The sequence below is a fragment of the Nocardia sp. NPDC003726 genome, assembly GCF_053586955.1.
In genome coordinates this window covers 406,288-491,833 of the sequence record NZ_JBSFNF010000002.1, presented here as the reverse complement: position 1 = coordinate 491,833, position 85,546 = coordinate 406,288, and the positions used below count along the sequence as shown (strand labels likewise).

General features: G+C 68.8%; 78 protein-coding genes, 1 tRNA gene and 3 pseudogenes (1 of these 82 cut by a window edge). 32 read left to right on the top strand and 50 right to left on the bottom strand.

Going from position 1 to position 85,546, the window contains the following annotated elements; translation table 11 throughout:
* From ACWDMM_RS04720 to ACWDMM_RS04685, 8 genes and pseudogenes are all read right to left on the bottom strand, one after another.
* A pseudogene (locus ACWDMM_RS04720) lies at window positions 1-410 on the bottom strand (transposase); the annotation flags it as partial.
* Between the two features lie 213 nt (window positions 411-623).
* Window positions 624-1,940 (bottom strand): 5-methylcytosine restriction system specificity protein McrC, encoded by a 1,317-nt coding sequence (locus tag ACWDMM_RS04715; protein ID WP_449935978.1) that lies wholly within the window; start codon window positions 1,938-1,940, stop codon window positions 624-626.
* Between the two features lie 130 nt (window positions 1,941-2,070).
* Window positions 2,071-3,741 carry an McrB family protein gene (locus tag ACWDMM_RS04710; RefSeq protein ID WP_449935976.1) on the bottom strand — a complete coding sequence of 557 codons (1,671 nt, stop codon included), beginning with the start codon at window positions 3,739-3,741 and terminating at the stop codon, window positions 2,071-2,073.
* Window positions 3,742-3,800: 59 nt separating this feature from the next.
* Window positions 3,801-5,696, bottom strand: coding sequence for an N-6 DNA methylase (locus ACWDMM_RS04705; RefSeq protein WP_449935973.1), 1,896 nt, complete (start codon window positions 5,694-5,696; stop codon window positions 3,801-3,803).
* Entirely contained in the window at window positions 5,693-7,477 is a 1,785-nt protein-coding gene (locus tag ACWDMM_RS04700; RefSeq protein WP_449935970.1) for a DNA methyltransferase, read from the bottom strand. Before ACWDMM_RS04700 ends, ACWDMM_RS04705 begins: the two co-directional genes overlap by 4 nt.
* Complete coding sequence (locus ACWDMM_RS04695; RefSeq protein ID WP_449936000.1) at window positions 7,477-7,629, bottom strand: AbrB/MazE/SpoVT family DNA-binding domain-containing protein; 153 nt, start codon at window positions 7,627-7,629, stop codon at window positions 7,477-7,479. Before ACWDMM_RS04695 ends, ACWDMM_RS04700 begins: the two co-directional genes overlap by 1 nt.
* A gap of 742 nt (window positions 7,630-8,371) precedes the next feature.
* On the bottom strand, window positions 8,372-8,494 hold the full coding sequence (locus tag ACWDMM_RS04690) for a hypothetical protein (protein WP_449935968.1): 123 nt from the start codon (window positions 8,492-8,494) through the stop codon (window positions 8,372-8,374).
* A 542-nt stretch (window positions 8,495-9,036) separates the two neighbouring features.
* Window positions 9,037-9,109 (bottom strand) — tRNA-Asn (locus ACWDMM_RS04685).
* A gap of 203 nt (window positions 9,110-9,312) precedes the next feature.
* Between ACWDMM_RS04685 and ACWDMM_RS04680 the strand changes: the two genes are divergently transcribed.
* Complete coding sequence (locus tag ACWDMM_RS04680; protein ID WP_039796811.1) at window positions 9,313-9,558, top strand: hypothetical protein; 246 nt, start codon at window positions 9,313-9,315, stop codon at window positions 9,556-9,558.
* 10 nt (window positions 9,559-9,568) lie between these two features.
* Here the strand turns inward: ACWDMM_RS04680 and dnaG are convergent, their stop codons facing one another.
* The 3 genes from dnaG to ACWDMM_RS04665 all read right to left on the bottom strand — a co-directional run bounded on the left by dnaG (window position 9,569) and on the right by ACWDMM_RS04665 (window position 13,464).
* A complete protein-coding gene (dnaG, locus tag ACWDMM_RS04675; protein ID WP_195077655.1) occupies window positions 9,569-11,488 on the bottom strand; it encodes a DNA primase in 1,920 nt (639 codons plus the stop codon).
* Between the two features lie 75 nt (window positions 11,489-11,563).
* A complete protein-coding gene (locus ACWDMM_RS04670) occupies window positions 11,564-12,313 on the bottom strand; it encodes a Mut7-C RNAse domain-containing protein (RefSeq protein WP_449935966.1) in 750 nt (249 codons plus the stop codon).
* On the bottom strand, window positions 12,310-13,464 hold the full coding sequence (locus tag ACWDMM_RS04665) for an FIST signal transduction protein (protein ID WP_195077653.1): 1,155 nt from the start codon (window positions 13,462-13,464) through the stop codon (window positions 12,310-12,312). The genes ACWDMM_RS04670 and ACWDMM_RS04665 overlap by 4 nt, the downstream gene beginning before the upstream one ends.
* A 328-nt stretch (window positions 13,465-13,792) precedes the next feature.
* Here ACWDMM_RS04665 and ACWDMM_RS04660 point away from each other — a divergent pair, with 328 nt between their 5' ends.
* Window positions 13,793-17,278: a hypothetical protein gene (locus tag ACWDMM_RS04660; protein WP_449935963.1), complete on the top strand. Its 3,486-nt coding sequence runs from the start codon at window positions 13,793-13,795 to the stop codon at window positions 17,276-17,278.
* A gap of 156 nt (window positions 17,279-17,434) precedes the next feature.
* Here ACWDMM_RS04660 and ACWDMM_RS04655 read toward each other — a convergent pair whose 3' ends face one another.
* The 3 genes from ACWDMM_RS04655 to ACWDMM_RS04645 form a co-directional block, all read right to left on the bottom strand.
* The gene (locus ACWDMM_RS04655; RefSeq protein WP_195077651.1) at window positions 17,435-18,694 is read right to left on the bottom strand and encodes a deoxyguanosinetriphosphate triphosphohydrolase; all 1,260 of its coding nucleotides are present in this window, start codon (window positions 18,692-18,694) and stop codon (window positions 17,435-17,437) included.
* 7 nt (window positions 18,695-18,701) lie between these two features.
* Complete coding sequence (locus ACWDMM_RS04650; protein ID WP_195077933.1) at window positions 18,702-19,382, bottom strand: YdcF family protein; 681 nt, start codon at window positions 19,380-19,382, stop codon at window positions 18,702-18,704.
* A gap of 70 nt (window positions 19,383-19,452) precedes the next feature.
* Complete coding sequence (locus ACWDMM_RS04645; RefSeq protein ID WP_323123901.1) at window positions 19,453-20,130, bottom strand: MBL fold metallo-hydrolase; 678 nt, start codon at window positions 20,128-20,130, stop codon at window positions 19,453-19,455.
* Window positions 20,131-20,160: 30 nt separating this feature from the next.
* On the opposite strand from ACWDMM_RS04645, the gene ACWDMM_RS04640 reads away from it, so the two are divergent.
* Window positions 20,161-22,134 carry a TPM domain-containing protein gene (locus ACWDMM_RS04640; RefSeq protein ID WP_449935960.1) on the top strand — a complete coding sequence of 658 codons (1,974 nt, stop codon included), beginning with the start codon at window positions 20,161-20,163 and terminating at the stop codon, window positions 22,132-22,134.
* Between the two features lie 27 nt (window positions 22,135-22,161).
* On the opposite strand, the gene ACWDMM_RS04635 is transcribed toward ACWDMM_RS04640, so the two are convergent.
* Window positions 22,162-23,424, bottom strand: coding sequence for a phthiocerol/phthiodiolone dimycocerosyl transferase family protein (locus tag ACWDMM_RS04635; RefSeq protein ID WP_449935957.1), 1,263 nt, complete (start codon window positions 23,422-23,424; stop codon window positions 22,162-22,164).
* Window positions 23,425-23,490: 66 nt separating this feature from the next.
* On the opposite strand from ACWDMM_RS04635, the gene ACWDMM_RS04630 reads away from it, so the two are divergent.
* Both ACWDMM_RS04630 and ACWDMM_RS04625 read left to right on the top strand, forming a co-directional pair.
* On the top strand, window positions 23,491-24,102 hold the full coding sequence (locus ACWDMM_RS04630; RefSeq protein ID WP_357104684.1) for a TenA family protein: 612 nt from the start codon (window positions 23,491-23,493) through the stop codon (window positions 24,100-24,102).
* 59 nt (window positions 24,103-24,161) lie between these two features.
* Complete coding sequence (locus ACWDMM_RS04625; RefSeq protein ID WP_195077647.1) at window positions 24,162-24,548, top strand: DUF1707 domain-containing protein; 387 nt, start codon at window positions 24,162-24,164, stop codon at window positions 24,546-24,548.
* A gap of 36 nt (window positions 24,549-24,584) precedes the next feature.
* Here the strand turns inward: ACWDMM_RS04625 and ACWDMM_RS04620 are convergent, their stop codons facing one another.
* Window positions 24,585-25,976, bottom strand: a complete 1,392-nt coding sequence (locus ACWDMM_RS04620) for a glycine--tRNA ligase (RefSeq protein ID WP_323123903.1) — start codon at window positions 25,974-25,976, stop codon at window positions 24,585-24,587.
* A gap of 195 nt (window positions 25,977-26,171) precedes the next feature.
* Here ACWDMM_RS04620 and ACWDMM_RS04615 point away from each other — a divergent pair, with 195 nt between their 5' ends.
* From ACWDMM_RS04615 to ACWDMM_RS04605, 3 genes are all read left to right on the top strand, one after another.
* A complete protein-coding gene (locus ACWDMM_RS04615) occupies window positions 26,172-26,522 on the top strand; it encodes an ArsR/SmtB family transcription factor (RefSeq protein WP_039796803.1) in 351 nt (116 codons plus the stop codon).
* 3 nt (window positions 26,523-26,525) lie between these two features.
* Window positions 26,526-26,960 (top strand): Fur family transcriptional regulator, encoded by a 435-nt coding sequence (locus tag ACWDMM_RS04610; protein ID WP_195077646.1) that lies wholly within the window; start codon window positions 26,526-26,528, stop codon window positions 26,958-26,960.
* Window positions 26,961-27,087: 127 nt separating this feature from the next.
* The gene (locus tag ACWDMM_RS04605) at window positions 27,088-28,044 is read left to right on the top strand and encodes a hypothetical protein (protein WP_449935951.1); all 957 of its coding nucleotides are present in this window, start codon (window positions 27,088-27,090) and stop codon (window positions 28,042-28,044) included.
* Between the two features lie 107 nt (window positions 28,045-28,151).
* On the opposite strand, the gene ACWDMM_RS04600 is transcribed toward ACWDMM_RS04605, so the two are convergent.
* Window positions 28,152-29,123, bottom strand: a complete 972-nt coding sequence (locus ACWDMM_RS04600) for a hypothetical protein (protein WP_357205214.1) — start codon at window positions 29,121-29,123, stop codon at window positions 28,152-28,154.
* Window positions 29,124-29,224: 101 nt separating this feature from the next.
* Between ACWDMM_RS04600 and ACWDMM_RS04595 the strand changes: the two genes are divergently transcribed.
* Window positions 29,225-29,830 carry a TetR/AcrR family transcriptional regulator gene (locus ACWDMM_RS04595; protein WP_357104671.1) on the top strand — a complete coding sequence of 202 codons (606 nt, stop codon included), beginning with the start codon at window positions 29,225-29,227 and terminating at the stop codon, window positions 29,828-29,830.
* Between the two features lie 70 nt (window positions 29,831-29,900).
* Here ACWDMM_RS04595 and ACWDMM_RS04590 read toward each other — a convergent pair whose 3' ends face one another.
* Both ACWDMM_RS04590 and ACWDMM_RS04585 read right to left on the bottom strand, forming a co-directional pair.
* The gene (locus ACWDMM_RS04590) at window positions 29,901-30,311 is read right to left on the bottom strand and encodes a YbjN domain-containing protein (RefSeq protein WP_195077930.1); all 411 of its coding nucleotides are present in this window, start codon (window positions 30,309-30,311) and stop codon (window positions 29,901-29,903) included.
* A gap of 14 nt (window positions 30,312-30,325) precedes the next feature.
* Window positions 30,326-31,135 (bottom strand): isoprenyl transferase, encoded by an 810-nt coding sequence (locus ACWDMM_RS04585; protein WP_195077642.1) that lies wholly within the window; start codon window positions 31,133-31,135, stop codon window positions 30,326-30,328.
* 131 nt (window positions 31,136-31,266) lie between these two features.
* Here ACWDMM_RS04585 and ACWDMM_RS04580 point away from each other — a divergent pair, with 131 nt between their 5' ends.
* The gene (locus ACWDMM_RS04580) at window positions 31,267-31,647 is read left to right on the top strand and encodes an Aca2/YdiL-like domain-containing protein (protein WP_195077641.1); all 381 of its coding nucleotides are present in this window, start codon (window positions 31,267-31,269) and stop codon (window positions 31,645-31,647) included.
* Between the two features lie 29 nt (window positions 31,648-31,676).
* Here the strand turns inward: ACWDMM_RS04580 and recO are convergent, their stop codons facing one another.
* The 8 genes from recO to ACWDMM_RS04540 all read right to left on the bottom strand — a co-directional run bounded on the left by recO (window position 31,677) and on the right by ACWDMM_RS04540 (window position 37,793).
* Window positions 31,677-32,444: a DNA repair protein RecO gene (gene recO / locus ACWDMM_RS04575; RefSeq protein WP_195077640.1), complete on the bottom strand. Its 768-nt coding sequence runs from the start codon at window positions 32,442-32,444 to the stop codon at window positions 31,677-31,679.
* Window positions 32,445-32,466: 22 nt separating this feature from the next.
* Complete coding sequence (locus ACWDMM_RS04570) at window positions 32,467-32,667, bottom strand: DUF6186 family protein (RefSeq protein WP_195077639.1); 201 nt, start codon at window positions 32,665-32,667, stop codon at window positions 32,467-32,469.
* Window positions 32,664-33,077, bottom strand: a complete 414-nt coding sequence (locus tag ACWDMM_RS04565) for a hypothetical protein (protein WP_195077638.1) — start codon at window positions 33,075-33,077, stop codon at window positions 32,664-32,666. The genes ACWDMM_RS04570 and ACWDMM_RS04565 overlap by 4 nt, the downstream gene beginning before the upstream one ends.
* Window positions 33,078-33,192: 115 nt before the next feature.
* Window positions 33,193-33,798, bottom strand: a complete 606-nt coding sequence (locus ACWDMM_RS04560; protein WP_195077637.1) for a TetR/AcrR family transcriptional regulator — start codon at window positions 33,796-33,798, stop codon at window positions 33,193-33,195.
* Window positions 33,785-34,651, bottom strand: a complete 867-nt coding sequence (locus tag ACWDMM_RS04555; RefSeq protein ID WP_195077636.1) for an alpha/beta fold hydrolase — start codon at window positions 34,649-34,651, stop codon at window positions 33,785-33,787. Before ACWDMM_RS04555 ends, ACWDMM_RS04560 begins: the two co-directional genes overlap by 14 nt.
* A gap of 57 nt (window positions 34,652-34,708) precedes the next feature.
* Window positions 34,709-34,987 carry a hypothetical protein gene (locus ACWDMM_RS04550; protein WP_449935942.1) on the bottom strand — a complete coding sequence of 93 codons (279 nt, stop codon included), beginning with the start codon at window positions 34,985-34,987 and terminating at the stop codon, window positions 34,709-34,711.
* 239 nt (window positions 34,988-35,226) lie between these two features.
* On the bottom strand, window positions 35,227-36,357 hold the full coding sequence (locus tag ACWDMM_RS04545) for a ThiF family adenylyltransferase (RefSeq protein WP_357104654.1): 1,131 nt from the start codon (window positions 36,355-36,357) through the stop codon (window positions 35,227-35,229).
* Complete coding sequence (locus ACWDMM_RS04540; RefSeq protein ID WP_195077633.1) at window positions 36,354-37,793, bottom strand: phenylacetate--CoA ligase family protein; 1,440 nt, start codon at window positions 37,791-37,793, stop codon at window positions 36,354-36,356. The genes ACWDMM_RS04545 and ACWDMM_RS04540 overlap by 4 nt, the downstream gene beginning before the upstream one ends.
* 162 nt (window positions 37,794-37,955) lie before the next feature.
* On the opposite strand from ACWDMM_RS04540, the gene ACWDMM_RS04535 reads away from it, so the two are divergent.
* Together ACWDMM_RS04535 and ACWDMM_RS04530 are read left to right on the top strand one after the other, a co-directional pair.
* Window positions 37,956-41,720, top strand: a complete 3,765-nt coding sequence (locus ACWDMM_RS04535; protein WP_357104650.1) for an nSTAND1 domain-containing NTPase — start codon at window positions 37,956-37,958, stop codon at window positions 41,718-41,720.
* A gap of 228 nt (window positions 41,721-41,948) precedes the next feature.
* A complete protein-coding gene (locus ACWDMM_RS04530; protein ID WP_357104647.1) occupies window positions 41,949-42,668 on the top strand; it encodes an MSMEG_1198 family transcriptional regulator in 720 nt (239 codons plus the stop codon).
* Between the two features lie 23 nt (window positions 42,669-42,691).
* Here the strand turns inward: ACWDMM_RS04530 and ACWDMM_RS04525 are convergent, their stop codons facing one another.
* Window positions 42,692-43,432 carry an MSMEG_1198 family transcriptional regulator gene (locus tag ACWDMM_RS04525; RefSeq protein WP_195077929.1) on the bottom strand — a complete coding sequence of 247 codons (741 nt, stop codon included), beginning with the start codon at window positions 43,430-43,432 and terminating at the stop codon, window positions 42,692-42,694.
* 306 nt (window positions 43,433-43,738) lie between these two features.
* Between ACWDMM_RS04525 and ACWDMM_RS04520 the strand changes: the two genes are divergently transcribed.
* The 6 genes and pseudogenes from ACWDMM_RS04520 to ACWDMM_RS04495 all read left to right on the top strand — a co-directional run bounded on the left by ACWDMM_RS04520 (window position 43,739) and on the right by ACWDMM_RS04495 (window position 50,496).
* Window positions 43,739-44,281 carry a hypothetical protein gene (locus tag ACWDMM_RS04520; protein ID WP_357104643.1) on the top strand — a complete coding sequence of 181 codons (543 nt, stop codon included), beginning with the start codon at window positions 43,739-43,741 and terminating at the stop codon, window positions 44,279-44,281.
* A gap of 29 nt (window positions 44,282-44,310) precedes the next feature.
* A complete protein-coding gene (locus ACWDMM_RS04515; protein ID WP_195077629.1) occupies window positions 44,311-45,513 on the top strand; it encodes a GTPase domain-containing protein in 1,203 nt (400 codons plus the stop codon).
* Window positions 45,510-47,801 carry a GAP1-N2 domain-containing protein gene (locus ACWDMM_RS04510; RefSeq protein WP_357205199.1) on the top strand — a complete coding sequence of 764 codons (2,292 nt, stop codon included), beginning with the start codon at window positions 45,510-45,512 and terminating at the stop codon, window positions 47,799-47,801. The genes ACWDMM_RS04515 and ACWDMM_RS04510 overlap by 4 nt, the downstream gene beginning before the upstream one ends.
* A gap of 57 nt (window positions 47,802-47,858) precedes the next feature.
* Entirely contained in the window at window positions 47,859-48,320 is a 462-nt protein-coding gene (locus ACWDMM_RS04505) for a hypothetical protein (protein ID WP_195077627.1), read from the top strand.
* Between the two features lie 117 nt (window positions 48,321-48,437).
* Window positions 48,438-49,866, top strand: a pseudogene (locus tag ACWDMM_RS04500) (amidase).
* Window positions 49,867-50,031: 165 nt separating this feature from the next.
* Window positions 50,032-50,496, top strand: a complete 465-nt coding sequence (locus ACWDMM_RS04495; RefSeq protein ID WP_357104631.1) for an NUDIX hydrolase — start codon at window positions 50,032-50,034, stop codon at window positions 50,494-50,496.
* On the opposite strand, the gene ACWDMM_RS04490 is transcribed toward ACWDMM_RS04495, so the two are convergent.
* From ACWDMM_RS04490 to ACWDMM_RS04450, 9 genes and pseudogenes are all read right to left on the bottom strand, one after another.
* On the bottom strand, window positions 50,493-51,818 hold the full coding sequence (locus tag ACWDMM_RS04490) for a B12-binding domain-containing radical SAM protein (RefSeq protein WP_449935996.1): 1,326 nt from the start codon (window positions 51,816-51,818) through the stop codon (window positions 50,493-50,495). The genes ACWDMM_RS04495 and ACWDMM_RS04490 overlap by 4 nt on opposite strands.
* A gap of 62 nt (window positions 51,819-51,880) precedes the next feature.
* Window positions 51,881-52,291, bottom strand: a pseudogene (locus ACWDMM_RS04485) (N-acetyltransferase family protein); the annotation flags it as partial.
* A 156-nt stretch (window positions 52,292-52,447) separates the two neighbouring features.
* The gene (locus ACWDMM_RS04480; protein ID WP_449935934.1) at window positions 52,448-54,004 is read right to left on the bottom strand and encodes a serine hydrolase domain-containing protein; all 1,557 of its coding nucleotides are present in this window, start codon (window positions 54,002-54,004) and stop codon (window positions 52,448-52,450) included.
* Window positions 54,005-54,102: 98 nt separating this feature from the next.
* Entirely contained in the window at window positions 54,103-55,020 is a 918-nt protein-coding gene (era, locus tag ACWDMM_RS04475) for a GTPase Era (RefSeq protein ID WP_449935931.1), read from the bottom strand.
* The gene (locus ACWDMM_RS04470; RefSeq protein WP_195043399.1) at window positions 55,013-55,399 is read right to left on the bottom strand and encodes a cytidine deaminase; all 387 of its coding nucleotides are present in this window, start codon (window positions 55,397-55,399) and stop codon (window positions 55,013-55,015) included. Before ACWDMM_RS04470 ends, era begins: the two co-directional genes overlap by 8 nt.
* On the bottom strand, window positions 55,396-56,760 hold the full coding sequence (locus tag ACWDMM_RS04465) for a hemolysin family protein (protein ID WP_195077617.1): 1,365 nt from the start codon (window positions 56,758-56,760) through the stop codon (window positions 55,396-55,398). Before ACWDMM_RS04465 ends, ACWDMM_RS04470 begins: the two co-directional genes overlap by 4 nt.
* Window positions 56,757-57,311, bottom strand: a complete 555-nt coding sequence (gene ybeY, locus ACWDMM_RS04460) for an rRNA maturation RNase YbeY (RefSeq protein ID WP_195077616.1) — start codon at window positions 57,309-57,311, stop codon at window positions 56,757-56,759. Before ybeY ends, ACWDMM_RS04465 begins: the two co-directional genes overlap by 4 nt.
* Window positions 57,312-57,373: 62 nt before the next feature.
* The gene (locus ACWDMM_RS04455; RefSeq protein ID WP_195077925.1) at window positions 57,374-58,435 is read right to left on the bottom strand and encodes a PhoH family protein; all 1,062 of its coding nucleotides are present in this window, start codon (window positions 58,433-58,435) and stop codon (window positions 57,374-57,376) included.
* 151 nt (window positions 58,436-58,586) lie between these two features.
* Window positions 58,587-59,489: a LysR family transcriptional regulator gene (locus tag ACWDMM_RS04450; protein WP_449935928.1), complete on the bottom strand. Its 903-nt coding sequence runs from the start codon at window positions 59,487-59,489 to the stop codon at window positions 58,587-58,589.
* 99 nt (window positions 59,490-59,588) lie between these two features.
* Here ACWDMM_RS04450 and ACWDMM_RS04445 point away from each other — a divergent pair, with 99 nt between their 5' ends.
* Window positions 59,589-60,842 carry an MFS transporter gene (locus ACWDMM_RS04445; protein WP_449935925.1) on the top strand — a complete coding sequence of 418 codons (1,254 nt, stop codon included), beginning with the start codon at window positions 59,589-59,591 and terminating at the stop codon, window positions 60,840-60,842.
* 36 nt (window positions 60,843-60,878) lie between these two features.
* Here the strand turns inward: ACWDMM_RS04445 and ACWDMM_RS04440 are convergent, their stop codons facing one another.
* The 5 genes from ACWDMM_RS04440 to ACWDMM_RS04420 all read right to left on the bottom strand — a co-directional run bounded on the left by ACWDMM_RS04440 (window position 60,879) and on the right by ACWDMM_RS04420 (window position 65,751).
* Window positions 60,879-61,619 (bottom strand): 16S rRNA (uracil(1498)-N(3))-methyltransferase, encoded by a 741-nt coding sequence (locus ACWDMM_RS04440; RefSeq protein ID WP_357205174.1) that lies wholly within the window; start codon window positions 61,617-61,619, stop codon window positions 60,879-60,881.
* Window positions 61,620-62,771 carry a molecular chaperone DnaJ gene (dnaJ, locus tag ACWDMM_RS04435; RefSeq protein ID WP_195077612.1) on the bottom strand — a complete coding sequence of 384 codons (1,152 nt, stop codon included), beginning with the start codon at window positions 62,769-62,771 and terminating at the stop codon, window positions 61,620-61,622. It abuts the gene before it with no gap.
* Between the two features lie 139 nt (window positions 62,772-62,910).
* Window positions 62,911-63,942 carry a heat-inducible transcriptional repressor HrcA gene (gene hrcA, locus ACWDMM_RS04430; protein ID WP_195077611.1) on the bottom strand — a complete coding sequence of 344 codons (1,032 nt, stop codon included), beginning with the start codon at window positions 63,940-63,942 and terminating at the stop codon, window positions 62,911-62,913.
* A gap of 169 nt (window positions 63,943-64,111) precedes the next feature.
* The gene (locus ACWDMM_RS04425; RefSeq protein WP_195077610.1) at window positions 64,112-64,915 is read right to left on the bottom strand and encodes an alpha/beta fold hydrolase; all 804 of its coding nucleotides are present in this window, start codon (window positions 64,913-64,915) and stop codon (window positions 64,112-64,114) included.
* 14 nt (window positions 64,916-64,929) lie between these two features.
* Window positions 64,930-65,751, bottom strand: a complete 822-nt coding sequence (locus ACWDMM_RS04420; RefSeq protein ID WP_195077609.1) for an alpha/beta fold hydrolase — start codon at window positions 65,749-65,751, stop codon at window positions 64,930-64,932.
* A 197-nt stretch (window positions 65,752-65,948) separates the two neighbouring features.
* Between ACWDMM_RS04420 and ACWDMM_RS04415 the strand changes: the two genes are divergently transcribed.
* On the top strand, window positions 65,949-66,914 hold the full coding sequence (locus ACWDMM_RS04415; RefSeq protein WP_449935920.1) for an AraC-like ligand-binding domain-containing protein: 966 nt from the start codon (window positions 65,949-65,951) through the stop codon (window positions 66,912-66,914).
* A gap of 3 nt (window positions 66,915-66,917) precedes the next feature.
* On the opposite strand, the gene ACWDMM_RS04410 is transcribed toward ACWDMM_RS04415, so the two are convergent.
* The 3 genes from ACWDMM_RS04410 to ACWDMM_RS04400 form a co-directional block, all read right to left on the bottom strand.
* The gene (locus ACWDMM_RS04410; protein ID WP_195077607.1) at window positions 66,918-67,127 is read right to left on the bottom strand and encodes a hypothetical protein; all 210 of its coding nucleotides are present in this window, start codon (window positions 67,125-67,127) and stop codon (window positions 66,918-66,920) included.
* Between the two features lie 152 nt (window positions 67,128-67,279).
* Window positions 67,280-68,443 carry a radical SAM family heme chaperone HemW gene (gene hemW, locus ACWDMM_RS04405; RefSeq protein ID WP_323123956.1) on the bottom strand — a complete coding sequence of 388 codons (1,164 nt, stop codon included), beginning with the start codon at window positions 68,441-68,443 and terminating at the stop codon, window positions 67,280-67,282.
* 185 nt (window positions 68,444-68,628) lie between these two features.
* A complete protein-coding gene (locus ACWDMM_RS04400) occupies window positions 68,629-69,036 on the bottom strand; it encodes an SgcJ/EcaC family oxidoreductase (protein WP_357205168.1) in 408 nt (135 codons plus the stop codon).
* 213 nt (window positions 69,037-69,249) lie between these two features.
* Here ACWDMM_RS04400 and ACWDMM_RS04395 point away from each other — a divergent pair, with 213 nt between their 5' ends.
* The 7 genes from ACWDMM_RS04395 to ACWDMM_RS04365 all read left to right on the top strand — a co-directional run bounded on the left by ACWDMM_RS04395 (window position 69,250) and on the right by ACWDMM_RS04365 (window position 75,867).
* A complete protein-coding gene (locus ACWDMM_RS04395; protein WP_350356343.1) occupies window positions 69,250-69,342 on the top strand; it encodes an Ms4527A family Cys-rich leader peptide in 93 nt (30 codons plus the stop codon).
* 123 nt (window positions 69,343-69,465) lie between these two features.
* Window positions 69,466-71,271, top strand: coding sequence for a nitrite/sulfite reductase (locus ACWDMM_RS04390; protein ID WP_357104612.1), 1,806 nt, complete (start codon window positions 69,466-69,468; stop codon window positions 71,269-71,271).
* Window positions 71,268-72,008, top strand: a complete 741-nt coding sequence (locus tag ACWDMM_RS04385) for a phosphoadenylyl-sulfate reductase (RefSeq protein ID WP_195077604.1) — start codon at window positions 71,268-71,270, stop codon at window positions 72,006-72,008. The genes ACWDMM_RS04390 and ACWDMM_RS04385 overlap by 4 nt, the downstream gene beginning before the upstream one ends.
* Window positions 72,005-72,937 carry a sulfate adenylyltransferase subunit CysD gene (gene cysD, locus ACWDMM_RS04380; protein ID WP_357205165.1) on the top strand — a complete coding sequence of 311 codons (933 nt, stop codon included), beginning with the start codon at window positions 72,005-72,007 and terminating at the stop codon, window positions 72,935-72,937. The genes ACWDMM_RS04385 and cysD overlap by 4 nt, the downstream gene beginning before the upstream one ends.
* Window position 72,938: 1 nt before the next feature.
* Entirely contained in the window at window positions 72,939-74,234 is a 1,296-nt protein-coding gene (locus ACWDMM_RS04375) for a sulfate adenylyltransferase subunit 1 (RefSeq protein ID WP_195077602.1), read from the top strand.
* Window position 74,235: 1 nt separating this feature from the next.
* Window positions 74,236-75,090, top strand: coding sequence for a sirohydrochlorin chelatase (locus ACWDMM_RS04370; protein WP_449935914.1), 855 nt, complete (start codon window positions 74,236-74,238; stop codon window positions 75,088-75,090).
* Between the two features lie 90 nt (window positions 75,091-75,180).
* A complete protein-coding gene (locus ACWDMM_RS04365) occupies window positions 75,181-75,867 on the top strand; it encodes a hypothetical protein (protein WP_195077600.1) in 687 nt (228 codons plus the stop codon).
* A 350-nt stretch (window positions 75,868-76,217) separates the two neighbouring features.
* On the opposite strand, the gene ACWDMM_RS04360 is transcribed toward ACWDMM_RS04365, so the two are convergent.
* On the bottom strand, window positions 76,218-76,841 hold the full coding sequence (locus ACWDMM_RS04360) for a TetR/AcrR family transcriptional regulator (protein ID WP_195077599.1): 624 nt from the start codon (window positions 76,839-76,841) through the stop codon (window positions 76,218-76,220).
* A 103-nt stretch (window positions 76,842-76,944) separates the two neighbouring features.
* On the opposite strand from ACWDMM_RS04360, the gene ACWDMM_RS04355 reads away from it, so the two are divergent.
* From ACWDMM_RS04355 to ACWDMM_RS04345, 3 genes are read left to right on the top strand one after another with little or no spacing between them, the layout of a single operon-like run.
* Window positions 76,945-77,463: an MFS transporter gene (locus tag ACWDMM_RS04355; RefSeq protein ID WP_449935910.1), complete on the top strand. Its 519-nt coding sequence runs from the start codon at window positions 76,945-76,947 to the stop codon at window positions 77,461-77,463.
* A 6-nt stretch (window positions 77,464-77,469) separates the two neighbouring features.
* Window positions 77,470-78,357, top strand: a complete 888-nt coding sequence (locus ACWDMM_RS04350; RefSeq protein ID WP_449935908.1) for a hypothetical protein — start codon at window positions 77,470-77,472, stop codon at window positions 78,355-78,357.
* 8 nt (window positions 78,358-78,365) lie between these two features.
* Window positions 78,366-79,049: an SGNH/GDSL hydrolase family protein gene (locus tag ACWDMM_RS04345; protein WP_195077597.1), complete on the top strand. Its 684-nt coding sequence runs from the start codon at window positions 78,366-78,368 to the stop codon at window positions 79,047-79,049.
* Window positions 79,050-79,162: 113 nt separating this feature from the next.
* On the opposite strand, the gene ACWDMM_RS04340 is transcribed toward ACWDMM_RS04345, so the two are convergent.
* Window positions 79,163-80,125, bottom strand: coding sequence for a helix-turn-helix transcriptional regulator (locus ACWDMM_RS04340; protein WP_449935905.1), 963 nt, complete (start codon window positions 80,123-80,125; stop codon window positions 79,163-79,165).
* 92 nt (window positions 80,126-80,217) lie between these two features.
* On the opposite strand from ACWDMM_RS04340, the gene ACWDMM_RS04335 reads away from it, so the two are divergent.
* Window positions 80,218-80,622, top strand: a complete 405-nt coding sequence (locus ACWDMM_RS04335) for a VOC family protein (RefSeq protein ID WP_357104597.1) — start codon at window positions 80,218-80,220, stop codon at window positions 80,620-80,622.
* A 226-nt stretch (window positions 80,623-80,848) separates the two neighbouring features.
* On the opposite strand, the gene ACWDMM_RS04330 is transcribed toward ACWDMM_RS04335, so the two are convergent.
* On the bottom strand, window positions 80,849-81,643 hold the full coding sequence (locus ACWDMM_RS04330) for an HAD family hydrolase (protein WP_357104594.1): 795 nt from the start codon (window positions 81,641-81,643) through the stop codon (window positions 80,849-80,851).
* A 97-nt stretch (window positions 81,644-81,740) separates the two neighbouring features.
* The gene (locus ACWDMM_RS04325; RefSeq protein ID WP_357205155.1) at window positions 81,741-83,915 is read right to left on the bottom strand and encodes an Hsp70 family protein; all 2,175 of its coding nucleotides are present in this window, start codon (window positions 83,913-83,915) and stop codon (window positions 81,741-81,743) included.
* 505 nt (window positions 83,916-84,420) lie between these two features.
* On the opposite strand from ACWDMM_RS04325, the gene ACWDMM_RS04320 reads away from it, so the two are divergent.
* Window positions 84,421-85,182 (top strand): SDR family NAD(P)-dependent oxidoreductase, encoded by a 762-nt coding sequence (locus tag ACWDMM_RS04320; RefSeq protein ID WP_357104588.1) that lies wholly within the window; start codon window positions 84,421-84,423, stop codon window positions 85,180-85,182.
* A 54-nt stretch (window positions 85,183-85,236) separates the two neighbouring features.
* Here the strand turns inward: ACWDMM_RS04320 and ACWDMM_RS04315 are convergent, their stop codons facing one another.
* Window positions 85,237-85,546: the 3' portion of an FAD-dependent oxidoreductase gene (locus ACWDMM_RS04315; protein ID WP_449935901.1), read on the bottom strand. 1,277 nt of this gene lie beyond the right edge of the window; 310 of the gene's 1,587 nt are visible here — the last part of the coding sequence; its start codon lies off the right edge, out of view; the stop codon is at window positions 85,237-85,239.

The following is an 85,546-nucleotide window of genomic DNA, read 5'->3' as shown; positions in this document are numbered from 1 at the left end:
GGGCTGCTGCGCGCCCGCAGGACGGCGCTGGGTACTGCGATGCTGCCCGGTCACCCGGCAGGCGAACCGTTCGCTGACGCCCATGAGGCGCCTCAGATGCGCCACGGCCGCGCGCCGGCGTTCCGGGTCTAGAAGTTTCCCTTGGCGATCTCCTTCAACGCCGCCTTCTCCAACTCCGCTTCGGCCAAAAGCCGCTTGAGTGTGGTGTTCTCGCGTTCGAGGTCTTTCAACCGTTTGGCGTCGTCGGCTTTCAGTCCGCCGAACTGGTTACGCCACCGGTAGTAGGTGGCTTCGGTGATCTGCAACGCCCGGCACACATCCGCGACGTCCTTGCCCTCGCCGAGCAGCCGATCGGCCTCGGTCAACTTGCGCACGACCTGCTCAGGGGTGTGCCTCTTCCTCGTGGTCATCGCCATCGAGCCTTCCCGCCCACAACGTGGGCCGCAAGACCCACACAGTCGATGGACCGACCTCACGGGGTCAGGTCACCTACTCTCGCACAGGCTCTCAAGCAATCTCGGTTCAGCACATCTGATGACCTGTTGGGCGAGGTCGACAAGCGGCCGATGCTACGCCTCGTCGGTGATGGCGGTTGACGAGCTGACCGAAGCCGGTCTCATCTCTTACTGGACCACCCAGTCGAGCGAGAAGTCTTTGACCGTCGCGGCGAGACGGGCGACGTAGGTGCCCCAGTTCCCCTGGCTCTGGAGATCGACCCGGGTGGGGAACGGCAGATGCGTAAGCCAGGCCGGATAGCTCCGATCTGGAAGCCGTTCGAGCTCCGACTGACGCGGTTGGCCGCCAGCGTGCGTCGGGTAGAGAAGGACGGCCAGATCAGAGGGTCGACCCCCGAGGGTTGCCAGGTGGCTGTACGTGAACAGCTGGTACCCATCCGAAGAGGCCGGAGCCTTCCCCGTTCCGAGTTTGTACTTTGCGTCGGCCACCACGACTTGCCGGCCAGCCCAGAACATGAAGTCCGGGAACGACGCCGTCGGAGGCTTCGTGGGGTCGCTGCTGACTGGTGTTCGCGGCACCCAGGGTGGAGGGACGGTGACACTCTCACCCGGCCGAGCATTCCGACTGACAGCAACGGCGCTGAAGGCGCTGGCCAGCACCAGCTCCATACACTGCTCCCAAAACTTCTCGGTGGAGACGTGCACCAGAATGGCGTCGGTCGTGTCAACCCCGCTCTCGGGAACGACCGCCCAGTCACGAAGAACCGGTACTGAAGCATCGACCGCTGGCTCCCACATCCGGTCAAGCGGACTGAGCCAGAGACGCTCGATCGTGAGCAAGGCCTGCTCACGATCGATCAGCGTGACGCCGGACAGGTAGCGCAGCAAGTGAATTGCTCGCGTCTGCAGACCAGGCCGTAGAGCGGTGATCTTGCGCGGCAGGCGGTCGCTCGCGATCACGCGGAGCGCCGAAGCAACCACCTGCAGCAGCGGGGTGTCCATCGTGAGTTCGTCGAAGGTGGACTCAACTCGCGGCGTCCCCGTCGCGAGTGATAACAGGAGGCTCTTCTCGCGCAGCCGCCCGCGAGGCACCTCCAAAGCCTCGCTCCGCTCCGCATAGCGCGGGCGCGCGCGAAAGATGAGACTCTCGACTACTCCCAGCAGCCGCTCGTGGGTAAGCAGCCGCAGCAGTGAAGGAGCGAACGCGCCCTCAAAGTTCAGTGGGCTGCTCGTGAGGCTGCCTCTCTCAGCAAGCAGCATCAGGTCGATGAGCTCGCGGAACGGATCGCCGACGATGGCGGGAGCAGGGACCGCCTCGTCTGGTGGCACTCCGAGGTCGAGCATGTCAGCCTGAGATCGCCCGATTTTCGCGAGACCCGTGGCGAGCGCCCCGACGGACGTGGCGGTGGTGTTCACCATTGCCAGCTCCGTCTCGTGCATCACGATGTGCGTGAGGGCACCGGGCACGTGAGCGTAGTTGCGCACAGCCCGAGTCCTCGTCGACCAGGGCTTTGGCAGCACCGTCACTGTCACGCGACCGCTGGCACCGTCAGGCAGGACAGCGAAACCCGACCGCGTTCCGCGTGGGCTGGCCTTGATCCAGATGCTCGGGACGCTACTGCTCATCGTCACCTTCGCCATCGTCGAGCTGCTCGTCTGATGCCTCCGACAAGACGTATTCGGCGGCGGCTCCGGCAGGGATGTCGACGACGGTGAGTCCGCGCGTGAGGCCGTGGCCTTCCTCTGTGATCGCCAGCGAAAGGCTGACAAGGAACTCGTCGAACTTCGTCCAGCGGTCGGCAACGTCACTCGCGTTGGCGGCTTCGAGCCACGCGTTCCTGGTCTCCTTGGCAAGCAGGTCGGTCGCTCCCACCTGGGTAGCGGTGTCGATCAGTTGCGGAAGGATCGCGTAACGCCAGATCATCCACTCGGCGTCTTCGTCAGCGTCAAACTGAGCGTTCTCAAAGCCTGCGAGAGCCGCCATGTCGATCACGCCGTAAGGTCTTCCGGGCCCATGCTGCGAGCCACCCGTCTTCTCATGCCACCCAGTTGGCTCGACGCTGACGGCCTGCAGCGCCGCAATCACGGGCTCCGCATTGTCGAGGAGCATGAGTTCGAGGGTGTCATCGGCGCGACGCAGCCAAACATGCACCTTCTGATCGAGTCTAAGCGTGGCACCGACGGTGCTGAACTTTTGGCCGTCTGCGGTCTCGCCCTGGTAATAGAGCTTGTGATTGTTGCCGCTCTTGTTCCACCTAACGACATTGTCGACGTAACGCTTACCTTCGAACCAGATCTCGATCTTGTCGTGGATCCCCCGCGGCGAGCGTTCGTTCGTGACGACTCCGTTCGACGACATGGGGAAGAACGAGTCGATGAGCCCCCGCCGTCCTCTCGGCTTATCCGCATCGGGCAAAACCAACTGAGTGTGACTGCCTCCATCGAGCACACGAGCCTCAAGCCAGAATACGCCGGTGACGTTGTCACCAGCCGCTGCCACGCGCACCCCAGCGAGCGGGTCGGTGGCGTCCGCGACTGAGCCTTCGGTGGCTGTGACGCCGAACAGGTAGCTGTGACCAAGCATGGCGTTCGGCCCCAGACAGCGACGCAGTGCCTCGTTGAGGTTGGTCAGGTGATCGATCGAACGCTCTACTCGCGCGGCGGCGTCTCTGCCGTCAGTTGCGATGATCTGCTCACGGAGGGCGTCACCAACCAGCGGCTCGACGTGGATGAATCCGAACCGCCGGCGGAGTGCCGAGTCCAGCGGTGCGATCGAGCGGTCCGAGGTGTTCATCGTGCCGAGCAAATAGACGTTGCTGGGCACCGAGAAGAGCGAGCCCGAGTACGGCAGGGTGACCTCCATCCCGCCATTCCACTCTGTCCCGTTCCACGTGGAGCGCTTGCTCTTTTCCATCGTGAGCAACAGGTCGCCAAACACCTTGGGCACGTTGGCGCGGTTGAGCTCATCGATCAGTACCAGGTAGTCCGAGTGGGGGTCTTTGATCGCATCATGGATCACCTCCCGGAGAAAGCCGTCTTTGCGCACGAAGGCCTTAACCTCGTCGTCGTAGCGGAGACCTTCGACGAACTCCTCATAGGTCGTGTTGGGGTGGAGGGTGATCGCGTACCGCCCGCGCCCCTGGCCGACCAGCTTCCGGCCGGTCTCTCTCTCCCAGACTTCGACTATGGAGTTGATGACGTGGGATTTGCCGACGCCGGGCGGCCCCTCGAGAACAGCATTCTTGAAGCGTCGAAGCACACGTGTAGTCTCTAGCGCCAGTTCCATTCAGCTCCACCTCTCCATCGCAACGACTTTATTCGCGTGGAGACTCGACGACCAATCCACTACTTGCGCAAGCGGTACGCGAGTGCCTGCTCGGCGAAGGCGCGCAATCTAGTCCCCCTAAGTGAATCGTCTTGCCCCTGGCACACGGCACCGACCACAGCGGCGTCGATAACCAGCAAGAGATCGTCGGTCCGGTGTTCGATGAGAGCACGTCCAAGCTCCGCGAGCCTGATGACATGATCGGCTGAGAGGTCTGGAAGGACGAGCCGTCGGAGATCAGTCGCCTCGACCTTGAGTGCGCCTCCGCCTAGTACCGTGCATGTCGCTTCAAGATTGGCCCAAACCCAGCTGGAATTCAGCAGCGCCAGCAACGCCTCGGGCGGGATGGCGTCGGGCTCGGTCGGCCACAGCGTCGAGAAGTTCGCGTCAATGACGCTGGCGGACTGGTTCAGGTACGTCCTCGGCTGGCCGCCGCACACCCGGCCGACGAACAGGGATGGGCGGTGACGCGGTGCGAGTTCTGGCAGCTGGTACCAGAAGCTCACCGGTCGACCCGAGCGGTCGGTCCTGCTGTTCGGGGCCACAGCCGCGAGGTCGGGGAATAGCTTCGCCGGGTTCTTCTCGGAAAGCGGAGTCGCTGCGACCTTCGCGATCCATCGCCCCACCGCCGCTGGCAACACTCGAACATCCCCGGCTTCACCCATCCGCTCTCTGTCGGATGCGGTCACCCAGCCACGGAGGTTGACGACCCGAGATGCAAGTGACGCGGCGTCGACCCCCAGCTTATCTCGGAGCTCGCTCTGACGTCGCACTGCGGGAAGCAGGCACTCGCAGGGGATCTCAAGCGAGAGTATTCCCCACCGAGCCGCCGGGCGAACAACGCCGTCTGCAATGCTGACGTAGAAGAAGTCGTTGGCTCCGCTCCTGAGTCCCTGCCCTGCGCGCCACCCGTACGACTCGAGGGTCCGGGTGGCGATATCTTCGGGCTTCACACCGAGCACACCAGAAACACGCGTAGGGATGTGTGCTGCCTGTCCTAACGCCGCGACCGACAGGTCGTGCTCGACATGCGCGCTGAGGCCGGTAGTCACCGACACCGAGTTGCTCGAGGTCACCTCGCGGAGGGCGGTCACTACCGCCTGTTCCGAGTTCAAAGACCCACGCAAGGTCCCCTCGGTGTCGAGCTCTCTGGTCGCTCTGGCTCTCACGACGAACTGTCTGTCGATACGTGCCTCGATCGGTCGCCGCCTGGCGACCACCAGCTGTGTGCGCACCTGAGCGTCGTCGAACCAGGAGGCATCGCCATCTTCGACGATGAACTCGACATCGAATGCTCCGTCCAGGAGCTCGCGCACCGCATGGGCGTAGTTGCGACTCAGCCATGCCTGCGGGGCGACCACGGCGAGCCTCCCGCCCTCGCGCACCAGCGCGGCGCTGAGGATCCAAGCTGGGACGGCGATATCGGACGTGCCGGGGTAGCTCTTGGCTACGCGCAGCCACAACCCCTGAGCATCACCGGCGAGCCGGCTCTTGATCGCCCGCAGCAGGCCAGCCCGCGCGTCCTCGCTGGTCGGGATGCTGATGTCGTCAACGTCGCGCTTGGACTGGTAGCGGATGTACGGCGGATTAGTGATTACGAGGTCGAACTGCTCGGACGGGAGGGAAGCCGAGAAGGCGTCGCCCACCGCGAGCTTTGCGCCGGCTACACCGGCCAACGCGACTTCCGCCTGGGCAATTGCGAGCGGGTCGATGTCGAGACCGACCATCTTGTCAGGTCGCGCACCGATGGCGAGGCAGGCTTGAAGCAGGTCCGCAGAGCCAACCATCGGATCAATGATGGTCCTGGCGGTCTTGGCATCGGCCAGCGCGGCGAGCAGCCGACCCACTCGCTGGTGCGTGAAGTACTGGCCAAGCTGCTTCTTCCGGGCCGCCTCCCGCAGTGAGATGACCGTCACTCGCGTGCCTGCATCTCGTACACCGCGCGAGCATCCATCGTGATCGGCACACCATCGACTAGTGCCATGCCGACCAGCTCCGAGAAGCGGCGCTGCTGCTGACGGGCCGTCGTCTGCTGCCCGTTCACCTGACGATAACTGACCGTGACCAGGTCATTCATGGTTGAGCTCGTGGAGCGAGCCAATTCGGCCGGGGAACACTTGCTGACGCGGAGCAACGGATCGCCGCTGACCGCTACGTGGCCGTTCACCTGCTTGAAGCTGGCTTGTGTCTTGTCGAGAATGCTGGCCGCGGTGACTGTCAAGCCAGCGTCGGCAAGGCTCGTCGTGAGCGCCTGCCAGACCGACGCCTTGGACGAGTGGAAGACGAGCGTTGCATCGGCGGCTGGCTTCATGACACGCGCGACTTCGGAGAATACCGAGGTCAGCAGGGCCTGGTATTCGCCGACCCCCTTGCCTTGAGCGGGCGAGATGATCGCCTCATCCTTGGACTTCGTGGTCCGTCCCAGCCAGAGCTCGTTCAGCTGGTTGATCTCCGAGTACGGGATGTAGGCCCCGAACGGCGGATCGGTGAACACGTAGTCGATGGACTCGTTCGCCAGGTGCAGATCCGTGCTGCTCCCGGTGACGATCATGGCGTCACCTGATAGACCATGGAGCAGCTCGAACGCTGCAGCGAACGTCTTGATCTTCCGCTGAACCCCTGTGAAGACATTCTTCTCCACCGGCAGTCCGCTGACGTACATGACGCCCGACTGGGCACCGGTGACGACGAAGTCCTTGGAGTTCTTCTTCAGTACGACTCGGGTCATGAGCGTCGAGTGCACGGCGTTATAGGACAGCACGAGAAGCCTCAGTGCTTCGCGGAGTTCTTCCGGCTCGTCCTCGATGAGCTGCCACATCGTCGCCAGCCCTCGGAAGTTTCGGGCGGTGTATAGATGGTGCAAATGGGTCATGCCTTGGTGGTAGCCGCTGCGATGAAGGTCTCCCCAGTTCAGCGGAACGATCGGCGCGCAGTCCGGCAGCTCGCGGGCCAGCGCGTCGGCCTCGGCGGCTCGGTCGTTCTCGGTAGCACTCCTGCTCCAGTTGCCGGTCGACGAAGTACCGTAGACCTTCCACGGGACTCGACGACGACGTCGAACCAGCTCGCCGGTCCACGGGTCCAGGACGTCCTCCAGCACCCGCGGCCAGTCGTCGGGCGACCCGACGTAACCGCAGACGCATGTGAAGCCGTCATCGAACCGCAGGGGTTCGTAACGAACTCTTGTGTCGGCGTAAGTCGTCTCGGCATCACAGCCTGGGCACTGCACGACGTCACTCCAGATGACCTGACGCACCGTTCCGGCCTGCCCATTCGGCCCTGCTACGGCATAGAGCGTCGGCTCGAGCTTCGTGGCGGCGACCACCACCCGCAGCGCCGCCTCTGTAAAAGTCTTGGGGTCGGGCGCGGCGGTCATGACACGCGCCAGCAGCGTGCCAATCTCCGAGAGTTCGTAGATGGTGGCTTTCCGGGCACCCCAACGCGGCTTCAGCCCGCGTTCGGCAGCCAGCGCCAGCATCCGGTCCGTCGGCCGCTCACAGAGCAGTGCGGCGATGCCGGTGGTCCCGGAGCCGCCGAAGACGTCCAGAACGTGGTCGCCCGGCTCGGTGTGGCACGCGATGAATAGCGCAACGCTTTCCGCAGAGATCTTTGTCGGATACGAGAACGCGTTATAGAGAGGACCTGTGCGGTCCGCGGGCAGCGGTGCCGAATAGAGAGACGCCAACTCGTCGGTGCTCATCATGCTCTCTTCTCGTCTCGGGTCGACCGGGTGCGACCAGTCGGTCGGATTCGGATCTCCTTGCGGTCCTCAGTGAGAGCGAACATGAGCTCACTCCCCGCGTCGAGGTTGAGGGCGCGCAGAAGCTCGACAGGGATGCAGACCTGGCGCACTTGCGTCAATACGCGCGGGCCGTACCATACCTCCTGGTCAGCAGTCACGTGTCCACCCTAACACATCTAATAGTTCTGTTATTACTATTAGGCAGGTATTAGAGCGATTCACAGATCGATCGTTGCCTCGCTGCTCAACCAAGAATTTGTCAGTACGGCGGGCCCGCGACAGTCCGACTCAGGCCAGGCGCTCAGCGCTTCCCTCGAACCAGTCGACCCCGGCGTGGATACCACAGCCCATTTACCAGCTCCTGCCGGGACGTCGTCTACGGATTTCCTACGATCCGCCGCCGAGATGGACCCTTCCGGCAATTCGTGACAACTCGGTACGAACCTCACTGGAAGCATTCCCCGGGTCGATTGAGGTATCGACCATTGGCATCTGTGCATGCACGGTGCCTGGATATCAATACAGGACGGTTGCACGGATTACTCTGAATTAAAGGCACTCACAGGCAGCGCTCCTGATTTCCCATCGCGCTTTGACGATCAGATACCGACAGACCATAGCCCGGCCTGGGCGTTGGCAAGCAATCGTATGGGTGCGTGATCGAAGGGGAAAGGGACGGCGGGTAAGCCGCGTGTCTCACCCTCATTACGACAGCCGCAGACGACGCATCCCGGACGAGGGTGGGTCGCGCGCCGAAAATGCCGCCGTGTGGCCGCTCGGGCCGTGGTACCCGACACCGACAGTGGCGTCACCCGAGCAACGACCGTGTCCGAACTGTGGACGCAGTACCGGTCATTCTTGGTCAAGAAAGGCCGCGCCGAAGGCACCCTGGCTCTGCACGACCGATGGGCAGTGTTGTAGAGCAAGGAAATTGGCTACCGCCGCATAGGCCCGGATGAGTTCAAAACCCAGCACGGCGGAAGTGTTACTCGACGAAGTAGCGGCCGATCACGGACGCGAGTCGATGCCCAACGCGCGGTCGATGATGTCCGGGATGTTCCGCCATGCTGTGCGCAAGAACACCCTCGAAGTGAATCCTGTTCGAGAAGTAGAGGTTCCAGAGAAGGTCGAGCCGAAGGGCCGCACCGGCGGAGCTGCCCATATCGAGGTGGAGGACCTCTGCGTCATCTTGGCGTCGGTGTACTGGTCGACGGTGCCGTGCCCAAGAAAGATGACCAAGGCCGAGCAGAAGCGTGGGCATGCGCCACTACATTCCGCCGACCGTGCCCGCGTATTGCTATGCCGCCGACCTGGCCGATCTGATCGCGATCATGGGTGTCATCGGACAGCACACGAGCCAGGTTCTCGAGCTTGCCTTGCCCTTCTACTACCGCGAGAAGAAGGAGAACCAAATCGTCGGCAAGACATCCGAGTCAAAGTCAAGGGGCCCGGCGGCATTGGTACGAACTCGGCCCCCAACCATTCGCATGAAGCCGATGGTCAGGGACCTGTCTCTGCTCCCCCATCTGGACTCGAACCAGAAACCTGCCGATTAACAGTCGGCTGCTCTGCCAATTGAGCTATAGGGGATTGCCCTCGGCTCGTCCGGTTGGTATCGGGCGGGCCGAGGAGAAACTCTAGCGTATCGCTGGGCGGGAGCCCAAATCGCGTCGCTACCTGCTGTCTTGTCCGCCGGAGGCGGGGTGTCGGCACCGGGTGTCCGGATCGACAGGCGTGTGGGGCGTCGGGCAGGATGGGGGCGGCGAACTGGCAACTGGGAGGAGCACATCGAGATGCTGCGGTTGATCATCGGCGTGGCGGCCGGCTACGTACTCGGCAGTAAGGCCGGGCGGGCTCGCTACGAACAGATCAGCGCCGCGACCCGCGCGCTGACCGAGAGCCCGGTGACCCGCAAGCTCGTGCTCGTGGGCAGGCAGAAACTGGCGGACAAGCTCAGCACCCGCCCCCGCCTGGAGCCGATGGAACCGATCGATGAGCGCACCACCGTCCTGGTGCCGCACGACCAGCTGCGCCGCTGATCACACCCACTCAGGCCCCGGTCGCGAAGTCCCCGTGGTTGCCCATCGCCTGGGTGAGCAGGCTCTTGCGGTACTGCTCGAGGGCGACGAGGTCGCCGAAGAGGGCTAGGTAGGCCTCCGGCTGTTCGGTCGAGGAGATCCGCTGCAGCCTGGACTTGAGCTCGGCGATCTGCCTGCCCACCCAGGCTTCCTGGGTGCGGGCGAGAACGCCGGAGACGAAGCGCGGGATATCGGACTCCGACTTCACCGGCAGCGGCTCGGCGGCGAGTTCCGAGAGCAGCGCGCGCATGGTCAGGTCCTCGGTGCGGTCGGCGACGGCGTTGACCCATTCGGCGCCGCCGAGTCCGGCCGCCGTGCCGCCCGCCTCGGCGATCAGGCCGCGCAGCACCGCGTAGGCGGGGTGGGTGAAGGCTTCGGCCTCGAGCGCGTCGAAACCCGCTCCGGCCATCGCCGGGTATTGGAGGGCGGCCGCGAGCACCTGACGTTGCGGCAGCAGGGTGGGATCGTTCGGATTGGGCCGCGCGGCGGGATGTTCGGCGACCACCTCGCGGGGCGCGGGCGTGCGCACCGTGCCGGTCCGCCCGCCGCCGTTGCGATGCCGCTTGGCTTCCTCGCCGACGCGGCGCACGACGGTCTGGATGTCGTCCCAGCCGACCCAGCCGGCCAGTTTGGTGGCGTAGGCCTTGCGCAGGGCGTTGTCCTTGATCTGCGCGACCACCGGCACCGCCCGGCGCAGCGCCTCCACCTGCCCCTCCGCGGTGTCGAGGTCGTGGTCGGCCAGCAGGCCGCGAATCACGAACTCGTACAGCGGAGTCCGGCGGGCGACCAGATCGCGCACGGCGGCGTCACCGGAGTGCTGCCGCAGTTCGCACGGGTCCTGCCCGTCCGGCGCGATCGCGATGTAGGTCTGACCGGCCAGCTTCTGATCGCCCGAGAAGGCCTTCAGAGCCGCCGCTTGGCCCGCGGCGTCGCCGTCGAAGGTGTAGATGATCTCGCCGCGCCAGAAATTGTCGTCCATCATCAGGCGGCGCAACAGGGCGAGATGCTCGTCGCCGAACGCCGTGCCGCAGGAGGCGACGGCGGTCTTGACCCCGGCCAGGTGCATCGCCATGACGTCGGTGTAGCCCTCGACCACCACCGCCTGGTGCCCCTTGGCGATCTCGCGCTTGGCGTGATCCAGGCCGAAGAGGACCTGAGATTTCTTGTACAGCAAGGTTTCCGGCGTGTTGATGTACTTGCCGGGCATGGTGTCGTCGTCGAAGAGCTTGCGGGCGCCGAAACCGATGACGTCACCGGACAGGTTGCGGATCGGCCACAGCAGCCGCCGGTGGAAGCGGTCGATCGGGCCGCGCTGACCTTGCCGCGACAGCCCGGCCGCCTCCAGCTCCTTGAAGTCGAACCCCTTGCGGAGCAGATGCTTGGTGAGTGTGTCCCACCCGGCCGGTGCGTAGCCGCAGCCGAACTGGTGCGCGGCGGCGGCGTCGAAGTTGCGATCGGTGAGATATTTGCGCGCGGCTTCGGCTTCCGGCTCGCGCAGCTGGGCGATATAGAACTCGTGCGCGGCGGCGTTCGCCGCGACCAGCCGGGACCGGGTGCCGCGGTCGCGCTGCACCGAGGTGCCGCCGCCCTCGTAGTTGATCCGGTAACCGATCCGGTCGGCCAACTGCTCGACCGACTCGACGAATCCGACGTGCTCGATCTTCTGCAGGAAAGCGAACACGTCGCCGCCCTCGCCGCAGCCGAAGCAGTGGAACAGGCCGTGATTGGGTCGCACGTGGAATGACGGCGACTTCTCGTCGTGGAACGGGCACAGGCCCTTCATGGAGTCGGCTCCGGCGCGCTTGAGCGCCACGTACTCCCCCACCACGTCTTCGATCCGGACGCGCTCGCGTATTGCCGCGATATCGCGATCAGGAAGTCGTCCGGCCACGGCAGAGAGTCTAGGCGAAGGCGGGGCCGACGCGCCCGGTCGGCTCCACACCGCGATTTCCGGCGGCCCCGCCCGTCACGAGCGGTCCAGTTCCGCGCGGATCGCCGCGACCGTCTCGGCCAGACGTGCCTGGTGAGAGCCCTGCCAGTAGATCCGGCCGCAAGCGCGGCACTGCCGGAAGGTGTCGTAGTAGCGACGCGTGAGCGGTTCCAGACGGTCCTCGACCTCGGCTTTACCGACCTCGGCGACGACGCCGCCGCAACGCAGGCAGCGGGTGAACGGATCCAGGCGCGCGGCGAGGTCGAGCCGCCGGATCAGCTCCACGACCTGGTCGGCCGGCCGGTCGGATCGGATGTAGACGCCGTGGGTGACATTGCGGCGCTTCAACAGCCCCCGGTCACGGGTGAGCAGAATCCGATGCTCGGCCGCGGACGCCTCGGCGAGTTCGGCGTCCCCGGCCGTCCAGCGGCAGTGCACGTCGAGACCGAGCAACCGCATCAGCTTGGCTAGACCACCGAGATTCACGTCCGCGAGGAAGCGGGGCTCGCGCAGCGGATGCGGGCGCACCAGCGTCACCCGGCCGATGTCGAGTGTTTCGAAGACGGGGTACGCGGTGATCCGCGCGCCGGGGCGCGGGCGATGGTCGAAGTCGACCGGTTCTCCGTCGACCAGGATCAGATCGATCTCGGTGTGCGGAATGCCGGCGGCCTCGATGACGTCCTTGACGGTCTGGTGCGGACGGCATGGCCGTCGCAGCACGGTGTATCGCTCGCCGGGCCGCAGGAAGTCGTTCAGTTCGGCGTATACCCGCAGATCGACGCTCATTCGACGAACAGCGCCATCGACGCCGTGAACCCGTGCAGCGCGTTGCGGCCCGCGATGGGCCCGATCTCACCGGCGGCGAAGAAGCCGGCGAGCGGGATGCCGTCGAGCAAGTCCTCGATGGTGGTGGCGTCGTGGTCGGCCACGCCGAACATCCGGCGGCCGCGTCCGTTGCAGGTGAACAGCAGGGCGCCGGCCGGAGGTCCGGGCAGGTCGGTGCGTGCCCGCGCCAGCGCCGCCCGCAGGTCGTGGTCGGCTCCGATCGCGTCGCGGACCTGGAACTGGACGGTGGTGCCGACTTCCACCACCTCGCCCACCTCGATCGCGCCGCTGGACGGATCGGCGCCGAGCAGGCCGCGGATCAAGAAATCGCCCTGCCCCGGCTCGGCCAGATGCTCGTCGACGACGAAGCCGATCTGCAGGCCGCGCGCCAGCTGTTCCTGCTGGTCGGGCGGCAGCACGGCGACGATCTGACGCAACCGCTCGATCGGGGGCAGGCCGCCGAGCCCGGTGATCACCATGCCGTCCGCGCCGGTGACGGTGTAGGGGTGGCCGATCGGACGGCAGCCCTGGGACACGATCGGCACGTTGTGCAGGCCGGGAAGCCGCACGCCGACCGCGCCCGAGGTCACCACGGCGTGATCGCGGAACAGGCGGCTGCCTTCCGGGCCGTGGCCACCGCTGACCAACCCGCCCATCACGACGGTGCCGGGCAGATCCGTGTTCACGTACTCCAGCAGCAGATCGGCCGGGAACGAGTAGGGGTCGGGCAGCAGCAGGTGGAAGTCGCGTGCGGCCTTGTCGAAGCGATAGCCGGCGAGCAGCCCTCCGCTGGCCGTGCGCAGGAAGTCCAATTGGAAGGTTTCGGCGGCGGGCAGTCCGGAGGCCAGCCACACCGCCACCGCGGGCTCGTCCTCGATCTCGCGGCGACCCGCCACCACCGCTTGGGCCACGCATCCGATCAGGGCGGGCACCCGGACCGTCCGGTGGACGCCGGAGAGCACTTCCACGGCGTCGTCGGTGTGCGCGCGGGACGCGAGCAGCACAGCGAGGGACGGCGCCGCGCCCGCGATCTCGTCGCGGGCGCGCGCTGCGGCTTCCATGCCCGCTCGCCGCGCATCCGGCGCGGTGGAGAGTCCTACTCCGATCCGCACCCCTCTATGGTAGCCAACCTGGGAAGATGGCGAATTCAACTGTGGCACAATGGATTTCACGAGCAAGGCGAAGCCGGTCCGCCAGGTGACGGCTCGGACCACCGGTTTCCCCGCGCCACGATCGCAGCGGCAAGGTGGCGGGAAGGTTGCGAATCGATAGCTGCTCGGCCGCGCAGGCGCATCATCCATGCTTCCCAGCCCGGAGAGGTCAGGGAGATCTGAGCGACAATGGCCGCAACCACAGTCTGTTCTCGATGAACCGGGATCAGAATGTCGGCGCAGGCCGGCGCACCGCGGCAAGACCTGATGAGGACAGGCGGGAGACATCGTGAGTCAGCCGTCGCGGATCGACACCGGCGAGCTGCGCGCGATGGTCTCGACCTTGGAACGGCTCATTGCCGACGCTTCCCGGACGGTCGGCCAACTGAAAGCGGCCATCGCCTCCGCCGAAGGGCTCGTCGGCGGCGACCCGGTCGATCATGCCGAAGCATCGCCTGTCCTGGAGCCCGCGGTGTTCGCGGCGGAATCGTCGCCCGAGCCGAAGGCGATGCCGACGCCGTGGTCCCGTAAGAACCAGGAAACGCCCTGGTCAAGGCGTGTGGTGCGGCCGTGCCCGACGGTGCAGAGCACACCTGTTCACGTATCCGCGCCCCGCGAGATCGGCGTCCCGCCAGCGGAGGTCTCCGCGCCCGCACGTCGATCGGCCGCGGCCCGCCACTCGGAGTTCCAGCCCGCAGGTCGTCGAACCGATGCCGTCGACGAGCGGGCATCGGTCCGGCGCGCCGTTGCCGCCGACGGCCCTCCCCCCGCCGCCGCCGCGGCGTCGAGCCGTGGGACGGACCGGGGCGAACACTCCGTGCCTCGCCGGCGCACCGATGCCGCATCCGCCCACCGGACGGACACTCCTGACGGCTCCCCTCCGGATGGATCGGCCGGCGCCGCACCCAGCGTCGGAAGAGCGCACCGCGCCGAGGACCTCGCACCGATCGGGAGTCCGCGGCACCAGGTGTCAGCTCCCAGTGCGGCCGGTGGCAGTCGTCCCCCTCGCCCGCACATCGACCTGGACGACTCGGTGCGGCTCGTGCGACCAGAGGCCCCCGCGCCAGCTGCGCGCAGCGGGTCGGCACCGGGCCAGCCGACCGACTTCATCGACGCCTCCGCAGCGACCGATTCGGCCGGCGCCGCCGCGGAGGGACACCGGTCCCCGTCGCGATGGACCGATGCGCGAGACGACCATGAACCCATCCAGCAAGCGGGTGCCGCGCATAACCGGGCACCGGCTCGCCAGAAGGACATCCAAGAAGCCTTCGCGTCACCGCGACATATCGCTGCCGCTGACGGCTCCCCGCCTGCCCCGGAGACCGGCCCTGCACCCCACCCGGAGCAAGTCCCGCAAACGACGGAACCAGCGCCCCCGGAACGAACCGGCATCGCCGACGACCCCGCACCCGTCGTGCCGAACGCCCGGCGCGGCGCACCGATCGAAGCCGCAGACGACGACGTACTCATCGAAGAAGCCGACGATCGTCCGGCGGTCACGCTGCGGGACGACACCACGATCGGCACCGCAACTACCCCGCCGCCCGGCATCGCAGACGACTCCCCACCCGGTTCAGAACCCCCGTACCTTCCGGTCCCCATCACGTCCACCGACCAGTCCGGGAGATCGAGCGAGTTCGCACGTATCCGAAGAACGGAGCCCGAGGCCACCCACGGATACGATGCGGCGTCCCTGGTCCCGTCCGACCGTGCGGCCGATTCCGCAGCCGGTCACCTCACCGACACCACACCTACGCCTTCGACCGATAACGCGGATCTCCCCCAGCGGATGATCAGCGAGAACGACGCGGACCCCGACATACCGACGAACCTCGCCGAGCAGCAGGCGCCGAACCCGCGGACAGCCACCACACTGCGCCCCGACCCCATTCCTGAACTCGACGCCCCAGGTCATTCCGCAGCCGAGCAGCAGACAACCGCAGCGCCAAACCAGTCGAGCGGCAACGCAAACCTTCCCAGCCGCCAACCGATGATCAATGCCGACGACTCGCTACCTCACCGCCACAAGGAGGCTGCCGAGCAGATGGCACCCGCCCAGGCAGCCACCACGCCCCTCCCCGAACCCTCCGGCCAGATCGACGCCACAGACCACCCCGCAGCCGAGCAACAGACAACCGCAGCGTCAAACCAGTCGAGCGGCAAGGCGATCCTTCCCGACCACCAACCGATGATCAATGCTGACTCGGTACCTCACCTCCGGAAGACCGCTGCTGAGCAGACGGGACCTACGACACCCGTCCCCGAACCCGCCCATCAGATCGACGCCACAGACCACCCCGCAGCCGAGCAGCAGACAACCGCAGCGCCCGATCACTCGAGCGGGAACACGGCCCGCTCCCAGCCCACGACCAGCACCGGCGACTCGGTACCCGATCCGCGGAGGGATACCGCCGAGCAGGCGGCATCCGTTCCGGCGGCTACCGCACCAGGTCCCCAGATCGATGCCACGGATGATTGCGCGGCCGAGCGGCGGGCAGGCTCCGCGCCGGGCCGGCAGGCGGACGCCACTGATGAACCCGTATCGCGGCGAACGATCGGGAACGCGCCCGGCTCGGCTGCTTGGCTCGACGCGCTGCGCTTCTCCTGGCTCGATTCCCCGAACGGCCCACCGCCCGCCGGCGCTGGAACGACGGACGCCTCGGGCCACCAGGCGGGATCGCCCCCAGGGGCCGGCGAGGCAGGCAGCGTCGCTCAGCAGTTGGGCAGCACAGACAACTCCGGAGCCCGCCGGAGCATCGGCCACCCCTCGAGCGGCGGACGGAGCGATACCGCGCCCGAACACCCCGGGACCGCACCCAACCGGAAACCCGACGCCGCCGACCAGCCGACGCAAACCGAAGTCAGCGCTACCGGACACCCTCGGCACGCCGCTGACGACGCCGATTCCATCGGCATCGCTAAAAACCCGACGCGGTCACCCCGAACAGACGTCACACACCCTCACCGGGCCGCCTCGGCCGCAACAAGCGCGGAGAACTCCACCGCGGTGCACCGCAGCGAGTCGGCGACTCCGCGGCGGACCGGCAGCACAGGCGGCGTACCGGTCCAACGCCCCGGCCCCGCATCCCCCCGGAAACACGAGCGCGCACTCATCGAGCGCGGCGATTCCGCACGCCGCCCCGCAGTCTCCGAGCAGACCGACGCTCCCGACCCGTTCGAGGCGCTTCGCATCGCGCGGGAGATGTCGGCGCGGCACGGGGTGGAAGTCGTCGGGTTCGATACCGCGAATGTCGGTCTCCAGGTGATCCGTGAGATCGCGTCCGCCATCGATGAGCTGCTCACGAAATACCCGATGCCGCTGCGGGGCGTCGAACTGACCGCTGACGCGGAGCCTCGCCCGCGACCGGAGCGCGACCCCACAGCGGCGCAGTCGGCCGACGCCCCGATCTGGTTGCTGCTTGACCGCGCGGCCTTGTCTCCGCCGCGGTCGGCACCGGTGGAGACGCGCAGGATCTTCCGGCGCCGCGGGCCTGCCGAGCGGCCCGTGTACACGGCGGTGGTGCGCGAATTCGCGGGGGCGCTCGATGTCGCCGGTGCGTTCCGGGCTCGGCAAGAAGCTCTGCGAACTCTGATCAACGAGTCACTGCGCGGCGGCGGCGGTGGACTCGGACTGCTCGACCCCGGCCGCGCCTTGATCGACGGCTTCACCGAGGTGGTGCTGCGAGGCGAGCGAGCCAGCGCGACGGCCAAGGAATTGCACGGCGCGCTGGTCAAAATGGCCCGAGTGGAGTCTTCCGACGACCTGTCGGCGTGAGACTGGATGGGCAGTACGCATAAAGGGCGCAGCCGGACGCAGTGCGCCCTTTGCTCGCGCATGCCGGAGCGAAGGCGGAGGTACGCATAAAAGGCGCAGCCGGACGCAGTCCGTCCTTATTTCCGCGCATGGCCGGAGCGAAGGCGGAGGTACGCCTTAGACGTTCAACTCCCCCGCCACCCGCTCCAACCGGCTCTCGGTATAGGACGCGATCTGATCGACCACGACGCGCACACGGGCGGTGTCGTCGGACGCGGCGTTCCAGAACGGCAGCAACAGCGGGTCGAGACTGCCGGGTGCGGTGGCGAGCAGGCGCTCGGCCACGGCGAGGACGCGTTCGCGTTGCGCGGCCTGCCGCAGCCGATGCGCGGGGTCGGACATCACGTAGCGCAACGCGACGGTCTTCAGCAGCGCCACCTCGGCGGCGACGATGCGCGGCACCTCGAGATCCGCGTGGTATCTGGACAGCGGCTGCGGCCCGGCCGCCGCGCGCGTCGCCATGATCGCCGCGGTGGCGAAGCGGCCGACGAGTTCGCTGGTGAGACGCTTGAGCGCGACCGAGGCGGTGAACGTGCCGTCGTATCCGGACGCCGCCGCGACCACCGGGAGTTCCGACAGCCGTTGCGCGGCGGCGATCAGCTCGTCGGCGGCCAGCGAGTGCTGGAACTGGCCGAGCGCGGCCAGCGCGTCCTGTTCGGCCGGGTCGGCCAGCGCGCGCAGATCGATCCGGCCCGCGATGACGCCGTCCTCGACGTCGTGCACCGAGTAGGCGACGTCGTCGGACCAGTCCATGATCTGGCATTCGAGGCTGCGGCGCCCGTCCGGCGCGCCCTTGCGGATCCACTCCAGGCGCTCGGTGTCGACCTCGTAGGCGCCGAACTTGGTGCCGGGACCGGTTCGCCCCCAGGGGTATTTGAGCGCGGCGTCGAGCGCCGCGCGGGTGAGGTTGAGACCCGCGCTGGCGCCGTCGGGCTCGAGCACTTTCGGTTCCAGGCGGGTGAGGATGCGCAGGTTCTGCGCGTTGCCTTCGAATCCGCCGAAGGCGTCGGCGAAGGCGTCGAGGGCCTTCTCGCCGTTGTGGCCGTAGGGCGGATGGCCGATGTCGTGGGCGAGGCCGGCCAGGTCGACCAGGTCCGGGTCACAGCCGAGACCGTCGGCGATGCTGCGGCCGATCTGGGCGACCTCCAGGGAATGGGTGAGCCGGGTGCGCGGGGTGTCCGCCTCGCGCGGACCCATGACCTGCGTTTTGTCGGCCAGTCTGCGCAGCGCGGCGGAGTGCAGCACGCGGGCGCGGTCGCGGGCGAATTCGGTGCGGTGGCCGGTCTCGAACTCGCTGCGCGGAGGGCCGAGTCCCGCGGTCTTGGCGCCCTCGACGACGAGGCGTTCGGTGTCGTGATCGGTGTACCGGGCGCTCATCGAGGGCTCACTGTCCCGCCGTGTAGGTGAAGTCCGCCGAGAAGTGGGTGAGCTGGTACCACAGCAGGGCGCCGGTCTCCCTGGCGATGCCGTGCGCCTGCGATTCCCTGGTGTAGACGGCGGGGCCGGTTCTGGTGGGGGCGGTCCAGGCCGCAAGCCCCTCGTCGCGTGCCATGGTTCGGGTGCGCAGCGAGTGCCACGGATCGCTGACCAGCACCGCCGACGACATGTCCCGCGCGCGCATCGCGGTGACCACCGCTTCGATGCTGCGCAGCGTGTCCGATCCGGTTTCCACGGCGAGGATCTTGTCGGCGGGCACGCCGCGCGCCTGCAGATAGTTCTTGCCGGAGGCGGCCTCGGTGAAAATATCGCCCTCCTGTTTGCCGCCCACGGTGATGACACGGGGCGCGACACCGGCCCGGAACAGCTTGTAAGCCTGGTCGAGTCGCGCCTCGAACACCGAGGACGGCGTTCCGGAATACTGCGCCGCGCCGAGCACGACGATCGCGTCGGCCTTCGTGTAGTCATCGATGCGCGCGACCTGCCACACCCGGAAGGCGGTCCCGCCGACCAGCACCGCGCCCATCACGACGGAACCGACGACCAGCCGCCGCGTCCAGCGCAGCAACCCGGCGCCGAAGCCCTGTGGCCGGGCGGATTCGGGCGCGGGAAGGGCTCGGGTGCGCATCGTTGGCAAATCCACTCCCCAAGTCTGCCAAAAGCGGCGCGGGCCACCGACCGCTTACCGCCAGGGGCGGCTACCAGCCGCGGTCTCGCCAGGCCGGAAGGCTCGGACGCTCGGCGCCGAGCGTGGTGTCGTCGCCGTGGCCGGGGTAGACGACGGCGTCGTCGGGGTAGCGGTCGAAGAGCTTGGCCGACACGTCGGTGAGCAGCGAGGTGAAGTCCGCCGGGGAGGTGGTGCGTCCGACGCCGCCGGGGAACAGCGAGTCCCCGGTGAACAGATGCGTGCGTCCCGCCCCGTCGGTGAGCGCGAGGGTGATCGAGCCCGGCGTGTGACCGCGCAGATGGATGACCTCGAAGACCAGATCGCCGATGGTGACGGTGTCGCCGTCGGCGAGCAGCCGATCGGGGCGGACCGGCAGCGGGTCGGCGTCGAGCGGGTGCGCGGCGGTGGGAGCGCCGGTGGCCTCGGCGGTTTCGCGCAGCGCCAGCCAGTGGTCGCGGTGCTGATGGGTGGTGACGATCAGCCGGATCTGGCCGCGCGCCTCCTGCTCGACCAGGGCCGCGATGCGGTCGGGCTCGTTGGCGGCGTCGATGAGCAGGGCCGCGCCGGTGCCCGCGCACTGCACCAGATAACAGTTGTTGTCCATGCCGCCGACCGACATCTTGACGATGCGCGCGCCGGGGACATCCCGCTGCTGCGGGTTCGAATCCGGTGACACGTGGCCGCTGTAGGGGCGATCGATGGTGATCACGAAACGATGCTATCGAGCTAGATTCGTGCCATGTCACTGCCGTCGCCGATCCGCTTCGTTCGCTTGCTCGCGATCAGCGTCCTCCTGGCCGCGATCGCCCTGCTGGGCGCTCCGAAGATCGCGGCGGAACCGCCGCTGCGCATGAACACCTATGTGGAGAATCCGGCTGGCGTGCTCGATCAGAGTCAGCGGGATCGGGTGAGCGGCGCGGTGGACCGGCTCTACGCCGACCAGCAGTTGCGACTGTGGGTGGTGTACGTGCGCGGCTTCGACGGGCTCGATCCGCGCGACTGGGCCAGGCGCACCGCCTCGATATCCGGGTTCGGCCCACGGGACCTGCTGCTCGCGGTCGCCACCGAGGACCGCGCGTACTGGCTGGAAGGCGAAGTGCCCGGCGAGGTCAGCGATGCCGAACTCGACGACATCCTGATCGGCGAGGTGGAGCCCGCCCTGCGGGACGGACGCTGGGCCGACGCGGGAATCGCGACGGCCGACGGGCTCGACGCGGCCATGCGCGGCGGCGGCGTGAACGTCCGCGCCTTGCTCGTCCTCGGCCTGCTGGTGGTGCTGGTGGCGGGCGGCCTGGTCTGGTACGCGCGCAAGCGGCGGCGGGAACGGTCCGCGGCCGAGCTGGCGGTGGCGCGGCAGCTGGATCCGGAGGACACGACGGCGCTGTCGGCGCTGTCGACGGAGGCGCTGCAGGCCCGGTCACGGGAGACGCTGGTGGAGATCGACAACGCGATCCGCACCAGCGGCGAGGAGCTCGAGCTCGCCACCGGGGAGTTCGGCGCGACCGCGACCACCCCGTTCCGCAACGCTCTGGAGAATGCGAAAGCCGCTGCGGCTCAGGCGTTCACGATCCGGCAGCGCCTCGACGACGCGATTCCGGAGACACCCGACGAACAGCGCGCCCTGCTGGTCGAGCTGATCGGCAAGGTGGGGCGCGCCGACCGGGAACTCGACGCGCAGGTCGCGGAATTCGACGCCATGCGCGATCTGCTGCTCGACGCCCCGGCTCGGCTGGACGCCCTCACCAGGGACGTGGTCGAGGTGACCGCCCGGATTCCCGCCTCGGAAGCCGAGCTGAGCCGGCTCGCCGCCGCCCATCCGGCCAGCGTGCTCGCGCCGATCGAGGACAACGTGCGGATGGCACGCGAGCGCCTCGCCTTCGCGGAGCAGAACGTGGACGCGGGACGTTCCGCACTCGCCGAGCCGGTCGGCGAGCAAGGCGGCGCGGTCGCCGCCATTCGTTCCGCGGAGGCCGCGATCGGCCAGGCCCGCTCCCTGCTCGACGCCGTCGACAACGCCTCCAGCGCCATCCAGCAGGCCCGCGACGGCCTGCCCGGCGCGCTGGAGGAGCTGCGCCGCGACCTCGCCTCCGCCGCCGGACTCGGCGACTACGGCGGGCGGGAGCTGGCCGACGCCCGCGCCGCCGCGCAGTCGGCACTGGAGCAGGCGACGGCCACGGGTGACACCGATCCGCTGAGCGCCTTCCACGACGCGGTCACCGCCGACGCCGATCTCGACCGTGCCGTCGCGAGCGCCACCGATCGCAAGCTCGCCGCCGAGGACCTGCGACGCAGGCTCGATCGAGCGCTCGCCGACGCGGGCGTCCGGATCGGTTCGGCCGCAGACTATATCGGCACCCGGCGCGGCGGCATCGACGCCGACGCGCGCACCCGCCTGTCGGAAGCGCAGCGCAACCTCGACGAAGCGCGGCGTTCGAGCACGAGCGATCCCGCCGCCGCCCTGCGGCACGCGCAGGCGGCGGCGGATCTGGCCGGGCGCGCGCTGCAAGCGGCACAGGCCAGCGTGCGGGCGTGGGAGGCCGAACGGATGCCCGCCGCAAGCGCCAACACCGGGGCGGTGCTCGGCGGTATCCTGCTCGAAGGACTGCTGCGCGGAGCGGCCGGCGGCGCCGTACGCCCCGGCGGCGGCTGGAGCCCCGGTTCGTACGGTGGTTCGTCCGGCTCCCGGCGCATCGGCCGCGGCGGGAGATTCTGACCTCGGCTCAGCGGCCGTCCGCACCGGTCAGTGGGCCCCGGCCGCCGACAGGGCGGTCAGTTCGGCTCGCACCGCCTCCGGGAGGCCGTCGGCGTGCGCGCCGCCGCCGAGCACGCCGACGGTCAGCTCCTGCGCGAAGGTGTAGGCGAGATAGGTGACCGCGGCCGACGCCCCCGCGGATGGGCGGGGATGGGCCGAGACGTAGACGATCTCGTAATCGGTGAGTTCCAGCCCGGCGGGTGTGCGGAACGCGGGGACGACGCCGGTATTGGTGACCGCGATGTGCCCCGCCAGCGAATGAATCCTCCTGGCTCCGTAGTAATCCGGGAAATGCAGCACGGACTGCTGCACGACCCCTTCGGACAGGTCACGGGTCAGCCGAGCCGAAATACGCTGTGCCAGTTCGACCGGGCTGGCGGCCGGGTCCACTTCGTCGGCGAAGGAAGCCTGTCCGGCCATGTTGGTGCCCGCGGAGGCGGCGACCGGCGGATCCAGCCGGTTGCGCAGGTCGACCGGATACAGGCAGCCCAAAGTGGTCGCGCCGCCTGCTGTCTCACGGGCATACGCGCGCAGCAGCGCGGCGGTGAGCAGCCCGTTGACCGTCGTACCCGACTTGCGCCCCAGTTCTGCGATCCGGGCGGTGGCCGCCCTGTTCAGCCGCACGCGCACCGGACGGGCGAGCGTGCTCGGCGCGGGTTTCGCGTCATCGGACGGCGCTTCCCGCGCCTCTGGCGGAAGCGGCACGGTCACGTCCTCGAATCCCGACCTCGCGGTCGCGGTGATGCCCCGCGCCGCCACATACCACTCCAGAGATTGTGGAATCCCCTGTGGCGCAACATGACTTGACTGGCCCTCGACATGGCCGGTGTAGAAATCCCACAGCCGGGACAGCAGTTCCACGCAGTGGCCGGCGTCGGCGACGCTGTGATGAACGAACAGCGTGACACGCCACTCGCCCCCGCCCGAGCCGATGACGTCCAGATACGCCAGTTGAACCGCCGGATCCATGGCGGGGACACCGATCACCGCCGGATCACCCTCGCGTACGGCGACCGGGACCAACGCCGTCTCGTCCGCGGCGAACAGATACCCCTGCCCCGCAACGTCTTCCACGATTCTGCAACCGATCACCGGATATCCGCGCCGCAACGTCGCGAACGCTTCCCGCAGCGTCGCAACGTCGAGCGCTCCCCGCACCGACACCGAGCGGCCCGTATAGGTGCCGTGCCGCACGAACCGCTGCTCCGACGGCGCCAGCACCCGAATCGGAGCGTCCTCATCCCACACCACACGGCAAGGGTGCTGCACTACCGGCACAGGCGCAAACCGACCGGGCGGATACGGAAGACTGCGGGTATGAGTCTCGCGGCGCATCTGGAACAGATCGGCCTTCCCGCGGTGGAGGAACAACTCGCCCATCCCACCGTGCTCGGTATCGCCAAGGGCACCCTGCCCGAAGCGGTGTTCCGGTCCTGGCTGGAGCAGGACTACCTGTTCCTGCTCGATTACGTCCGGGTGTTCGCCCGGCTCGCATGGCAGGCTCCGGCAGCCCATCTCGGCGATCTGGTCGATCTCGCGCACGCCACCTACCACGAGGAGCTGTCACTGCACCGGTCGCTGGCGGCCGAGTTCGGCGCCGACCTCCACGGCGCGGTCAAAGGCCCGGCGTGCGCGGCGTACACGGCGTTCCTGCTCGACTCCGCCGCGTCCTACGGCGAAGGCCTCGCCGCGCTCTACCCCTGCATGTGGGGATACTCCACGCTCGGCGCGCGGCTGGCCCAGCACCCGCCCGCCGAACCGCGCTACCGCCGCTGGGTGGACACCTACGCCGATCCCGGATTCGCCGCCCTCACCCGCCGCTGCGCGCAGATGATCGACGAGTCCGGGGCCGACCCGGCGCGGGCGGAAGAGTTGTTCCGCGCGGGGCTCCGGCACGAGCTGGCGTTCTGGGACGTCCCGCTGACCTGAATCCTGTTGCCCAGCATGTTCGCACCGCGCCGTCGGCCGGGTGGACCTACGCTGACATCGTGAGTCAGGACCACGTGCGAGCCTCCGACGCGGATCGGGAGAAGATCATCGACCGGCTGCGCCTCGCGATGAACGAGGGCAGGCTGTCGCTCGCCGAATTCGACGACCGGCTGCGACAGGTGTACGCCGCCAAGACCTACGGCGAGCTGACGCCCTTGCTGTCGGACCTTCCCGCACAACGCGAAGCGCGGCCCGCGCGCGCCAAGGGCATCCCGCAGTGGATCACGATCATGTGGACGCCGTGGGTGTTCGTCAACGCGCTGTGCGTGGCGATCTACCTGGCCACCGGCGCGGGCTACTTCTGGCCGTTCTGGGTCGCGGTGCCGTGGGGCCTGGCGTTGCTCATCCCGACCACGATCGGCATCGTCACCCGCAAGAAGGACTGAACGACGGCGCCCCGCCACGGGGCGCCGTGCCGGGGCTCAGGCGCCGATCAGGTGCTGCGCCAGATAGCCCTCGACCTTGTCCAGCGCGATGCGCTCCTGGGTCATCGTGTCGCGTTCGCGGATGGTCACCGCCTGGTCGTCGAGCGTCTCGAAGTCGACGGTGATGCAGAACGGCGTGCCGATCTCGTCCTGGCGGCGGTAGCGGCGGCCGATGGCGCCCGCGTCGTCGAACTCGACGTTCCAGTGCTTGCGCAGCTGGGCGGCCAGGTCCTTCGCCTTCGGCGTGAGATCGGCGTTGCGCGACAGCGGCAGCACCGCCGCCTTCACCGGCGCGAGGCGGCGGTCCAGGCGCAGCACCGTGCGGGTGTCGACGCCGCCCTTGGCGTTGGGCGCCTCGTCCTCGGCGTAGGCGTCGACCAGGAAGGCCATCAGTGAGCGGGTCAGGCCCGCGGCGGGCTCGATCACGTACGGGATGTAGCGCTCGTTGGTGGTCTGGTCGAAGAAGCTCAACTCGGTGCCGGAGTGCTCGGAGTGCGTCTTCAAGTCGAAGTCGGTGCGGTTGGCGATGCCTTCCAGCTCACCCCACTCGTTGCCCTGGAAGCCGAAGCGGTACTCGATGTCGGTGGTGCCCGCCGAGTAGTGCGACAGCTTGTCCTTCGGGTGCACGAACAGCCGCAGGTTGTCGGCGGAGATGCCGAGATCGGTGTACCAGGAGAACCGCGTCTCGATCCAGTACTTGTACCACTCCTCGTCCTCGCCCGGCTTGACGAAGTACTCCATCTCCATCTGCTCGAACTCGCGGGTGCGGAAGATGAAGTTGCCCGGGGTGATCTCGTTGCGGAAGCTCTTGCCGATCTGCGCGATGCCGAACGGCGGCTTCTTGCGCGCGGTCGTCATCACGTTGGCGAAGTTCACGAAGATGCCCTGGGCGGTCTCCGGGCGCAGGTAGTGCAGGCCCTCCTCGGACTCGATCGGGCCGAGGTAGGTCTTGAGCATCATGTTGAAGTCGCGCGGCTCGGTCCAGCGGCCGACGGTGCCGCAGTTCGGGCACGCCACGAGTTCCATCGACACCGTGTCCGGGTCGTCGATCTTGTTCTTCAGCGCGTACGCCTCCTGCAGGTGGTCCTGCCGGAAGCGGTGGTGGCAGTGGAGGCACTCCACCAGCGGGTCGTTGAACACCCCGACGTGGCCGGAGGCGACCCACACCTGGCGGGGCAGGATCACCGAGGAGTCGAGACCGACGACGTCCTCACGGCCGGTGACCATGGCGCGCCACCACTGCTTCTTGATGTTCTCCTTGAGTTCGACGCCCAGCGGCCCGTAATCCCATGCCGACTTGGTGCCTCCGTAGATCTCACCGCACGGGTACACCAGACCCCGGCGCTTGGCGAGGTTGGCAACGGTGTCCACCTTCGACTTGGGTGCCACGCGAGAATTCTCCATCCACTGCGAGTCGGATTTCTGCATTGCCCCGACACGATAGTTTTGTGTCGATGCTGCGATTGTGCCCAGCCTATCGGCAGTCGCCGCAGTGGTTTCAACCGCACGGTCCGGCGTGCCTGTTTGACATGCGCACCTGTGCATACGCAAACTGGTAATGCTTTCCATTAAGGAGTTGGTGACATGACCGCCGAGACCGCCGCGGCACCGCCGCACAACCCGTACCGGTCGCCGGGACCGGCGCCGGTACCCCCGCGAACCGTGCTGGAGGACGCGGGCGAGCTGTTGCGGGCGCTGGCCGCGCCGGTTCGGATTGCTATCGTGCTGCAGTTGCGTGAATCACCGCGGTGTGTGCACGAACTGGTCGACGCGCTCGGTGTCACGCAACCACTGGTCAGTCAGCATCTGCGTATCCTCAAGGCCGCCGGTGTCGTGCACGGTGAGCGTTCGGGTCGCGAGGTGCTCTACGAACTCGTCGACGACCATCTGGCCCACATCGTCGTCGACGCCGTCGCGCACGCCGAGGAAGGGTGATTCGTGCCAGACAACACGGCCGTCCCGCAGAAACCGGTCGGCATCCGCAGCACCAGGCAGCGCAGCGCCATCGCCGCGCTGCTCGGTGACATCGATGAGTTCCGCTCCGCCCAGGACCTCCACGACGAGCTGCGCAAACGCGGCGAGGGCATCGGGCTGACCACGGTGTACCGGACGCTGCAGTCGCTGGCCGACGCGGGCATGGTGGACGTGCTGCGCACCGACTCCGGCGAGTCGGTCTACCGCCAGTGCTCCACCGGCCATCACCACCACCTGGTGTGCAGGCATTGCGGCCGCACCGTGGAAGTGGAGGGTCCGACCGTGGAGGCGTGGGCCGAGTCGATCGCGAGCGAGCACGGCTTCACCGAGATCAGCCACACCCTCGAGGTGTTCGGCACCTGCACGACATGCGGGACGGCGCGCCGCCGCGACCGGTGAGCGGCCCGATTCCCGGCGTGTCGGGTTAACGCGCCTGCGACCAGCGGAGATTCACCGGCGAGATCCTCGGAGTGCCAGGACGATCCCGGCTCGATACGAAGGATTCGCCATCTGCTGGGGAGGCAGCGTGTCAACGACCATCGATTCATCCGTACGCCCGGTGCGCCGCCGGGCCGTGACCGTCGCCGGGGCCGCGCTCGTCGTGGCCTCGGCGCTGTTGCTTTCGGCGTGCCAGGACGAGGACGGCACGCCGGTGGCCGTCCCGTCGACCACCGCCATCGGAGTCGCCGCCGGCCCGAGTGGGCAGTCGACGGTCCGCACCGTCGGCAAGACCGGCTGGTACGACGGATTCGACATCACCGTGCAGAAGGCGACCGTGGTGCCGGACGAATACGGCGGCGCGAAGGTGCGCATCGACATCACCTACAAGAACACCACGCTCGACGACCACACGCTGAGCATCACGCCGTCGCTGCTGGTCGGCAAAGAGGTGGACGGCGGCGCGATCTTCGACAGCCCCACGGTGCCCGGCAACGGCTCGGCCACCGGCACCGCGACCACGTCGCTGCAGTCGGTCAAGGACGCCGAGCACCTCATCGACACGATGACCGTCGTGTACGGCCAGGCCGCCGACAACCAGACCAAGATTCCGCTCGCGGCGGCGGGCAAGGTGGACAGCGTCCAGCCGAAGGCGCTGACCGTCACCGGCACCCTGGTGCAGGACCAGACCACCATCCAGGTCACCGGCGGACGGATCAGCCCGAGCTACACGAAGAACGAGAACGGTAAATCGGATCTGGCGCTGCGCGTCAAGCTCGTCGGCGGGCCCGGCATCGCGGCGGGCGGGACGAACATCTATTACGACTACTTCACCGTCCGCACACCCGACGGCCAGACCGTGCCCGCCGACGTCCGCGGCCCGATCAACGAGTTGCTGAACGCGAACGAGACCATCGACAACCCGAAGAACTACGTGGTCTTCGTGGTGCCGTCTCCCGGCACCGGCCCTTACACGGTGATCTACAACCCCCAGAAGGAAGAGGGCGCCGCCACCGCACCCACTCTGTCGTTCACGGTGGGCTGAGCGCCCGCAGCCGCCGCTCCGCACGGACGAGAACGGCTGCGATGTATCGCCGGAAACGCCGACGGCGGGTCGCCCTTTTGCGAGGGCGATCCGCCGCGGTGACCGGCTCAGCCGACCGGCACCGCATCCCGCGCCGGAGCCTGCGCCTCGGCCGGACGACCGCGCAGTGCGGCCACCCCGAGCAACCCGAGGGCGGCCGCGCTCCAGACCAGCAGCACCACCAGCGGTCCGGTCGCGGCGGCGCCGTCGAAGAACGCGACCGAGCGCAGCAGCGACGCGGCGGCGCCGGGCGGCAGCAACTGGCCGACGGCGCCCCACGGCTGCGGCAACAGCTCCGGCGCCGACGTGGCCGCGGAGAACGGATTGCCGATCAGCAGCATGGTGAGCGCGGCGATGCCGATGCCGGCTCGGCCGATGACGGCGGCGAGCCCGACCACCGAACCGGCGACCGCGAACGACACCAGCCCGCCGACCGCAGCGAGCACCGGGTACGAGCCGGGCACCACCGACAGCCAGCCCTGGATGATCGCCATGCCCAGCAGTCCGCCCGCGACGCCGAAGGTGACCAGCCCGAGCACCTTGCCCCCGATCGACGGGATCAGCAGGGCCAGAAGCACCCCTGCCGCGATGCCGGACATCACCAGCGGCAACACCATCGCGCCGAACGCCGCGCCTCGCGGATCGTCGGAGTCGGCCGCCACCACGTCCTCGACCCGGGCGGCGGGCGCGCCGGAGAGCTGCTGCCCGATCTGGGTGAGCTGCTGTGCGACCGCGGGACTCGCGCCGGAGGCGACCAGTACGCGCGGCGGCCCGTCGCCGGTGACGATCGCCCCGTAGACCTCGCGGTCCTCGATGGCGGCGCGGGCGGCGGCCTCGTCCGCGGGCGTGCTGATCTCGAAGGCGCCCGGACTGTGCTCGGCGAGCTTGCCCGCGACCATCGCGGCCTGCGGACCGGTGACGGCAAGCGGCAGGTCCCGAGGCGCGATGTTCGCGGCGGGCCAGGCGAACGCGATCAGCATCAGCGCTTGGAGCAGGGTGGCGCCGAGGCCGAGAGCGAGCGCCCGCTGCGTGCTGTTCATGGCCTTCTCCCTTAAAAATCGAATGCTCGTTCTTTATTGGGGCTACCGTCGCACGCGACTGGGAAGTTGTCAAGAACGGATATTCGTTTTATTTTTGACCCGTGCCCCGAGTCACCGAAGAACACCTCGAACGCCGCAGGCAGCAGATCATGGACGCAGCCCGGCTCTGCTTCGCCCGCAAGGGGTTCTACGAGACCTCCATGCAGGACGTGTTCGCGGAATCGGGCCTTTCGGCCGGTGCGGTCTACCGCTATTTCAAGAGCAAGGACGAGTTGATCACCGCGCTGGCCACGGAGACGACCGTGGCCTTGCGCATCGCCATGGACCAGGCGATTCGCCGCGATCCGCTGCCGACGCCCGCCGAACTGATCACCATGATCGCCGAGGAGGTGGTGCGGCGCAGCGGGCCCGACGGCCCGGTGCGACTGGCGCCGCAAGCCTGGGCCCTGGCCCTGGTGCATCCCGGGGCGGCGGTCATGGTCCGCGAGACGATGCTCGCGATGCGCGCGCTGTGGGTGACCTACGCCGAACGCATGCGCGACAAAGGCTGGCTCCCCGAGGACGCCGATGTCGACGCCGTGGCCAAGGCGATCATCGGACTGCTGCCGGGTTTCATCCTCCAGCACCTCATCCTCGGCGACCTCGACCCGCAGACGCTGGCGCTCGGCGTGCGGACCCTGCTGCCCTACGGCGAGCCCACCCGATAGCCTCCGGCTCGCGCAGCCACCCACGACCCGGCACGGCTGTCACGACTTCGGCATGACGAATGTCGTGCCCTCAGGGCACCAGGCCCTGCCTCGCCCGGCTCGCGTTGGACAGTACGAGCAGCAGCATGGTGGTGAGCGCCTGGTCGTCCAGTCCGGCGGCGGGGAAGGTGTAGCGCAGGATGACGTCGGCCAGCCCGCCGCGGGCGATCACGGTGAGCGAACCGAACTGCAGCGCGTTGTTGCGTTCGGCGACCCGCTTGTGCAGCTGCGCTTTCAGCGGACGGTCCCAGGCGAGCACGCAGGTGAGGCTGAGCACGTCCAAGCCCGGCGCCAGATTCACCGCGCGCAGCGACGAGAGGGCGCCCTCGTATTCGAAGCCGAGCGACCCGTCGGCGTCGACGCGTACGTCGATGCCGTAACTCGACAGACAGGCCCCGGCCCGCGCCTGCAACTCCCGGTCCGGGGTCACCGCCGCGCCCATGTCCGCGCCGCCGTTCACTTGGTGCCGCCGAAACGGCGGTCCCGCGCGGCGTACTGGAGGCACGCCTCCCACAGGTTGCGGCGATCGAAATCGGGGAAAAGCGTGTCCTGGTAGACGAATTCGGCGTAGGCGGACTGCCAGATGAGAAAGTTGGAGCTGCGGAACTCGCCGGAAGGACGCAGGAACAGGTCCACATCCGGCATGTCGGGCTCGTCCAGGTATTTCGCCACCGTGGCCTCGGTGACCTTCTCCGGGTCGATCTCGCCCGCCGCCACCCGGCGCGCGATCTCCCTTGCCGCGTCGGCGATCTCGGCGCGGCCGCCGTAGTTGACGCACATGGTCAGCGTCATCACCGTGTTGTTCTTCGTGAGTTCCTCGGCGACTTCCAGTTCCTTGATCACGCTGCGCCACAGGCGCGGTCGCCGCCCCGCCCAGCGCACCCGGACGCCCATCTCGTGCATCTCGTCGCGGCGCCTGCGGATCACGTCGCGGTTGAAGCCCATGAGAAAGCGCACCTCATCGGGGCTGCGCCGCCAGTTCTCGGTGGAGAAGGCGTAGGCCGACAACCATTTGACGCCGATCTCGATGCAGCCCTCCACGGTGTCCATCAGCACCGCCTCGCCGCGCTCGTGCCCGGCGGTGCGCGGCAACCCGCGCTCCTGGGCCCAGCGTCCGTTGCCGTCCATGACGAGCGCGACATGGTTGGGCACCAGTTCCGGCGGCAGCTGCGGCGGCCGGGCTCCCGACGGATGCGGCGCGGGCGGACGCACGGCGCCCGCAGGCGCGGAGTCGGTCGCGGTGGCGGAGTCACGACGGAGAATCACGGCCTCTATCCTGCCTGATCGCCCTCGCCGACCCCACTGCCGCGTTGCTTCCTGACGAATTCCACGGTTCCGACCGGCACTGGTGACTTATTCTTTTCCCTATCGTGATACTGGGGAGGGGTTTCTCGAACGTGACCGATTTACCAGGCACCGGGACCGCGGCGGGTTTCCGCGCCACTCGTGAGTTGCTCGGCCTTCCGGTCCCGTGGTGCGCGCGGTTCTTCGCGGTCGCCGAACGCACCGTCGAGCGGTGGGAGAAGGGGGCCTTCCAGATCCCCGACAGCGTGGCCCGTGAGCTCGCCGCCATCGCGGACGAGACCGAGCAGGTGGTCGAGGCCATGGTCGATGCCATCGACGCCGGGGAGATCTCCCCCCGCCTGCACACCTACCGGACCAACGACGACTACGCCAAGCACGAGCCGGACACCCGCTACCCGGCCACCTGGCATCGCGCCGTGTGCGCCCGCGTCATGAACGAGCTGCCCCAGGTAGAGCTCCAATTCGTGGAGTAAGCGGCGGCCTCGCCTGAACCCTCGCTACCTCAACCCCGCGCGGGCAGGGGCGGAGTCCGTGCGTCTTTGGATCGCTCGATCAACGGCAGAGTGCGCAGCTGGCGTTCCAGATGCCACTGCAAGTGCGCCGCGACCAGCCCGCTGGCCTGCTTGCGCACCGCCTCGGGCGTCGCCTCGACCCGCTCCCACTCCCCCCGCAACAACGCGACCAGCAAGTCGAGCACCCCCGGAGCGGGCGTCGCCGCACCCGGCGGACGGCAATGCACGCACACCGCGCCCCCGGCCGCGACATGGAAGGCCCGATGCGGGCCCGGTGTCGCGCATTTGGCGCATTCGTCCAAGGCGGGCGCCCAGCCCGCGAAACCCATGGCGCGCAACAAGAACGCGTCCAGGATCAGTTCGTGCGGGCGCTGTTTGGCCGCGATGGCGCGCAGGGCGCTCGCGGTGAGCGCGTGCAGCCGTGGCGCGGGCGCGCGCTCCTCACCCGCCAGGCGCTCGGCGGTCTCCAGGACGGCGCACGCGGTGGTGTAGCGCCCGTAGTCGTCGATGATGTCGGCGGCGAACGCCTCCATGGTGTGCACCTGGGTGACGGTGTCCAACGTGCGCCCTGGGTGCAGCTGCACGTCGATGTAGGAGAACGGCTCCAACCGCGCCCCGAACCTCGACTTGGTCCGCCGCACCCCCTTGGCGACCGCGCGAACCAGCCCGTGCTGTCGCGTGAGCAGCGTGACGATGCGGTCCGCCTCGCCCAGCTTGTGCTGGCGCACCACTACCGCCTCGTCCCGATACAACCGCACAGGTGGAGTCTACGGACCTCCGTCACCGGGCCAGGAAGTGCCAGCCGAACCATGCCCACACGAGGACGGCGGTGATTCTTGCCGGTCGTGTGCTGGTCAGGTAGGCGATCGTGTCTCCAAGCGTCGCGACCAGGTCCCGGCGCAGGTGCGTGAGCACGGTCATGGCGAGCGCTGCCGCGCAGAGCAGGGCGAAGCCGAGCAGGGCGATGGATCGGTCGCTCATCTGGACACCAGCCACCAGCCGGCCGTGAGCCACACCGCCCATCCGGCGAATCGCAGCGGCCAGTGTTCCAGCGCCGGGTCGAGCAGCGTGGACAAAGTCGGGTGTTCCTGACTCGGCTGGTTCAGGGCGGGCTGCCGCAGCAGTGTGTAGGCCTCCCACCCCGACGCCGCGACCAGCAGCGCGGACCACACGGCGACGCCCCGCCTGAGCGGGGCGGTGCGCGGAGGTCGCTGGATTCGACGGCGCGACGTCAGTGCCACTCCGGCGAGTGCCGCGATCGCCACCATCGCGGTCGCCTGCCAGCTGAACGGCCTGGTCGCGGCGCCGCATGCGGCCAGAACGAGCCCTACGGCCTGCGGCGTCGCACGCCGCCGGAATCGATGTGCCGAGCGCGCTGGTTGCTCTGTCACACGCGCAGGATAAGACCCCGGGGGGCGGAATCGGGGCAGGTGACAATGTCGCCCGCGTGGCTTTCGGTGAGCCGACGCCCCCGCTCCCGTCCTGGCCCAGCGTGGCCGGCCCGGTTCAGCCGTCGGCGCGCAGGAGGCCGGAGATCAACAGCAGCACCGATTGCTGGGTCTGGGCGCGGGCGAGATCGGGGTCCTCGGCGTGCGCGACGATGAGGGCGGCCTCGCTGACCACGCTGACCACGAGCTGGGCCAGGACGGGAACGGGGGCGTCGGCGATCAATCCGGCGTCGCGGGCGCGCTCGAGTTGCGCGGTGATCAGGCCGAGACCGTGGGCGGATTCGAATTCGCGCCAGGCTTGCCAGCCCAGCACGGCGGGGGCGTCGGTGAGCGCGATCCGCAGCATCGCGGGCCGCTGGCAGATCTCCAGGAACAGGCCCAGCCCCACCGTCATGCTTGCCATCACATCGCCGGGATCGACCGCGGCGATGGCGTTCTCGATCTCCTCGGTGATCTCGACTTCGATCTGCTCCAGCACCGCGAGGAACAGTCCGCGCTTGTCGCCGTAGTGGTGGTGCAACGCGCCCCTGGTGACGCCGGCCTCGGTGACCAGCTCCTCGGCGGAGGTCCCCGCGAAGCCGCGCTCGGTGAACAGGCGGCGTCCCGCCTGTTCGAGCGCGGCCTTGGTCGCTCGGGAGCGGTCTTCCTGGCTACGGCGTGGCATGCAGCCGAGTGAACTCCAGAATTGATTCGGCGAGCAACTCGGGCTGATCCTCCGACACGAAGGTGTAGGAGTCGTCGATGAGCTTCAGCTGCGCGTTCGGCAGGTCGTGGGCCAGGCGTTCGGCGAACGACACCGGGAACAACCGGTCCTCCCGCGCCCAGGCCAGCAGCACCGGAATGTCGACCTCGGCGAAGTGCCGCGCGGCCTCCAGGGTGTACCGGCGATGCGCCGATTTCAGGAAGCGGCGCAGGTCTTTGCGGATCGCGGCGGACCTGCGGCTCGGCAGGAGATAGGAGTCGACGATCTCCGGCGGGACGGGCCGCTTGGTGACCCAGCCGAAAGCCAGCGGCAGCCGGTGCAGCGCGCGGATGCGCAGCAACTCCGTCAGGGGTCGCAGCGAGCCGGGAATCCTTGCCAGCAGCGGCAGCGCGGTGAACGGCTGTGGCAGGAAGCCCTCGTAGCTGTCCACCGAGGCGAGCACCACCCGGCCGACGCGGGAGCGGTCGCGGGTGAGCAACACCTGGGTGATCGCTCCGCCGGTGTCGTTGGCGACCAGGGTGACGTCGGTGAGGTCGAGGCGTTCGAGGAACGCGGCGATGAGATCGGCGACACCGGTCGGAGTCAGCTCCGCGTCCGGCACGGGGATCTCGTGCGAGCCGAGCGGCCAGTCCGGCGCGAGACAGCGGTACCCGGCCGCCGCGACGACGGGCACCACCTTGCGCCAGACGTCCGCGTTGACGAGCAGGCCGTGCACGAAGACGACGGGGGCGCCCTCCCCCGTCTCGTAGTAGCGAATGCGGCCGCCGGGCAGGTCCACTTCGTGGGTGCGGCCGAGTGCTGCGCTGGTTGCCATGGGTCCTCCCGGTGATCGCTGTTCCAGACCACTGTTACATACATACGGTATGTATGTCTAGGCGCCGGATCGGCTGAAGACCGCGTCGACCGCGTCCTTCGACGCCGACACCGCGTTCGCCAGGGAGGCGATACCCGCGACCGACTCTCCGAGCGCGTAGAGGACCCCCGCGAGCACGATCCGATTCGGTCGCTCCTTCGCCGCCTCGGCGGCCGCCCGTCGAGTCGTCTCCTCGACCAACTCCCGTTCCGCCAGGTCGATGTCACACCGGCTGATCCGGTCGAGCAGATCGCTCAGGACGGACCGCAATTCCGCCACGGCATCCGCAGTTGCCACATTGTTGTTCCTGGTGCGCCTTCGGCGGGCACGCCCGGAACACCTACGGCAGAAGACGTGGTGGTCACGGCTGGAATGCTGACACTCGGCGCATCGCACCTCGCCAGCCAAGCATTTGCCGAAATCGAGCCGAGCGGAATCCGGATGCCGTACCAACTCTGACCGGTTACCGGCGGCACCCGGGTTCCATCCGGCTCGACACGTGTCCTTACCGGCAAGATCTTGCCGACGCGATGGCGCTAAGAACTCGCGAGCATCGCCAGGAACTCCCCCTCGCCCATTTCGTTCCAACGCCCATGCGCTCCGGCACGCCTACCCGGCAGCAGCGTCTCGAGATCGACGCGGTATCTGCCCGACGACAGCCCGCTGCCGCAGGCGATCAACCGTCCGGCCAGGCCGGCCAGCGTTCCCGCGAGCGTGACCGCGGTGGCCAGTTGCGGCCACGCGGGCAGGGTCCGGCCGACTTCGGTCAGCGAATAGCGGGTGCGTGCGGTGATGTCGGGGCCGACGATGGCGGTCGCCAGCGCGATCCGCCGGGCCGGATCGCGCAGTTCGGCGGTCGTCAGTTCGATCAGGTCCCCCGCTCGGCCATGGAACAGCGGATAGTCCGGTTGCAGGTCGTAGCGCTCCACGTCCACGAAGGCGTTGTCGCCGTGGTCGGTCGCCATGACCACGGGGACGCCGAGCGCACGGGCTCGCCGCCGGATGTCCACCTTCAGCGCGAGGTCGTCCATCTCCTCGATGAGCACGGTCAACGGCGCGGCTGCGCCAGGACCGGCCAAGTAGTCCGAGGCGTGCTCCGGTTGGTAGCCGGCGGGGAAGGCGGCGATCTCGGAGTAGGGGTCCAGCTCCAGCGTCCGGCGTTGCGCCAGCGTGAGTTTGGACTCGCCGAGGTCGCACACCGACGCCTGGAGCCGGTTCAGGTTGGTGCATCCGAGCGTGTCGTGCTCGGCGAGCCGGAATCGGCGGGCGCCCGACAGCGCGCAGACCGCGAGTGCGGAAGCCCCCACACTCAACCCCGCGACTCCGACCACGGCGCCGGACCAGGCCCGTTGCTCTTCGTCGGTGAGCAGGTGCCGGTTCCTGGCGGTGCGCAGCCGCCAGAAGTGCTCTCGATCGGGCAGTTCGACGACCGTCCGCCGCCACGGGTACACGACGTAGCGGCTGATCCGATCGACCGCGACGCCGGCCAGGTAGTCCCTCAGCTCCGCTTCCGCGGCCGCGGTACCCGCGGCGAGATCGGGCCGGTCGATCAACGCGAGTTCCCTGGCCGCGCCGGCCCACCCGTCGACCAGCCGGTACCCGGATCCCGGCGCGCACAGTTCGGCGATGCGCCGCCGGTCGCGTTCCGGATGCAGTATCTCGATCATGACCGGACCCCCGTCCACCGGTGCTTGACGCCCGTCTCGAAGCCCGCGCTGCCAGGGCTGTGCAGGGTGATCTCCGGCTCGGCGGCCGGCCCGAGCGTCCGGTGCAGGCGCCGGTACTCGCTGTTGGTCCGCGCCAGCGCCTCGACCACCTTGCGCCGCAGCAGCGCGGTGAATCCCGGTGCGGGACAGACGCCGTCGCGCAACTCCACACGCAACCGCAAGGTCTGCTCGAACCGTGCGTCCGCGTCGGTCGCCAGCACGAACTTCCCCGTCACCGTCGGACCGATGTCCGGGTCCTCGAGCGCGGCGCGGACGTTCTCCGGGTAGATCTCCAGCGCGTAGAACGATGCGGCGACATCGGTACGGCGGTGCAGGGCGAGGAACCCGCAGGAGTCGGTGGAGGTACGGACCGGCATGCGGTGCCCGTGCGCGTCGAGAACGGCGGCGAGGTCGGCGGCGGAGAAGATCCGGCCGACGTCGTTGATCCGGTAGCGCAACAGCGGGATCGCGGTATCGGCGCTGAACAGGAACCGGCCTTCGGCGTCGGCCTCGGTGTACCGATAGTCCGCGTCGTACTCGACGAAGGTGGGTTGCAGCTGCGCGTCCGCGAACAGCGCCTCGCTCAGCGCGGGATCTGCGGCGGCCGCGCGACGGACGGCGACGCTGGTGGCGGTCTCGCAGCCCATGATGCCCGCGTCGGCGGTGCCGTAGACCACACGGATCTCGCCGGGCTGCCCCGGCTTACCGATCCGGTCGAGCACGTAGTCGCGCCATTCTTCGGTGATGGCCTCGCCCGCCAGGAGCACGCGCAGGTTCTGGCGCAGCACCGCCGCGGGCGCACGATCCAGGACGTCCTTGACGAACGGCGGGTAGCCGGCGAGCACGACCTGGTCGTAGTGCGGCCCCAGTTCGGCGATGTCGGCCAGGATCGTGTCCGGTTCGATGCCGGGCGCGATGGTCGAGATGCGGTGCCCGCGTTGCCGCAGCGCCGTGGCCGCCGCGTAGGTGTAGGTACCGCCGATCCAGTTGCCCATCGCGAACCCGACGACCAGCAGCGTGGAGCGCTGCCGCGTCTGGAAGCTGTCCCGGAACACCCGTGCGTAGAGTTCGACGGCCTCTTCCTGGGCGACCAGATCCCTCGGCCAATAGCTGGGCCTGCCGGTGGAGCCGGAGCTGCACGACCAGGTTCCGGCCGCACCCACGTCGCCGTGCCAGAGCAGCATGTTCACCGGGTAGTGCCGCAGATAATCGGGTTTGGTCATCGGCGGTAGCGCGGCGAAATCCTCGACGGTGCGGATGTTTGCCGGTTCCACTCCGCGGCGCGCGAGAAAGTCGGCGTAGGCCGGAACGTGAACGGCTGCCCTGCGGAAGGTGTCGAGTGCGCGCTCGAATCCGGGTCGAGACCCGGTCGGCAACAGCAGTGACGGTGCGGACATGGTGGTGATTCCTTTCCCTCCCCACTCCGGCGATTCGCGGTGCGCGGTCGCGCCGTGGGTTCGGAAAACAGCGTCTGAGCACGGCGTACGGCCGGGAAAGAAGTCAATACAAGGTCCATACGACACGCGGCGCCGCAGCCTGGATCTCGCTAGACTCCCGTCATGAGCGATGGGGGCGCGGCGGGGGTCGATCCTGGAACGATCTGGACGCGAGAGGAATTCGCGGCGGCTTTCACGCGTCTGCGCACCACTGCCGGGCTCACCGTCCGGCAGGTCGTCGACCGGTCCGGCGGCCTGCACGGCACGGTTAGCGGATGGTTCGCCGGTCATCATGTGCCGACCGAGCAGAACGAGCGGATGTTCCGGGAGGTCCTGACCGTCTGCGGGGTCGGCGACCCGCAGGAGCAACAGCGGTGGCTCGCGGCGGTCCGGCGGGTGCGCCCGACGAGCGGACGCAGGCGCAGCCAGGGCCCCGTGCCGTACCGCGGGCTGGAACCCTTCCAACCAGACGACGCCGAATGGCTTTTCGGCCGCGCGGAACTCACCGCGGCACTGCTCGAGCGCGTTTCGGCACTGGCAGGAGCCGAACAGCGCATCCTGATCGTGACCGGCGCTTCCGGCTCGGGCAAGTCGTCGCTGCTGCGCGCGGGCCTGCTCCCCGCCCTCCAGCGCGAAGGCCGCACCGCGGCGGTCGTCACCCCGGGCGCCCACCCGGCACACGTCCTGCGGGAGTCGGCAGGCGTTCTGGTCATCGACCAGTTCGAAGAGATCTGGACGCTGTGCCTCGACGACGACGAACGGTCCGGCTTCCTGTCGGCGGTCGCCCGCGACGCCTGCGGCCGGACCTTCGTGCTCGGCCTGCGCGCGGATTTCTATCGCCACGCCGCCGAAGAGCCGTTCCTGCACCACGCGCTGGCGCGGCATTCGGTCCTGGTCGGCCCGCTGAGCAAGCAGGCCTTGTGCGACGTGATCATCGAACCGGCGCGAAAGGCGAACTGGACCGTCGAAGACGAACTCGTCCAGCTGCTGATCATGGAGCTCGCGCCGCGCGGGTCGTCCGAAGCCCACGACCCGGGCGCGCTGCCGCTGCTGTCGCACGCCCTGCTGGAGACCTGGCAGCGGTCCAGCAGGCGAAAGATGACCGTCGCCGACTACAACGCCGTCGGCGGTATCGCGGGCGCCATCGAGCAAACGGCGGAAACGGTGTATCGCGGGCTCACCGAGCCGCAGCGGCAGATCGCACGCCGCACGTTCCTGCGCCTGCTCAACATCGACGACGACATCACCACCCGACGCCGGGTGCAACGCCAAGAGCTGTTCTTCGACCACGATTCGGTGGCGAACGTGAACACCGTGATCGAACGGTTCGCCGCGCACCGCCTGCTCACCGTCGAGGAGGAGACCGTCACGATCACGCACGAGGCGCTGATCGGCGCGTGGTCTCGCATGCACGGCTGGCTCGAGCACGACCGGGAGAGCCTGGCGGTGCACCGCCGCCTGACCCAGGCCACGCAGGTCTGGCTCGACAACAACGAGGACACCAGCGCGCTGCTCGGGCCGGCGCGGCTGGAATTCGTCCAGGAGTGGACCCGCAGCGACGGGCATCTCCGCGACCTCAACCAACGCGAACGCGACTATATCGCCGCCAGCATCGCCCACCAGGCGGAGATACGGGCCAGGGAGCGCCGCCGCACCCGGATATTGCAGCGGATGGTCGCCGGTCTCGCGACCGCGCTGATCGCGACGATCGTTTTGACCGGTGTCGCGCTGGTGGCCCGATCCAACGCGGCGCACGCACGAGACGAGGCGTTGTCGCGCCAGGTCGCGCTCCAGGCGCAGCGGCTGCGCGGCACCGATCCCGCGTTGTCGGCGCAGTTGGCACTGGCGGCGTTCCGGATCCAGCCGACGCTCGAGGCCCGTTCCGCGCTGTTGGACAGCACCGCGGTGCACACTCCGACCCGGCTGCTCGGTCCGGACGGCGGCACGCTGGTGGCCACCGATCGGTCCGGCGGCGTGCTGGCCGTCGGCCGCAGCGACGCCACGATAGATATTCATCTCTTGCGCCTTGGCAACGGCCCCGGCCGGCGGGGCGCGGCGGACTTCCGCGGCCGCATCCCCGCTCCCGCTCCCGACGCGGTCCTCGGCTCGGTGACGATGACGCCGGACGGTTCGCTGCTCGCCGCGGCATTCGGCGACCACATCGATCTGTGGGATCTGGCCGACCCGAACGCACCCCGGCTGCTGGTCACCCTCGCGGGCGCCCGGTATCGCACCGCGGGCATCGATCCCGGCAAACGCTCCCTCGTCGCGACCACCACCGCATCGGAGATCGTGCGATGGGACATCACCGACCTCCGGCGCCCGGTCCGGCTCCCGGACCTGCGACTGCCCGCGGGCGCTCCCGTCGTCGCGTTCGCCCCGAACGGCAAACTGCTCGCCGCCGCGGGAAACGCCGGAGCGCTGCGCATCTGGGCCGCCGATGCCGTCGAGGACATCCCGCTGGCGGACGTCGCGCCCGACAATTCCCCGGCGCAGGCGCTGTCGCTCCGGTTCAGCCCGGACAGCACCGTGCTCGCGGTTCCCGGCCGCGCCAACGAGGTACGCCGCTGGGATGTCCGCGACCCGGCCCGCCCTGCGGCACAGCCGTCGCTGCGTGGATTCACCAGTTACGTCAACGACGTGGCCTTCAGTCCGGACGGCACACGGCTGGCCGCGGGCAGCTCGGACAACAAGACGCGCGTATGGCGGCTGGACACCGACCAATTGGAGATGGAGCTGCCCAACCCGGTGATCGTCGTATCCGTACGGTTCGCGCTGGAGGGGCGCGCGGTGGTGACGGGCAGTCTGGACGGCACCGTCCGGATCTGGCCGCTGCCCGGGCCGATCCTGCGCGGCGCGCAGAGCGTGGTGTTCCAGACACCCGTCGACCGCAGCGGGAAACTCATGCTCGTCGGCACCGGTGCTTCCGACGGCAACGCCCATCTGTGGGACCTCGGCGCTCCCGAGACGCCGGTGGAATACGCGGCGCTGCCCGTTGGTCCGGACGAGCGAAGCTGTGGAGCGGTCGCCCTGGCCGGCGACGGTTCGACGGCGGCGGTCGGCACCCGCGCCGGTTCGGTCCTGCTCTGGGATCTGCGCGATCCGGCGCATCCGCGGTTGACCGCGAAGGTGGCCGCCGTCGAAGGCATCGTCTCGGCCATGACCTTCACGCCCGACGCCAAGACGCTCGTCGTCGCGGGACAGGACGATCCGACGGTGACGCTGTGGGATCTCGGCGATCTCGCCGTGCCGCGGCGGCTCGGCTCGCTCTACACCGGCCCCGGCCTGCCTGGCATCGCGGCCGTCGACGCGGCAGGAACGCAGCTCGCCATCGCCACGTCCAACGAGTCGGTGTACCGCTGGGACATCCGTGATCGGACGCGGCCGCGTGAACTGCCGAAGCTCTCCGGTTTCACCAACGACCTGGCCGCCGTGGCCTTCAGCCCCACCGCCCCGATTCTCGCCGCGGGCAGCATGGACCACACCGTCAAACTGTTCGACCTGTCCGATCCCGAAGCGCCTCGCCATCTGTCCACGTTGACCGGCGCCGCCGACGCGATCATCACCGTCAACTTCGGCCCCGACGGCAGGCGGCTCGTCGGCGGCGCCAGCGACAACGGCATCTGGGTCTGGGACATCGCCGACCCGCGTGCTCCGCGACGGGTGGCGGTGCTCGACGCGTACACCGGGCGGGTCAACGATGCCGTGTACGCGCTGGACGGCCGTCTGCTGCTCGCCGCGGGACCGGACCGGGTCGTGCGCGTCTGGGCGACTGACGTCGACCAAGTCGCCGCCGACCTCTGCGACAGCGGCAGCGGGCCGATCACCGCCGTCGAATGGCAGCGGTACCTGCCGACCATCGCCCAGCGAGGTCTCTGCGCGAAGTAGCGCACCGGCGAGCAAGATGTTGCACAGCCCGGCCACCGTCACGCAATTGGTTACCGAAGCTGCTGCGCAGCAAGCACTTTCATGCGTGACGAGTTGTGCGAAATGCCAGATCCGATAACGATCGTCCCCTTGTTACCGCCTTCGCGCGGTCCATACTTGATTCCACTTCCATCACCGCCGACGCGACAGAGAACTCTCCACCGGGGGCCCACGAGAGGGGAACCATTCATGCGACTTCTCGTCGCTTCACCGCTCGGAGATGTCATCGAACCGACCCTGTCGGCGGCGTTTCCGGCGGCGAACGTCATCGTCGCTCACGACCGAGCGGAGGTGGCCGGCGCTCTCGCCGACAGCGCGAGCTTCGACGTGGTGCTCGCGGACCTGGTGTGGAACCACCCCGAGCAGGAATTCCGCTTCGACGGGTTGGACGTCGTGGACATGGTACGCGCGAAATCCGCGCGCACACCGGTCCTGCTGGCCGGGCAAGGGCACAGCATGGAGCAGGATCATCTCGACGAGGCCTATCACCGCGCGGACGAGATCGCCGGCGTGCACGAGAAAGCTGCGGGGATTTCAGCACTGCTGTCGGCAATCCGGCACGTAGCCGATGGGAAACACCTTCCGCGCCGACCTCCGCCGAACGGCGTCCCGTCACTCTACGAACTCTTCACCGGCCCTGAAGGCCAGATCGCGGGACGGCTGGCCGGAGCGATCGCCGCAGGCAACACCTGGGATCCGGGCTCTCTGGCCGCCGCGGCGAACGTGGGCGTGGACACGGCCCGTTCGATCGCCGACGGCCGTCTCGGGTGGATCATCGCGCGACGTGGCGAGAGCGATTCCCGAGGAGAGCTGACTCCCGCCGTCGTGTACCGCTGGTGCGGAATGCACGCGCGCTATCTGGTGAGCTGGTGCCGCCGCAACGGGCATACGGAAGCGCTGACCCGGTGACGCCGGATCGCAAATCTCCGGTCTCAGGCGAATCGCGGACCGAGGACATCGGCATGCCCGTTCCGGCGGCACCAGCTGATGAGGTAGTGCGCGTGCTCACCGCACCAACGGAAGACCGCGCCCTGGGTCAACGGCGTTCCCTCCGGCAACTCCCCGCGAGCGAGGATGATCGGCCCGATATACGTGTTGGCCGCTTTGTTGGCCGTATTGAGACCGACGCTGGCGACTTGCGCGAGAGAGTTGTAGTCCCACGCCGACTTGGACGCGATCGCACCGGCGAGCCGGCCCGCCGTCTCGCCACGCTGGTCGGTGAACAGGGTGCACAACGCGGGCGGCCCCTGCGGCGGCGGCGCGATCCGCCTGCTGCGGCCGGTCGCGGCGCGTTCGATGGCCTCGAGCAGCGCGGGCACGCCGGACGACTTGTCGTAGAACTCGGCGATCTCCGCGGTGCGCAGCCGCGCCTCGTCGAGGTGGTCCCGCTCCATGCTGTGGCCTTGGGCGGCGAGCAGGACCTCGCTCTCGCGTTTGGTGTCCCGGAGCAAGTCGAGAACATCCAAACCGTCGAATCGGTACTCCATTTCGGGCTTGTTCCAGATCAGATCCGAAATGACCACATCGAACCGAAAACGTCCCACGATTTGACTGCGCACCTCGTCGACATCGGAGGCGATCGCGACCGTCGATGCCGGAAAATGTTGCTTCAGCGTCGGAGCGATGATTCCCCCCAGTGGCGAGGCGACGAGTACTCGTAAGCTCGGTTCCATCACGCGATCTTCAACGCTGGGGATACGCAGGGGCAAGATCTGAAAGCCCTTTCGAACCAGTAGGTTTCGAATTTCGGTATTCCTGGCAAGATCTTGCCCACCCCGCCGTTTCGCGAGTTACTTTGCGGCGAACGTCTATTTGGTCAAGTGATTAGTCGCACGATCGGCGCAGAGGCAAATTTTCGGCACCGCCGCGTGTTTCGATATTCGGACGGTCATCGGACGCCGCACCGGTGTGCGCGCACCGCGGGCAACCATGCTGCCTCCGGCTGACCATTCGACGACAACCCGAGGAAACCCCTGTAGATGGTCATCTTTCTGCTCTATGCCCTGTTCCATCTGGTCCTGCTGGGATCGGCGATGCTTTTCATCGTCTACTGCTTTCGAGTGGTGCTCGAACCGAACGACCTGATGGAATCCACCATTCGCGGCTGCATGCTGATCGCGGGCGGACTCGTCGTCCTGGCCACCCATGTCGCCGGACTCACCGTCGCCGAGTTGGCCGTCAGCGCGCTGTCCAACGCCACGCCCATCGCGCTGCTCGCGGGCACCGTCCTGCCCGGAATCGCGGGCGCCGCCGTCGGCTGGTACTTCGTGCACGTCTTCCCCAAAAGCGAAGACATCGCCAAACGCATCACCATCTTCATCGGCGCCATCTCGATCATCGAATTCCTCTTGGTGTACGCCCAGGCCATCCGCACCTCGGGCCTCGCGATGGGGACCGCCGTGATCCCGAATGTCGCCTTCGTGGTCGGAATCATCATCTACGTCGGCATCACCTACACCCATCAGCCGGACCGCACCGACGGACGCCCCGGCGATCATTCCGACCGCCGGTTCGTCCGGTGACGCGGGCAGCCGAGTAGAGGAAACACAAGATGGACGTGTTCTCGAAACGTCGTTGCCCCTATTGCGGTCACGTGGTGATGCTCGGTGAACTGCCGATCGTCGCGACCAACCGCGTCAAACGCAGACCGGTGGGAAACGGCGGCGGACAACAACTCTTCGCTCCGGCCGTGCACGTCCCGGTGTACGACGTCATCCGCAGCTGGCCCGTCGTCGTCGAAGCTCCGCTGAACACGACCGCCGAACGCCTGCACAACCGGGTGCTCCAGAAGGCGCTGCCGCCCGCACTCCCCCTGCTCAGCGACGTCGATCCGGCGCTGGTTCCGCGCCGCCTGTGTCATCGGTGTGCCACTCCGATGCCGGAGGACATCGACAACTACCCGATCTACACCATCGCGGTGGTGGGAACCAGCGGAGCGGGCAAATCGCACTACTTGACGAGCGCGCTGCGCGAGGCCGTCTACCGGCAAGGGCTGGAGCACTGCGACTTCACGGAATTCACCTTCGACAACGACAGCGGCAACCGATTCGACAACGACTACTTCATACCGGTGTTCCGTCAGCGATTTCTGCTCGCGCCCACCCCCGAGGGCACGGACGTGGCACGTAATCCGCTGGTGTGCAAAGTGGCTGTGGGACAGAACGATCCGGCGCTGGTCCTGTTCCACGACGTGGCCGGGGAGGACTTGGCCGATCCGCGCCGCCGCGCTTCGACCGCGGGATTCGTGCGCCGTGCGGACGCCACGATCTTCCTGATCGATCCGCTGTCGCTGGATCGGCCCGACGGGCGGCCATGGCCGGTCGACGGCGCTGTCGACACCGCCTACGCCAATCAAGCGAACCTGCTGAACGCGTGCATGGAAGAACTCGATCACGCGCATCGCCGGCGGACGCCGATCGCGATCGCGCTGTCCAAATCCGATCTCGTGGCGAACGCGCTGGGACGCCCGGTCGCGTTCGCCGCGCCTGCCGACATGAGTTCCGTCGCGGCATGGCGCAAGGACGCCGAGTGGATCGACCAGGAGGTCCGGCAGGTCCTGCGCGAATTCGGCGGCAACGACGTGGTGGCGGCAGGCCGGCGGCGGCCCGGGGACCTGGTCTCCTTTCACGCCGTCGCCGCTATCGGGGATACCCCGAACGCCGACACCATCGACGTGCTGAAGCCGGTGCGCTGCCTGGATCCGCTGCTGATGGTGCTGCTCCGCTTGCCCGAGATCAGCGGTCGCCGCGGATGACAGAGCTGGAGCAACTTCTGTATACGCGCGTACCCCGCGGCGCGGCGGGCCTCGGCCTGCAACCTGTCGCGGCGTCACGCGGATTGGCGGATCGCGAAGACGTGCTCACGCGAGCCGCGGTGCGACTGTGCCGATACACCGCTCCCCGGGGCAGTCATCGCGATTCCGCCACGCCCGTGTCCTACGGGTGGACGGACTTCGAGGGGATGCGGTTGGTGTTCCGCCGCGGCCATCTCGGGCTGGATACGACCGGACGCCCCGGCAACTTCTACGCCCACGTAGTGGCCGGACCGGCGGCGGCACTTCCCGTGCACGAACTGGCGGCGCGTTTCGACTCGCCGTTCTGGTGGCGGGGCGAATTACCGGTGGGCCCCGTTCTGCCCCGAATCGGCCTGGGCGAGATTCCCGCCGCGCCGCTGCGGGCGCTCCACCCGGAAGAGCTGTCGGACGTCGTCGCTGCGATTCTGGCGCACGACGGGCAACTGCCGGTGATCCTGCGGAAACCACCGGAGGTGATCGTCGCCGCGTTCGCCGAATTGGCGTGGCGGCTCCCCGAGGTAGCCGAAGGGCTCACGCTGTCCACCTACGAAACCTCCCGTTTCGTCGACGAATTCGATATCACCGGTATGGCGGTCACCGAACGGTCGCCGCTGCGAGCCCAGGCCGATCAGCCCTCCTATCCGGCTACCCGAGTCAGCCATGCACGTCTCATCCTCTCCGACGACGCGGGCCAGCGCGCCGTCGTGCGCGCTGCCGTCGGCGCAATGCGCAGTGGTGACGCGGCGAATGGCGAAGGCGTAACGCTCGATGCCGTCCTGCGCTGCATCACGGTGCTCACCACCGGGACGCCGGATCACGATCTGCTGCTGCCCGTGCTCCGCCGCGAAGGCGGCCTCATGACGGTGCTGGCGCTGCCGAACGGCAGCGACATCCTCGTCGCTCTCCTCCTGGATTCCGGGTCGCCGGCGTGGGAAGCACTGCGACAACTCGATTCCGTCCGCGCGAATCAGGCCGGCGAGGTGGCAACCCGATTGGGGCGGGAGATAGCGGACCGATCGACCGCGCGCATGCTGGGCGAGTATGTGCACAAGATCGGGCGAAGTCTCCACCGGTACCGTGACATCTGTTTGCTCGAACTGCTCCGCCGCTTGCCGCCCCATGTCCTGCACACCGCCGACCTCACCTTCGCCGACCGGCGCGTGTTGCTGCACATCGCGGGGCGCTGCGCGGACACCACCGCCGTCATCGGCCCTCTGCTCGACACCACCGTCGCCGATTGCCTGCGCATCGCGGACGATGCCGGACTGCCGGTCCGGGTGCGGGCGACCGCGCTGGCACGCGCGTTCTCGGCCACGCGCAAGGACCCCGCGACGACCTTGGCCCGGCTGCGCCATCCCGGAGACCTGGCCTCATCCTTCGTCGAGGCGCTACCTTCCGTCGCACCGCTGTGCGAGGCTGTCGGCAAGCTGGATCAGGTGCTGGCCTACAGCGTCGCGACAGCTACCGCGCAGGCGCTGGATCCGCGTGAGCGCCACCTGCTTCTGGGCACGGTTCTGCCCCGTCTCGATGCCGGCCGCCGCCCCGGATTCCTGGCCGGAGCACTGACCGCAGCACCCGAACCCGATCCCGCATGGGACGTCGTCATCTCGACCGTCATAGGCGAGTATCTGGTGGTTCGCGGCCAGGACGGACGGCGGCCCGCCTGGGTGACGGAGGACATCACCTACCTCGCCGGTCTGGGTTACGGCCCCCGCTCCGCCGCGTGGCGTCAACTGCTCAGCGCGCCTCACGCCACCGACCTCGGCGACGCCTTGGGGGCGGCCGCCGATCCGGCGCTCGTGCGTTATCGGCCGGTGACGGTGCCGATGCTGCTCTATCGCTACCGGCTGCTGATCAGGACCCCGCGGGAAGTGGACCAGGCGATCGGAGATCTCACCACCCGAGGACTCGCGGCCGGCGAGCGAGACGCCCTCGACCTCTTGATCGACGCCTGCCTGCCCGGTGACGCGGCCCCGTTGGCAGCGGCGATCCTGCGTCATGTTTGCTCCCGCCTGGCGACGGGCCACCGCGACTTCCACCTTCGACTGCACCCTCGGGCTCGCGGCTTGCGGGCGCGAATGACCGCGATCGCCGCCGTCGTCGGGTACGTGGAAGTCGGAGCCATCCTCGGCAAGGAGATCGAGGACGCGAGGGTGCGGGCTTGGCTGTACGACATCTATCAATCCATCGCACCACTCCCGGGGCAAGCCCTGCCCGAGCGCCATTGGGGATGGCGCACCTTCCGGTGAGTTTCCCGCAGCGCCCCAGACCGTCGAAAACGGAAATCCGATCGAAAGGATCGAACAATGCGCAATTCCCTCCGCGTGGCCCTTCCGCTCTCCGCCGCGGCGGTGTTCCTCGCCCTGGGCGTGCCGAGCGCATCGGCGGCGTCGACCACCGTGAGCGGCACGATCGGTTGCATCAACAGCGCCTCGCCGGTCGGGGTGTGGATCCAGGCCAAGACGTCGAAATCCGGATGGGCGCAGACCAAGGTCCCGGTCCGGCTCGGCGGCCACTCCAAGGTCGACTACTCCTTCACCCTCGACAAGGGCGGGGACTATCAAGTGCACGTCGGGTGCGGGGGCACGCCGCAGAAGTGGGCGAAATCGCTGAAATCGAAGGATGTCTCGGGCACCAAGAACGATTTCCTGTGCAACGACATGGACCGGCTGTCGGTGGCCGCGTTCAACGCGCTGGTCGGCCGCATGTTCGGCAGGCCCGATCTCACCCAGGGGGTGCCATACGGCGAATGCAAGCACATTCGCTGACGCGAGCCTTCCACTCGTGGCGCGAGCACTGCCAGCGGCTTTCGTCATGCAATGCAATCTGGACGATTGACCAAATTGGCGCTACCGTCTGGTTGACCACGACGAGACGGAGCTCACATGACGGTGTCCGATCCTGCTCACGCGCCCGACACGCGGGAGCTGGGCCTGGCCGAACTGGCGTCCGCGATCGCGGGCGGCGCGGTCACCTCGACCGCCGCGGTCGGCGGCGCGTTGGACCGGATCGACGCGGCGCAGGGCACCCTCAACGCCTTCCGAGTCGTGCGCCGCGAACGGGCGCTGGCCGAGGCCGCCGAAGCCGACCGGCGACTGGCCGCTGGGCAGCGATTACCGCTGCTCGGCGTGCCCGTCGCGGTCAAGGACGACACCGACGTCGCAGGTGAACCGACCGCCTTCGGCTGCGGCGGCGACTTCGCGCCGAAGACGGAGGACGCGGAATCGGTGCGGCGTCTGCGCGCCGCGGGCGCGGTGATCGTCGGGAAGACCAATACTTGCGAACTCGGGCAGTGGCCGTTCACCAGCGCCGCGTGGTTCGGGCACACCCGCAACCCCTGGGACCGCACGAGGACTCCGGGCGGATCCTCCGGCGGAGCTTCGGCGGCCGTCGCCGCCGGATTGGTCCCCGCCGCCCTCGGCTCCGACGGCGCGGGCTCGGTTCGCATCCCCGCCGCGTGGACGAACCTGGTCGGCATCAAACCGCAGCGCGGACGCATCTCCACCTGGCCGGAGGCCGAGGCGTTCTACGGGCTCACCGTGAACGGGCCGCTGGCGCGCACCGTCGCGGACGCGGCGCTGCTGCTGGACGCGGCGGCCGGTCCGCACCAAGGGGACCTGCACACCCCGGAACCGATCACGGCATCGGACGCCGTCGGCCGCGACCCGGGAAAACTGCGGATCGCGCTGTCGCTGCGAATTCCCTTCACCGCGACCAGGACCGCGCTCGATCCCCAGATCGAGCAGGCGGTGCGCCGCACCGCCGCCACGCTGCGGGCGCTGGGCCACACCCGTGACCGTGGCCGACCTGCACTACGGCATCTTGATCGGCGCCTCGTTCCTGCCTCGTTCGCTCGCTGGTATCCGGCGGGTCTACCACCGCATGCCCGGCCTGGAAGTGGATCCGCGCACCACCGCGAACGCTCGAATCGGCCGGGTGCTCGACGGCCCCGCCCTCTACGCGGCCCGTCGACTGGAACCTCTGCTGCACAAGCGGATCGGCACCTTCTTCCGCGACTACGACGTAGTCCTCGCCCCCACCACCGCCACGCCACCACCCCGCGTCGAGGAGATCGACGGCATCGGCGTCAACGCCACCAACAACCTCATCACCGCCGCCTGCCCATACACCTGGCCGTGGAACGTCCTCGGCTGGCCCAGCATCAACATTCCCGCCGGCTTCACCGACACCGGCCTCCCCATCGGCGCCCAACTGATGGGCACCGCGAACACCGAACCCATCCTGATCTCCTTGGCCGCCCAACTCGAATCCGAACTGAACTGGCAGAACCACCGGCCAACACCTTGGTGGTGAGCCCGCACCACAACGCTGTGCCCCCGTCATTCTCGGTGCGCTCAACCCGCTTCCGCCCACCAACTACTCGCGTGATCAGCCGCGTCGATGCCAAGCAAGTCCGCTGGTGTGCCGATTGCCGATGCAGTATGGTCTCGGCCGTCCGTGGAACGCGAGGAGATGCCGATGGCCGATCGTCACCTGGTAGACGTTCATATACTGCTCGTGCGCGACGACAAGCTACTGCTGACTCAGCGTCGAGGAGACATGTTCGCAGGCCAGTGGCATCTGCCATCGGGCAAATTGGACGCGGGCGAGCCGATTACGACGGCCGCCGCCCGAGAAGCCCGTGAGGAAATCGGCGTGCTCATCGACCCGGCCGACCTCGGATTCGTTCACGCGGTGCACGCCGCCGGTTCAGGCCCGGAACCACGGCTGGGTCTGTTCCTACAAGCACGGCGTTGGATCGGGGAACCGGTGAATCGAGAACCGGACAAGTGCGCGGCTGTGCGATGGTTCCCGATCGACGACCTCCCCGACAACTTGATCGAATACCCCGCCGTCGGAATCCGCGCATTCCTCGACGGGCGAGCGCCGTTCAGCGAGCATGGCTGGGATATACCGCACGCAGTCGCCGACATCGGCGTCTAACCGGCGGCAGCGCGCACGTGCTGGGCATGCGCCAAGTCGACCAGTTTGGCACGGATGTAGCTGGTGGGTGCCTCCGCGAGCTGGAGATCGACCGAAAAGTTGAACTCGTCGCGGGCGAGCATCGACTCGTCGACACCCCCGCTGGTCAGGTCCACCGGCGAATAGTTCAGAAGTTGTTCCGCCTGGTAGCGACCTGTCGCCATGAGTCGATGCCATTCCGGCGTTCCGGGATAGGGGCGAAACTCGAACACCGATGCGCGGAATCGTCCGGGCAGCTGATCGGTAGCTTCCCATAGCCGGTGGATCAGCCGCTCGGTGGCGTCGATCTCTCGGCGGGTCTCACCGGGAAATCCGAGAATGAAATATCCCTTCACGCCGATGCCGCGTTCGGCCAGTCGGGTCACCACGCCGACCGCCATTTCAGGTGTAATGCGCTTGTCGATGTACTCGAGCATCCGGGTGCTGCCGGACTCGATACCGAGCGCGACTTCACGCAGACCGTTCGACGCCAATAGATCGAGCGTCGCATCGTCAGCTCGATGCAACACGTTGATCCGGCCGGTGGCATCCCAGCGCGCCCAATCGCCGACCTGTTCGGCCGCGAAGGCACGCATCATGGTGTCGATTACGCGGCGTGCCCCGAGAAACAAGTCGTCGACGAACCGGAACGCGGTGACGCTGCGCTGTTCGCGAAGCCCAACCATTTCATCGATGATGTTGCGCGGGTGGCGAGTTCGGATGGTGACATCCGGGTTGGCGCTGACCGCCGCTCCGCAAAAGGAGCAGTTGTATGGGCAGCCCCGAGCACCGACCATGTTCGCTTCCCACCACGCATGCTCGTAATGCGGGTCCTGACACAGATAGGTCCGGTCGACGAACGGCAAGGTATCAATGTCGGGTGCGAGATGATGCGTTGCGCCCGGCACTCCACCGGTGACCGGAACTCGCATGATCGGGTCCAGCCACATTACGCCTGGTAAGCGAGATCGGTTGCGGTGATCATCGAGCAGCTCGGAGACCCGGGTCTCGGCTTCGCCGAGTACCAGCGCGGCGCACCGCGTCATGCGTGGATCGGTCAGTATTCGGCGCGGCATGGCTTTGGCGTGATGTCCGCCGAGCATGACCTCGATGTCCTGGTCGAGCCCGGCGGCGATGCGGGCGCTGATCTCGTATGTGGGGGCGAGCAGGTTGAACCCCGCCCACCGTGGCTTGGTGGCATTGATGAGGTCAATCGTCTGGTCGATGCCCAAGCCATGGGCTTCGGCGTCGAGGACACCGACGTTGAATCCCTGCTGTGCGGCGTAGGTGGCGACAGGTGCCAGCCACCGATCGCCCGATAGAACGCATGTGCATCTGCTGCCTGCGGCTGGACTGCCAGCGTCGCCCGTTGCTCGGGGCGGCTATCCAGCAGGATGTCGAGCAATCGGCGGCCGAGGCCGTGTCGACGTGCCGACTCATGAACGGCCAGATCGATCACGGCGAAGGTCCTACCGGGCCATTCCTGTGTGATTTCCGGCGGTACCTGCTGCTGGAACCCTTCCCACCACCCGGTGTCGGTGGTCAGGGTGGTTCCGTACACGAATCCGACTAGGGCGTCATGGGATGTCGCGAGAGCCACGCCGAACCCCGGCCTGGTGATCATGTCGGTGAGCATCTGTCGATGGCGCTGCGACTCGGTGTCCGGCCAAACGTACGGTGCCGCCGAGAATACTTCGTCGTACAGCTCGCAGATCGCATCGAAATGCTGCCGTGCGTCATCGGTGGTTCCGAGCCGGACCGCAATAGCGTCGTTCATCTACCCGACCATAGATTCGGGATGCCACCATGAGTTGAAAACTTCGGCCGAGCATGCGAATCGAGCTATCTCCAACTCACTGAGTTCGAGATAGCCCGATTCGCGTTCCGCCCGGTACACACCGGAGTGACGCTCGAGTTGTGCGCTGACGAGTGTTCAGTCTGTCGGCTGAGCCGGATCGGACGATCCGCCGCGAAACACTTCGTCGACGAGCCTCTGGGTCGCCTGTTGGAACGGCACGGCCAAGGACAGGGCGGCGTCGTCCACGTAGTTCAGCGTGGCGGTCATGGTCTTGCTGCCGTCGGGTGTGCTGTACATCAGCGCCGCGTGGCCCGCCGCGCCGCCGTTGTGGGTGACGACGGTGCCGCCCAGGCCGGTGTCTTGCACGAAGACACCGAGGCCGTAGCCCATGTTCGGGATGGGTGTCGGGTGCGGTGTGCGCATCTCGGCCAGCAGCTGCGCGGGGAGCAGCTTGCCGCTCATCAGCGCGGAGATGAAGGTGTGCAGGTCCTGGGTGGTGGAGATCATGTCACCGCCGCTGGAGATCCAGGACGGGTTCTGGCTGGTGACATCGACGGTCTTCTCCTGCCCGTCGTCCTCGTACCGGTAGTAGGCGTGGGCGTGCGGCTCGGGCACCTCGGTCTGGGTGGTCGGCGCCACGGTGCCCGACAGCCCCAGCGGCCCCAGGATCAGCCGCTGCATCACTTGGGCGACAGAGCGGCCGGTGACCCTCTCGATCAGCAGCCTGGCCAGCACGTAATTGGTATTGGAGTAGCTCCAGTCCGTGCCGGGTTCGAACCGCGGCGGCTTGGACAGCGCGAGCCGCACCAGCTCCTCCGGCTGGTAGGTCGCGAACCGGTTGTCCACCCACTCTCTGCCCGCGGTGGTGGCGGCGATTCCCGGCACAACGGTTCCGTCTTGGTAATACTCACCGGTGAAGTTGAATACGCCGCTGGTGTGCTGCAACAGCATCCGCACCGTGATCCGCGGGTCGAGTCCGAACTCCGGCAGGTAGTCGGCCACCGCGTTGTCCAGCGCGATCCGGCCCTCGGCCACCAGTTGCAGAACCAGGGTCGCGGTGAAGGTCTTGGTGTTGCTGCCGATCCGGACGTGCCCGTCGGTCGGCGGCTTCGCGGTCTCCCCCAGCTCGCGCACGCCTGCGCTGCCGACCCACTCGCCGCGCTCGTCGTGCACGCGCAGAGTGATTCCGGCGATACCGGACGCGACGATCTCCTCGATGGCCTTCTGCAGCTCCGGCCGATCCGGCCCGGCGGCAGCCGTCGGCACCGTGGCGGCGTCGAGCGCCGCGGTGATCTTGCGGGCCATCTCGGCCGCGGCGGGGCCGGGTTCGCCGCCGCGTGGCCTGGCGGCTGCGTCGACGGCGGCGAGGACGGTGCCGCGGAAGTTGTCGGCCTCGGCCGGATCGTGCTTTCCGAGCAGGTTCATGGCCGCGGTGAGGGCGGGCAGCACTCGGTCGGCGAGTTCGGCGACGGTCCTGCCCTTCAGTTCGATGTCCTTGGACCTCGCGGCGAGCACGTGCCCGACCAGGCCGGTCGCCGACGTCAAGGCGATGGAGCCGTTCGTAGCGGCCGCGTGGGGCGTACCGGTGGCGGCCATCAGCGACAGGGCACCGTACGCGGCGGTCCGCAGTGTGCTCTTGTCCTGGTCGGAAAGGGTGACGGTGGTGGGAGTCGCGATTGCTGTGCTGTTCACACGACTACTGTCGCCGCCCCGGCTGACACCGGCCTGACGCGGATCTGACACCACCGCTGACACGGTTTCCGCCCGATCACAGCCGAACTCCGATCAGGTCAGAAACCGAGTTTGCCCAGCTGTTTCGGGTCCCGCTGCCAGTCCTTGGCCACCTTCACGTGCAGATTCAGGTAGATCCGGGTGCCGAGGATGTGTTCGATCTGTTTGCGGGCGTTGGTGCCGACCTCTTTCAGCCGGGAGCCGCCCTTGCCGATGACGATGGCCTTCTGGCTGGGCCGCTCGACGTAGAGCAAGGCGTGGACGTCGAGCATGTCCTCGCGGTCCTCGTAGGGCAGGACCTCCTCGATGACCACGGCCAGCGAGTGGGGCAGCTCGTCGCGCACGCCCTCCAGCGCGGCCTCGCGGATGAGCTCGGCCATCAGCGTTTCCTCTGGCTCGTCGGTGAGCTCGCCGTCGGGGTAGAACGCCGGGCCCTCCGGCATCTTCGACGCGATGACGTCGACGAGCACCTCGACCTGCTCGCCCCGCACCGCCGACACCGGAACCACGTCGGCCTCCGGGCCGAGCAGCTGGGAGACGGCGAGCAGTTGCTCGGCGATCTGGTCCCGGCTCACCTTGTCGATCTTGGTGACCACGCCGAGCAGCGTCGTCTTCGGCGCCATCTGCTTGACCTGCTGCACGATCCAGCGGTCACCGGGGCCGATCTTCTCGTCGGCCGGGATGCACAGCGCGATCACGTCCACTTCCGAATACGTATCGCGCACAAGGTCGTTGAGGCGCTGGCCGAGCAAGGTGCGCGGACGGTGCAAACCGGGGGTGTCGACGAGGATCAACTGCGTGTGCTCGCGATGCACGATGCCGCGAATCGTGTGCCTGGTGGTCTGCGGACGCGAGGAGGTGATCGCGATCTTCGCGCCGACCAGCGCGTTGGTCAGAGTCGACTTGCCGGTGTTCGGACGACCGACGAAACAGACGAAACCGGACCGGAATGCGCCCTTCTCCTGCGCGTCAGCCACCGCGGACCTCACCGGAATCGGCGCTCACCGCGTCGGCCGCGTCGGCGGAGTCGTCGACGATCTCGAACACCGCGCCGTCGCGATCGGTGAAGATGATCCGCGCCTCCGCCGAAACCTCACGCACCGCGGTCACGCCGAAGTCCGACAGCCGCCCGCCGACCACGACGGCCGCCTCGAAACCCTCCGCGCCGCTGGACAACGCCGCGGCCACGGCGGCTTGCAGCGCCGTCAACCGCAGCGCGCTCAGCGTGACCTCGCCCGCGGCGTAGGTGCGGCCGTCGGTGTCGCGGATCGCGGCTCCGCTCGCCCCGCCGGTGCGGCCGAGCGCGCCACGGGCCAGGACGACCAGCTTGGTGTCCTCGGCGTCCAGTTCGGTCATTCGGTGTCTCCGTCCTCGTCGCGATCGGCAGCGGTCTCCCGCTCCGATCCGTTCGCCTTGCGCTTGCCATTGGCATTGTCCCCGTTGGTTTTCCCCGCGGGGACCTTCTCGCGCGCTTTGCGTACCACCACGGTGTTCACCCGCATCCGGCCCCGCGCGTCCGGACCGCCTTCGCCGCGCAGCACCAGCCCGTGCACCTCGATCTTCGAGCCGGGCAGCGGCACCCGGCCCAGTTCGTGCGCCAGCAGGCCGCCGACGGTGTCGACGTCCTCCTCCTCGATCTCCAACCCGAACAGCTCGCCGAGATCCTCCACCGGCAGCCGGGTCGAGACGCGGTAGCGGCCGTCGCCGAGATCTTCGACGGGCGGGGTCTCGTCGACGTCGTACTCGTCGGCGATCTCTCCGACGATCTCCTCCAGCACGTCCTCGATGGTCACCAGACCCGCGATGCCGCCGTACTCGTCCACCAGCAACGCCATGTGATTGCGCCTGCGCTGCATCTCGTCGAGCAGGCTGTCGAGCGGTTTCGAGTCGGGCATGAACACCGCGGGACGCATCACCTCGCGCACCCGCACCTTACGGCTGCGCTCGGCGAAGGGCACGAGGTCTTTCAAATACACCACGCCGCGGATGTCGTCGACGTTCTCGCCGATCACCGGGATCCGCGAATGCCCGGAACGCACCGCCAGCGACATCGCCTGCGCGGCGGTCTTGTCCGCTTCGATCCAGACCATCTCCGTGCGCGGCACCATCACCGCGCGCGCCGCCGTGTCGCCGAGTTCGAAGACGGACTGGATCATTCGTCGTTCGTCGTCGGCCACCACCCCGCGCTCACCGGCCATCTCGACCACCTCGCGCAGCTCGATCTCGGAAGCGAAAGGCCCGTTGCGGAAGCCTTTACCGGGGGTGATCGCGTTGCCGATCAGAATCAGCAGTCGGCTGATCGGCCCGAGCAGCGCGCCGATGAACTGCAAAGGCAAGGCCGCGGCCAGCGAGATGGAGTAGGCGTGCTGCCTGCCCAGCGTGCGCGGGCCGACACCGATCACCACGTACGACACCAGCACCATCACCACAGCGGTGATCAGCAGCGCCCAATTCTCGCCCCAGAGCGTCATCAGGCCCGCCGCCAGCAGCACCGTCGCGCCGATCTCGCACAGGATGCGCAGCAGCACCATGAGGTTCACGTAACGGGCCCGGTCGTCCACGATCCGGCCCAGCCGCACCGCGCCGGGCCGGTCGGCGCGCACCAGGTCCTCGACCCGGGCGGGCGAGATCGTGTTCAGGGCGGAATCGACCCCGGCGAAGATCCCGCCTACGAAGATGAGCAGGACCGCGAGCAGAACGAGGGTCAGGGAATTCACGCGGGACCCAGCGACTCACCCGGTGTGGTGAAGCCAGCCTTACCCAGCAATCGCGCGTCGCGTTCGGCCAGTTCGGCGCGCCGCTGAGCCTCCCGCAGACTCTCGTACCACTCCTCGAGCAGCCGCGCCTGCAGGGCGAACATCTCCTTCTCCTCGTCCGGCTCGGCGTGGTCGTAGCCGAGCAGGTGCAGCACGCCGTGCACGGTGAGCAAGGCGAGTTCGTGATCGAGGGAGTGCCCCGCCTTGCGCGCCTGTCCGGCGGCGAACTCCGGGCACAGCACGATGTCGCCGAGCATGGACGGGCCGGGCTCGGGGCTGTCGGGCCGCCCGCCGGGCTCGAGTTCGTCCATCGGGAAGGACATGACGTCGGTGGGGCCGGGCAGGTCCATCCAGCGCATGTGCAGGTCGGCCATGGTGTCGAGATCGACGAGCACCATGGACAGCTCCGCGGCGGGGTGCACGTCCATCCGGGCGATCACGAACCGTGCGACGCTGACCAGCTCTTCTTCGGGTACGTCGATACCCGACTCGTTGGCGATCTCGATGCTCACCCGAACAGCCTACGATCCCGTCGATCGCGTCGGCGGAGCGGAGCCCCGCCCGGCGAGACGAGTCAGCGCCGGTCGGCCCGGCTCGCCGCGCGGCGCTGTGCGCGGTTGCCGCCGTAATGCGGGGCGACCTGCGGACGGGACTGGGCCTCGAAGCGGTCGTAGGCGTCGACGATGTCGGAGACCAGCCGGTGGCGGACCACGTCGCTGCTGGTCAGCTCCGCGAAGTGGATGTCTTCGATCTCGGTGAGGATCTCGCTGGCCGCGCGCAGACCGGACCGGGCGCCGGTCGGCAGATCGACCTGGGTCACGTCGCCGGTCACCACGATCTTCGAGCCGAATCCGAGACGGGTGAGGAACATCTTCATCTGCTCGGCGGTGGTGTTCTGCGCCTCGTCGAGGATGATGAACGAGTCGTTCAGGGTGCGTCCGCGCATGTAGGCCAGCGGCGCGACCTCGATGACACCGGCCGCCATCAGCTTCGGAATGGCCTCCGGGTCCATCATGTCGTGCAGCGCGTCGTAGAGCGGGCGCAGGTACGGATCGATCTTCTCGTTCAGCGTGCCGGGCAGGAAGCCGAGCCGCTCCCCCGCCTCGACCGCGGGACGGGTGAGGATGATCCGGTTGACCTGCTTGGTCTGCAACGCCTGGACCGCTTTGGCCATCGCCAGATAGGTCTTGCCGGTACCGGCGGGTCCGATGCCGAACACGATGGTGTTGGCGTCGATCGCGTCGACGTAGCGTTTCTGGTTCAGCGTCTTGGGCCGGATGGTCTTGCCGCGCCGGGACAGGATGTCCAGGCTGAGCACCTCCGCGGGGGACTCGCTGGACCCCTCGGTGAGCATCGACACGGTGTGGCGCACCGCCTCGGGGGTCACCACGCGGTTGCGGCCGGTGAGCGCGACCAACTGCTCGATGACCCGCTCGGCGAGCGCGACGTCGGCCGCCTTGCCGGTGAGGGTGACGGAGTTTCCGCGGACGTGGATGTCCGCGTCGAGCAGCGTTTCCAGTTCACGAAGGTTCTGGTCGGCCGAACCGAGGAAGGGGAACACGGATTCGGGAGCGAGTTCGATACTCGAGCGCACGGTGCGCGCTGCGGGACCCGAACCGTTGTCGCCGGCGCCGATGCCTGCCGCTGGGGTGGTGGGGTCGCCGATCTCGCCTTGTGTTCTCAAAAGTGGCTATAGCCTGCTTTCCGGTCTCGACTGCGGTATGGAGCAAGTTTAACCCGCACCACTGACACCGCCCAGTGAATAAGCCGCGAGCGGAATCGGCCGCTCACGGGATTCCCCCACGTCGGCGCGCCCAATCCTCGGTGAAATCACGAAAGCGTCGCACCGCGTCGGGTGGCGTGGTCGCCGCGGGCCAGATCAGCCCGACCGCCCGAGCCGCGCCCGCGTCCGCCAGCGGCACCGTCACCGGTCCCGACAGCGGCCCGGCGGACAGCGGGTCCTCTCGGGGCAGGATCGCCACCCCCAGCCCCGCCGAGACCAGTCCCGCCACCGTGACCAGATCGCTGGATTCGAACGCGATCCGGGGCCGGATGTCCGCGGCGGCGCACAGTTCGTCGAAGATGCGCCGCATCCCGAAGCCGTGGTGCATGGTGACGAACTCCGCGTCGGCCACCTCGGCGAGGCGAACCTGCCGTCGTCCGGCCAGTCGGTGTTCCTGCGGCACCGCCAGGACCAGCGGCTGACGCAGCACGGCGCGCCAGCCGACGCCCGCGACGGCGGGACGGGGCGAGACGATGCCCAGATCGGCGTCACCGGCGAGGACCCGCTCGGTCACCGCCTCGGCCGCTCCCTGCCACAGCGTGATCGTGATCCGGCCGGACACGCGCCGGAAGCCGCTGATCAGCTGCGGCACCAGCGAGCCGCCGAAGGAGTGCTGGAACGACAGCCGCACGACGCCCCCGGACGGGTTGACCCGATCGGCGAGGGCCTGTTTCGCCGCGTCCAGCTCGGATTGCGCGCGGCGGGCGTGCTCGTAGTAGATGCGGCCGTACTCGTTGAGGACGATTCGCTTTCCGTGCCGGTCGAACAGTTGGGCGCCCACCCGGCGCTCCAAGCGGGCCAGCATGCGCGACAGCGTCGGCTGCGCCAGGTGCAGTCGCTCGGCGGCGGCGCCGACCCGCTCGAGTTCGGCGAGTGTCGTGAACCACTCCAGATCCTCACCCAGCACAGTCCGACCTCGCTATATGCATTCAGGGAATCAACTTGCCTTCCATTATTCATTTCCTTCCGGAAAACGGGCTGGTGATGCTGGATGAAAGGAGGAGCCATGACCACCAGACGAATCGAAGCGGCCAGGGACATCGCCCACGAACGCAGGATCACGATCGCGCTGTTCGCCGCCGGTCTGACCACCTTCGCCTCCATGTACAGCGCCCAGGCACTGCTGCCGAGCCTGTCGACGGCGTTCGGCGCGACGCCCGCACGCGCGGCGCTGGCGGTGTCGCTCACGACCGGCTTCCTCGCGCTGGCGATCATTCCGGTGAGCGCGCTGTCGTCGCGGATCGGCCGGACCAAGGTGATGATCGGTTCCGCCGTCACCGCGGCGGTGATCGGACTGCTGCTGCCGCTGAGTCCCTCGCTGGAGGTCCTGCTGGCCGGACGCGCGGTGCAGGGCATCGCGCTGGCCGGTGTGCCCGCGGTCGCGATGGCCTATCTGGCCGAGGAGATCGGCGGGGAAGGGTTGGGCGCCGCGATGGGCATCTACGTGGCAGGCACCACCATCGGCGGGCTGGCCGGGCGGCTGATTCCGGCGTTCACGTTGGATCTGGCGTCTTGGCGATGGGCGCAGGCGGCGGCCTCGATCGCGGCCGCGGCCTGCACCGTCTGGTTCGTCCGGTGGCTGCCGCCATCGCGGGGCTTCGTCGCGCGCCCCGCCGGAATCCGGACGGTGCTGGGCGACCTCGGCAGCCAATTGCGCCACCGCGGCTTGCTCGCGCTGTTCGGGCTGGCGTTCGTGCTGATGGGCGGGTTCGTCTCGATGTACAACTATCTCGGCTACCGGCTGACCAGCCCGCCGTTCGAGCTGCCGGAGGCACTGGCGGGACTGGTGTTCGTGCTCTATCTGGCCGGAACGGCGGCCTCGGCGGCGTCCGGCCGGTTGACGGATCGGGTGGGCAGGTCCTGGGTGCTCGGGATGTCGCTGATCGTCATGGCGATCGGTCTCGTGGTGACCATCCCCGACCAAATCGGCACCGTGATCCTCGGCGTTTTGCTCTACACCGCCGGTTTCTTCGGGGCGCACACCGCCGCGAGCGCGTGGGTGGGGGCGATGGCCGAAGGCAACCGGGGCGCGGCGTCGTCGCTGTATCTGTTCGCCTACTACCTCGGCAGCGCGCTCGTCGGCGGAACGGCGGGCATCGCCTACGCCCACTCCGGGTGGCTCGCACTGGTCGGCGGTATCGGACTGCTGATGGTCATCGCGGCATTACTGCTGGCGGTATCGCACCGGGCGCATCGCGGTGCGGTGTCGGTGAACGCCGCCGCCGGTGACTCCGGGAAAGCGGCGCCTGTCGAGGTCTGAGATCGGACGCACGCTCCCGGCCGCGCCGCGAAACCCTCACCAGCGCGGCGTCAACGCACCGAGCGCGCCCAGCGCGACCGCTGCCGCCGTGGAGGTACGCAGCACGGTCGGGCCGAGCAAGGTGATCTCCGCGCCCGCCTCGGCCAAGGCCGTGAGTTCCGCGTCGTCCAGCCCGCCTTCCGGGCCCACCACCAGAACGATCTCGGTGGCGTCGGCGAACGGCAATGCGGTGAAGCGGGCGGCGCCGGATTCGTGCAGCGCCGCCACGATCGCGCCGCGCCCTTTGGCCGCGCGCACGAGCTCAAGCACATCCGCCGTCCGGTGCAGGTCGGCGACATCCGGAATGTAGGGCCGGCGGGACTGACGGGCGGCCGAGCGCGCGGCGGCGCGCCACTTCTCCACACCCTTGGCCGCTTTGCCCTCCCAATTCGCGACGCAGCGCGCGGCCTGCCAGGGAACGACCACGTCCGCGCCCGCCTCGGTCATCAGCTCGACCGCCAGTTCCGATCGATCGGACTTCGGCAGCGCCTGCACGACCGTCACCGGCGGCGTCTGGGGGTCCGCGAGCACTCGATCGCGCACCGCCAGCTCGAGCCGGTCGCGTTGCGCCGCAACGACTTCCGAGGCGGCCAGCACCCCGCGCCCGTCGGAGAGGGTGATCGGCTCCCCGACCCGGATGCGGCGCACCGTGGCGGCGTGCCTGCCCTCGGGGCCGTCGAGCACCGCGACCGCGCCCGGCTCGGGCACCTCGTCGAGGTAGAAGACCGTCGCCGCCACCTAGCGCCCGCTGAAGGACGCGCGCAGCCGCGCGAACAGGCCGCTGTTGTGCTCGGACTGCGCCGACATCACCTCGGCGCGCTCCCGCTCGCGCAATCCCTTGTACTTGCGCAACAGTTCGGTCTGCTTGCTGTCCAGCTTGGACGGGATCACGATGTCCAGATGCGCCAGCAGGTCGCCGCGGGCGCTCGAGCGCAGTCGCGGCATGCCGTGACCGCGCAGCACCGAGATCTCACCGGGCTGGGTGCCCGCCGGAATGGTCAGCTCGGTGGGGCCGTCCAGGATGGTGTCGATCACGACGGTGGTGCCCAGCGCCGCGTCCACCATCGGCACCCGGATGGTGCAGTGCAGGTCGTCGCCGTCGCGCACGAACACGTCGTGCGGCTGCTCCACGATCTCCACGTACAGATCCCCCGCGTGACCGCCGCCGGGGCCGACCTCGCCCTGCGCGGCCAGCCGCACGCGCATGCCGTTCGCGACGCCCGCGGGAATCGGGGCCGCGATCTCGCGGCGCGCCCGCACCCGCCCGTCGCCACCGCACTTGTGGCACGGGTCCGGGATGGTCTCGCCCGCGCCACGGCAGGTGGGGCACGGACGCGAGGTCAGCACCTGGCCGAGGAACGACCGCTGCACCGACTGGACCTCGCCCGCGCCGCCACAGGTTTCGCAGCGCACCGGCTTGGACTTGCCGTTGGTGCCGGAACCCTGGCAGATGTCGCACAGGATCGCGGTGTCCACGGTCAGGTGCTTGGTCACGCCCACCGCGCACTCGGCCAGGCTGAGCCTGGTGCGGATCAGCGAATCGGCGCCGGGCTGGACGCGACCGCGCGGCTTGCGCGCGCTGGCCGATCCGCTCATGCCGCCGAAGAACGCCTCGAACACGTCGCCGAGCCCGCCGAAGCCGGCGCCGTTGAATCCGGCCCCGCCACCACCGGATTCCAGCGGGTCGCCGCCCAGGTCGACGATGCGCCGCTTCTCCGGATCCGACAGCACCTCGTAGGCGGTCGACACTTCCTTGAACTTGGCCTGCGCCGCCTCGTCGGGGTTCACGTCGGGGTGGAGCTCACGCGCCAGCTTGCGGTATGCCCGCTTGATCTCCTGGTCGGTCGCGTTCTTCGCGACGCCGAGCAGTCCGTAGTAGTCCCGTGCCACTTGAGTCTCTAGTCCTTGGTCGTTCTCGACAGTGCCGCCGGTGCCCGCGCCGCGTGCGAAGCGCGCCGACAACAGCATTAGTCTTGTGCACTCAACTTTATCCGGCCGAAGGATCGAGCGTAGCAGTGGCGTCGGCGCGTCAGCGCTCGGCGAGCACCTCGCCGATGTATCGGGCGACGGCCGCCACCGATGCGATCGTGCCCGGGTAGTCCATCCGGGTGGGCCCGAGCACACCCATACCGCCGAGTACAGCGCCCGCCGCGCCGTAGCCGGTCGACACCACGGAGGTGCCGCGCATCTGCTCGACCTGCGTCTCCTCGCCGATGCGCACCGTCACCGTCCCCGGTTGCTGGGCCGCGGCGAGCAGTTTGAGCACGATCACCTGCTCCTCGAGCGCCTCCAGGACCGCGCGCAGCGAGCCGGGGAAACCGAAGTCGGCGGCGTTGCGGGTGAGGTTGGCGGTGCCGCCGAGCACCAAGCGCTCCTCCGGGTGCTCCACCAGGGTCTCCACCAGCACCGTCGACACCCGCACCAGCACGTCGCGCAGGCGCAACGGAGCGTGCTCGGGCAACTCGGCGACCGCGGCGGAGGCCGCGGCCAAGCGCTTGCCGTCCATCGCGCCGCCGAGCATGCCGCGCAGCGCGGCCAGATCCTCGTCGTCGATCACCGCGCCGAGTTCGACCAAGCGCTGATCGACCCGGCCGGTGTCGGTGATCACCACCAGCAGCAGGCGGGCCGGATTGAGCGCGACCACCTCGATGTGCCGCACCGTGGACGCCGACACCGTCGGGTACTGCACCACGGCGACCTGCCTGGTCAGCTGGGCCAGCAAGCGGACGCCACGGCGCAGCACGTCGTCGAGGTCGACGCCGGACTCGAGGAACTCGAGGATCGCCCTGCGCTCCGCCGACGACAGCGGTTTCACCTCGGAGATCCGGTCCACGAACTGCCGGTAGCCCTTGTCGGTGGGGATGCGGCCGGAACTCGTGTGCGGCTGGGTGATGTAACCCTCCGCCTCCAGCACCGCCATGTCGTTGCGCACCGTCGCGCTGGAAACACCCAGGTTGTGTCGCTCGACCAGCGTCTTCGACCCGATCGGCTCCTTGGTCGCGACATAGTCCGCGACGATGGCGCGCAGGACCTCGAAGCGCCGATCCTCGGTGCTCGACATCGGCCGCACCTCCTCGCTTTCGTCTCCCGTCCCGCCGTATCCGGCGCCGACGTCCCGCGGCCGCCATGCATCGCAGGCGAAACGCGGTTCGTCCGTTGATCCAGTCTAATTGTCGGCAACCGGATCGCTCGCCTGCAATGTAACCGCGGGAGGGCGGGACGAAACGCGCTCAGCGAGGTACGGCGGCGTCGATCACCGCGGCCACGGCGTCGGGCCTGGAGACCAGCGAGGCGTGCGAGGCGTCGATCTCGCTGGTGCGAGCCGACATGCGCTGGGCCATGAAGCGCTGTGCGGACGGCGGGATGACCCGGTCGGCGGCCGAGACCAGATACCAGCTCGGCGTCCCGGACCAGGAAGGCGATCCGGAGGGTTCGAGGTTGGCCTTCAGCGCGATGGAGTGCTGATGGGCGATCATGTCCGCCGCGGTCGCAGGACCGACGTCCTGGGCGAAGACGGCGTTGAAGCTGTCGGGCGCGACGTAGCCGTCCAGGTTCTTCCCCGCGACCCCTGTCGCATCGTCGACGACCTTCACCTGCAGCGCGGGCGGCCACAGCCGGCTGCCGGGAAAGCGGATCGGGTCAAGGGCCGCCTGCGCCACTTCCCCCTCCACCGGCGCGAACGCCGCGACGTATACCAGCGATTCGACCTTCGGGTCGTGGATGTTGCTGATCACGAAGCCGCCGTAGGAGTGCCCGGCCAGCACGACGGGACCGCTGATCGTGTCCAGCATGCGCTGCACGGCGGCCGCGTCGTAGGCCGGTCCGCGCAGCGGGTTCTCCGGCGTCAGCACGCGGTAGCCCCGCTCGCGCAGCACGGCGGCGACGCCGTCCCAGCTGGTGGTGTCGGCGAAGGCGCCGTGCACGAGCACGACGGTGGGCAGCGTTTGCGCCCGCGCGGGTCCGGCCGACACGGCGGCGGCGAGTGCGAGGGCGAGCGCGGCCACGGCGCGGCGCACACGGCGAGTGTTCGTCATCGGGTGTGTGCTCCTCAGCTGTTCAGGAAGTCCAGCAGGTCTGCTTCGAACGCCTTCTCGTAGTCCCCGCACAGGCCGTGCGGGGCGCCGGGATACACCTTCAACTGGGCCCGCGGCAGCAATTTCGCGGTCTTGACGCCCGCGGCGGCCAACGGCACGATCTGGTCGTCGTCGCCGTGCGCGACCAGCACCGGAATATCGATGTTCGGCAGCTCGGCGGTGAAATCGGTCTCGGAGAACGCCTTGACGCAGTCGAACGCGCCCGCGAGCCCCACCTGCATGCCCATCAGCCAGAAGTGGTCGCGCAGCCCTTGCGACACCTTCGCTCCCGCGCGGTTGGCGCCGTAGAACGGGACCGACAGATCCTTCCAGAACTGCGAACGATCGGCGGCCACGCCCGCGCGGATGTCGTCGAACGCCTCGATCGGCGTCCCTTCCGGATTGCTCCCGGTCTTCAGCATCAACGGAGGCACCGCGCCGAGCAGCACCGCCTTGGCGACCCGCGACGTGCCGTGCCGGGACAGGTACCTGGTCACCTCGCCGCCGCCGGTCGAGTGCCCCACCAGCGTCGCGTCCTCGACGTCCAGCTCGTTGAGCACCGCGGCGAGGTCGTCGGCGTAGTGGTCCATGTCGTGTCCGTCCCACACGTCGCTGGAGCGGCCGTGCGCGCGCCGATCGTGCGCGATGGCGCGATAGCCGTTGGCCGCCACCAACTTCATCTGGTTGTCCCAGGCGTCGCCGTTGAGCGGCCAGCCGTGGCTGAACACCACCGGACGCCCGGCGCCCCAGTCCTTGTAGTAGATCTCGACGCCATCGGTGGTGGTGATCGTCGGCATGGCAGTTCCCTTCGATCTGGACGGATGATCGGCCGAACCGGGAATCGATCTCGAGCGAGCGCCGTCCGACAGCGTATGACGGGCGCCCGCCGGAAAAGCGACTGTGCGTGCACGATCTTCGGCTCAGAATGCACGGCCCCGTCGGCAGGTTCCGTGCGAGGATTGCCGAATCTGTCTCATTTGCGACGGAGGCTGTGATGACGGTCGTGTTCGATTCGGACACCATCGCGCCGCACGAGCGGGCGGCCGCGGTGGCCGCGGCGGCGCAGGAGACATCGGTCCCGTCCCATGTCGTGCTGGACGGGCCGGACGAACGTGTGCACGCCACCTTCGACGTGTGGCGGTTCGGCGCGGCGAGCGTCGTGCGCGCCAGCACCTCGGGCATCCAGCTGATCCGGACGCCGAAGCAGGTGCGGGCCTCCCCCGCGCCGGTGCTGGCGGTCGCGGTGCAGCAGGCGGGCGACGGACGGTGCGAGCAGGGCGGCGTCCTGCGCGTCCTGCGACCCGGCGATCTGCACGTCATGGACCTGAACGCGCCCTATGACTTCGGTTGGCGCGGCGACGGCGCGTCGACCTGCCTACGGGTACCGCTCGATCAACTCGGCCTGCCCGCCGATCTGATCGGTCAGGCCGCGGCCAGGGTGCAGGACAGCCCGCACTACCGGCTGGTGGCCAACCACATCGTCCAGCTGACCGCCGACGCCGACGCGCTCAGCGCCGACCCTGCGGCGGCGCTGTCGGGCTGCGCCAGCATCGAGCTGATCCGGGGACTGCTGTTGTCGGCGGGCGCGGACGACGGCAACGGTTCCGTCGTGCCGTCCGACGTCCTGCTGTCCCGGATCCGCGCTTACGTCCGGCGCAACCTGGCCGATCCCGAGCTCGGGGCGGACCGGATCGCCAAGGCGCACAACATGTCGGTCCGGCAGCTCTACAAGATCTGCGCGAACACCGACTACCGCCTCGAACAGTGGATCATCGGCCAGCGGCTGGAGCAGGTGCGCGGCGAACTCACCCGGCCGGACCACAAGCACCGGACGATCGCGATGATCGCGCGCCGCTGGGGCTTCCGCGATCCGTCGCATTTCGCCCGGCGCTTTCGCGCCGCCTATGGGCTCTCACCCCGGGAATGGCGCAGCAGCGCCCTGGGCCGGGACGAGCCGTAACGGTCAGTCGCAGGCCTTCGCCTGCTTGCCCGCGAGGGCGTCGAGACCGAGCATCGCCAGCAGCGACTCGCAGTCCGCGGCGTTCTCCGCGTAGCTGGCGACGGTGCGGGCGGCGACGGCGCACTGGCGCGCGTTCTGCGCCTTCTCCGCTGCTCGCGCCTCCGCGAACTCGCCCGGTTCATGGATGAGGGTGAAGTGTGGTGCCGAGGCCATGAGTCTCCTTGGGGGGTTGGTCGCAGACTACGCGGCCGGTGGTCGCCGTGTTACTCGAACGAGACATAAACTCCACCGCCTTGCCCGGACCGTGATCCGGCGCATGGTCGAGGGTCACTCGCGATCGGGCTCCGTCATGTGCCACTCGTGTATCAGTCGAGCAGGTCGCGGACGACACCGTCGGCGAGCAGACGGCCGCGGTCGGTGAGCACGAGCCGGTCGTCCGGGGTGCGCAGGGCGAGGCCGTCGGCGACCACGCGCTCGACGGCGGCGAGCGCGGAGGCGTCCAGCTCCGCCAGCGGCAGGCCGGTGCGCAGCCGGACGGCCAGCATGACCCGCTCGGTGTATCGCTCGTCCGCGCTCAGCGCCTCCCAGCCCGCGGCGGGCAGCCCGCCCCCGCCGACGCGATCGGCGTACCGGGCGGGGTGCTTCACGTTCCACCACCGCACGCCGCCGACGTGACTGTGGGCGCCCGGCCCCGCGCCGAGCCAGTCGCCGCCGTCCCAGTAGCCGAGGTTGTGCCTGCAGACCGCCGCGTCGCCAATGGCCCAGTTGGACACCTCGTACCAGCCGAATCCCGCCGCGCGCAGTCGCGCGTCGATGCGCTCGTAGCGGGCGGCGAGCACGTCGTCGTCGGGCGCGGGCAACTCGCCGCGGCGCACCCGCCGGGCCAGCGCGGTGCCGTCCTCCACGATCAGCGAATAGGCCGAGACGTGATCGACGCCCGCGCCGAGCACCGCGTCCAGGCTGGCGTCCAGATCGGCGTCGCGCTCGCCCGGCGTCCCGTAGATCAGATCGAGGTTGACGTGCTCGAATCCCGCCGCCCGCGCCTCCAGCGCTGCGGCCACCGCGCGGCCGGGGGTGTGCGTGCGGTCGAGCACCTTCAGCACGTGGGCCGCGGCGGACTGCATGCCGAGCGACACCCTGGTGAACCCGGCGGCGCGGATGCGCTCGAAGAATTCCGGCGAGGTGGATTCGGGATTGGACTCCGTGGTGACCTCCGCCCCGGCGGCGAGGGTGAACTCGGCGCGCACGGCGTCCAGCACGGCGGCGAGCCCGTCACCGCCGAGCAGCGAGGGCGTGCCGCCGCCGACGAAGACGGTGGACACTTCCGGTGTCGCGGTGGGCAGCGCCGCGAACTGCGTGGCCGCGGTAGCCAGTTCCCCGCGCAACGCCGTCAGCCACGACTGCGGCGAGGCCGAGCTGCCGAGTTCGCCCGCGGTGTAGGTGTTGAAGTCGCAGTAACCGCACCGGGTGGCGCAGAACGGCACGTGCACGTAGATCCCGAACGGGCCGTCGCCGAAGTCGCGTAGCACCGGGGTGGTGGTGTCGGTGCTCGCGGTGGCGGCGGCGGAAGAACTCACCTGTCCAGTGTGAACGTCGCCGCGACCGCGCCGACGCCCGGGACTCCGCTACGCACGAGACCCCCAGGCTCACCGAACGCGACGTCCATTCGGAGCGCGGCGGCCGAGCGTCGGGCACAGGCCGGCGGTGATCGGGTTCAGTCGGCCACGACCGGGGTGTTCTGGTTCGCCGTGAGCAACCACCGGCCGTCCTCCTTGGACATGACGTACATCGGGCTGCCTTCGCTGTCCAGCACGCCGTCGGCGGTGAAATAGCGCTGGCGCACCTTCACCGCCGCCACGTCCGGGCGGATGAACAGCACGTGCTCCACCTCGTAGGTCGCCGTGCCGTGCGCGGTGGCCCCCGGCAGCACGCGGGCGGTGAACTCGGCGATTGCCGCCCGTCCGTAGAGGCGGTGGCCGTGCCCGGTGGTCCAGATCGCGTCCGCGCGGAACAGCGCGACGAATTCGTCGACCAGCTCGTTGCGCTGGGCGTGTTGCACGCTCGCGACCACCGCGCGGATGGCTTCGAGTTCGGCGGTGGTGTCGGCAGCTGCGGTACTCATGGCACCGAGCGTGCAACCTCCACTTCACTCGAGGTCAAGCGCGGTGCGCAGCATCACACCCGGCGCGGTGGCCGTATCACGCGCCTGGTTCGGCCCGGGAACTATGACTGCCGTCACAAACTGGGTCGAGCGTCCAGGGGATTTCCCGCTGAATCGCGGGAAATACTGGACACGGGGTCGGAAGGCCATCGCTGACGTGGCACAATAGGCCGCATGCGCGCTTTGGAGATTCGACTGGTGGCCCGTCGCCACGTCGATTACAAGCGCGTCTGTAGCGCCTGCTGTCTGCCCGGTTCTCTCCGGTAGCTCAGCGCGCCAGATCCCGGGTCCCCGGCGATCCCGACTTCATCGGCCCGCTGACACCGCAGGCGTGAGTCAGCCCCTCGCGCCCTCAGCAGGATGTACCACCCACCCCGCAGGAGCGACCCCATGACGTCGAGCACCGACGCCGGTCCGACCGATCAGCCCACGCCCGAATCCCAGCCGGAGCGCCGCGTGCGCCCGGCCTCCGAACGCCGGGTGCGCCCGGATCGGCCGCGTCCGGAGGCGACCACGACCGGACCGCGCGCGCGCACCGGCAAGCCCGTGCGCCGCAAGGCCGAGGGTCAGTGGGCGCTGGGTTACCGCGAGCCGCTGAACCCGAACGAGCAGTCCAAGAAGGACGACAACCCGCTCAACGTCCGGGCCAGGATCGAGAACATCTACGCCAAGACCGGCTTCGACGGCATCGACAAGGGCGACCTGCGCGGCCGGTTCCGCTGGTGGGGCCTGTACACCCAGCGCGAGCAGGGCTACGACGGCAGCTGGACCGGTGACGAGAACATCGACCTGCTCGAGGCCAAGTACTTCATGATGCGCGTCCGCTGCGACGGCGGCGCGCTGAACCTCGCGCAGCTGCGCACGCTCGGCCAGATCTCCACCGAGTTCGCCAGGGACACCGCGGACCTGTCCGACCGGGAGAACGTGCAGTACCACTGGATCGAGGTGGAGAACGTCCCCGAGATCTGGAAGCGGATCGAGGCGGTCGGCCTGAAGACCACCGAGGCGTGCGGCGACTGCCCGCGCGTTGTGCTCGGGTCCCCGCTGGCGGGCGAGTCGCTGAACGAGGTCATCGACCCGACTCCCGCGATCGAGGAGATCGTGCGCCGCTACATCGGCAAGAAGGAGTACTCCAACCTGCCGCGCAAGTTCAAGACCGCCATCTCCGGCCAGCAGGACGTGGTGCACGAGATCAACGACGTGGCGTTCATCGGCGTCGTGCATCCCGAGCACGGCCCCGGCCTGGACCTGTGGGTCGGCGGCGGCCTGTCCACGAACCCGATGCTCGCCAAGCGGGTGGGCGTGTGGGTGCCGCTGGAGGAGGTGCCGGATGTGTGGGAAGCCGTCGTGTCGATCTTCCGCGACTACGGCTACCGCCGCCTGCGCACCAAGGCGCGCCTGAAGTTCCTGATCAAGGACTGGGGCATCGAGAAGTTCCGCCAGGTGCTGGAAGACGAGTACCTGAAGCGCAAGCTCATCGACGGTCCCGCGCCCGAGCAGCCGACCAAGCCGATCGACCACGTCGGCGTGCAGCGGCTGCGCAACGGGCTCAACGCCGTCGGCTTCTCCCCCATCGCGGGCCGGGTGTCGGGCACCGTCCTGACCAAGGTCGCCGACGCGGTGGAGCGGATCGGCTCCGATCGCGTCCGGTTCACCCCGTACCAGAAACTGATCGTGCTCGACGTGCCCGACGACCGGGTCGACGCGCTGATCGACGAGCTCGAACCGCTCGGGCTGCAGGCGCGGCCCTCACTGTGGCGGCGCAACCTGATGGCCTGCACCGGCATCGAGTTCTGCAAGCTGTCCTTCGCCGAGACGCGCAAGCGCTCCCAGGCGCTGGTGCCGGAGCTGGAGGAACGGCTGGCGGATATCAACGCGCAGCTGGATGTCCCGATCACGATCAACATCAACGGCTGCCCGAACTCCTGCGCGCGCTCGCAGATCGCCGACATCGGGTTCAAGGGCCAGCTGGTCGACGACGGCGCCGGGAATCAGGTGGAGGGCTTCCAGGTTCACCTCGGCGGCAGCCTCGGCTTCGACAGCGCGTTCGGGCGCAAGCTGCGCCAGCACAAGGTCACCACCGGCGAACTCGGCGACTACATCGACCGGGTGGTGCGCAACTTCGTCAAGCAGCGTACGGACGGCGAACGGTTCGCCCAGTGGGCGGTCCGCGCCGACGAGGCCGACCTGAGATGAGTGTCGACGGGAGATCAATTGTGACAACCGAACTCGCGGAAAAGCTGTCCGAGGACGAGCTCCGCGCCATCGCCGCGCGCGGCGCCGCCGAACTCGACGGCGCCTCCGCGACCGAACTCCTGCGGTGGACAGAGGACACCTTCGGCCCGAACTACATCGTGGCCTCCAACATGCAGGACGGCGTGCTGGTGCACCTGGCCGCGGGCGTGCGCCCCGGCGTCGACGTGCTGTTCCTGGACACCGGCTACCACTTCGCGGAGACCATCGGCACCAGGGACGCGGTGGAGGCCGTGTACGGGGTGAACGTGGTCAACGTCCAGCCGGAGCACACCGTGGCCGAACAGGACCGGCTGCTGGGCAAGGATCTGTTCGCCCGCGAGCCGAACGAGTGCTGCCGGTTGCGCAAGGTCGTCCCGTTGCGGAAGTCGCTCGCGGGCTACAACGCCTGGGTCACGGGCATCCGCAGGGTGGAGGCGCCGACGCGGGCGAACGCGCCGCTGATCTCGTTCGACGAGGCGTTCGGACTGGTGAAGATCAACCCGATCGCGCCGTGGTCCGACGACGAGATGCAGGACTACATCGAAAAGCACGGCATCCTCGTCAATCCTCTGGTGGAGGAAGGGTATCCGTCCATCGGCTGCGCTCCGTGCACACGGAAGCCGGAGCCGGGATCCGATCCGCGAAGCGGCCGTTGGGCCGGCCTCGCCAAGACCGAATGCGGGTTGCACCAATCATGACCGAGACCATTCGAAGCGAACGTTCGCTCGGCATCACCGATTTCGACACTCTCGCCGCGCTGGAATCCGAGGCGATCCACATCTTCCGCGAGGTGGCGGGCGAGTTCGAGCGGCCGGTGATCCTGTTCTCCGGCGGCAAGGACTCCACCGTGCTGCTGCATCTGGCGCTCAAGGCGTTCTGGCCGGCGCCGCTGCCGTTCGCGCTGCTGCACGTCGACACCGGGCACAACCTGCCCGAGGTGCTGGAGTTCCGGGACAAGGTGGTCGAGCGCTACGGCCTGCGCCTGCACGTGGCGAAGGTGGAGGACTATCTGGCCGACGGCAGGCTCAGCGAGCGCCCCGACGGCATCCGCAACCCGCTGCAGACCGTTCCGCTGCTGGACGCGATCAGCGAGCACCGGTTCGACGCCGTGTTCGGCGGCGGCCGCCGCGACGAGGAGCGCTCGCGCGCCAAGGAGCGGATCTTCTCGCTGCGCAACGCCTTCGGCCAGTGGGACCCGAAGCGGCAGCGCCCCGAGCTGTGGAATCTGTACAACGGCCGCCACGCGCCGGGCGAGCACGTGCGGGTGTTCCCGCTGAGCAACTGGACCGAGCTGGACATCTGGCGCTACATCGCCCGCGAGGACATCGACCTGGCGAGCATCTATTACGCGCACGAGCGTCCGGTGTACCTGCGCGACGGCATGTGGATGACGCCTGGCGTGTGGGGCGGCCCGCGCGAGGGCGAGGTGCTGGAGACCAGATCGGTGCGCTACCGCACCGTCGGCGACGGATCCTCCACCGGCGCCGTCCTTTCCGACGCCGCCGACAACGAGGCGATCCTCGCCGAGGTCGCCGCGTCCCGACTGACCGAACGTGGTGCGACCCGCGGCGACGACCGCGTCTCCGAAGCCGCGATGGAAGACCGCAAACGAGAGGGTTATTTCTGACATGTCCGACCTATTGAGGCTGGCCACCGCCGGTTCTGTCGACGACGGCAAGTCCACTCTGGTCGGACGCCTGCTCTACGACACGAAATCCGTTCTGGCCGACCAGATCGACGCCGTCACCCGCGCGTCGGTGGACAAAGGTCTCGCCACCCCGGATCTCTCGCTGCTCGTGGACGGGTTGCGCGCGGAACGCGAGCAGGGCATCACCATCGATGTCGCCTACCGCTACTTCGCCACTCCGCGCCGCTCTTTCGTGCTCGCGGACACCCCGGGGCACGTGCAGTACACCCGCAACACCGTGTCCGGCGCGTCCACCGCGCAGCTGGTGATCCTGCTCGTCGACGCGCGCAAGGGCGTCATCGAGCAGACCCGCAGGCACGCGGCCGTGCTCGCGCTGCTCGGGGTGCCGAAGCTGGTGCTGGCGGTGAACAAGATCGACCTGGTCGACGACGCCGCGAGCGTGTTCGCCGCCATCTCCGCGGAGTTCACCGAACTCACCAGCAGGCTGGGCTGGTCGAGTGAGGACGTGCTGGAGATCCCGGTCTCGGCGCTGCACGGCGACAACATCGCCACCCGGTCGGACAACACTCCGTACTACGACGGTCCGTCGCTGATCGAGCACCTGGAATCGGTGCCGGTCGACGCCGACAGCACCGGCAACCACGAGCTGGGCCTGCGGTTCCCCGTGCAGTACGTGATCCGGCCGCGCACCGCCGAATACCCGGACTACCGCGGCTACGCCGGACAGATCGCCGCGGGCGCGGTCGCTCCCGGCGACGAGGTCGTGGTGCTGCCTTCCGGCATCCGCACGACCGTGGAGCGGATCGACACCCCCGACGGCGAACTGGCGGTGGCGCAGGCAGGCCGCAGCGTCACGCTGATCCTGTCCGACGAGGTCGACATCTCCCGCGGCGACATCATCGCCTCGGCCACCGACGCGCCGGAGCCGATCGACACCTTCGACGCCACCGTGTGCTGGCTGGGCGACAAGCCGCTGCGTCCCGGCGCGCGGCTGCTGCTCAAGCACGGCACCCGCACCACCCAGGCGATCGTCGGCACGTTGCTGGAGCGTTTCGACGAACAGCGCCTGGCGGCCGATCCGAACCCGGAGTCGCTGGAGCTCAACGACATCGGGCGCATCTCGGTGCGGGTCGCCGAGCCGATCGCGGCCGACGACTACCGGCTCAACCGGCACACCGGCAGCTTCCTGCTGATCGATCCGGCGGGCGGCAACACGCTGGCGGCCGGTCTGGTCGGCGACGTGCTGACCGCCGTCGAGGTCGGCACCGGAGCCTGACATGGCCGTGTCGCGAGTCCCGTTCGGCGCCCCGCCGGTCCTGGGCGCGATCGCCCCGGCGGGCCGTCCGGACTGCGCGACTTCCCGCGGCGGCCATCCGCCCGCGCTCGACACGAGCCCGGCCGGACCGCCCGCGCTGATCGCCGTGGCCCACGGCAGCCGCGATCCGCGATCGGCCGCGACCGTCGCGGCGGTGGTCGACGCCGTCGCCGCCGCCCGGCCGGATCTGGACGTCCGGACGGCGTTCCTCGATCTCACCGCCCCGTCGGTGGAACAGGTCGTCGATGCCGTCGCCGCCGACGGGCACACGCATGCGGTGGTGACGCCGTTGCTGCTCGGCAGCGCCTTCCATGCCAGGGTCGATCTGCCGGGCCTGCTCGCCGCTGCCCGCGCTCGCCATTTCGGTTTGCGCCTGACCCAGGCCGACGTGCTGGGCGTGGACGCCGCACTGATCGGCGCGCTGCACGACCGTGTCGTCGCCGCCGCGCACGGCCTCTCGGATCGGCGTCGCGGCGTCGCGGTCGCGGCGGTCGGATCGTCGTCGGCGGCGGCCAACGCCAGGACCGCCGAGGTGGCCGCCCGTTTGGCCGCGCGCACCGGGTGGCGCACCGGAATCTGCTTCGCGACCACCGAGCCCGCAGTCCCGGAGGCTGTTTCGCGACTGCGCGCTCACGGCGCGGACCATGTGCTGGTCGCTCCCTGGTTCCTCGCGCCAGGATTGCTGACCGATCGCCTCATCCAGGCTGCGCCGGAGGCCGTCCACGCCGACGTGCTCGGCGCGCATCCGGCCCTCACCGAGGTCATCCTCGATCGCTACCACGCCGCGATCGCGGAAACCCGCGCGCTCTCGGCCTGACCGGGCGTCCCGGGCGCGCGACACCGCCCCGGATTCCGCGACGACGACGCGAGCGTCCCGGCGCCACCGCCGCGTGCTAGGAACAGTGGCATGGCCGAGTCCTTCCGCACCACCTCCTGCGCCAGCCACGGACATCCCGAGTTCACCGTCCTCTTCACCGAGCCGCGGCTGCCGGGAATGGAGAACTGGCTGCTGTCGTATCTGGAGTCCACCGTCGCGGCGGGCACCCGCTACCAACCCGGCGAGACGATCCGGGTGGGCTGGAATCTCGTGCGGGTACGCGGCCGCGCCGACGGCACGCTGGGGCTCGCCGAACGCACCGATGCCCAGACCTGGGCCGAGCAGGTGGACCGCACCCTGCGCGACGTGTGGTACCAGCGCGAAGTCGCGGCCGGTGTCGGTCTGGCCGATCGTCTGGATTTCCCCGGCGAGGACCAGCAGGCCGTCGTCTCGTCGTGCGGGCTCGAATCACCGGTGCTCGTACTGGCCCGCGCCGAAACCGACGACCCGGAGTTCTCCGGCTGGTCGGTGGAGTGCTTCGAAGACCACGCCCACCGCGCGTCGTACTACACCACGCTGCTCGAACTGGCCACCGCCATGCCCTTCGCGGTGCAGTTCTTCGCCCTTCCGGCCACGACGACGGTGCTGATCGAAAGCCCCGAGATCACCCCCACCGGCACCATCCGGCCCCACATCGTGGACGCCGAAGGCGTGGAAATGTGCCCGATTCCCGGCTCCTACCTCGATTACCTGGTTCACGGCTCGCCGGGTGACTGACGGTCCGGCCACGGCGCAGGAGCGAATACGCGGCCAGGCAAGAGACCCGGACCTGCGCATCCGCTGACTGTCGACGAACCGGCCGTTCGCCCCGGATGTGCCAGCGCGCCTGTGCTTGGCACTTCTGCGACGAGGTCGGCATGATCCGCCACGACAGCGCGCCGGTAATCACCGTCCTCGCCATTTCGCCGGGTCGATCACGACGCCGTCGCGGCCGTCGAGAACACTGATTCCCATTGCCTGCCTGGTTCGACGGCAACGCCGTCGCGCCCATCGAGCCACTGATTTCCCACGCCGGCCGGGTGACAGCGCCCCGGGTCCCTGCGGCGGCCACGGAACGCCGTAGCGGCTCAGCGCAGCAGGTCGTCGACGATGGCTCGGGCAGTGGTCACGCCCGGCTCGTCACCCATCTGCCGTGCGGTGTGCGCGGCGGCGATCACCGCGTCCAAGTGGAAGGCGACGGCGTCGGCGGATCTGCCGTCGAAATGTCCTTGCTCCTGGGCGCGGCGAATCTCCTCGACCAGAAACGCCAGCCAGTCCCGGCGGTCTTCGGCGATGGCGTCGCGCACCGGGCCCGGCCTGCTGTCGAACTCGGCGAGCGTCGCGACGCGGAAGCACCCGCCGGGAAACGCCGGGTCGGCCACCTGCCCGAACCAGCGCTCGACCAGGGCACGCAGGCGCGGTAGCCCGGCGGGCTCGCTCAGGCTCGGCGTGATCACCTCGTCGATGAAGACCTGCCGCGCGCACCGCACCGCCGCCAGCTGCAAACTCTCCTTGCTGCCGAAGAGGGTGGCGATGCCGCTCTTGCTGACCCCGAGATCCGCGGCCAAGCGGCCGATGCTGATGCCGTTGAGGCCCTCGACGGAGGCCACGTCGGCGGCGCGCCGAGCGATCGACGCCCGGGCGCGAGCGCCCTTGGCCAGACGCTGATCGGACTCGCGCGCCCGGCTACCCGCGACAACGGACTCGGTCATGAGGTCATTCTTCCACTTCGCTGTTGCACATACGAACGTATGGTCGTACTTTAAGTGAACGAACGATCGTGCGTTTTGTTTCCCACGCTTCTAAGGACTTCCCATGACCGACGCGTCCGTGCGGCTCACCAGCCCACCGACCGCGACCGCGGCCACGCGCACCTTGCTGATCGCCTGCGGTGCGGCCTTCATCGCCTTCCTCGACCTCTCGGTCGTCAATATCGCCTTCCCCTCGATCGCGCGGGACTACCCCGGCACGGCCACCGCCACGCTGACCTGGGTCGTCAGCGGATACGCGGTCGCCTTCGCCGCATTGCTCACCCCGGCCGGACGTCTCGCCGACGCACTCGGCCGCCGCAGGCTGTTCCTCGGCGCGCTCGCCGGTTTCGCCGTCACGTCCCTGCTGTGCGCTCTCGCGCCGACCGCAGGGTGGCTCATCGCGGGCCGGGTGCTGCAAGGCGGCACCGCGGCGCTGATGGTGCCCTCCGCACTCGGCTTGGTCCTGGCCGCCACACCGCGGGAGAAGATGGGGGCGGCCATCGGGGCCTGGTCGGCCGCGGGTGGATTCGCCGCGGTGGTCGGTCCCGCGCTCGGTGGCGCGCTGGTCGAGGGATTCGACTGACGGGCGGTGTTCGTCATCAACGTTCCGGTGGCCCTGTTGCTCATCGTCGCTGCGGCGCGCATTCCGGCCCGGGACGACCGTCTTTCCGGCGGCGCGCTGCCGGATCCGCTCGGCACCGTGGCGGTGGCGCTCGGGCTGGGCGGGCTGGTGGCGGGCGTCACCGAAGGGCAGCGCTGGGGGTGGACCTCGGTGGGGACGCTGACCGCTCTGATCGGCGGCGGGCTGCTGGTCGTTGCCGCCCTCGTCCGTTCCGCGCGGCACCACGAGCCCGCGATCGCCGTCGACCTGTGGCGCAGCAAGCCGTACGCGCTGGCCAACGCCACGTCGTTCGTCTTCGGCGCGGCCATGTTCGCCTGGCTGCTGTCGGGACCGCTGTTCCTGGACGCGATCTGGGACTACTCGGTGCTCGGCTCCGCGGGCGCGATGACCATCGGAGCGGTCGCGTCGATGGTGACGGCGACCGTCGCGGGCCGGGTCGGCTCCCCCACGGCCAGGCGGTGGCTCGGCGTGCTCGGTGCGCTCATGTTCGCGGCATGCACCGTGTGGATGAGCACGGACGCCTTCGGCGCCACCCCCGCCTTGTGGTCGGCGTGGATTCCGGCCGGTGTGCTCGGCGGTGGCGGCATCGGGTTCGTCGTCACGGTATTGGGCACCGCGGCGGCGGGCGCCCTCCCGCCGCAGCAGTTCGCCGCGGGCACCGGCATGAATCTCACAGCTCGGCAGGTGGGTGGCGCGCTCGGCGTGGCCGTGCTCGCCGCCGTGTTCGCGGCACGTCCCGACGATCCGCTCGGCGCGTTCCACACCGTCTTCGCGGTGTGCGCCGGCATCGCCGCCGTGGCCGCCTGCCTCGCCGCACTACCGGCCCGCACGCCGTCCCCTTCACCGGACAACTAGGAAAACACGTGAGCGACAACCACATTCGCACCGAAGTGAACGATCCTCTACTGCTGCCCCCTGCGGAACAGCGACGTCTGCTCGCCGACGCCCCGTGGCGGCGCTACGCGGTGCTCGGCGATTCCATCGCGCAGGGCGTCGGCGATCCGAGCCCGGGGTACGAACCCGTCGGCTGGGCCGACCGGGTCGCGGCGGTGCTCACTTCGGTCCGCCCGGACCTGGCCTACCTGAACACCGGCCGGATCGGCGCGACATCCGCCCAGGTCATCGCCGAACAGTTGCCGTCGGTGCTCGAATTCCAGCCCGACCTGGTTCATCTCACCTGCGGCGGCAACGACCTGTTCCTGCCGGGCGGCGACCTCGACGGGTTGCGGACCAACCTCGACACACTGTTCGGGACGCTGGCCCGCACCGGAGCGCAGATCGTGACCTTCACCCTCGCCGACGTCTGGGAAGTCGAACGCATGGCCCCGATGCGTCCGATGCGCGACCGGATGGCCGCGCTCAACGACCTGGTCCGCGAATTGGCCGCCCGCTACGACGCGCTGCTGCTGGAACTCTGGGACCACCCCCTGCGCCTGCGGCCCGACCTGATGAGCGCCGACCTCATCCACTTCAGCATGAGCGGTCACGCCGTCCTCGCCTCCGACATGGTGCGCACCCTGGCCGGTCACGCGCTCGTGTCACGCTGACCGAGCCGGATGTGGCGGAGGCCGCCGCCGACGGTTGCCTCCACCACGTTCGAACGGTGACTCGAAACAGCTGCCCACGCTCCGGGATGCCGGTATCCACTACGCGGGACACGTCACGGGGTGGGCGAATGGTCCGGTCCGTATCGTTCGAGCAGTTCGGCGCCGAGGCGGGCCAGTTCGGCGCGTACCTCGGGCGGGTCGGTGACCTCGATCGCGCCGCCCCAGCCTGCCAGCTGCTGAGCCAGCATCCAGGCGGTGGGAGCGGTGACGCGGACCTGGACGCGGCCGTCGGGAACCGGTCCGTCCACGAGGCAGTTGCGGCCCTGCTGGTCGCGCAGGATCGGCAACAGGCGCTCGGCGATCAACACGGTGGCGGCGGTGGTCGCGCGCCGCTGCTCCATCTCCTCCACCACCCGGCCCCAAGCGTCGGCCAGATCGAAATCCATTGGGCGCTGGGCTGCTTCACCGGTGAGCGACGCCTCGGAGATCCGATCGACGCGGAAGGTCCGCTGCCCCCGTTCGGTTCCGGCGATCAGATACCAGACACCGTCCTTGTCGGCCAGGCCCCACGGATCGACCAGACGCTCGGATCGTTCCCCGGTCCGGTTCGCATAACGCAGGCGTACCTTCTCGCGCTGCACCACAGCGCGTTGCAGCCGCGAAACCAGGGGCGGGAGTTCGCGATCGGTCGCACCCCAGCGCGCCGGGTCGATCACCACGGCGTCGGCCGCCGCCTCCGCCTCGCCGCGGAAGGTGTGCGGCAGCGCACGGACCAGCTTGCGCAGCGCCGACTTGGCCTCCGGCACCGCGCCCGCCGAGGGGCCGGCCAGGAGGAACAATGCCCGCGCCTCGCCCGCCGTCAGGCCGCTCAGATCGGTGCGCGCTCCACCCACCAGCGACCAGCCGCCGCCGCGACCCGGCTGCGGGTACACCGGCACCCCGGCGGCCGACAGGGCCTCGAGATCACGGCGGGCGGTCGCGACCGATGTCTCCAGCTCCGACGCGACCTGCGCGGCCGTCACCCGCCCTCGGGTCTGCATCATCAGCAGGATCGCCACCAACCTGTCCGCTCGCATGGGCACGATTCTGCCGCTGAAAGTGCTCATTCGGTGCGCACTTTGCCTCGGATGATGGGTGCACGACCACAACCGAACGAAGGAGAACCACCATGCTGCGCGGAATGGCGACGAGCACGTTCTACGCCGACGACCTCGAGGCCGCCAAGGACTGGTACGCTCGGTTCTTCGGCGTCGAGCCCTACTACCACGTGCCGAACGGTTACTACGAGTTCCGCATCGGCGACTATCAGCACGAATTCGGCATCGTGAACCGCGCCTACGCCCCCGCGGGAGCGCGCAACGCCCCCGGCGGCGCGATCGTCAACTGGCATGTCGACGACGTACGGGCCGCGTTCGACCGGTTGCTGGAACTCGGCGCGACCGTCTACGAGCCCATCACCCCGCGCGGGGACGGATTCGTCACCGCCGCCGTGGTCGACCCGTTCGGCAACGTTCTCGGCATCATGTCCAACCCGCACTACCTCGAGGTGCTCGCCGAGACCGGACCCGCCTGATCGGCAGGGCCGCACAACACGGCCCGACCCTCCGGCCGCACAGCCCGCCGCGCGCTACGGCCGGAGCCCCGATGGCCCGCGCGTACCAGGGGCGGTATCCGTCCGTGCCGTCCTCGTTGCCGCCCACCGCGACCGCCCCGGGCCGGTCCCTGGCATCGCCGAATCGGCAGCGGGCCACTTCCCTGGCGGAAACGTGCGGCGGCTACTGCATCGCGCGGTAGAGATATCAGGGACGAAACCAGCGTTCCAGGACGGTGGCGACGCCGTCGTCCAAGACGTGGCCGGTGACTTCGTCCGCGAGTTCGCGCACGTCCGTCGGCGCGTTCGCCATCGCGACCGAATGCGCTGCCCAGCGCAGCATTTCCCGATCGTTGTAGCCGTCGCCGATGGCCAGCGTCGCTTCGTCCGGGATACCGAGGGCGACGCGGAGCTGTTCCAGCGCCCAGCCCTTCGACACGCCTCGACGGGCGACGGTGAGCCACGGCCCGAACTCGCCGTGCACCCAGCTCGCCCCCGGCACGTGCAAGGAGCGCAGCGCGAGCAGCATCTCCTCCAGCGAGCCGTCCGGCAGCCAGCCGTTCAGTCGCGGGGTCGGTTCGCTGCTCAACGCGTGGTGATCGACGAGCAGGTATTCGCCGAGCGAGTATTCGCCCGGACTCGCGCCGGTGGCCCAGGTGCCGATGCCGACCTTCTCCACGGCGAAGATCATCGCCGGGAACAGCGCGCGTAAGGCGGTGATCGCGGGCGCGGGGTCGAACGACTGGATCGCCACCGGTTCGCCCCTGGCGACGTCGATGTGCACGGCGCCGTTCGAGCACAGGGCATGTCCCCCGCGCAGACCGAGTTCGGTGAGCACGGGGCGTGTGGTCAGCAGCGTGCGGCCCGTGGTCACCACGACATGCGCCCCCGCGGCCACGGCCGCGCGCACCGCCGCGACCACTCGCGCACTGATCGGTGTTCCCGTATCCAGCAGCGTGCCGTCCACATCCAGCGCGATCAGCTGGGGACCCCCGGATGCCATGCATCCATTGTGCATCCGGGCCGCCGCGTCCGCCGTCGATTCCATCGCGGCCGGATGCACACCCGCGCCGGACAATTCACCGCCCGCAGCGCAGGCGCTATCGACCGCGGCCTCCGCCTCCGGCGCCTCCCGCGCCGCCCCTGGACGACCCGCTCGCCGACGCCCCGCCGACCGAACCGGACCGGCCCGGTGAGCCGCTGGACGAAGCGCCCGAAGAGTTCCCGCCCGCGTGGCCGCCCGCCGACGACGCGCCCGGACGCCCATTGGATGCCGAGCCGCCGGTCGCCGAAGTGCCTGCCGACGCACCCGGCGACGAACCATGGGACGGCGAATCGCCCGCCGCCCCAGCCGAAGACGAACCGTGCGCGGAGGAACCACTCTCCGACGACGAGTTACCCACCGACTCGCCCGAGGACGACCCGTGCGTGGTGGAGTTCCCGGGCGCGCCCCCCGGCGATCCACCGGCCGGTCCGCCCGGCGATCCACCGGCCGATCCGCCCGGCGATCCACCGGACGGTCCGTGCGCGCTGGAATCGTTCGCCGAACCACCGCTCGATGCGCTGCCCTCGGAAGACGTTCCGCCGGTGGACGTTCCTTCGCCGTCTCCGGACGACGAGCCCCCGGTGTTCGCCGCGCCGGACGAACTCGAAGCATTGTGCTCGCCCGACGCCGCGCCGCCGCCCGGCGAGCTGGACGTTCCGGTCGACGGACCGCCCGGCGCGGTCCCACCCGGCTCCGCGGGCTTCGAACCGTTCTGCGGTGCGGGGACGGCCGCCTCCGGCGTCCCCACCGGCGGCGCGCCCGAGCCGGGAGCGAGTATCTGTCCCGGCGCGGGCGGCTGGGGCAGACCCGGCCCGGGACCAGGATTCGGAGGCTGCCCGGGAACGGGCGGCTGCGCCACCTCTCCGGGGGCGGGAAGAACGACCGGCCCGAACGGCAGCGGATTCACGAAGTAGGCGGGATCGCCATAACCCCGGTAGCGCAATCCCCCCGGGGCGCAGCAGTTTCGCGGGTCGCGGTGGGTGCCGATCCGGGACTCGGCCACCGATGGACCATAACCGGCGCTGCGCGGAGCCGGCGTGATGAATCGGGTATACGCGGAGGTCGGTTGGGATAGAAGCGCGGGCAGCGCCCGGCCGGAGGCCCACGTCGCGGGCGCCGATATTCGCGACCAGGCCTCGGCGAGCTGTTCGCTGCCGACGTCGACCAGCAGGTTATCGGCCGGCGCGCCCAGTTCCGGAAGACGCTCGAGCATCGGCGCCAGTTCGGGCACAGTGGGGCTGCCGAAGACCGTCACCGCCGACATGGCCACCGCGGAGACCACCGCCGCACTGGAGAACACCGCTACCCGCGGCACGGCGGAGTGGCGGTGCGACGCGCCGAGCGCCATGGTGCGCGCCGCCATCAGGGCCGCGCCCGCGGCGATCGTCTGGCCCGGATCGGCCGAGATCAGCACGGGGCGACCGAGTTCGGCCAGCGTGCGCGCCACCTCCGCAGGCCGGGACGCGCCACCCACCAGCAGCACCCGGCCGATATCGGACAGGGTGATGCCCGCCTCCCGCACGCAGTCGCGGACCAGGTGAAGGGAGTCCTGCACATGCGCGGCGCGCAGCCCGTCGATGTCGACGATCGACGTCATCGGCAGTCCTGCGGACGACACGTCCGGGGCGTACCTGGCGATCATCGACCCCAGCGGACGGCCACCGAAATCGTGCGAGCGCACGGGCTTTCCGATCATCGGATGGTTGTCCCAGTCCGGCCCGACGCGCACGATGCTCACGTCGAGGCTGGTGCCGCCGAGGTCGTAGATCAGGACGAAATCGGTCTCCAGCGGGCCGTGCTCGTGCTCGAGCCACTCCGCCGCCGCGACGGGCTCCGGCACCAGCAGCACGTCCCCCGCCCCGGATAGGTCGAGCGCTTGGCGCAGCAAAGCCACCTGTTTGTCGGAATACACCGCCGGATAGGTGGTCACGACCCCCGCCTCGGACGCGCCCGGCTCGGCCGCCCTGAGCTCCTTGACCACTGCGGCGACGAGATTGGCCGGCGACCAGATGCGACCGCCGACGATCACCGCTTCCGGATCCTTGCTCAAATCGGCGAAATCCGTGACCGCCATGTCGAATCGGGCGATCCCGCCCAGCCGCAGCCCACCCGCGCTGTCGAAGGTCACCGCGGTGCGGCGAGACCGCACGGACGGTCGTGGTCGATCCGCGCTGACCGAAGCCGTCACGGAATTCACCGCACCGATGCTGAAACCCAGACCTGTAGTCATTCGCTATCCCGTCAACGCACCGTGACCACGTCCATCACATGGCGTTCCCCTGTGGCCGCGGTCGTCTTCCAAACAGCCACCACAGGTTAGCTGTTTCGCGTTCGCGTGGATGCGCAATTGATATGGATTGTTGGACCGACGGCAATAATCGTCCGAAATGCCAGGTAGATACGAGTCAGTTGACACGTCCATACCACTCGACATCGCGAATCCGACTGCAGAACCAGCATTTCCGCAATCACACAGCGATCTCGGATTCCAGGCGGAAATCCGACCGGCCGCCGGTTTGCGTCCGCGAGATCACACCGCGCGACAGGCACCTACCGGTAGGTAACCAGACCCTTGCCGCACCTGGCCATCTGGGCCCAGCAGCACCGCGCGACATTCAATTGACACATCAACTAGACGTCCGATTCTCGCCAGCATCGTCGTTCCCCTCCGGCTTGACTCGACAGCGGGTCGCACCACGGAGGCGCGATCGCGAGAGCGGAGAGGAAATCGAACGATGGCAACACGGTTCGCGGAGCAGGTCGTCTTGGTCACCGGCGCGACCTCGGGCGTGGGCAAGGCGGTCGCGCTGCGGGTCGCGAGCGAAGGCGCCGCCGTAGTGCTCGGCGCGCGCGGGAAAGACGCGGGTGAGCAGGTGGCCGCCGACATCCGCGCGGCGGGCGGCCGCGCGCTGTTCGTGCCGACCGATGTCACGGTGGAGCAGGATGTGGCCCGGCTGACCGACGCCGCGCTGTCCGAGTTCGGCCGTCTGGACGCCGCGTTCAACAACGCGGGCGCGGTGCACGCCTTCGGCCCGGTCGAGCAGATCGACGAGGCGGGCTGGCGCGCCGATCTGGAACTCAACCTCACCAGCGTGTTCTACGGTCTACGGCACCAGGTTCCCGCGCTGGCGGCCTCCGGCGGCGGCGCGATCCTGAACAACGCGTCGAATCTCGGTGTGGTCGGGATGGGTTCGGTCGCGCCGTACGTGGCCGCCAAGCACGGAGTGGTCGGCTTGACCCGGGCGGTGGCGCTGGAAGCCGCCGACCAGGGGGTGCGGGTCAACGCACTGGTGTCGGGCGCAGTCGACACCCCGGCGTTCCGCAACTCGATGGGCGCGACGCCCGAAGGAGTGGCCGCCATCGCGGCGCTGCACCCGCTGGGCCGCATCGCCGCACCGGAGGAGATCGCTTCCTTCTGCGCCTATCTGCTCAGCAAGGAAGCGAGTTTCGTCACCGGCGCCGCGCTGGCCGTCGACGGCGGCTTCACCGCACGCTGACCCCGGACATGGGATCGCCTCGGGATACCGGCGTGGTATCCCGAGGCGGGTCGGTCACGCGCGTGCCAGCAAGCGGCGAACCCTGCCTGGACGGGCTTGCACCGCTCCCCCGGCATGGACCGCGGGCTGGCGCAGCCGCACCAGGCGATCGAATTCCGCTGCGCTGCCGGTTGGTTCGGGTAGCAGGCCCGCGTTGAAGTCCGCGGCCAGCTGCCGCACCGTCTCCTGCGCACAGGACTTGTTGGTCCCGATGAAGCCGGTGGGGCCGCGCTTGATCCAGCCGGTCACGTAGGTGCCGGTGACCACAGCGCCGCCGGGGCGCTCGAGCACCCGGCCGTCCTCGTTCGGGATCACCGCGGCCTGC

Bases quoted from the DNA above. Each gene is read 5' to 3' on its own strand.
- ACWDMM_RS04710 (WP_449935976.1), bottom strand. From the start codon at position 3,741: ATGGAACTGGCGCTAGAGACTACACGTGTGCTTCGACGCTTCAAGAAT.
- ACWDMM_RS04700 (WP_449935970.1), bottom strand. From the start codon at position 7,477: ATGAGCACCGACGAGTTGGCGTCTCTCTATTCGGCACCGCTGCCCGCG.
- ACWDMM_RS04680 (WP_039796811.1), top strand. From the start codon at position 9,313: ATGCTGCGGTTGATCATCGGCGTGGCGGCCGGCTACGTACTCGGCAGT.
- ACWDMM_RS04670 (WP_449935966.1), bottom strand. From the start codon at position 12,313: ATGAGCGTCGATCTGCGGGTATACGCCGAACTGAACGACTTCCTGCGG.
- ACWDMM_RS04655 (WP_195077651.1), bottom strand. From the start codon at position 18,694: ATGAGCGCCCGGTACACCGATCACGACACCGAACGCCTCGTCGTCGAG.
- ACWDMM_RS04650 (WP_195077933.1), bottom strand. From the start codon at position 19,382: ATGCGCACCCGAGCCCTTCCCGCGCCCGAATCCGCCCGGCCACAGGGC.
- ACWDMM_RS04640 (WP_449935960.1), top strand. From the start codon at position 20,161: ATGTCACTGCCGTCGCCGATCCGCTTCGTTCGCTTGCTCGCGATCAGC.
- ACWDMM_RS04630 (WP_357104684.1), top strand. From the start codon at position 23,491: ATGAGTCTCGCGGCGCATCTGGAACAGATCGGCCTTCCCGCGGTGGAG.
- ACWDMM_RS04615 (WP_039796803.1), top strand. From the start codon at position 26,172: ATGACCGCCGAGACCGCCGCGGCACCGCCGCACAACCCGTACCGGTCG.
- ACWDMM_RS04600 (WP_357205214.1), bottom strand. From the start codon at position 29,123: ATGAACAGCACGCAGCGGGCGCTCGCTCTCGGCCTCGGCGCCACCCTG.
- ACWDMM_RS04590 (WP_195077930.1), bottom strand. From the start codon at position 30,311: ATGGGCGCGGCGGTGACCCCGGACCGGGAGTTGCAGGCGCGGGCCGGG.
- ACWDMM_RS04570 (WP_195077639.1), bottom strand. From the start codon at position 32,667: ATGAGCGACCGATCCATCGCCCTGCTCGGCTTCGCCCTGCTCTGCGCG.
- ACWDMM_RS04560 (WP_195077637.1), bottom strand. From the start codon at position 33,798: ATGCCACGCCGTAGCCAGGAAGACCGCTCCCGAGCGACCAAGGCCGCG.
- ACWDMM_RS04555 (WP_195077636.1), bottom strand. From the start codon at position 34,651: ATGGCAACCAGCGCAGCACTCGGCCGCACCCACGAAGTGGACCTGCCC.
- ACWDMM_RS04545 (WP_357104654.1), bottom strand. From the start codon at position 36,357: ATGATCGAGATACTGCATCCGGAACGCGACCGGCGGCGCATCGCCGAA.
- ACWDMM_RS04540 (WP_195077633.1), bottom strand. From the start codon at position 37,793: ATGTCCGCACCGTCACTGCTGTTGCCGACCGGGTCTCGACCCGGATTC.
- ACWDMM_RS04535 (WP_357104650.1), top strand. From the start codon at position 37,956: ATGAGCGATGGGGGCGCGGCGGGGGTCGATCCTGGAACGATCTGGACG.
- ACWDMM_RS04530 (WP_357104647.1), top strand. From the start codon at position 41,949: ATGCGACTTCTCGTCGCTTCACCGCTCGGAGATGTCATCGAACCGACC.
- ACWDMM_RS04525 (WP_195077929.1), bottom strand. From the start codon at position 43,432: ATGGAACCGAGCTTACGAGTACTCGTCGCCTCGCCACTGGGGGGAATC.
- ACWDMM_RS04520 (WP_357104643.1), top strand. From the start codon at position 43,739: ATGGTCATCTTTCTGCTCTATGCCCTGTTCCATCTGGTCCTGCTGGGA.
- ACWDMM_RS04515 (WP_195077629.1), top strand. From the start codon at position 44,311: ATGGACGTGTTCTCGAAACGTCGTTGCCCCTATTGCGGTCACGTGGTG.
- ACWDMM_RS04510 (WP_357205199.1), top strand. From the start codon at position 45,510: ATGACAGAGCTGGAGCAACTTCTGTATACGCGCGTACCCCGCGGCGCG.
- ACWDMM_RS04505 (WP_195077627.1), top strand. From the start codon at position 47,859: ATGCGCAATTCCCTCCGCGTGGCCCTTCCGCTCTCCGCCGCGGCGGTG.
- ACWDMM_RS04495 (WP_357104631.1), top strand. From the start codon at position 50,032: ATGGCCGATCGTCACCTGGTAGACGTTCATATACTGCTCGTGCGCGAC.
- ACWDMM_RS04470 (WP_195043399.1), bottom strand. From the start codon at position 55,399: ATGACCGAACTGGACGCCGAGGACACCAAGCTGGTCGTCCTGGCCCGT.
- ACWDMM_RS04445 (WP_449935925.1), top strand. From the start codon at position 59,589: ATGACCACCAGACGAATCGAAGCGGCCAGGGACATCGCCCACGAACGC.
- hrcA (WP_195077611.1), bottom strand. From the start codon at position 63,942: ATGTCGAGCACCGAGGATCGGCGCTTCGAGGTCCTGCGCGCCATCGTC.
- ACWDMM_RS04425 (WP_195077610.1), bottom strand. From the start codon at position 64,915: ATGACGAACACTCGCCGTGTGCGCCGCGCCGTGGCCGCGCTCGCCCTC.
- ACWDMM_RS04420 (WP_195077609.1), bottom strand. From the start codon at position 65,751: ATGCCGACGATCACCACCACCGATGGCGTCGAGATCTACTACAAGGAC.
- ACWDMM_RS04415 (WP_449935920.1), top strand. From the start codon at position 65,949: ATGACGGTCGTGTTCGATTCGGACACCATCGCGCCGCACGAGCGGGCG.
- ACWDMM_RS04410 (WP_195077607.1), bottom strand. From the start codon at position 67,127: ATGGCCTCGGCACCACACTTCACCCTCATCCATGAACCGGGCGAGTTC.
- ACWDMM_RS04400 (WP_357205168.1), bottom strand. From the start codon at position 69,036: ATGAGTACCGCAGCTGCCGACACCACCGCCGAACTCGAAGCCATCCGC.
- ACWDMM_RS04395 (WP_350356343.1), top strand. From the start codon at position 69,250: ATGCGCGCTTTGGAGATTCGACTGGTGGCCCGTCGCCACGTCGATTAC.
- ACWDMM_RS04390 (WP_357104612.1), top strand. From the start codon at position 69,466: ATGACGTCGAGCACCGACGCCGGTCCGACCGATCAGCCCACGCCCGAA.
- ACWDMM_RS04385 (WP_195077604.1), top strand. From the start codon at position 71,268: ATGAGTGTCGACGGGAGATCAATTGTGACAACCGAACTCGCGGAAAAG.
- cysD (WP_357205165.1), top strand. From the start codon at position 72,005: ATGACCGAGACCATTCGAAGCGAACGTTCGCTCGGCATCACCGATTTC.
- ACWDMM_RS04375 (WP_195077602.1), top strand. From the start codon at position 72,939: ATGTCCGACCTATTGAGGCTGGCCACCGCCGGTTCTGTCGACGACGGC.
- ACWDMM_RS04370 (WP_449935914.1), top strand. From the start codon at position 74,236: ATGGCCGTGTCGCGAGTCCCGTTCGGCGCCCCGCCGGTCCTGGGCGCG.
- ACWDMM_RS04365 (WP_195077600.1), top strand. From the start codon at position 75,181: ATGGCCGAGTCCTTCCGCACCACCTCCTGCGCCAGCCACGGACATCCC.
- ACWDMM_RS04360 (WP_195077599.1), bottom strand. From the start codon at position 76,841: ATGACCGAGTCCGTTGTCGCGGGTAGCCGGGCGCGCGAGTCCGATCAG.
- ACWDMM_RS04355 (WP_449935910.1), top strand. From the start codon at position 76,945: ATGACCGACGCGTCCGTGCGGCTCACCAGCCCACCGACCGCGACCGCG.
- ACWDMM_RS04340 (WP_449935905.1), bottom strand. From the start codon at position 80,125: ATGCGAGCGGACAGGTTGGTGGCGATCCTGCTGATGATGCAGACCCGA.
- ACWDMM_RS04335 (WP_357104597.1), top strand. From the start codon at position 80,218: ATGCTGCGCGGAATGGCGACGAGCACGTTCTACGCCGACGACCTCGAG.
- ACWDMM_RS04330 (WP_357104594.1), bottom strand. From the start codon at position 81,643: ATGGCATCCGGGGGTCCCCAGCTGATCGCGCTGGATGTGGACGGCACG.
- ACWDMM_RS04325 (WP_357205155.1), bottom strand. From the start codon at position 83,915: ATGACTACAGGTCTGGGTTTCAGCATCGGTGCGGTGAATTCCGTGACG.
- ACWDMM_RS04320 (WP_357104588.1), top strand. From the start codon at position 84,421: ATGGCAACACGGTTCGCGGAGCAGGTCGTCTTGGTCACCGGCGCGACC.